Origin of the sequence: Luteolibacter sp. Y139, assembly GCF_038066715.1 — a bacterium.
Taxonomy (GTDB): domain Bacteria; phylum Verrucomicrobiota; class Verrucomicrobiia; order Verrucomicrobiales; family Akkermansiaceae; genus Haloferula; species Haloferula soli.
In genome coordinates this window covers 115,343-226,887 of the sequence record NZ_JBBUKT010000003.1, presented here as the reverse complement: position 1 = coordinate 226,887, position 111,545 = coordinate 115,343, and the positions used below count along the sequence as shown (strand labels likewise).

The following is a 111,545-nucleotide window of genomic DNA, read 5'->3' as shown; positions in this document are numbered from 1 at the left end:
GCCGATGAGATTTCCCAGCAGGCCGCCGAAAATCGCTTTTCCCACTTGGACGAAGGCTCCCTGTGATTCGGCTTTCTGCCGGCTCATGCCACCTTCTGCCGTTTGAAGTTTTCCCCGGAGGGTTGCGAGCTTCTTATCCGCCGCGTCCCGTAGCTTGTCCTTGGCTGCATCGCGCGTCTCGCGAGCTTTCTGGGTGAGCCGGATGCGGAAATCCGCCTCGGATTCCCCGATCTGCGAGTATTCCTTCAACGACGGGCAGGAAAAGATCTCGGCATGGGCATTGAGAGCGAGCCATCCGGCGAAGTCCTTTTCCGCTTTCTTGTAGTTTGCGGCGATCGTCGCGAATGCGGGAAGAGCTTCGAAGCCGGCGCCATCGACTGGATTGGAGCCAAGCTTCTGATCTTTGGTGGGAGGAGGCAGGGTGTGGTCGTAGTCGATCGAGTCCGGGAGAATCGCGTTCACCAGGCGGTACGGACGATTGCCCTCGGCACCGGTCTTGGCGGACGAGAAATGCACCGTGGCCATGCGTAGCAGGTGGGGCTTGTAAATGATGTCCGAGGCATCGCCCGCCGGTGGCGCGAACATCTCGACGACGCCTGCCTCGACCACGGGCCGGGCGGACGCTTTCGCCGGTGGTGGGGACATGCCGGGCATGGCCATCGGATTCGCCGCTTCGGCTGCTACGGCATCCTTCGTACTTCCGAAGTCCTTGCGCTTCGGGTCCATCAGGGCCTTGATGCTGGTGCGGGTCAGCGGGCCGGTGAGGTAGCTCATGACCCAGCGCACGTGGAAGAGCACGGGATGGTCCTCGTGGACATTGTTCATGAGGAAGATGCGGTTGCCGAGGGCGGAGAGCAGCTTCTCCATTTCGCCGCGGTCGAACTTCGCGTTCTGTGCGCCGGCCGCTCCTTCGAGGCCATCGAGGACACGCATCTTGTCACGCTCGGTTTGCAGGCGGCCGAGGAACCAGGTGCCGATGTTCGAGAGGGCCTTGTAGTCGAGATCGACCGGGTTTTGCGTAGCGAGCAGGCAGCCGAGGCCGAAGGCGCGGGCTTGCTTGAGAAGCGTCATCATCGGCTTCTTGCTCGGCGGATTCGCGCTCGGTGGCAGGTAGCCGTAGATCTCGTCCATGTAGAGCAGGGCGCGCAGCGAGGTGGTGCCGCTTTGCGTGCGCATCCAGCCGAGCGTCTGATTCAGGAGCAGGCTGACGAAGAACATCCGTTCGGCATCGCCGAGGTGGGAGATGGAGAAGATGGAAATGCGCGGTCTTTTGCCGTCCGGCGTGTGTAGCATCTTTGCGATGTCGAGCGGCGGGCCTTCCAGCCAAGTCGCGAAGCCGGGGGATGCGAGGAGGTTGTTGAACTTGAGCGCGAGCGTTTGGCGGTCCTTTGGAGGAAGGAAGGTGTCGAGGGCAATCACGCCGATCTTCTCGATGGGTGGTTTTTGGATCTGGCCAACCAGTCCTTCCAGCGTGACGTCTTTTCCCGCGGCCCACTCGTGCTGGAAGATATTCGAGAGCAGGATCGCCTGTGGACTTTGGATGGGATCGGCCTCGACGCCGACGAGTGAGAGGAGCGAGGAGACGGTGCTTTCGACGCGCTCGCCTAACAGTTCGCCATCCTCCATGATTTCGTCGGGAGGCGTTTCCAGCGAGCTGAGGATGGAAACGGGAATGCCGGCCTTCGAGCCGGGCGTGAAGATATTGATGTCCACTCTCTCCTTCAGCTGCTTGATGCGATCCGGCGATTGACCCCAGTCGGCGAGACCGTTCTTCCACATCTCCGCAGTCTTCGCGGCGAACTCGTCCGGCGAGACGCCTTTCTTTGCGGCATCGTCCTCATTGATCCACGGACGAAAATCCTCCGCCGCGAGGTTCGGGAACATCAGCAGCAGGTTCGAGATGTCGCCCTTGGGGTCGATGACGATGGCGGGTATATTGTCCATCGCCGCTTCCTCGAGCAGGGCGAGGCAGAGGCCGGTCTTTCCCGAGCCGGTCATGCCGAGGACGACGCCGTGGGTGACGAGGTCCTTCGAATCATAGAGTATCAGTCCGCCGTCAGGGGACTTGGTTTCGAGGTCGTACTCGCGGCCGAGGTAAAAGGCTCCCAGCTTTTCGTAGTCGGAAACGGACGGGGTCATGACCCGACACTCTAACCATCGCCCGGGCTCTGGCTAGAATGTTTGCGGGGCCGAAATTGGAACGAGAGGCCGGGCCGAAGCCTGAAACGCCGCCGCGAATCAGTCGATGTTGTATTCGATCCGGCGGCGGCCCCGGCTGACGTCCACGGAGGGTTCGGAGCGGTAGCGGCTCACGTCGGCCAGGGCGGTCTGCTGGAGTTGCTTGGGGGCGTCGGTGGCAATGATCTTGGCGTCCTTGGTCCGGCCGTCGCGATCTACGGTGAATTCGACGTCCACGAAGAAGTTCTTCTTGTTCGGGTCGACCGGGGGTTCGGGAGCGGCGCAGCCGGCGGCGAGCAGGAGGGCGGCGGGGAGGAAAAGGAGACGGGTGGATTTCATGGGCGACATGCCATGCTGCCGCGGGCGCAACGTCAATCCTCGGTCGATGGGCCGGAGATGAGGTTTGGGGGTGCCGTCACTCGCTCTGCCGGGGTTTCCGTGGATTTTCGAGATTCTTGTCGTCCGTGGGGAAATCCTCGCCTAGGCTCTTGGGTTGGTTCCCGCCATGGCAAGATCAAGGCCTGGAGTATCGTCAGGCGAGTCTCGCGGATTCGGTGGCGGTCTGAAACCCGATCCACGGGAACAGTCTCGGACAGAATCGTGATGCGGCAGTCAACGGACGATGATGAAAATGTACGTAGGCAACCTGTCGTTTCAGACGACCAAGCAGGAGATCCAGGACCTGTTTTCCCAGCAAGGCCAAGTGACCGACGTCCACCTTCCGGTGGATCGTGAAAGCGGCCAGCCGCGCGGTTTCGCGTTCGTAACGATGGGTTCGAGCTCCGAGATGACCAATGCCATCAAGGCCTTCGACGGCTACGATCTCGGCGGCCGCAAGCTCAAGGTCAACGAAGCCCAAGCCCGCGAAGAACGCGGTGGCGGCGGCGGAGGTGGTGGTAGCCGCGGCGGCTATGGTGGTGGCGGCGGCGGTGGCGGCGGCTACGGTGGTGGTGGCGGCAAGCCTTCGGGCGGCGGCCGTCGCTATTGAGACGCCTCACGCGATCGAATTTCACGGCGGCACTCCTTGCGGGGTGCCGCCTTTTTCGTGCGCAGCCGCTACTTCTTTTTCGGCGGTGCGCCGCCACGTGCCTCGCGGCTGGCATCAGCCTGGCGTTGCTTGGCCTGTCCGGCCGCATCATCCTTGTGCTGCTTCTGCGTCTGCTGCTTCTGTTTCGATTTCGGGGATTTGTCGCCCATGGTTTCGGTTGGTTGGGGTTGGGTCAGGTTATTCACGGCGCGAGGCCGTGAGCGCGCCGGGTGAGCTCGGAACGCGAGAGATGGAAGGCGAGTGTGGATTCCGCTCCTTGGTTTTGGTTGATGTGGTCGCGCAGCAAGGCATCGCGGCAGCCGCCGGTGCCCGGGTCGTAGAGGGAGACGCCGAGGTCATTGCGCCCGAGGAACCACTCGAAGCAGCGGTGCGCGTGGTCGGCCCAGATTTGCTCGCCGGTGACATCGAAGGCGGCCATGCAGGCGGAGACCATGGCGTGGGCTTCCACCGGCTGTTGGTCGAAGCGCGCCTTTTCCGCCCCCTGGGGCCAGAATCCGTGGCAGCCGATGGGCGAGAATTGGCCGCCGTCGCCGGTCTGCTCGTCGAGCAGCCATTTCAGCGAGATGAGGCCGGTCTCGATCGCGGGATGCTGGCCGGACAGGATCAGTGCATGGGACAGCTTGGCATTGTCGTAGGTCGCGACGCGCTCGAACCACAGCCAGCCGGGAGACGAGTTCGCTTGGAAGAGTCCCACCAGGCGCGCGACGAGGAGCCGCTGCATCTTTGCCACGGCGCGGTCGCCGGAGAAGGCGCGCAGGTACTCGTGGATCGCCACCAGGGTGAAAGCCCAGGCGCGTGGTGAGCTGAAGCGTTTCACCGGCTCGAGCCCGCGTTGGAAGAGCAGTGCGGAGAGATTGCGGAAGCCTTCATTCTGCGAGTGCCCGAGCGCCGTGCCGACCGCCCACAGGGCGCGGGCGTGACTGTCTTCGGAGCCATTGCTTTCCAGCCAATGCCGCTCGTGGCTCATGAAGTTCCGGAAGCGGCGCGTGTTCGCGTCAAAGGCATACCACAGGAATGCGAGGTAGCTGCTGGCCAGCCGGTCGATTGCAGGATCGGGTCCATGCTCCACCTCGTGGAAGACGGTGTAGATGAAGGCCCGCGCATTGTCGTCGGTGCAGTAGGCCTCATGGTAGTTCGGCACGCTGTAGATCGCGTGCTGGAAGATGCCGGTGTGGTCGGTCATCCGGAATAGATGGTCGAGCTTGGGGGCGGGGATCGGATAGGTGACGTCATCCGTCACCGTGGCGATCGGAACGCTCAGGCCCGCGCGGGCGCGGTCGAAGCTTTCCATGTAGCGCCGTGCGACCTCAGGCCATGTCATCTTGCGGCCTTCCTTCCACGCCCGCTTGCGCATCGCCGTCATCCGTGTCGGATGCTCTAACAGATCATTCACCGCCGCCGCGATGGCCCCTGCGTCGGCAAAGGGCACCAATATCCCGCGTTCCTCGGCGAGCAGCTCCTGGGCGTGCCAATAGGGGGTGGAGATGATCGCCTTTCCGGCTCCGAAGGTGTAGGCAAGCGTCCCGGACGTGATCTGCGCCTCGTTGCGATACGGGGTGAGATAGATGTCCGAGCCGCCGATGAATTCCTTCAGCTCGTCCATCGAGACGAAGCGGTTGTGGAAGATCACCTGCTTCTCGACGCCGAGTTTGATGGCGAGTGCTTCGAGGCTCTCGCGATAGGCCTCGCCCTGCGTGGCGAGGAGGTGGGGATGGGTGGCTCCCACGATCAGGTAAACGACGTCCGGGTGCTCGGCCAGGATCGCTGGCAGCGCTTCGATGGCGGTTTCGATGCCCTTGTTCGGCGAGAGCAGGCCGAAGGTCAGGAGCACGGTCTTGCCCTCGGCGTCGAAGATGTCCTTGTAGAAATTCGAATCCACGAAGGGCATGTCGATCACCCCGTGGGGAATCAGGTCGATCTTCCCGGGGTCGATTCCATAGACCTCCACCAGCAGCCGCTGGCCGCGCTCCGCCATCACGACGAATCGCTCCGAGAGTTCGTCCAGCCGGGTCATCACTTCGCGTTGCGCGGCGTCCGGCGACTTCAGGACCGTGTGCAGCGTGGTCACGACCGGCTTCTTCAGCTGGGTCAGGAATCCGATCAGATGGGATCCCGCCGGGCCGCCGTAGATGCCGAATTCATGCTGCACCGAGACGACCTCCACGTTGTTGATGTGCAGGAATTCGGCGGCCCTGGTGTAGGACTCCGGATCATCCTGATCGATTTCAAAGCGGACGCGCGAGGGGTAGTCGTAGCCTTCCGGCCGGTCATTCACCGCTCCGGCGAAGCAGCTCGCCTCGGGAAATTCGGTGGCGATGGCCTCGCAGATATCCGCGGTGAAGGTGGCGATGCCGCATCGCCGCGGCGTGTAGTTGCCAATGAAGGCAATATGACGGGTCGGCTGGGAAATTTTCATGGCGCGAAATTCGAAACGATCTCGCGCTCTCCAGGGCAGCGGTGCTTTTCAAGAACACCGACAAGCAGCCCGGTGGCTGCCTACGAAACAAAACACCGTAGGCCCATGCCAAGGTGAGTCAAAGAATATCCCGAAACGCGGACCCCTTACCCCGCATCCGGCGGCCCGGCGAGGCATGCCTTGATCTTGTCTTCGAGAAACTCGGTGACCGAGGCCAGCGAGCGCGAGCCCGAATTTGGCGACTCGAAGATGGATCCGGCTTCCGGCTGGACTTCCTTGTCGGACCCCGGCTCCACCAGCATCACGAAGCGCGGGAAGCGGCTGGGCAGCCAGATGATTTCGGTGGCCTTGGCAAAGGACTTCACCACCGTTTCGACCTGGGGCCGACGGTTCTCCGGAATGGAGGTGGTATTGAGCGTGATCTTCACAGGAAGCAATGGTCGAGCGCTCCGGATGAAGAGGCTGTCGGGGCGCTGTAGTCCGCGACGAGGTCGGATGCGAGAGAATAAGTTTCCGCGCCTTTGAAGCCGGAGCTCCGGGCGGCCCTTTTATGGCTTCGCGCGGAGGAGCCCGTCTTGGATCCGACCCTCCGGCGACGATTGCCAGTAATGGAAGCTGCCTAATTCAAGACAGGTCAGGAACTTCCCCTTCGAGATGCCGGTATCGATGCAAATCGTGTGACCGAGGTCGGCAATGATTCCCGATGCCTGGGCGGAGTGCCCGCAGATGACGGTGCGGTGGCTGAAGTGAGGCTGGGCCATGGAGAGCGTCAGCCAGTGCAGATGATCGGTGTCTTCTTCTTGCGGGGAGAGATGGGAGCGAATGCCCGCGTGAACGAAAATGAAGCGCTCGTCTTCGAGAAAATCGACGCACGTTTGTGCGAGGAAGTGCCAGTGGCTTTCCGGGATTTGCTCGATGAGTTCGCTGGAATCCCCCGAGCCGTAGCTGGCGAGGGGATCGTCTCCGGCCAGGCTTTCCCAGATGGAATACTTGTCCGGATCAAGATGGGCATCGAGCAGCATCTGGTCGTGATTGCCGCGCAGGAAGACGGTGTTTGGGCGGGATGAGAAGTTTGCCAACCGATCGAGCACGCCCTTGGTGTCAGGGCCCTTGTCCACGTAGTCGCCGAGGAAGAGAAGGAGGTCGTCCGGGCCGAAGGGCACGGCATCAAGGAGCGCATCGAGAGCGCGGAGGTAGCCGTGGATGTCACCGATGACGAAGGTCTTCATGGGGTCAGGTCACCCGCGTTGGGAAGAAGCGACAGGGTTTTCCTGAATCAGGGAACGCAGGGACGCGTGAAGCGCGGCAAGTGACGGATCTTCGGCGATGACCTGGTCCGCCAGGGCACGGGCTTCGCGAAGCAGGGCGGTATCGGCGAGGAAGTCGGGGAACCTGAGGTCGCCGAGGCCGCTTTGCATGGTGCCGAGGACGTCGCCGGGGCCGCGGAGGCGGAGGTCTTCCTCGGCGATGACGAAGCCGTCCGAGGTCTTTTCCATGACGGCGAGTTTCTCCATGGCGTCGGCGCTTTTGCCGTCGGTGAGCAGGATGCAGTAGCTCTTGTGCTCGCCGCGGCCGATGCGTCCGCGGAGCTGGTGAAGCTGGGCCAGGCCGAAGCGCTCGGCGTGGTGGATGATCATGAGGTTGGCATTCGGGACATCGACGCCGACTTCGATGACGGTGGTGGCGACGAGCGCGTGGATCTCGCCATCGCGGAAGCGGCGCATCACGTCTTCCTTTTCCTCGGGGGAAAGCTTGCCGTGGACGAGGCCGACGGAGTGCCCGGAAAGGCGCTTTTGCCATTTCTCGAAGGCCTCGGTGGCGGACTCGGCCTTGAGCGCTTCGCTTTCCTCGACGAGTGGATAGACGAGGTAGGCTTGGCGACCGGTGGCGAGCTGTTCCTTCACGAATTTCGTGATGTCAGTCTGCTTCGCGGCGGTGCGGAGGGCGGTGACCATCTTGCCGCGGCCGGCGGGGCGCTCGTCGAGGATGGAGACGTCGAGGTCGCCGTAGATGGTCATGGTCAAGGTCCGCGGGATCGGGGTGGCGGTCATGACAAGTACGTCGGGCATCGTACCTTGATCGATGAGACGCGAGCGCTGGGAGACGCCGAACTTGTGCTGTTCATCGATGACCACGAGGCCGAGGTCAGTGAAGGCGACCTTGTCGTAGAGCAGGGCGTGGGTGCCGATGAGCACCTGGGCCTCGCCATCGAGGGGAAGGTGGGTGCTTTGCTCCTTCGCGGCGGTGCGCAGGAGGACTCGGACGCCGAGTGGCTCGAGCCAGCGCTTGAAGGTGAGGTAGTGCTGCTCGGCGAGGATCTGGGTGGGCGCCATCAGCGCGGCCTGGGCGCCGGAGTCGATGGCCAGCAGCATCGAGGCCATGGCGACGAAGGTCTTGCCGCTGCCGACGTCGCCTTGCAGCAGGCGATTCATGGGGCGCGGGGAGCGGAGGTCGGCGACGATTTCCTTGATCGAGCGCTTCTGCGCGCCGGTGAGGTCGAAGGGCAGGCTTTCGTAGAAGCGCTTTAGCAAGGTCGTCTTGGTTCCCTGCACGCGGCCTTTGTGATCGTGAATGCGGGCGCGTCGCCAGACGACATTGAGCTGCACGGCGAAGAACTCTTCGAGGGCAAAGCGGCGGCGTGCGGCCTCGGCCTGCTCGATGGCTTCGGGGAAGTGCACTTCGCGGAAGGCCTCGGCGCGCGGGTAGGTCGGATCGACATCGTAGGGCGAGCCGAGCGAGGCGGGATCGATCCTCTCTAACAACTGGTGCTGGATTTCCCTGAGCCGCCGCTGGGCAATGCCGGAGACATTGCGGTAGATGGGTACGATGCGCTCGAGGTGGATGGATGGGCCGCCGTCGTCGCGGATGACCTCGAAGTCGGGATGGTCGATGTAGATCCTGCCTTGGAAATCCTTTGGCTTGCCGTGGAGGATGACTTCCTGACCCGCGGCGATGACGTTCTTCAGGAAGGGCATATTGAACCACCGGCAGGTGATGGTGGCGGTGCCCATGCCCGAGCTGCGGGTGTCCTCGACGACGGCCTCGTAGAAGCGGGCACGCGGGCCGAAGCGGTTGCGGGTATCGACGACCTTGCCGCGGACGCAGATGGCTGGTCCGCCGGGTGCGGCGGGGAAGGCATCGAAGCGCCGCCGGTCTTCGTAACGGCGCGGCAGCCAATCGAGCAGGTCGCCCGCGACGTGAAGACCGGCGGAAGCGAGCGAGATGACTTCCTTGGCCCCGAGGAAATCGAGGGAGGCGAGGGGAGCGGTGATCGGGGTCAAAGAGGCGTCAGGAGAAAGGGACCTTGCTGTCCTCGCGTTGGGAGACGTGCAGCTTACTTGGCCGGCTTGGGAGGCTCTGCGGGCTTCGGCGCGGCTTCTGCCTTTGCCGATGAGTCGGCGGCGGCGCCTTTGGCGGGAGCAGCCATCGTTTTCGCCCGCAGCTGTTCGATCATTTCCTCACGGGTGGGAGGAGGGGGAGTTTTCGGGCTTTGGAACTTGGTGAGCAGGCCATCCAGCTTGCCGGTTTTCCACGCGGCGAAGCCACCGCCGCCGAGCAGCAGAAGAATCACGACGACTGCCAGCGGCCAGTTGAAAGACTTTTGGGGGCGCTTGGCTGGAGCTGCTCCCTTCCGGGTTGCTCCGCCTTTCGCCTGCTTCGTGGCGGCGGATTTCGTGGCGGTTGCGGATTTTGTCGCTGCGGCAGTGGCAGCCGCGGGCTTTGTCGCGGTGGCAGGTTGGGTGACGGAAGCGGGCTTCACCGGTTTCGCCGAGGATGAGGAACTGCGCTGAGGCTGGGCCACGGCGGCGGCAGGAGGAGTTGCGGCAGAGACGGGCTTGTGGAGGGCTTCAAGCGCTTGGGCGAGCGACCAGGCCTTGGGATTGGCGCGGATCTGGCGGATCCAACCGGCCAGGCCGTCGCCGTCGGAGTCGTGCTTGGCGGGCTTGCCCTTCCATCCCATCAGGCGCTCGGCGAGCTCCGCGAGGGGCTGTAGTCCGCGGAAATTGAGCGACGCCAGCGGCTCGACCCAGAAGGTGATGCCGCGCCCGGATTCCGGAATGATCAGAGAATCCTCGCTGCAGCCGACCCACAGCATCTCGTGGCCGAGCACGCGGGAGATTTCCTGAGAGGCCTTCAGCGCGACCTCCACGATGTCCTTCACCGAGGCCGCCTCGAGGGACTTTCCCTGGGTAAAGGAGCCCAGCGTGTCGCCACCCACCCAGTCGGTGACGAGAAAGGGAATCCCGTCCACGGGGTCGCAGCCGCCGTCGAAGGTCTTGCGCAGCTCCTTTAGTTTCAGCTCTTTCAGCTTTCCGACGGCTTCGAGAAAGGGCGGCTGTTCCTCTGGCTTGAGTCCACCGCCGTCGCGGCCGTTCGGGAAAAAGCGCCGCAGCACCACATCGCGCTTCTCCTCGCGGTCCCGGGCGCGGAAGGCCACGCCGTAGGCGTCCTGGGACAGCATTTCCTCGATCTCGTAGCGCTGGGTCACTTTCAAGCCACTATCAGAGAGGCCGCCGCTTCCGCAATCTCCCTGTGTTCATAGGGCCACACCCGTAGTCCCATCCCTTTCTTTTTCCGTGCGTTCGGTGTAAATCCCTGTTTTCCATCCGCGCGCGCCGCCTGCCGGACATTTCCCAACCAGCCATGCCTACATCCCTGACCCGCAATTTCTCGATCATCGCCCACATCGACCACGGGAAGACCACGCTTTCAGACCGGCTGATGGCCGCCACGAATACCGTGGCTGAGCGCGACCAGCAGGCCCAGCTGCTCGATGCGATGGACCTGGAGCGGGAAAAGGGAATCACGATCAAGTCCCACCCGGTCGCCATGACCTACACGGCCAAGGACGGGAAGACGTACAAGCTCAACCTGCTGGATACCCCCGGCCACGTCGATTTCTCCTATGAGGTCGCCCGCTCGCTCGCCGCCTGCGAGGGAGCCATCCTGATGATCGACGCCGCCCAAGGCGTGGAGGCGCAGACCGTCGCGAACCTCCACCTGGCGCTTCAGCAGAACCTCACGATCATCCCGGTCCTCAACAAGATCGACCTGCCCGCCGCCGACGTCGAAAAGTGCCGCAAGCAGCTGGAGGACATCCTCGCCATCCCCGGGGAGGACGCGATTCCCGCCTCCGCCAAGCAGGGCATCGGCATCGAGGACATCCTGGAAGCCGTCGTCAAACGTGTGCCGGCACCGACGGAGAACCCGGACAAGCTGCTGCGCGCCACGGTTTTCGATTCGATCTACGATACCTACCGCGGTGTCGTCTCCTACGTCCGCGTCTTCTCCGGCACGGTGAAGAAGGGCCAGCGGGTGAAACTTTTCGCCACGAACAAGACCTACGAGGTCAAGGAAGTGGGTGTCTTCACCCCGAAGATGAATGCTCGCGAAAAACTGGTGGCCGGCGACGTCGGCTACGTGATCGCGAACATGAAGTCCGCGGACGAGGCGAAGATCGGCGACACGCTCACCGATAACACCCACCCCTGCCCGGAAGCCCTGCCGGGCTACAAGGAGATCCAGCCGATGGTCTTCTCCGGCATCTACCCGATCGATGCCTCCGACTACGAGTCGCTCAAGACGGCGATGGCGAAGCTGCAGATCAACGATGCCGCCTTCACCTACATGTCGGAAAGCTCGATCGCGCTGGGCTTCGGCTTCCGCTGCGGGTTCCTCGGCCTGCTCCACATGGAGATCATCCAGGAGCGCCTGCGCCGCGAGTTCAACATGGACGTGATCTCCACCTACCCGTCCGTGATCTATCAGGTCACGAAGACGAACGGTGACGAGGTGATCGTGGACAATCCTTCGTTCTTCCCCGAGCAGCAGACCATCGCGGAAGTCCGCGAGCCGCTGGTGAAGGTCTTCATCATGATCCCCGGTGACTACATCGGCGACATCATGTCGCTGGTGATGGAGAAACGCGGCGAGGTCACGAACACGGAGACGATCGACGATACCCGCGTGATGCTCACCTGCCTGCTGCCGCTGGCTGAGATCCTCGTCGATTTCAACGACCGGCTGAAGTCCTGCACCCGGGGCTACGGCTCGATGGACTACGAGCACGCCGGCTACCGCGCTGCGAACATGGTGAAGATGGAAATGCTGATCGCGGGCGACCCGATCGAGGCCTTCGCCACAATCGTGCACCGTGACAAGGCCGAGGGCTACGGGCGTGCGCTTGCCGCGCGCCTGAAGGAAGTCATTCCGAACCAGCTCTTCGTCGTCGCCATCCAGGCCTGCATCGGTGGCAAGATCATCGCCCGCGAAAGCATCTCCGCCATGCGCAAGGACGTGACCGCCAAGTGCTACGGCGGTGACATTTCCCGTAAGCGCAAGCTGCTGGAGAAGCAGAAGGAAGGTAAGAAGAAGATGAAGGCCATCGGCAAGGTGAACATCCCGCAGGATGCCTTCATCAAGGTGCTGAAGAGCGGGGATTGATACGGCGGGCCGCGGAAGCGGCCGGCATGCCGGATCCCTGAATGATGGTGATAGGCTTCACCGTCATTTCGCGTTGTGCCATTCCATGAGCCTGCTGCTCCGGTTGTCCGTTTTGCTTTCCGTGGTCGCCTTTTTGACAGCGGAGGCGGAGGAGTCTCCAACGCAGGTGGTGGTGGCCATCCGCTATTTCAAAGAGGAAGGAGTGAGCCATTCACATCTCGATCTCTTCGATGGAAATGGGGGCTTCCTGCGGCACCTGACCAAGGACGAGTCCGGACAGGACTTCGATCCGGTGTTTTCTCCCGACGGACGCTCGGTGGTGTACCAGCGCACGAAGGGAAAGGGCGTGGAGTGGCGGATGGTTTCGGTGGATGGCAGCTCGGACCGGACTTTGAAGGCTGCGCCTGAATGGCACGCGAAGACGTTCGCCGAGCCGGAGTCGTTCGGCTTTCCCAAGTTCGTCGTCCAGAGCGACGGAGAAGAGCGGCTGGAGACTGCGGCGAAGCCGGGCGATCTCGAATACAAGGCGGCTTCCGGTAGGTTCTCCCTGGTCCTGAAGGACGCCCGCAAGGAGCCGGACCCGGCGGATCCGGAGTATTTCCCGAAGCAGGCGTTTCTGCGGACCCAAGGCGTGGATGGCGAAGTGCTGGTCGAGACGCTGCCGGTATTTGCGCCCAAGCGTCCTGCCGGGGAAGAGGAGTTTTGGAGCGGGCCCTTGCCTTCGGGGAAGGTTCCCCATGAGCAGGAAGCGAACGAAGATCACGATGTCTTCGGCGGGGGTGAAGACGGCATTCTGGTGCTGCAAGGCAGTCCCTTCTGGGAGACTGCTCCGCTTCAGGTCGCGTTCCTGAGGCAACACCGGGGAAGCACGGACGGGCTGGGGCTCTTCGCCTTGGATCTGAATACGCGGCGCCTTTCCGAGTTGGCACCCAACGGCGGAAGGATCGTGCCGCTTCCCGGGATGCCTTGGTTCGCGGTGATGGTGGAGCAACGGTATCTTCCCTTCAACGGAGGATCGGTGAACTGCTCCTACCTCGATCTGTGGAGTGCGGACATGCAGCGGATCCGCTTCGGAGAGGCCAAGCCGGCGATTTGTTACGGGGCCAGCATTCTCATGGGGAAGGAGAAAGCCCGGGTGATTTCGCTGCGGGGCTTGAAGCCGCCGCTTTGAAGGGAATTGAGGCTCCGAGACTTCTTCGGCGGGGGATTGATCGAACTTGAATCCGCGGTGATGCTGGTGACGATGCTAGGCATGATAAGATGCATGATCATGGCGTTGGTGGCGCTTTTGACTCCCTGCGTGCAAGGAGGCGGGGTCTTCTTGGTGCATGTCGCATCCACCGAGGGCGCAGCACCGGAGGGGACGTATCTGCTTGTCCAGGGAAACGAAGGGCTCGTTTCCCTCCAGCCGATCAGCGGCTCCAAGGAGCTTCGCGACGTCAAGGTGGAGCAGATGGTTCCTGCCCTGGAGAGGGCTTATCCGGATCTGATTGGAAAGGTCAGGGTCACCGAGGTGAAGGCGGATGCCGGGAAGCTCGCGAAAGCCGGGAAGGTGCACGTTATGGGTCAGGTCGACCATCAGGGCGATCTCCCGGCTGGCTCGCTCTCCGAATGCATCAACTCAGCCAAGCCGACCGTGTTTGGCGCGGTGACACGCATTGAAGTGATCCGGGGACGGAACAGGTATGTTTGCAATCTGAGGAAGAAGGACCATGCGGAAGCTAAGCTCGAGCCTGGCGATATCGTTTTCGTTCCGAAGAAGATCGTGATCGGCCTTTGAAGCCGGGCGGACGGTAAGCGCTTATCGGAATCGCGATGGGTCTCGGAATCGTCATTTCGGATCTGCATCTTCTCTCGGTCCGTTCGGTCGGAGAGCAGCGGCTTGCTTCGATTCGTGATGATTTGGCCGCGGCTGATGTCATCGTGTTTAATGGCGACACCTTCGATTTCCGCTGGAGCCACTTTGGTAATGAAGAGAGATCGGTGGAGGTGGCACTCGATTGGCTCCGCCTGTTTGCCGCAGCTCATCCGCGAGCTGCGGTGCATTTCATTTGCGGGAATCACGATTGTCTGGATGCGTTCACCCGGCGCTTGGGTGACTTGGTGGAGGCATGTCCTTCGCTGAGGTGGCATGAGACGCACCTGCAGCTCGGCTCGCATCTCTTCGTCCATGGTGACTGTGCCCACCAGCGGATGGATGCTGCCGGGCTCGGTCGCTATCGCGAGGTCTGGAGAAACGATCGGCCTCGCGCGGCGTGGCTAGGCCAAGGATATCGCGTCGCCGACCGGCTTGGGATCACGTGGATGGCGCATCGCGCGCATTTCCGGCCGCGCACGACGCTCGAACGCCTGACATGGCATCTTGATCGTGCCGTGCCCGGCTGGAAAGAGGTGACCGAGCATTGCTACTTCGGTCATACGCATCTGCCATTCCGGGATCGCCTGCATGGAGGCGTCGCTTTCCACAACACCGGCTGTGCCATTGCCGGTGCGCGGTTCGCGCCCGCCAGATTCACGATTTGAACCGGATGGCAGGCAGCCGCTTCACCCGTGCAGCAGATACTGCGCTAGTGCCGCGATCACGCCGCCGAGGAAGCAGAGGATCCCGGCGCGGAGGACGCGGATCTTTTGCTTGAGGATGCGAGAGGTGTGGTAGTTGAGCGCGCTGTATTCTTCATCGAGCAGGCCGGCGCCGGCGGATTTGCCGAAGCGGCCGCAGTATTCTGCCGCGCAGGAGCAGCCGGCGATGTCGCCCCAGAAGACGCTGCCGCCGCCGCTGCGGGCGGGAAGCCGTGGCAGCACGACGAAGGTGGCGAGCACCAGGCCCATGCCGAGGCCGCCGGCACCGACGAAATAGAGGGCGCGTGCCAGCATCGTGTCGGGGAACTTGGTCAGGAGGAACGAAGCCGCGGCGACGCTGCCAGCGATGAAGATGGAGGCCTTGGTGTCGGTGACCTGGATGTAGTAGTTGAGCACGTCGTTCACGCCCTTGGCCATGGCAGTGAGGCGTCCGTCTTCATCGGGAGGGGACGAGCGCGGCGTAGGCTCGCTGCCAGTGGAGACCGGTGGCTTGGAGGCGAAGCGGAGAAAGTCGATGCGCGGCATGGGAGGGAAGCGGCTGACCTTCTATCTGCTCGGCGGCTTGGTTCCCAGCCGAAGTTGCGCTACCCGGCGGGAGGGAGAAACCGCTGTCCGTGTCCTGAAACCGGGTTGCGGTTCGTTGGGAGGAAGAAGACCCCATCCGACCACCGCTCATGAAAACCAATATCAGCCCTTTCCTTTGGTTCGACACCCAGGCCGAAGAAGCCGCAAATTTCTACTGCAGCGTCTTTCCGAATTCGAAGATCCTCGCGATTTCGCGCTACAGTGAGGCGGGGCAGGAGCAGCACGGGCGGCCGCCGGGCTCGGTGATGGTGGTGTCCTTCGAGCTCGATGGGCAGAAATTCACCGCGCTCAACGGCGGGCCGAGCTTTCAGTTTAGCTGTGCGGTGTCGTTCGTCGTCGGATGCGACACGCAGGAGGAGATCGACCACTACTGGGATAAGCTCGGCGAGGGCGGAGCGCCCGAGGCGAAGCAATGCGGCTGGCTGGCGGACCGCTTCGGGCTCTCGTGGCAGATCGTGCCGTCGATGCTCGGGGAGTTGTTCGGTGGCGAGCAGGGCGAGGGTGCCAAGCGAGCGATGTCCGCCATGATGGGGATGAAGAAGCTCGATATCGCGGCGCTCAAGGCGGCCTACGATGGCTGAGGGGCGAGCTGTCGCACGAAATCCTCCGGCTCGGCGGGCGAGACGACCACGGTGCGTTTTTCGAAACGCAGCACCACGGTGCGATTCAGGTCGGTGACGAAGGCGCGGTAGCTTCCGAGCGCCTTGCTCCAGTACCAGCCGGTGAAGGAGAAGCCGCCGCCATTGCCGCAGGTCCGGAGGCTGCCGCTCATGGCCCGCGGCAGGGCTTCGGCCGATTTCAAGCCCGCGAGCGGCAGGCGGGTGGTCCAGAGCAGCCGGCGGATGAGCAATTCATCGCCGGCGATCGTGTAGCTGCGGACCACGAATGGCAGGCAGCACAGCAAGATCAGCGGAATGCTCCCGGCTGCGAGCCACGCGCCGGATGCCGGAATGCCCCTGGGCAGCAACGCCGTGGCCGCGGAGATCAAAATGGCGAAAGCCACCAGTCCGAATGAACTCCAGCGCAGAGTGAGGCCCCAAGGGGCAGCGAACTCTTTCATGGAGGGCCGCTTGCCTTACTTTTCGATCTGCTTCAGCACGTCAGCCGCCTGTTGGTCGGTGGCTGCGGCGAGATCGCGCCAGACCAGCTTGCCGTCCTTGAAGAGGAAGGCCTGGCGTTTCGCGAAACCCGCGGCGTGGGGCACCCCGAAGGCGTCGGCGACCTTGGCTTCCTTGTCGGCGAGGAGCGGGAAGGGGAGCTTGTATTTCTCTTGGAAGGCCTTCTGGGCCGCCACGTCGTCCATGCTGACGCCGAAGACCTTCACCTTTTTGTCGGTGAGGGTGGCGTAGGCGTCGCGGAGCGAGCAGGCCTGCTTGGTGCAGCCGGGGGTATCCGCCTTCGGGTAGAAGTAGACGAGGGTGAAGCCGCCGGCACCGGCCTCGGCGAGTTTCACTTCCTGGCCGTCCTGATTCTTCGCGGTGATGGTCGGCAGGGCGGCTCCGACATCGATGGGCTCGGCCCCGGCAGCGGCAATGGCGAGACCGATGGGAGCGACAATGGCGGCGAGCAATTGGAGTGGCTTCATGGAGGCGGCAAATTGGCACCGGGAATACGTGCTGCAAGCAGACGATTTTTCGATGGACAGTAGCGCCGGGCGGCGCTAGAGCCTCCGCCCGCCCGCGAGGGCAGCACTTGGTAACGGCAGAGTAGCTCAGGGGTAGAGCAGAGGACTCATAAGCCTTTGGTCGGCGGTTCAAATCCGCCCTCTGCTACCAAGATGCCCGGAGAAGCCTTTTCGCGATCTCCGGTTTCACGGTCTCGCCAGCAGATAAACGCCCGTGTAGCGGGATTGTCGCAAGCTCCGTTCTTGCTCTGCCCTCATCTCGCGAAGGAACGCCTCGTCCTTTTTCGCAGGATCCAGAAAGGACCCGCTGACCCGGGGATTCACGATGATCTGCACGGCCTGCCGGTCTTCCGGGTCGCTCACGATCAAGGCGCTTTCCTCAAAGGTGGGATACCTCGGACAGCCAGGCAGCGCGCCGTCCGTGATCTGCAGGCCGGTCAAATCCACCGGGCTGCGGGTATCCCCCGTCTTGGCCCTTTTCCGGGCTTGCTCGTAGAAGCGGAGAATCGGGCGTTCCTTGGCAGGGTCCGTTGCGCATCCTGTGATCGTTGCGATCAGGGGAAGCATGACCAAAAAACCGCCACGGAGCGTCATCGGCGCAAAGTTGGCGGCACGAGTCCTTAAATCAAGCGCGTCGTCAGCAGGCCTCCGCAGTGATTGGAATCTTCCCGATCCTGTTTGCGAGATCTGATCCCGGATTGAGTGGACTTTGATATCTCGGGGAGATATCGCGGCCGATGCTCGCAAAAGGGAGGTCCTGCGTGGGGCCGTTTGTGGGCAATTCAACCGCGAATGAAATCCACTATTATGGACTCCCTCGTGAAATCGCTCGGTGGGCTCGTGACACCGGAGATCGCCGGCAAGCTGGCGAAGTTCCTCGGCGTTGATGCCGGGTTGGTCGACAAGGCAATGAAGATCCTCAGTGCCCTGGCCGTCGGAAGCATGGCTCGCAAGGTTGCCACGCCCGCAGGGGCAGCGGCCGCTTTCCAAGCCCTGCCACAGAAAGAAGAGCCCGGACTGCTTTCCTCACTGGCGTCGGCCTTCAAGGGGAACATCCCCGACATGACCGCGGCGGACAAGATGCAGTCGATGTTCGGCGGCGGGGTGAACTCGATGGTCTCGGCGCTCAGCAAGAAGCTGGGCTTCGACCTCACGCCGCTCGCCGGGATGATTGTCCCGATGGTCGGCCAGCATTTCGCCAAGACCGCGAAAGAGCAGGGGCTGGACGCCACTGGCTTCGCCCGGATGCTCCAGGCGGGGAATGACGAGTTCCAAAAAGATCCCGCCAATGCCGAGGTCGCCGGTCTCGTCCGCCTGGCCATGACGGTGGGGGATCAGGCGGAGGCCGTCCGTTCCCGCTTCACGCCCGAGGAGCTGGAAGAAATCCACATCGCGCCGATGGCAGCCTACTGTCTGGTCGCGAAGGCCTCGCCGTCCGGCATCAAGGGCTCGATGGACGAAATGAAGGCCGCCCACCAGGTCAGCGTGGAGCTGCTGAAGGACGTGGCACCGATTTCCCTGCTCGGGACCGTCTTCGGCGGCGGCCTGACCTCGCACGAGGCGGAAGAGCTGAAGCGGGAGGTCGAAGCCGAGGACCAGCTGGTGGAAACCATCCGCCACGGGACCGCGGTGATGAAAACCAAGGCCCCGGCCGAGGTGGACACCTTCCGGCGGCTGGTCAATGACGTCGCCCGGAATGTCGCCGAGGCCAGCAAGGAAGGCGGCTTCCTCGGATTCGGCGGGAAAAAGGTGAGCGATAAGGAAAAGGCAGCGATGGAGCGGGTCGCGGCTGCGTTGGTCTGAGACCCCAAGCCATGAACTTCCCCCCGCGGGTGGATTTCCCCCACCACCCGTGTCAGGGCCTCGGTTTGGGAGCAGAAAATGGAGACGGAATTCTTTTTCGGAAGGTGGGATGGCCTCGGGAAATGGGTGAGGAAAGCGGGAAGATCGAAGAGAGAGGCTCGCCGCGGCGTTGGCGATATGACTGATTTTCAGTAGATTAGGTTGTGTTCGAAGGCGCTTTGAGAACTTAAAAAATTTGACCTTCCGAAGGGTCTTCAGGTCGTAAAATTTTTCCGAAATAGGACTTGTCAGGTGACCTTCGATCCCTAGATTCGCCGCCCCACATCGCCACCCGCCTACCGGCATTCATTGCCACGCGGATGGCTTCATTCTCCAAACACTATCGGGTGCAGCTCCGGACAAAAGGCTCCTGCGAGGGATTTTTCGCTCGCTTCCTTGTCCGGCGACGCATCCAGCGAACACCGAACCACGCAGGAATCCCATGCCGACCATCAATCAGCTCGTCCGGAAAGGACGACAGACTCCGATCGAGAAATCGAAGTCTCCGGCGATGAGCAATTGCCCGCAGCGCCGCGGCGTCTGCCTTCAGGTCATGACCCGCACGCCGAAGAAGCCGAACTCGGCTCTCCGGAAAGTGGCGAAGGTCCGCCTGACCAACGGCTACGAAGTCATCGCCTACATCGGCGGTGAAGGCCACAACCTCCAGGAGCACTCCATCGTGCTCGTCCGTGGCGGTCGTGTGAAAGACCTTCCAGGTGTCCGCTACCACATCGTCCGTGGTTCGCTCGACACCCTCGGCGTCGACAAGCGCCGCCAGAGCCGCTCGAAGTACGGCGCCAAGCGTCCGAAGCCGGGCCAACCCGCAGCTCCTGCCAAGGGTGGCAAGGGCGGTAAGAAGTAATCCCGCTTCGAAAAAGCCTTAATCTTTTCCGACCATGTCACGCCGCAAGCGCACTTTCCACAAGCCCGATCGCCGGGACTCCCGCTACGACAGCTCCCTCGTGGGTCACCTCATTTCGAAGGTGATGATCGACGGCAAGCGGTCCCTCGCGGAACGCATCGTCTATGCCGCCATCGACAAGGCGAGCGAAGGCGCCGATACCGTCGATCCGCTCGAGATCGTCACCCGCGCCATTGAGAACGCCAAGCCACGCGTGGAAGTGAAGAGCCGCCGTGTCGGTGGTGCTACCTACCAGGTTCCGCTTGAAGTGAACCCGGATCGTTCCGAGTCCCTCGCCCTGCGTTGGATCGTCGGATACGCCCGCGGTCGCAAGGGCACTCCGATGCACGTCGCTCTCTCGAACGAGCTGAAGGACGCCGCCAACAACCAAGGCTCGTCCGTCCGCAAGCGCGACGACGTGCACAAGATGGCCCAGGCCAACCGCGCCTTCGCCCACTTCCGCTGGTAAATCATTCAAGGGGAAGTTCCTTCCCCATTCCGCCATGTCTTCCACTGTCAACAGTCCCGATCGTCCGTATCCGCTTGAGCGGACGCGGAACATTGGGATTGCGGCGCATATCGACGCCGGGAAGACGACGCTCACGGAACGCATCCTCTTCTACACGGGGATGATCCATAAGATCGGCGAGGTGCACGATGGTGCCGCCACGACCGATTGGATGGAGCAGGAGCGCGAGCGCGGCATCACGATCACCTCTGCCGCTGTGACCACCAAGTGGTTCCAGCGCGAGGAGGAGGGCGTGACCAAGCTGTTCCCGAAGCAGGAGCAGCGGGTGAATATCATTGATACCCCCGGCCACGTGGACTTCACGGCCGAGGTCGAGCGCTCCCTGCGCGTGCTCGATGGAGCGATCGTCGTTTTCGACGCTGTCGCCGGGGTGCAGCCCCAGACCGAAACGGTCTGGCGCCAGGCGACCAAGTATCACGTTCCGCGGATCGTGTTCGTCAACAAGATGGACCGTGTCGGGGCGAACTTCGACAACGTCGTCCACGAGGTGAAGGACAAGCTCGGAGCGAATGCCGTGCGCATCCTGATCCCGATCGGTGCCGAGGATTACCTCACCGGTCAGATCGACGTGGTCAACCAGAAGGAAGTCCACTTCAACGACGACGACAAGTTCGGCTCGACCTACGAGGTCCGCGAACTCAGCGCCGACCAGAAGGATCTGGCTGAGGAGGCCTACTCCGAACTGGTGAGCGCCGTGGCTGATGTGGATGACGTTCTCGGCGAGAAGTTCCTCATGGAGGAGCCGATCTCGACGGAAGAGCTGAAGCAGGCGATCCGCCGCGCCACGATCGCGAACAAGCTGGTGCCTGTCGCCGGTGGTTCCGCCTTCAAGAACAAGGGCGTCCAGTACCTCATCGACGCCGTCGTCGATTATCTCCCGAGTCCGCTCGACATCCCGGCAGCCGTCGGCATGAACCCGGACAACGAGGAAGAGAAGATCGAGGTCCACACGAGCGACAACGAGAAGTTCTGCTCGCTCGCCTTCAAACTCTGGGCGGACAAATTCGTCGGCAAGCTCGTCTTCTTCCGCGTCTATTCCGGTGTCATCAAGAAGGGCGACACGGTCTACAACCCGCGAACCCGCCGCTCCGAGCGAGTCGGTCGCTTGATCCAGATCCAGGCAGACGAGCATAAAGACATCGATGCCTGCTATGCCGGCGACATCGCCGCGATGGTCGGGATCAAAAACGTCACCACCGGTGACACCTTGGCCAAAGAAGGCTACGACGTCGTTCTCGAACCTCCCACTTTCCCGGATCCCGTCATTTCCATGGCGGTTGAGCCAAAAACCAAAGCCGACCAAGAAAAGCTGGCCCTCGCATTGGCCCGCCTGTCGGAAGAGGATCCCACCTTCCAGGTCAAGACCGACGAGGAAACCGGTCAGACCATCATCTCCGGCATGGGCGAGCTCCACCTGGAGATCATCGTCGATCGCCTGAAGCGCGAGTTCAAGGTGGAGGCCAATACCGGCGCTCCCCAGATCGCTTACCGCGAAACCATCACCGGCGAAGCCAATGGTGACGGCAAGCTGGTCAAGCAATCCGGTGGCCGCGGCCAATACGGCCACGTTCGCCTCTCCGTCCGTCCGAACGAAAAGGGCAAGGGCCTCACGATCGAAAACAAGATCGTGGGCGGTGAAATCCCGAAGGATTTCCACAATGCCGTTTTCAAGGGCGTGCGCGAGTCCATGACCAATGGCATCATCGCCGGCTACCCGGTGATCGATGTGCACGTCGATGTGCTCGGCGGTTCGTTCCACGAAGTGGACTCGAACGAGAACGCCTTCACGATGGCCGCCATCTTCGCCATGAAGGACGCCTTCAAGAAGGCGAAGGCCATCCTCCTCGAGCCGATCATGGCCGTGGAAGTCTCCACTCCGGATGACTACCAGGGCGACGTGATGGGCGACCTGAACCGCCGCCGCGGTCAGATCCAGAACCTGGAAACCAAGGGCAAGCTCGCCGTCATCAAGGCGAATGTCCCGCTCAAGGAAATGTTCGGCTACTCGACCGACGTCCGCACCATTTCTTCCGGCCGCGCTTCCTACTCGATGACGCCCTCACACTTCGAGCAGGTGCCGACCAATGTCCTCACGCAGATCGTCAACGATCGCGGCCACTAAGATTTACCCAACATCTCAAACAACATCCACCGCCATGGAAAACCAGAAGATCCGCATCCGCCTGCGCGCTTTCGATCACCGCGCCATCGACCGCTCCGCCGCGGAGATCGTCGAAACCGCCAAGCGCACCGGTGCCAAGGTGGCTGGCCCCATCCCGCTTCCAACCCGCATCGAGAAGTTCAGCGTGAACCGCTCCGTGCACGTTAACAAGAAGTCCGCCGAGCAGTTCGAGATCCGCACTCACAAGCGCGTGCTCGACATCGTCGATCCCACCGCCCGCACCGTCGATGAGCTCAAGAAGCTCAACCTTCCCGCCGGTGTCGACATCGCCATCCGCATCTGAGGTCCCTGACGGATCTCGCATTTAGTTCTCAACTTTCAAATCGACTACCGCCATGTCTCTCGGACTTCTCGGCAAAAAGCTCGGTATGACCCGCCTCTTCGATGAGAAGAGCCAGGCCATGATCCCCGTCACCGTCATCGAAGTGAGCGGCAACACCTGCCTGCAGGTGAAGACCCTCGAAAAAGACGGCTACTCCGCTGTTCAAGTCGGCTACGGCGACAAGAAGGAGTTCCGCACGGACAAGCCTTCGCTCGGCCACTTCAAGAAGCACGGTTCCACTCCGAAGTATCTGATTCAGGAGTTCCGCTTCCCGGCTGACCAAGCCGCTCCGGAAACGCACACCGGTCTGGACACCTTCACCGCCGGCCAGTGGGTCGACGTGATCGGCACCAGCAAGGGCCGCGGTTTCCAAGGTGCAGTGAAGCGCCACGGCTTCGGTGGTCTCAAGATGACCCACGGATCGATGATGCACCGCCGGACCGGCGCCATCGGTTGCCGCTCCACCCCCGGCCGCGTCTGGAAGAACCAGAAGATGCCCGGACACATGGGCGACGTGCCACGCACCACCCAGAACCTCAAGGTCGTCGCCGTGCGCCCTGAGGACGGTGTGATCCTGATCTCCGGTGCCGTCCCCGGTGCCAAGGGCAGCTACGTCACTGTCCGCCCCGCCAAGAAGAAGACCGCCGCCGCCTGAGGCCGGGGTTTGAACCGAAACTCTCAAACGCATCCCAGTCATGCCCGCGAAAACTTTCACCGCTGACGCCGCGCAGAGCGCGAACATCCTGCTCGCTGAGGCCGACAAGGGCGCTCAGGCCGTGCACGATCTCGTGACCGCCTACCGCGCCAACCGCCGCACCGGTTCCGCCAACTCCAAGACCCGTGGCGAAGTCCGCGGTAACAACAAGAAGATCTACAAGCAGAAGGGCACCGGTAACGCCCGTCACGGCGACAAGCGTGCCCCGATCTTCGTGGGTGGTGGTGTCGTCTTCGGCCCGCGTCCCCGCGATTACTCGAAGCACGTCCCGAAGAACGTCCGCAAGCTCGCCTTGCGCCGCGTCCTCGGTGACCTCGTCCGCGAGGAAACCGCCAAGGTCCTTCCTTCCTTCTCCATCGCCGATGGCAAGACGAAGTCCTTCATCGCCGCCGTCTCCGCAGACGCCGAGCCGAAGAAGGTGCTCATCGTCGCCAAGAGCTTCGACGAGAAGACCTACCTCTCCGCCCGCAACGTCGCCTGGGCCCAGCTCGTCACCGCCGAAAGCGTGAACGTCGAGGAACTCCTCCACGCCAACACTGTGCTGCTCGTCGAAGACGCTCTCGAGACCCTCGCCAAGCGCACCGCCTAATCTCATCGCTGAAACCGCGCCATGAAAGACATCTACCAAGTCATCAAGAACGTCCGCCTCAGCGAGAAGGCCACCATGCTCCAGGAGACCAACAATGAAGTGGTCCTGGAAGTGAACCGCGACGCCAACAAGCTCGATATCAAGCGCGCCGTCGAAACCCTGCTGGGCAAGAAGGTCGCTGCCGTCCGCACCGCCAACTTCGCCGGCAAGGCCAAGCGCCGCCGCCGTGCCGATGAAGGCCGCACCAACCACTGGAAGAAGGCTATCGTTCGCCTCAAGGAAGGCGAAACGCTCGACCTCGTCTGATTTTCTCAACCGGCTAACCCCGAACCAACCTCACCAGAGCCATGCCTCTCAAGGAGTTCACACCCAATACCCCGTCTGAACGCTACAAGGTGCTTCCGTCCTTCGACGAAATCACCAAGCACAAGCCGGAGAAGAGCCTTCTTACCCCGCTCAAGAAGAGCGGCGGCCGCAACAACACCGGCCGTATCACCACTCGCCACATCGGCGGTGGCCACAAGCGTCACTACCGCCTGATCGACTTCAAGCGCGGCAAGTATGACGTGGCTGCCACCGTGGTCGGCATCGAGTATGATCCGAACCGCACCTGCCGCATCGCCCTCATCCAGTACAAGGATGGCGTGAAGAGCTATATCCTGGCCCCCGCTGGTCTGGAAGTCGGCGCGACCGTCACCTCCGGTGAGAAGTCCGCCCCGAAGGTGGGCAATGCGATGCCGCTCAAGAGCGTCCCGCTCGGCACCGCGATCCACAACATCGAGCTGATCCCGGGCAATGGCGGCAAGGTCGCCCGCGCCGCCGGCCAGCAGGCTGTGCTCTCCAACCGCGAAGGCGGCTGGGCACTGGTCAAGATGCCTTCCGGTGAAATCCGCCGCTTCAACGAGAACTGCTTCTGCACGATCGGCACCGTGGGCAACCGCGATCACATGAACGAGGTGTCCGGCAAGGCTGGCCGCACCCGCTGGCAGGGCGTCCGCCCGACCGTCCGCGGCATGTGCATGAACCCCGTCGACCACCCGAACGGTGGTGGCGAAGGCAAGTCGAAGTCCGGTGGTGGTCGCCAGCACCTTCTCAGCCCCTGGGGCCACGCGAAGGGCCAGAAGACCCGCAAGCCGAAGAAGGTCACCAGCACCTTCATCGTCGAAAGCCGCCACAGCAAGAAGCGCTAAGCTAAGCCAACCTTTACCTTAAGAACTCATGCCACGCTCTCTCAAGAAGGGTCCGTACATCGACCAGAAGCTTCTGGCCAAGATCGATACCGCTGCCGCCGCTGGCGACAAGAAGCCGATCAAGACCTGGAGCCGCGCCTCGATGGTCACTCCGGACTTCGTCGGCCTGAACTTCGCCGTGCACAATGGCAAGACCTTCGTCCCGGTGTATGTCACCGAGAACATGGTCGGCCACAAGCTCGGTGAATTCGCGCCGACCCGCCTGTTCCGCCAGCACGGCGGTATCGGCAAGAAGTAAGCCATTCACGCCTCTCTTCCCATGCACCGCCCGCGTCCACTCACTCTCGCGACCGCAGTCTTCGGACTGTGCGCCGGGACGTGGACTTGTGCGGCGCAGGGGACGGATGCGGTGGCCTTGCAGGACAAGATCATCGAGCAGGAAGCCCGGATCAAGGCACTGGAGAAGGCTCTCACCGAGTCGAACCGGGCCGAGAAGCAGGCGACCGAAGAAAAGAACACGGTCAAGCTGCGCCTCGAAGCGCTGGGCCGGGATCTTCTCGATGGTGGCGACGACCGTCTGGTGCAGGCGAATGCCGACCTCGAAGTGGTCCGCCGTCACGCCAGCGATCTCGAATCCGCCTGCTCCCGCCTTGTCGGCACCGTGACCGATTACGTCCGTCAGGCGGTGGCTTCCGATCCTGACTCCCGCCTTCGTGTGGAAACCGCCATGCGGGAGCTTGACGAAGTGCTCGGCCTAAGGCAGAAGCCCGCCCCCGCAGCCGCCGCCGGTTCCGCCCGGCAAGCGAAAGTGGTGAGCATCGACTCGGAAAGCGGCCTCCTCGTCTTCAACGTCGGGGAAAGCCAGACTGCCCGCATCGGCACCACCTATCGCCTCGTCCGCGGGGAACAACCATTCGGCACCGCCATCGTGGCCGACGTCCGCCGCAACGTATGCGGCGCCTTTGTCGAGGAGCTCGACCCGGGTCAAGGCCCGGTCCGCCTCGGCGATTCCGCCCTTCTCATCACTGAATAAATCGCGCGCCGCGCACCATTCTTCTAAACGCCTCACCGACCCGATCCATGGAAGTCAAGAGCACCACCAAATACGTCCGCCTCTCTCCGAAGAAGGCGCGCGACGTCGCCCGTGAAATCCAAGGGCTGCCCGTGTCGAGCGCGCTCGACATTCTCACCTTCACTCCGAAGAAGGCCGCCTTTCACATCAACAAGACCCTCAAGACCGCGATCGCGGACGCCGAGAACAACTTCTCGCTGAGCGCCGAATCGCTGATCGTGAAGGAAGCCGTGATCGGTTGCGGCCCGGTTCTCAAGCGTTTCTCCCCGCGTGCCAAGGGTTCCGCCGGCGGCATCCTCAAGCGCACCAGCCACATCTTCATCACCCTGACCGAAGCCCCGGAAGGCGAAGGCAAGAAGAAGAAGGTCAACGTTTCCCCGAAGGCTTCCAAGGACGCCTGATCCCAATCCCACACCGCATTTCATCATGGGCCAGAAAGTCAACCCCATCGGTTTCCGCCTCGCCGTTTCCAAAGACTGGCGCTCCAAGTGGTTCGCCGCCGGCAAGGATTATGCCGAGAAGCTCCACGAGGATCTCAAGATCCGCGGCTACATGCGCCAGAAGCTGCAGTTCGCTGCACTGGCCCGCGTGGTCATCGAGCGCGCTTGGAACAGCGTCCGCGTCACGCTCCACACTTCCCGCCCGGGCCTGATCATCGGCCGCAAGGGTTCGGAAATCGAGCGCATGACCAAGGAGATCTCCGACATCTGCAAGGGTGCCCAGGTGAAGATCGACATCGTCGAAATCCGCAAGCCGGAGCTCGATGCCCAGCTCATCTGCGAGCAGGTCGCCGTCCAGCTTGAGCGCCGTATTTCCTTCCGCCGCGCCATGAAGCGCGCCGTGCAGACCGCCATGGACTTCGGTGCCGAAGGCATCCGTATCCGTTGCGCCGGTCGTCTCGGTGGTGCTGACATCGCCCGCTCGGAGTGGTACCGCGAAGGCAAGGTGCCGCTTCAGACGCTGCGCGTGCCGCTCGACTACGGCTTCGCTGAAGCCCGCACCGTTTACGGCGTGATCGGCATCAAGTGCTGGGTCAACAAGAAGGAAGACGACGGCAGCTCCCCGCGCCCTGAGCGTGGCGGTGACCGCCGCGATCGTGACAACCGCGGCCCGCGTGGCCCGCGTGGTCCCCGTCCGCCCCACGGTGGTGGCGGCCCTGGCAACCAGCAGTAAGACGACTTTTTAACTCACAACCATTTCCCTAGGAGGACTGAGCCATGCCCTTGATGCCCAAACGCACGAAGTTCCGGAAGTCGCACCGCGGCAGCCGGGCTGGTAACGCGCAGCGCGGAACCACCGTCGCCTTCGGTGACTTCGGTCTCCAGGCCCTTGACCGCGGCTGGATGACCAACCGCCAGATCGAAGCCTGCCGTATCGCGATCAACCGCTTCCTCAAGCGTAAAGGAAAGGTCTGGATCCGGATCTTCCCTCACAAGTCGATCACCGCCCGTCCGCCGGAAACCCGTATGGGTAAGGGCAAGGGCGCCGTCGAGGCCTGGGTCGCCGTGATCCGCCCCGGCAACATGTTGTTCGAAGTCGCCGGCGTGCCGGAGTCGCAGGCCAAGGAGGCCATGCGCCTTGCTTCCTACAAGCTCGGCCTTCCGACCCGCTTCGTCGTCCGCAACCCGCACGCCTGAGGCATCAACCTCTTAAAGAACCACGACCATGGCTCAGACCAAGTTCAAGGACATCAAGGAGCTCTCCGTGAAGGAGCTCGAGTCCAAGCTCCGCGACCTCAAGGAGGAGGGATTCAACCTCCGCCTGCAAAAGGCCACCGGCACGCTTGAAAATTCCGCCCGCATCCGCGTGCTCCGCCGCGAGGCTGCCCGCGTCCAAACCGTGCTCACCCAGCGTAAGAACGCCTGAGCCGCCCGCATCCGCAGCAGCCAATACCACCAATTTCCATGAGCGAGCAGCAACAGCAGGAAACCGCCGCCCACGTCCGCAAGACCCGCGTCGGCGTCGTGACCTCCAACAAGATGAGCAAGACCCTGGTGGTCGAGCACGTCGCCCGGGTGCCCCACCCGAAGTTCAACAAGATCGTCAAGCGCTCCAAGAAGTACTACGTGCACGACGAGAAGGGCGAAGCCCAGATCGGCGACAAGGTCCGCATCGTCGAAACCCGCCCGCTTTCCAAGCTGAAGCGCTGGGCTCTCGAAAAGGTGCTCTCGCACTAAGCTAGTTTTCGGCCGGTTCTACCGATCCCACTCACCACTCACGCTTTTTCCGCCATGATCCAGATGGAATCCCTTGTTCAGGTCGCCGACAATACCGGCGCCCGCTCTGCCAAGATGATCGGTGTTCTCGGCAAGCGCTCCCGCACCGCGCAGGTGGGAGACATCATCACTGCTCACATTCGCGACTCGATCCCGACCGCCTCGGTCAAGAAGGGCTCCGTCGTCAAGGCAGTGGTCGTCCGCACCGCTTTCCCGATCCGTCGCGCTGACGGCTCCGTCCTTCGCTTCGATGGCAACGCCATCGTCATCATCGACAAGGACAACAACCCGAAGGGCACCCGTATTTTCGGCCCCGTCGCCCGCGAACTGCGTGAAAAGCAGTTCATGAAGATCGTCTCGCTTGCACCCGAGGTCCTCTGAGGCTACGGCGCATCCCTTCAACCGAATCATTCCTATGAAGACTCACGTCAAGAAAGGCGACGAAGTCCAGATCATCGCCGGTGCCCACAAGGGCAAGAAAGGCACGGTCCTCTCCGTCGATGCCGAAAAAGGCAAGGTCGTCGTCCAAGGCGGACGCACCATCAAGAAGGCCACCCGCCGCTCCGAAAAGAATCCCGACGGCGGGATCTTCGAGCAGGACGGCCCCGTCCACATCTCCAATGTCAAGAAACTGGGCTGAGACTCCGGTCTTTGCCCGCGCTTAAGCGCACCAACCAAGCGCTGACCCGCTAAAACAAAATGAGCACGCCAGTACTGCAAAAGCACTACACGGAAAAGGTCGTGCCAGCTCTCAAAGAGAAGCTCGGCTACACCAATCCACATCAGATCCCACGGCTTGAAAAGATCGTGGTGACCTCCTGCATGGGCAAGGCCCCGGACCGCAAGGTCGCGGTGGACGATGCCGTCGCCGAAATCGCCAAGATCACCGGCCAGAAGCCGTCGATCACCTACTCGAAGAAGGCTGTCGCCAACTTCAAGCTGCGCGAGGGTGAAGCCCTCGGTGCCCGCGTGACTCTCCGCGGCGCCCGCATGTGGGAATTCCTGTATCGCTTCATCAACGTCACCGCGCCGAACATCCGCGACTTCCGCGGTATTTCGCCGAAGGGCTTCGACGGCCGCGGCAACTACGCCGTCGGTTTCCCCGACCAGTCCATCTTCCCGGAAATCGAGCTTGATCAGATCAAGCGCACCATCGGTTTCGACTTCATCTTCGTCACTTCTGCCAAGACCAATGACGAAGGCCGTGCCCTGCTGACCGAGCTGGGATTGCCGTTCCGCGACACGAAGAAGGCGGAAACCACCGAAGGCGCCGCCGCCTGATTCCGACCAACTTTAAGGAACCACCATCATGGCCGTTCTCACCGATCCAATTTCCGACTTCCTCACCCGCTTCAAGAACTGCTGCCGCGCTGGCAACGAGCAGTTTCTGGCTCCTTATTCCCGCATCAAGGCTGACATCGCCAAGGTGCTCCAGGAAGAAGGCTACATCTGGGGCTTCGAAGTCGTGACCGAATCCGGACACCCGCAGCTCAAGGTCAAGGCCCGCTACGTCGATGGCCGCCCGGTCCTCACCGACCTCAAGCGCGTCTCCAAGCCGGGCCGCCGCGTCTACGCCGGTGGTCAGGAAATGCCCCGCGTCCTCAACGGACTCGGTATCGCCATCGTCTCCACCTCCAAGGGTGTGATGACCGGTGCCTCCGCCAAGCGCAGCCAACTCGGCGGCGAAGTGCTCGCCCACGTCTGGTAATCCCCAACCCGAGAAAGGAACAAACCACCATGTCACGAGTTGGTCTCAAACCGATTTCCCTGCCCGCCAAGGTCAGCGTGAAGGTCGATGCCGGCAAGGTTGTCGTCGAGGGCCCGAAGGGCAAGCTCGACCTCGCCCTCCCCGCAGGCATCTCCGTCAAGAGCGAAGACACTTCCGTCGTCGTCGCCCGCGCCAGCGAGGCTCGCAATTTCCGCGCGCTGCACGGCACCGTCCGCAGCCTGGTCAACAACATGATCACCGGAGTCTCCCAAGGCTTTGTCAAGGACCTTGAAATCCAGGGCGTCGGTCTCCGTGCCGCGGTCAAGGGCAAGGACCTCGACCTGTCCCTGGGCAAGTCCCACCCGATCCTTCATCCGATCCCGGCCGGCCTGACCGTCACCGTGAACGAAAACACCAAGATCAAGGTGGAAGGCATCGACAAGCAGCTCGTCGGCCAGTTCGCCGCCGAGGTCCGTGGCTACTACCCGCCGGAGCCTTACAAGGGCAAGGGCGTCCGCTACGTCGGCGAGCACGTTCGCCGCAAGGAAGGCAAGAGCGTCGGCAAGTAACCCCGAAACCTTTACTCGAAATGAGCAAAATCAATCGCAAGGAAGGACGCCGCCGCATTCACGCGCGCATCCGCAAGAAGGTCGCCGGGACCGCCGAACGTCCTCGTCTGGCCGTGCACTACTCGAACCAGCACGTTTACGCGCAGGTCATCGACGATGTCGCCCGCCGCACCCTCGTCTCCGCCTCGACGCTCGACAAGAGCTTCGAAAATGCCGCCTCGAACGTGGAAGCTGCCGCCAAGGTCGGTGCTCTCCTCGCCGAGCGCGCCAAGGCCGCCAATGTCAGCGCCGTGGTCTTCGATCGCGGCGGTCACCTCTACCACGGCAAGATCAAGGCGTTGGCTGATGCCGCCCGCGAAGCCGGTCTCCAATTCTAATATCTTACCGTCATGGTGACTCCAGACTCGACTCCTACTCCTTCCGCACCCCAGCCCCCGCAAGGCGGCCAACAACCAGGCGGCCAGCAACAGCAACCGGGCGGCTACGGCCAGCGCGGCGGCGGTTACGGCCAGCGTGGTGGTGGCTACGGCGGCGGTGGTGGCGGCGGCTTCGGCGGTGGTCAAGGCCGTGGCCCGCGTGGCCCGCGCCGTGATGACCGCAACCAGCAGCAGGAGTCCGACGGACCCCAGCTCGCTGAGAAGGTCGTCTTCATCAACCGTTGCGCCAAGGTCGTCAAAGGCGGCCGTCGCTTCAGCTTCTCCGCACTCATCGTCGCCGGTGACAAGGAGGGCAAGGTGGGCCTCGGTTTCGGCAAGGCAAACGAAGTGGCTGACGCCATCAAGAAGGCCGGTGAAGCTGCGAAGAAGGTCCTCAAGCCGATGAACATCGTGGACGGAACCATCCCCCACGAGATCTACGCTGAATTCGGCGGTGGCAAGGTGCTCCTGAAGCCCGCCTCTCCCGGCACCGGCATCATCGCCGGCGGTGGCGTCCGCGCCGTCTGCGAAGCAGTCGGCATCCGCGACATCCTCGCCAAGTCGATGGGTTCCTCCAATCACTCCAACGTGGTCAAGGCCACCCTCAAGGCGCTTTCCCAGCTTCGCACCCGCGACCAGATCCTCGGATCCCGCGGCAAGAAGAAGGAAAAGGCAATCTGAGGAACGCTGACTGAACTCGAACGTCCAACCTCGAACGTCGAACATGAAACTTCACACTCTCGCGCCGAACAAGGGCGCCAAGCACCGGGTCAAGCGCCTCGGCTGCGGCGAAAGCTCCGGCCACGGCAAGACCTCCGGCAAGGGCAACAAGGGCCAGAAGGCTCGCTCCGGCAGCGGCACCCGCGTCGGTTTCGAAGGTGGCCAGATGCCCCTTCACCGTCGTCTGCCCAAGCGCGGCTTCAACAACATCAACTTCAAGACCAAGGTCGAAGTGGTGAACCTGTCCCAGCTCGACAAGGCCTTCAACGACGGTGACACCGTCAATGAGGAAGCCCTGCGCAAGGCCGGTCTCATCAACCGCGCCTGCGAACAGGTCAAGGTGCTCGGCCAGGGCGAGATCAGCAAGAAGCTGACCCTCGTCGTGGACACGATCAGCGCCTCGGCCAAGGAAAAGGTGGAAAAGGCTGGCGGCTCCGTCCAGCTCCCCGCTTGATCCTCAGTTGGTCATATCCGTCTTGACGGTTCTCCGGCGAGGAAGCGCTTGATCGCTTCCTCGCCGCGTTTACAAACCCGTCGCTCTTTGCAGCCTACCGCTTCCCCATGATCTCCGCTTTCGCGAACACTTGGAAGGTGCCGGAACTCCGGGACCGCATTCTCTTCACCCTGGCGATGATCATCATCGTCCGCCTTGGCACCCACATCACGTTGCCCGGGGTGGATTCCTCGGTGATCGAGAAGTGGATGGCTGATGCCGCAAAGACCGACGGTGGCAATGCCTTTGGCGCCATGCTCACCATCTTCGCGGGTGGCGGTCTCCAGAAGGCCGGTATCTTCGCGCTGGGGATCATGCCCTACATTTCGGCATCGATCATGGTGCAGCTCATGACCGCGGTGGTGCCGAAGCTGGCCCGCCTTGCCCGTGAGGACGGCGGCCGCCAGAAGATCACCCAGTATACCCGCTACATCACGATCGTGATCGCGCTGGTGCAGGGCTATTTCATGGCGACCTCGCTGATGCATCCGGACCGCCTGTTCTACATGCGCGGCATCGATAATGCGGCGAAGTATGGCGTGCTGGTACCCGGAGCGGACCTCGCCTGGATCGCCCTCACCGTTCTTACGCTGGTCTCCGGCACCCTGCTGCTGATGTGGATCGGTGACCAGATGACCGAGCGCGGTCTCGGCAATGGTACCTCGATCATCATCACGGTGAACATCATTTCCGCCCTGCCCGGCGCCCTGGTCCAGACGTGGAAATTCTTCGTCACCGGCGAAAACGTGAATGCCTTCAGCTCGGTGAAGCTGGTGATCATGATCGCCATGCTGATCGTGGTGATTGCCGCCACCATCGCCCTCACCCAGGCCCAGCGCCGGATCGCGGTGCAGTATGCGAAGCGCGTCGTCGGCCGGAAGCAATTCGGCGGCCAGACCCAGTATCTGCCTCTCAAGGTCAACTACGCCGGCGTGATGCCGATCATCTTCGCGACGGCGATCCTTTCGCTGCCGACGATGATGATCTCCTGGATCGCCCGCGGTGAGACCTGGGCGATGAAGCTTCAGGAAGCCCTCGCGATGGGCAGCCTGTGGTACTACGTCCTCGGCGGCCTGTTCATCTTCTTCTTCTCCTACTTCTGGGTGGCGACCATGTTCCAGCCGTCCCAGATCTCCGAGGACCTGAAGCGCAATGGCGGCTACATCCCTGGCGTCCGCCCGGGCAAGCCGACGGCTGACTTCCTCGATTTCACGATGACCCGCCTGACCTTCGCGGGCGCCATCTTCCTCACCTTCGTGTTCGTGCTGCAACCGCTGGTCGGCCACCTGATCGGCCTGCCGCAGGGCTCGATGGTGCTCCAGTTCTTCGGCGGCACCAGCTTGCTGATCCTTGTCGGTGTGGTGCTCGATATCATGCGCCAGGTGGAGACCCACCTGCTGCAGCGCCACTACGACGGTTTCCTCCGGAAGGGCAAGATCAAGGGTCGCTACGATCGCCTTTCCCAGACCGGCAATGCCGCGTCCAGCACTGCACTCGTTTACCTGTGGGCCGTGATCGGCCTGCTCGTGGTCGTGGCCGCCGCGGCGTGGATCGCCAAAGCGTAACACGGCGATGTCGAAACAAGTCGTTCTCCTCGGTCCGCCTGCCTCCGGCAAGGGGACCCAGGGCCGTCGGCTGGCCGAGGACCTCGGCCTTGCCTACCTGAGCACGGGCGCGCTGCTGCGCTCGGCGGTAGAGCAGGGGACGGAACTCGGCAAACAAGCCGAGCCGATCCTAGCCCGCGGGGAATACCTGCCCGACTCGTTGATGTGCCCTATCATGGGCGAATGGCTCGCCAAGCAAACCGGCGGCTGGGTGCTGGATGGTTTCCCGCGCAGCGTCCCGCAGGCCGACTTCCTTGCCGGATGGCTTTCCGAGCACGGACTGAATCTCACGGCCGCGGTGCTGCTGGAGGTGCCGCTTGATGAACTTCTGGTGCGACTTGGCAACCGTATCGAGTGCCCGGAGTGCCGCTGGTCCGGCCGCCGCCAGGAGCTCAATCGTGCCGACCGCTGCCCGGAGTGTGGCGGCGTGACCGGCCCGCGCGCCGACGATACCCCGGCGAATTTCCGCTCGCGCCTTGCCGAGTATGAGGAGCACACGCTCCCGGTGGTGGCTCGCTATGAAAGCGAAGGCCTGCTGCGCCGCTTCGACGCGACCACGGGCGCGGACGATGTGGAGAAGCGCTTGGTCGAGTGCATCCGATCCCTCAAAGCTCATGGCCAGGCGGCATAAGATCCGAATCAAGTCACCGCACGAAATCGGGCGCATGCGCATCGCCGGCCAGACGGCCAGCGAGATTCTGATGGAGCTTGTGAAGGCCGTCGAACCGGGCCGTACGACGCTGGAGATCGACAAGCTTGCCGGCGAGTTGATGCGGCAGCGCGACTGCAAGAGCGCGGCCTTGGGCTACCGTGGCTATAGCGGCCAGATTTGCATTTCGGTCAACGAGGAGGTCGTTCACGGTATCGGCGGCCCGCGCAAGATTCAGCCCGGCGACTGCGTGACGATCGACGTCGCGATCGTCAAGGGAGGCTGGTTCAGTGACAATGCCATCACCGTGGCAGTCGGTGAAGTCACCGAGGAGACCCGGCGCCTGCTTGTCGCCACCGAAGAGTCCTTGTTCGTCGCGATTTCCCACGCCCGCGCTGGCAAGCGCTTGGCTGACCTTTGCGGGTCGGTGGAGGACTATGTAAAACCGCTCGGCTTCACCGTGGTTCGCGAATTTGTCGGCCACGGCGTCGGTCGCGACCTGCACGAAGAACCGCAGGTGCCGAACTACCGCCCGCAAGGCAAGAGCCCGATCCTCGAGCCGGGAATGACCCTGGCAATCGAGCCGATGGTGAATGCGGGCACGCATTCCGTCCGGATCCTCGACGACGGCTGGACGGTGGTGACTGCCGATGGCAAGCCCTCCGCGCACTTCGAGCACACCGTGCTGATCACCGAAGGCGAGCCCGAGCTGCTGACGTGGCGGGAGCGGGGCGTGCCCGGCTTGTGAGGTCACTCACGCGAGTTCTGCGCCGCAGTTCCAGCAGAGATCGAAGCTCCGCGGGTTGATTTCGCCACACGCGGGGCACAGGCAATCTTCGGTGGAAGCCTTTGCCGCCTGTTCGGCCGACTCGTGGAGGAGACCGATGGCACGGTCGTAGTCCTGATCATCCACGACGCAGAGCGCCGGACAGAAGGTCGGGATCGGGACCTCGAGGTGGGCGAGGGCCTCATTCCGGATAAAGGTGGGGATGCCAGCGCCCTCGAGAACGGCCTGATAGTGGGAGAGCCTGATCAGGGTACGTTCGCGCACGACTTCTTTCATCGTGCCCAATTTGCCAGAAGGATTCGAGGACGCAAGGGCGCGTCCGGTCCGGGCCCCCGCCGTGCTCGCGCTTACGGATTTGCCGCAGGGGACTTGGAGACCGCCTTGCTGTATCTGACCACAGCAAGCTGGATCGCCTTGGCGACCGTGTTGCGATAGGCCTCGCTGGCGATCAGGCGGGCTTCATATTCGTGCGTCATGAAGCCGCATTCGACCAGGATGGCGGGGTGCTTCACGCCGGTCAAGACACTGAAGCGGGCGCGCTTGATGCCGCGATCCAGGGTGTAGGATTTTCCGCTGTCCTTGTCCTTGAGGATGGTCAGGAGCGAGCCGTGGACGGCGGTGGCGAGGGCGACATTGCCGGAGTCGTGGCTATTGCCGGTGCGCATCTCGAAGTCGCTGGCATTGAGTCCGCGTCCGTAGTGGGCCACGCCGATGGGCGAGAGTGTGAAGGTTTCGATTCCGCGGGCCGAGCTGCCACCGGAATTGTGGTGAATGGAAATGAAGATCGCGTTTTCGTTCACCCCGTTGGCGATCTGGACCCGCTCCTGCAGCGTGAGGTAGCGGTCGCTCTCGCGGGTCATCAGGACCCTGTAGCCGGCGGTAGTGAGCATCCCCTTTAGACGGCTGCCGACATCGAGGTTGTAGGTGGCTTCCGTGCCCAAGCCATTGGTCGCGCCGGGATCCTTGCCGCCGTGGCCGGGATCGATGATCACCGTTTTGAAATTCCCGGCATCCGGGATGTAGTTCGGCCGCAGCACGGGATCCACCAGCTTGGTGAGGTCGATCCGCGACATCCAGAGGCGTCCGCCGTTTTCCTCGACCTGATAGCTGAAGACGAACTTCACGCCGTTCATCAGGCAATCCTGGGATCCGTTCTGAAGCTCCACCACCACGCCCTTGTCGACCGTCTCGCCGGTCTTGGGGTCTTTCACCATGACTGGCTTGTGGAGCACGCACTGGTTGCCGCTGCGTTTGACCGATTCGAAGCCGTAGAACTTCTTCATCCCGTCGACGCAGACGTAGTCGCGACCGTTGATCTGCTTGGTCTCCCACTGCGCATGTGCCGCGGGAGCAGCCCCCAGCCACGCAAAGAGCACAGCCAGCAGGAGCGGAATCGAAAATCGGTTCGGCATGATGAGGTTTTTCGGGGCGTGTCGCGGGGAGACCTAGGGAATAGCGGATTTCCGGGGGTATGACAAATCCGTTTTCTTCGGACAAAACGTCGGCGGGTCCCGATGTTGCCTGAGCTTTTTCTTTTCCCGTCGCCGTCCGCGCCTACGGTCCCGCCGCGTGACCATCGAAACCGTCGGAAACTACCGCGCCCAGTGGGGTGAAGGCCCCCTGTGGTGGAAGGATTCGCTCCTGTATGTGGACATCGAAAAGCACCGCGTGGTGCGTTTCAACCCGGCCACCGGCGAGGAGCAGACCTGGGAGGTGGGCGAGCGCGTGGGGACGGTGGTGCCGCGCGAGGCGGGTGGATTTGTGATCGCGGGGGACAATGGCTTTCATCTCCTAGGCGAGGATGGCCGCCTGACCGCGCTCGGTGATCCGGAGCCGGACAAGGCCGACAACCGCTTCAATGATGGCAAATGCTCGCCGGACGGCCGCTTCTTCGCCGGCACCATCAGCCTGGTGAAAAAGACCGGCGATGCGATGCTCTACCGCCTCGATCCCGACCTGACGATCCACGAGAGCTTCGGCCCGGTGACGAATTCGAATGGCATCGTGTGGAGCGCGGACGGCCGCACCGTTTATTACATCGATACTCCGCGGAAGGAGGTCCTCGCTTTTGACTACGAAGCGGGGCATCTGACGAATTTGCGGAGCGTGGTTTCCACCGCGCATTACGAGTGGTCGCCGGATGGCATGACCATCGACGCCGATGGCAACCTGTGGATCGCGTTCTGCCACGGGGCCTGTGTTTGCTGCTTCAGCCCGGAGAGCGGACAGGAGCTGCGGAAGATCGACCTGCCGTGCCTGGAAACGACCGCCTGTGCCTTCGGCGGACCGGATTTGGCCGATCTCTACGTCACCACTGGAGTGCACAAAAGCGTCGAGGAAGCCGACGCCGGTCGCCTCTTCGTGATCCGCGGGCTGGGGGTGAAGGGACTGCCGGCGAACGGCTTCGCGGGTTAGCCGATTTGGGTGAATCTCGCCGTCTTGTGAAACGAGCGGCATTCTGATTGGGTAGAAGTCGCGATCTTAATGTCGCGATTTCTGATCATTCCTGCGCTTTTTGTCGCACCTGCCATAGCGGCGGAGCGGCCGATCTCGTATGCCTTCGATGTCCGGCCCGTCCTTTCCGACAAGTGTTTCGCCTGCCACGGGCCGGATGCATCGAAGCGCGATTCCGGGCTGCGGCTCGACAATCCCGATGGTGCCTACGGCCCGCTGAAGGATTCGCCGGGCAGCGCGATCGTGCCGGGTGATCCGACGAAATCGGTGGCTTGGAAGCGGATCCTTTCCAAGGACCCGGAGGTGGTGATGCCGCCGCCGAAGTCGCACCTCTTCCTCAGCGATGGTGAGAAAGGCGTGATCCGGAAATGGATCGAGCAGGGCGGCAAATACGAGCCGCACTGGGCATTCCAGCCATTGCCGGAGTCGGTGGCCGTGCCGGCGCCGAAGGACGCCGCGTGGCCGCAGCAGGAGATCGACCGCTTCGTGCTAGCCCGCCTCGAGAGTGAGGAACTGGTTCCTTCGCCTGCCGCTGATCCGCTTCGTTGGCTGCGCCGGGCGACGCTGGATCTAACAGGTCTGCCTCCGGGTCCGGAAGAGATCGCGGCTTTTCGGCAGAACCCCGACAAGGCCGCGGCGGTGGATCGCCTGCTTGCGACCCCGCGCTTCGGTGAGCACTTCGCGGTGCGGTGGCTGGATGCGGCGCGCTACGCCGACTCGTATGGCTATCAGGCTGACGCTTTGACCGCCTTCTGGCCATGGCGTGATTGGGTGATCCGCTCGCTGAACTCGAACCTGCCGATCGATCAATTCATCACCTGGCAGGTGGCGGGGGATTTGTTGCCGGACGCGACTCGTGAGCAGCAACTCGCCACGACCTTCAACCGCCTTCATCGCCTGACGATGGAAGGCGGCTCGGTCGCACAGGAGTTCCTGGTCGAGAACATGGCCGATCGCGTCCAGACCTTCGGCTCGGTCTTCCTCGCGCTGACGATGGAGTGCTGCCGCTGCCACGATCACAAGTACGACCCGATCGCGATGCGGGACTACTACTCGCTCGGCGCGTTCTTCAATTCGATTCCCGAGCGCGGCTTCTATAGCAGCGGCAGCGTCCAGCCATCGCCGACCTTGCTGCTGCCGAACGAGGGGCAGGAAAAGAAACTCACCGATGCCAATGTGGCTGCCGTTGCCGCGTTCGCTGCCGTGGAGAAGCGCATGTCGGAATCCGATGGTGACTTCGAGGCATGGCTGGCCACGTCGCCGGGACTGCCTGCGGTCGATCTGGTGTCCCATCTCACCTTCGATGGCGAAGGGCTGGCCTCGCAATTGAAGGACGAAGCGGGCGCCCCGAATGCGGATGGCAATGGTCTGCCGCGCGTGCCGGGCAAGTCCGGAGCGGCGGTGCGACTGGATGGCGATACCGGGGTTGATCTGGCGAACCGACTCGCCTTTGAGCGCTGCGATCCATTCACGGTCGATATCGTCTTGCGGGATACTTTGGCCAATCCGGCTTCAACGCTGGTTCTTCATCGCAGCTCGGGAACGGATGTCGGCTACAATGGCATTGAGCTGCGTCTCGCGGGCGGCCGCATCGAGGCGATGATTGTCCGTGATTGGCCGGGCAATGCGATCGGTGTGAAGACCATCCAGGGAATCCCGCGCGATCAATGGGCCCGGGTGACTTGGACCTACGATGGATCTAGTAGCGCGCGCGGGCTGCGGTTGTTCCTCGATGGCCAGCCCATGGAAACCGAGGTCACGGCGGACTCGCTGGTGAAGTCCACGGCCTTCGACAATCACGGTGGCTTACCGGCCGTCATCGGGCAGCGCTTCCGCGACCGCGGCTTTAATGGCGGCGAGATTGATGACCTGCGAATCTGGAAGCGCGAGCTCGCGCCTCTGGAGGTTGCGGCATTGCAGGACCCGGCGAAATGGGCGGCGGCGCTTGCAGGTTCCGGCGCGCAACGGACGGCGCTCAAGGCCGCATGGGTGCTTTCCACCGATGCGAGTTATCGCGAAGCACTAGTATCACTCCGCAATGCACGAGCCGCCGTGATAGGTGCCGAGAATCCCATCTTCGAAATCCCGACGATGCGGGATACGGAAGTTCCGCGGCCGTCCCACATTCTGGCCCGCGGTGCCTACGATGCTCCTCGTGGCAAGGAGAACGAGGTGAACCGCGATACCTTCGGCCAGATCCTGATTCCCTTTCCAAAGGATGCGCCGCGCAACCGCCTCGGTCTCGCACGGTGGCTGACGGATCCGCGCCACCCCCTGACTTCGCGGGTGTTCGTCAATCGCATCTGGGCGAATTTCTTCGGTGCCGGCATCGTGGAAACGTCCGACAATTTTGGCCTGCAAGGGTCGCTGCCGAGCCATCCGGAGCTGCTTGACTGGATGGCGCGCGACTTCGTTTCCCACGGCTGGGATCTCAAGCGGCTGTGCCGGTCCATCGTGCTCAGCGCGACCTACGGTCAGGATAGTAGAATGCGCCCGGATCTTCGGGAGCGCGATCCCTCGAATCGGCTGCTGGCCCGCGGCCCATCGCGGCGGCTTTCGTCGGAGCAGGTTCGCGATCTCGCGTTGGCATCGTCCGGCTTGCTCCAGCAGCGCGATGGTGGCCCGCCGGTTTCGCCGTATCAACCGGGCGGTGACCTGTGGCGCGAGTCGAATTCGATGTCGCCCGCTTATCACCAATCCAAAGGCGCTGATCTCTATCGCCGCTCGCTCTACTCGGTGTGGAAGCGCACCGCGCCGCTGCCGAACATGCAGGCCTTCGACAGTCCGACCCGCGAGGTCTGCACGATCCGCAGGCCGCAGACGAACACTCCCTTGCAGGCGCTGGTGCTGCTCAATGACGTGCAGTTCCTTGAGGCGGCCCGAGCGCTGGCAACGAAGGTGCAGCCGCTGCCCGCTGAACAACGGCTTGCGGCGGCCTTCACTGCCTGCGCCTCGCGTCCTCCTACTGATCTTGAAGCGAAGTTGCTGGGCGAGCTTCAGGCTGAGCAACTCGAACAGTTCAAAGCCAACCCCGAGGACGCGAAGAAATACCTGACCCAAGGCGAAAGCCCGGCAGGTCGCGACCTTGATCCCGTCGAAACCGCCGCGCTCACCGTAACCTGTTCGGCCATCCTAAACCTCGACGCTTCCGTGTGGAACCGATGAATCCTACCCTTGATTCGTTTTCCGGGCTAACGCGCCGCCACTTCTTCAAGGCCGGAGCCACGGGCATCGGTGGGGCCGCGCTGGCCTCGATGTTCGGTGAAAGTCTGCGGGCTGCCGCTCCACCGACCTTCGCGCCGAAAGCCAAACGCATCATCTACCTCTTCCAATCCGGCGGACCGGCGCAGCAGGATCTTTTCGACTACAAGCCGCTGCTCAATGAGAAGAACGGCCAGCCCTTGCCCGATCACGTTCGCGGCACGCAGCGGCTCACCGGCATGTCGGCGCAGCAGGCATCGATCCCGCTGGCGGGCAGTCATTTCAAGTTCCAGCAGCACGGCCAATCGGGCGCGTGGGTCTCCGAGCTCATGCCGCATACCGCGGCGATCGCGGACAAGCTGTGCTTCGTGAAGTCGATGTTCACGGACGCGATCAACCATGATCCGGCGATCACCTTTTTCCAGACCGGCTCGCAGATCGCGGGCCGTCCGTCGATGGGATCATGGCTATCGTATGGCCTCGGCTCGGACAATGCGAACCTGCCGGATTTCATCGTGCTCGTTTCGGCGGGGCAGGGGGACCAGCCGCTGTATGCGCGGCTGTGGGGAAATGGATTCCTCGACTCGAAGTATCAGGGCGTCCAATTCCGCTCGGGGAAGGATCCGGTGCTCTACCTCTCGAATCCCGATGGCATTTGCCAGTCCGGTCGCCGGGCTATGCTCGACAAGCTGTCGGCACTCAACCGCGCACAGTTCGAAAGCGAGCTCGATCCCGAGATCGAATCGCGCATCGCCCAGTACGAAATGGCCTACCGCATGCAGACGAGCGTGCCGGACGTGACCGATCTCTCCAGCGAGCCGGAGAGCGTCTACCAGCTCTACGGGGAAGATAGTAGGAAGCCGGGAACCTTCGCGGCGAATTGCCTGCTCGCCCGGCGTCTGGCCGAGCGCGGCGTGCGGTTCATCCAGCTCTACCACCAGGGCTGGGATCAGCACGATAACCTGCCGTCCGCCATTCCCGGCCAGTGCCAGGAAACCGATCGGGCTTCCGCAGCTCTAGTCCGTGACTTGGAACAGCGCGGCCTCCTCGAAGACACGCTGGTCATCTGGGGTGGCGAGTTCGGGCGCACCTCCTACTCGCAGGGCAAGCTGACGAAGGACAACTACGGTCGCGATCACCACCCGCGCTGCTTCACGATCTGGATGGCCGGCGGCGGTGTGAAGCCGGGCATGACCCACGGCCATACCGATGCGTATGGCTACAACATCGCCGATGCCGACGGCAATCCACTCACGGCCGACAAGCACATCTACACGCCCGGCGCGGTCCACGTGCATGACCTGCAGGCGACCATCCTGCACCTCATGGGCATTGATCACACCGCGCTGACGTTCCTTCACCAAGGCCGCCGCTACCGGCTGACCGACGTGCACGGACACGTGGTGAAGGAGATCGTGGCCTAGGGGGTCATTGGCCCTCGCTGGGCTCGGCCTTCGGCTCCTCTTTCGGCTCTTCCTTAGGGGCGGGGGAGAGCGTTACACGATCGCCATTCTTCACTTGGAGGGCTTCCGCGGCATTGCCGCTATTGATGACAATCGCCACCCAGCCGTCGGGCGTGACATAGACGGCGGCCTTACCTTCCTCCACGTCCGTGTGATAGAGCGCGACGGTGGCTTCAAGCTGCGTGCCGCCCTTCACGATCACCTTGTCGCCGACCTTGAGGCCCAGCGTATCGAGATCGGCGGAGACCAGGTTGCTGGAGAGATTACCGAAGCTCGCGGAGACGAAGGTGATCTTGCCGGCCAGCCCGCCTTCCACCTTGGTGGCGGTGCTTTCCCGCGCGGGCGGGCGGACGGTGCCGTCCTTGTCCCGGTCCTGCTCCGGCACGGTGCCATCGACCCAGCTGTCGACCGCGAGCACGGCGTTGTAGCGCTCGATCGCGGAGACATTGCAGTGCCCCGGCCGCTTGACCTCCCAGAGCGCGGTGCTCTCGACACTGGCCTTCTCGCGATAGTGGCTTGGGTGATCGAGTTCGGTCTCGTTGGTCAGGAAAAGGATGGGCACCTTCGGCTTCCAGGAAAGCGTCTCGTAGTAGGCACCGGTTTCGCGATTGCCGAGATAGGCGCCGATCGCGACCACGCCGTGGAGATTGTCGATGGCACCTTCGGAAGCGAGGGTGCCAACCAGCCCTCCCATCGAGCTGCCGACCAGGATGCAGCGCTTCACTTCGCCCTTGGAGCTGGCGACATGATCGCGCAGCGCCTTCAGGTCGAGGATGGCATCCTCGATGATCCAGCCATTGCGCCGGTAGCTGGTGGACGCGATCGCCCAGCCTCTCTCTAACAGCGGCTTCGCGAATCGTGGATCGATTTCGATGTCGGCCTTCAACGGCTCGTTCTCGGCACGATAGCCGTGAGCGATCATGACCAGCTTGCCCTGCCACTCCGGCGGAGCGGCGATCATGTACTTCGCTCCATCGATCTCGCCGGTCGTGATCTCCTGAGCGTGGAGATTGACGGCGAAGAGGACGGCGGCGAGCACGAGGGCTTTCACCCCGACATGCTATGGAAAGGCCGCCCGTGAAGGAAAGGGGGAAGTGACTTAAATCGCCCGGAGCGCCAGATATGCCTCGATTTCCTCGGCAGGATTATGAGCGCGCATCAGGGATTCTCCGATGAGCACCGCATTCGCGCCGGCATCGAGGGCTCGCTGCACATCTTCCGGTGTGCGCAAGCCGGACTCGGAAACGAGAATGACATCGTCGCCCACCTCGTCCGCCAATTCCTCGGTGGTCGCAAGGTCGATGTCGAAGGTCTTCAGGTTGCGGTTGTTGACGCCGATCAGATCGGCGCCGAGTTCGAGGGCCCGCTCCATTTCAGGGAAGTTGTGAACCTCGACCAGCACATCGAGTTGGAAGTCCTTCGCCTCGTTGTAGAGGCGCTTCAGAGTGTCGTCATCCAGCGCGGCGACGATGAGCAGGATGGCATCGGCCCCGGCGACGATCGCCTCGTGGATCTGCACCGGGTGGACGGTGAAGTCCTTGCGCAGCAGCGGGGCGTCCGAGAATTCGGAAATCTTCGAGAGGTAGCTGAGCGAGCCTTGGAAATACTTCTCGTCGGTCAGGATGGAGAGGCAGGAGGCTCCGCCGTCCAAGTAGCGCTTCGCCTGCCGGATCGGGTCGAAATTCGGGTCGATCAGGCCGACCGAGGGGGAGGCCTTTTTCACCTCCGCGATCACACCGAGGCGGTCCGGGCCGAGGTCGAGGGCCGTGCGGAAGCCGCGGAACTCATTGCGCTGCAACGCGGCGGCGCGCAGGTGGCCGGCGCGGGCGAGCAGCGCTTCGACTTCCTGATGCTTGGTGGCGATGATCTCGGCGAGCTTGTCGGACATGGCGGGCGCGGGAGGAAAAACCAGAACGCCCGCCGCGGAAAGCCGAAAGACCGCCCTCCGGGGCGGGACCGCCGGGGACTTGAAGGCGAGGGGTGCGGTTTTCCCTGTCCCCCCGTGGCGGCCGTCTGATAGAGGATCGGGTGACTCATGCCCCCTCCGGTAGCCAAGCGAGACCTGCTCATCGTGGACGACCATCCGATCATCACCCTGGCGGTGAAGTCATTGGTCGAGACCATGCTCACCGGCTACATGCCGCATACCGTCCACACCGTGGCAGATGCGCTGGTCATGATAGAGAAGTGCAAGCCCGCCGTGGCGGTGGTGGACATCTCCCTGCCGGACGGCGACGGGCTGGATCTCATTCGCCGGATCAAGGACGCCGCGCCCTCCTGTGCGGTGCTGGTGTTCAGCATGCAGAACGAACTGCACTACGGTGCGCGGGCGCTCAAGGCCGGTGCCAACGGCTACCTCATGAAGGGTGACAAGGTCTCGGCGGTGGTCGAGGCGATCCGCAAGATCGAGTCCGGCGGGATCTACGCGTCACCGGCCCTGACCGAGGAGCTGATGCGCAGCGTTTCCAAGCCCGCCCATACCGGCATCGAAACCTTCAGCGACCGGGAGTACCAGGTCTTCCGCGTGCTGGCGGAAGGGCACTCGACCAAGGAGATCGCGCTGCGGCTGAAGATCAGCACCAAGACCGTGGATAGCCACATCGAGCACATGAAGGGCAAGCTCGGCAGCGCGAACAAGACCGAGCTATTGCTCAAGGCGCGCGACTGGCTGAGGTCGACCCAGGGTGGGGGATAGGTTTACAAAGTTCTCGATTGGCCGCGGTGCGGAGTTTTTGTTAGTTGTCATGTTCGATCTTGCCGGATCGTCCCGCCCCCAATGATTCCCTATACCGAGCGAGACACGGACCTGAACTTCCGTCCCCCTTATCGAATCACCGGCGTCGAGGCGCTGTCAGCGGTTCGCAAGATCGATACGGCTGCGGCGCAGCAGTGGCTGGATGAGACATTGAATTGGCGGCCGCAGGGAGAAGACGTGACGCCGAAGTTCACCGCCCTGCCGATCGCCTTCGTGATCTTCATGCACATGAAGTCGATGTGCTCGATCAATCCGCCGCACGATGCATGGGGAGCCACGTCCGAATCGGAAATGGTGGTGACCCTGCCGGTCCTGGAGTGGGACAACGAAGGATTCCCGTCCCTGCCGAAGCTGAAGTTTTACCCGATCGTGCTGTGCCTCGATTCCGGGCCGGCGCTCATCAGCGGGCGTGAGGTTTTCGGATTCCCCAAGATGCTGGGGAAAGTCGAGATCGGGCCCGATGGCGGCGTGGTCCATACCGAGGTGTGCCGGAAGCCGGGAGAAGCCACCACGGACAAAAATGGCCTGCTGCTCTCGCTGCGGCGGGAGAAGGCCAGCGGGCCTGCCTCCATCCCGGACTCCTTCAGCAAGGGCCTGGCGGAGATGGTGAAGGACGAGCTGTTAGGCGAGATCGATGACAGCGTGCTGGGCCATTTGCTAAACCTGAACCCGGCGCGCAAGGTGCTGAATTTCACCTTCAGGGGAGTGGTGGACCTGTTCGAGGGGCTGGAGATCGGGCAGGAGTTCGTGTTCCTGAAGCAGTTCCGCGACGTCGAGAATCCGGATCGCGCCTGCTATCGTGCGGTGGCGGAATGCGTGCTCGAGTTTTCCCATCTCACGAGCATGAGCCGTGAGAGTGGCGACTGGGAACTAGAAGTGCCGGAGTGGTACAGCAGCCGCCTGCTGAAGAAAATCGGCGTGGAAAGCGGGCCGATTGGCGCTCCGATCAGATCGGAGTTCCAGATCGACCTGTCGCTTGGCAAAACCCTCTGGACCAGTTGAAGCAGAGATGTCCGGAGAAGATCGCATACCCGACCAACCGTCCGCTTGGGAAATCTGGCGGCATGAAGCGGATGATGCCTGCACCCGGCTTCCCGGTGAGGCTGGTGACGCGGCGGACCTCCTGAAGGTGCTGCTCGCAGAGGCGACGGTTCTGTTAGAAAAGGACGCCGCGGCGCTGCTGGCCTTGCGCTCCGGGCGTGCGGGCAGTGAGCCGGTGTCGCAATTGCTCGAAGGCCTGGCGGCGATGGGGCTCGATGGCTTGATCATGGACGAGCGGACGGCGGCGCAGCTGCCACCGCCGTATCGCGCCGAGCGCATTGGTTTCCTGCCGGGCATCCTTTCCGAGCCCTTCTGTGCGCACCGGCTCGAGGTGCGGACGGCGGCGCTGCAAATAGTCGAGGCACCTGCGCGTGCGCTGCTATGGGAGAAGCTGCAGGAGCGGATCGAGGCGCAGGGAGATGGGCTGCTGCGCGTGTCGATTTCCGGTCCCGCCGGTGCGGGGAAGTCGCATGTGATCGGAGCGCTGGCGGCTTGGCTCGCTTCGCGGGGCAAGGAGGTGGCTCGTGTGTCCTGCCTGCCGACGGATGTGCCCGGCACCTTTGCGGCATGGCGTTCGCTGCTTGGTCAATTCGGCGGCGATGACTTGTCCGCGGCGATCGCGGCAACCGGCGCGGCGCTGACCCTGGACGAGAAGCTGGTGAAGAATCTCGTGCGCTTCCTTTCCGAGCCGGTCCACGCCGACACGGACGAGAGTGGGCTTTCCCCGCTCCAGTACAAGGACATCCTTCCCGCGTTCATTGCCGGCGTCTTGGCGCGGTTGGTGGCGGGGAGGCCATGTGCGGCGATCATCGATGACATCCAGTGGATGGATGAGGGCAGCCACGGCGTGACGGAGGCGCTGGAGCATGCCGGAGTGCCACTGCTGCTGGTGCTGGGACGACGCGGACAGCCGGTGCCGGAAGACATCGTGCTGGGTCCCATGTCGGTGGAAGAGCACCGCAAGCTGCTGGCGGAGCTGTCCGGACATGCGGAGATCACGGATGCGCTGAATGAGGAGATCCACCGCATCTCCGGCGGGCTGCCGCTGGTGTCGCGGGAAGTCCATTCGATGCTGAGCCAGCGTCGGCGTCTCATCGCGATGGGTGGCACGCTTGATCTCGCGCCTGCGGATTCCTCGGCGGAGTCGCTGCACGAGACGCCGCTGACCGGGCGCTTCCGCGATCTCTCGCCGCGGCTGCGTTCGTTGCTCGGTGCCTGTGCGATCTGGCGGGAACCTTTCACCAAGGAGCAGGCGGAGACGACGGCCAAGGCGTGCAGTCCTGGAATCGAGTTCGAGACGTGCTGGGCATCGCCGCTGTTAGGCGAGTTCATCGTCGCCACTCCGGGCGCGACGGGGCGCTTTTCATTCTACCATGACTTGCTGCGGGAGGCCGCGCTGTCCTTGATGGCGGATCGTGACCGGGCCATGGGCCACGGGGCTGCGCTCGAGTGGATGACCGCACGGCCGCTGCGGGATTTGTCGCCTGCCGAGGCCGCCTTTCACGCGCGTGAGTCGGGTCGCGACGACGTGGCGGTGGAGTTGTTCGACCGTGCGGCGCGGGCGGCCCTGGGGCGCTTCGCCTTGCGGGAAGCACGCGAGGCAGCGCGGGCGGCGCTGGATCTGGATCGCGTGAACGAGCACTCGGGTGATCCGGTTGCGATCGCCCAACGCGCCCGCCGCTATCAGATCGAGGGAGAGGCGGCTTTCCACTGGGGCATGGTCGAGGATGCCGCGGGTCTGTTAGAAAAGGCGCTGGTGCTTTACCGGGTGAGTCCGGAAGCGGGGGTATTCCCCATCAAGGCGGGCATGCTGCTGCGCCACATGTGGCTCTTCGTCACGGGCAAGCCGTGGGTCGACAAGACCGTCTCACCGGTGCGGGAAGGCGCGGCGCGCACGGCGCTGATGCTGGCGGAAATCGCCTATTTCCAGAATGACCAGAAGCGCTCCGCCGACTGCTGCGTCACTGCTCTCGACCTCGCGTCGAAGAATGGCGAGAGCGCGATGCTGGCGTCGCTGTGCGCGGCGATTGCCTGCCCGCTGTCCGGCAAGCGGCCACGCTGGCTGGCGGAGCGCTACCGCAATATCGCGCGGCGGATGATCGCGCGGGTCGGCGATCACACCGAGCAGACCTACATCGAGCACGTCGGCTGTCTGGTCGACCTCGACAAGACACGCTGGCCTCAAGCGGCCGAGCGAGCCGCCGGCAATGTGGCCTACTGGAAATCCCACGGCCATGGCCGCCGTGTTGAGGAGGCGGCGACGCATGCCTTCTTCGTCGATTATTTCCGCGGCGAACTCGAGCGCGCGGCCGGATGGTCGCGCGTGCTACAGGACTCCGCCTCGAAGCGCACCGACCGCCAGTCGCGGACGTGGGCGGCGATGATGGGCAGCCTGCATGCCCTTGCCAGTCTCGGGACCAAGGAGGCCGAGGCGCATTGCAAGAAGGTGCCGGTGCACGGAGGCGATGCGATCACGCAGTCATCGATCCACGTGATGCGCGCGATGTGTGCGTGGCGCTCCGGCAATCCGTGGCAGGCGATGGAATGCCTGCGCGATGCGGAGGACCTGGCCGGCCAGCATCCGCCGGTCTCCTCGACACAGTTCCTGCTGGCGGATGCCGCGGTCCTGTTAGGCGAGATGCGTTCATGGGGCCCGCCTGAATTGGAAGCCGATCCAATGTTCGGCGGGCTGGTAGAGCGTTTCATGAAACGCGCCGCCGCCTTCGCGAAAAGTTTCTCCCTGGGTGGTGCGATCCTTCACTGCGCCCGTGGCCTGCATGGCCCGGGCGGGGGGAAGGAGTTTGTGGCCGCGGAAAGCGCGGCACAGCGGTTGGGAGCGGATTTCTTGAAAGCCCGCGCACGTTGTTATCACGCGCTGAAATCACCCGTTTCGGCGCGGCTTCAGGATGGACTGACCCTATTGGAAAAATGTGGTGCAAGCGCGGAGGCCGCGTTTTTCCAGCAACTCGCCTCCCGCCATGATCGATTCCCGTGAACACATAGTCATCCTCGGCGGCGGCGTCGGGGGATGTGCCGCCGCCTACTGGCTGACTGCTACCCCGGAGCTGCGCGCGAAGTATCGCGTCACGCTCTACCAGACCGGTTGGCGACTCGGTGGCAAGGGGGCCAGCAGTCGTGGCGAAAGCGACCAGCACCGCAGCGAGGAACACGGGCCGCATGTCTGGTTCGGCTTCTATGAGAATGCCTTCAAGACGCTGCGCGGGGCGATGGAGGAGCACCAGCGGCTCGGCTACACGATCGGGCGCTTCAATACGATCGATGATCTCTTCATGAAGGCGCACGAAGGCGTCTTTTATCACCACGACGAGGCGGCGAACAAATGGGAGCCGTGGAAGATGACCTTGCCGGAGTATGCGGGTGAGCCGGGTGATGGCACGCCGTGCCCGGACATCCGTTCGAATCTGTGGCGCATGGCCGACCACCTCGCGCTCAACCTCAGCAAGGTCGGAGCGTTCGGCCCCATCGCGACGCGATTCCTCAAGGTGATGGAGAAGATTCTCGGCCGCAGCGTGGCGTGGCAGAAGGCGATGACCTGTCCGGTCGGCGTCGATCCCGGCGATCCGAGCGGCTGGGCGAGCTACCTCTCCCGTCGGTTGGTGCATCTTGCGGGTGACGAGCGTCATTGGTATGGCGAGCCCTTGATCGGCCGCGGCTTCAAGCTGCTGCTCGACTACGTCGGCTGGAAGCTGCGCCGCATGAAAAAACGGGCGAAGACGAGCGCGGAGATCCGCGAGCTGTGCATCGCGGATCTTTATCGCACGTGCTTGCGCGGTGCGTTGGTCGATCTGTTGCTTCGCGACGAGATGTTCCGCCAGCTGGACCAGCATGAATTCCTCGCGTGGCTGAAGATGCATGGCGCGGGTTTCCACACGGTGAAGGAGTCTCCTTTCCTACGCGGCTATTACGATACGCCGTTCGCCTTCTCCAAGGGTCAGGCGCACGATACGAACAATGCCAACTTTGCCGCCGGTGCCGCGCTGCGCGGTTTCTTCCGCATCTTCTTCGGCTACAAGGGCTGCTACGTGCATCGCATGAACCTCGGCATGGGCGAGTGCGTGTTCATCCCTCTCTATCGCGTGCTGAAGGAACGGGGAGTCCGCTTTGAATTCTTCCATCGCGTCGAAGCACTCGAATCGAATGCCCTGGGCAATCGCGTCACCAAGATTCGCATCAACAGGCAAGTCGATCTGGCGGCAGGAAAAGACCACTACGATCCAATCAAGCAGGTGGCCGTCCCGCAGGCTGACAAGCCGCCGATCATCTGGCCGGTGTGGCCGGAGAAGCCGATGGAAGACCAGCTGGATCCAGCCACGCTGCCGCCTGCGGATGATCCCGGGCTGGAGTCGCACTGGAGCACGCACACCAGCGGCACGGTGGAGCTGTATGATCGCATGGATCCCTCGGCCAATGGGCACGAGCGATTCGATCACGTGGTGCTGGCCATTCCGCCCGCGGCTCATCCGCATTTGGCGAAGGATTTGCTGAAGAGGGATACCCGCTTCCGGGTGATGGTGAGCACCGCGGAGACGATCCGCACCATCGCCGCCCAGTTCTGGTTCATCAATCAGGACGCGCTTGGGTGGCAGGGGCACGACTACTTCTGCGAGCTGGCCATGGCCGGTTCCGGACCGGATCCCTTCAACATCATCATCGAGGCGACGAACATCCTCAGGACCGAGGCGACTCCCGGTGCCAGTCACCTGCTCTACCTGTGCGGACCCGCCTCGAACGATCCGAACGAGCCCCCGGCCGACAGTGATCCGGGTTATCCGGCACGGGAGAAGGCGCGGGCGAAGGCGACGGCCCTGAAGTGGATCCAGGAAGAGGCCTCACTGTGGCCGGGCGTGTGTTATCCCAACACCAGCACCCTCGACCCGATGGCCCTCTATCATCCCGACAAGAATGCCACCGTCGAGCAGCGGCTCGACTGGCAGTACTTCCGGATGAACATCGACCCCGGCGAGCGCTACGTGCTCTCGACCAATACCTCCGCGCCGAATCGCCTGTGGCCGTGGGAAAGCGGCTTCAACAACCTGGTCTTCTCCGGCGACTGGTGCCGCAATTCCATCGACATCGGATGCGTCGAGTCCGCCGTCACTTCTGCGATGCTCGCGGCGCACCATCTGACCGGCTACCCGACCCGCGGCATGATCGACGGGCTGCAGTACGACTGACCTAGTATTTGGAAAAAAGAAGGCGGGCACCCGGTATCCCGGATGCCCGCCAGCTTCACCATGAGCGAGGGGATTTATTCAGTGAACACCACACGATAGAATGCCTTGCCAGCCGGGGGGGAGGGGTCTGTCCAGGATCCGGCCGAGCTGCTGGCGGTGACGGTCGCGACGTCGCTCCAGCCAGCCAGCGTGGTGGTCCGCTGGATCGTGAACTGGATGCCGGTAGCCGCTGGCCAGCTGAGGGTGCTGCCACTCAGGTTCACACCGAAGAACGAGGAGCCGCTCATCGGATTCAAGCCGAGCCGGAATTCGGCGAGGTTTGAGGTGCCGTCGTGGTCAGGATCGGCGGTTTCACCACGCAGGCTGACGTCCGGGATATTCTGTGCCGCCCACAGCTGGAAGGGCGAGCCGTCCTGGTGGAAGAGGAACTTGGACTCGGGCAAGGCGACCGCGCTGATGCGGACTTCGTCGATGTTGCCTTGGAAGGCATCGGTGGCGGTACCGTTCCACATGCCTTGGCCGATGTTCCAGGGCGTATCGAGCGGACCCGTCGGCGGCACATACCATGCGCCGGTGATGGCGACCGTGCCTTCCAGCACGTAGGCGGCATCGCCGGGTTTCTTCAGCCACAGCTTCAGTTCCGTGGCAGTGGCGGTGACTGCGGTGGAATACCACGAACCTGCCGCGATGGTGGAGGTGCCGATGATCTCACGAGCGGTGCCCGAGCCATCCACCATGCCGGCGCGTAGCTTGTTGGCGGTGTCGATCTTGATCGAGAAAGGCGGCTGGCCAGCGACCGGATTGCCCAGCTTGGACACCGGCACCTGCCATTGGCCGGTGAGGTTGGTATTGAAGCTCGCCTCGACGGTGAAGGCGGTGAAGGGATAGGTCCGCAGCGTTGCCTGTCCGCCACCGAGGTTGGCGGTCGGCGTCGAGAAGATCGCCTCGATGAAGTAGACGCCGCTGTTATTCCGCTGGAAATACAGCGAGCCGGTATCGGTGACGCCGGTGACCGGAACCGTGGCCGAGGGGACAACCGAGTCGTAGTTCGGGCGGCTGTAGTCGGCCCATGCCATCATGTGGTTGCCGTAGACCGAGGAGTCCTGGATCGAGGTGGGATACAGGTATTGGCCATTGCCGCCGGCGGGAACTTCGCCGGTGGTGGCTTCCTCGAAGCGCCAGTAGCCCAGCGTGGTCTGCGCCGAGGCAGCGTTCGTTGGATCGGTGCCGGCGAGGTATTCCAGCTTGTTGTTCACGCCGTCGCCATCCGGATCGCCGGTGCCGTTCTGGCGGGCGGTCGCTTCGGCGAGCGTCTCGTTGCCGACGCGGAAGTACTTCACTTCCCAGCCATCGGGCAGGCCATCGCCGGAGCCATCGTTGTCGCTGTCCGGCGAGGAAATCTGCACCGTGGGATTGGTCGAGGCCCACATTTCATCCTCATTGGTGAAGAGGTCACCATCGGGATCGGCGGTGGGGATAGCGGCCGCGAGCGTGGTGAAGTAAAAGACTTCCCAGCCATCGTTGAGGCCGTCGTTGTCCGTATCCGGGAAGGAGAAGGCGGTGGTGGGATCGGAGTTGGCGGTCTGCTCGGCCAGGTTGGTATTGTGGTCACCGTCGAAATCGCCATTCGCGACCTGCGCCAGGTTGGTGAAGTAGTAGAGTTCCCAGCCGTCGTTCAGCCCGTCGGCATCGGTATCGGGATAGGACGAGGCGAGGTTGGGATTGGTGCCGCGCTGGTACTCCAGGAGGTTGTTGCAATAGTCGCCGTCCGGATCATCCGTGGCGCCTTGGGCGAGGCTGGAGAAGTAGGTCATTTCCCACGAGTCGGCCAGGCCGTCGCCATCGGTGTCCGCGGTGATGCGGGTGAGCACGCCGGTCGCTTCGTTGAACTGGTACTTGCCATCGGCCGAGGTCCAGAAGCCGCTGTTCTCGGTGAAGCCCGGGATGTTGAAGTTCACGCCGAAGGTTTCGACGAGATTCGCGGCATCCACCAGGGTCCAGTGATCTCCGACCGTGTTGCCGGCGGTGGTGAGATCGAGATTGAAGGTGCCGTCGAAGGTGAAGGGAACCGTGCCGGTGATCGTGTTGTTCACGCCGGTGGCACCGATCTTGAATGCCAGTGCACCGGTGGTGGCAAGTGCCGCGCCGCTGGCACCAGTGACGGTGATGTTGCCGGTGTAGGTATTGGCACCGGCCAGCACGACCTGGCGGCCGGTGGTGTTGTTGGTCTGAAGGAGCAGCGTTCCGCTGTTACCGGTGATGGGTGCCGTGACCGTGATCGTGGCATTGTTGGAGAACAGCGTGGTGGTGCCGGTGCCGGCGATCGTGATCTTGTTCCCGGCAAGGGTGAAGGCGGTGGAAGAATTGCTCGCGTTGTTCACGAGCGAGCCATTCAACGTGAGGTTGTTGATGGTGATCGTGTTGACGTTGGTGCTTCCCTTGTAGACGAGGTTGGCCCCGGTGATGGTCAGCGAGTCTCCGGCGAAGGTGAGGTCGGTGGTGCCACCGGCCGGAGTACGAAGGTTATAGTTGCTCGCGACGAAGTAGGCATTGCCGGCAGAAGGAACCGCGGCGTTCGACCACGAGAGATTCGTGGCGAACGAGCTGGTGTCGATGGCGTTCGTGGCAGTGAGGTTGACATCGATGGCGAGAGCGGGGGAGACAAGGATGGCAAGTGCGGCAGCGGCGTGGGTCCGCCGTGGGGATTTTTCGTGGTGATAGGGCAGATTCATGAGGTCGGGCATGAGTTGTCCATGCTCCGCGGTGGCGACGGGTGCCTGCGCCTCCGTGGAGCACTTGCATGCAAAACCAGCAACGCCGATACCACGGCCCTGCGAATCGCTCCCGGCACTGCCGAATCGGCACAAATCCGCCGCGATTGGCGTGATCTCCACCGAGGGCTTGTGAAGTGGCCCAGAATGATCTGTTAGAAATCTCCGCGATCCGCTTCTAACAATTTGCCGTCTTCATGACAGCAGCGCTGATGGATCAATGCGATGCTCAGACTGCGGGGAAAGACGTAGTGACGCCAACATACACAGCTGTCGCAGACGGCATAAAACCCCGGTGCTGAACGGAATCAGAGTCCGTTCATCCAAGCTTCAAGGATCTCGACCGCAGCGGCCTGGTCGATCACGCCCTTCTGCTGCTTCGCCTTGCGGCCCGCCTCGCGCAGCTTCGCCGACGCGGCCATGGTGGTGTAGGCTTCGTCAACGAACTCCAGCGGCACCGCGGGAAGTCTCTTTGAGATCTTCGCCGCAAAGCGACGGACCTTTTCCGCCGACGTGCCTTCGGTGCCATCGATCCTCACCGGCAATCCGACGACAAGGGTGCGGATGCCACGCTGCTGCACCAGCTGCGCGATGCGTTCGATGGGATCGCTCGCGCGCACATCGATGGTCTCCACCGGATGAGCGAGGATGCCGAGCGGATCCGTCGCAGCGATGCCGATGCGGGCGTCGCCGTGATCAATGCCAAGCGCAGGATGGGGCCCCTCGTCCATGATCACTCGGGTTTCTGATAGACGCGCACGTAGTCGACCTCGTAGCGCTGCGGAAAACTCGTGCCGGCAGGATCGCCGCCGTTCATGCCGCCGATGGCGAAGTTCAGGCGCATCGCCTGCGGGGCGAGGAAGGGATTCACCGGAGGGCCATCCTGATTCTTCACGTGCTGCATCAGCTGCGTGTTGAGCGGCTGGCCATCGAGCCAGATGGTCAGCTTCTCCGCGTCCCATTCGAGCACCCAGGTGTGGAAGCGGTCCTGCCAGCTGCCGTCATCGAAGCGTCCGATGGAATGCGAGCCGGTGCTCCAGAGATCGCGGCCGCCTTTGCCCGCCCAGCAGAAGTTCGCGTAAATACGACCTCCATAGTACTCGAGGATATCGATCTCGCCGCCATGAGGCCAGCGTCCGCGTCCGGTAGTCCAAATGGCGGGCCACAGGCCGGGCCGGGCGGTGAAGCGGGCGCGGATTTCAAAGCGTCCGAACTTCCAATCATGCTTCCCGGCGGTGGTCAGCGAGGCGGAGGTATAGTCGGCTTCCTTCCGCTGGTCGCGCCAATCCCTGGCCCCTTCGCGGAACCTCGGGTTCGGAACCTTCTCACGACGGGCTTCGATCACCAGCAGGCCGTCCTTCTTCACCGCGTTCTCCTTGCGATACCACTGGAGCTCGTGGTTGCGCTGGAAGCCTTCCTCGAGACGCCACTTGCTTTCATCCACCGCGCCATCGCCCTCGAACTCGTCCGACCAGACGAGCTTGTAGGCCGGATCGCGTGGCGGCGAAGCCGGCTCCTCCGTTTGGGCGAGCGCGGTGGCGGTGAAAAGCAGCGGCAGCAGGTGGCGGGTCATCGGCGGATGTCAGGGTAGCAGGGCAGGCTAGGAAGACTGCGACGTTGCGTCTTTCTGGCAACCACCCGAATGGGAGGGCAACCGCACAGCAGGAGTCATTCCGCTTCCTCGATGACGATCTTCGGGAAGACCGGCTTCGGCTTGCCTGTTTCGTGGCCGTTCGGAACGAGGCCCCACTTCAGGTCATCCAGCTTCAGCTTCAGCAAATCATCCATGCGGAGCTGGGCGGCGATGCGTTCGGCGGGGTCAGGCAGCACGGGCGAAAGCAGCACCGCGCAGTGGGCCAGGCTCTCGACCAGGTTCGCGAGCACGGTTTCGAGGCGCGACTGTTTCGCGGGGTCCTTGCCGAGCTCCCATGGCTTGTTGCGATCCGTGTAGGCGTTGCAGAAGGTGACGTGGCGATTGAGAGCCTTGAGGCCCTCGGCGACGTCGAAGGAGTCCATCGCGGCGCGATAGTCACCGAGCACCGTCTCCAGCGAGGCGCGCAGGTCGAGGTCGTCGTCATTGGTTTCGCCACCGGTCGTGACGACGCCATTGCAGAAGCGGCCCGTCATGTTGAGGGCGCGGTTGCAAAGGTTGCCGAGTTCGTTGGCCAGCTCCTGGTTGTAGAGCATCACCAGGCGGTCGAGATCGAAGTCCGCGTCCTTGCCGGTGGTCACGTCGCGCACCAGATAGTAGCGCAGCGCGTCCGCGCCGAACTTGTCGGCCAGCTCGTCCGGATTGACGACGTTGCCGAGTGACTTCGACATTTTCTCGCCCTTCATGTTCCACCAGCCGTGGACCAGGATCTTCGGCATCTGTTCATCGCTGAAGCCCATCGCGTGAAGCATGCATGGCCAGTAGATGCCATGTGCGGGGACGAGGATATCCTTGCCGATGACGTGGGCCGCGCAGGGCCAGAGCTTCTCGAAGGAAGGCAGGTCCGAGCCCTCCTTCGCGCCATAGCCGGCGAAGGAGATGTAGTTGATCAGGGCGTCGAACCAGACGTAGGTGACGAAGTCAGGATCGAAGGGGAACTCGATGCCCCAGCGCAGGCGCTCCTTCGGGCGGGAAATGCAGAGGTCCAGTTCACCGGAGTTCGCCAGCGCGCCGAGCAGCTCGTTGCGGCGGAAGCTCGGGCCGACGAAGTCGGGATTACTAGAAACGTAGTTTTTCAGCCACTCGGCGTGGGCGCTCAGCCGGAAGTACCAGTTCTCTTCCTCAAGCTCGACGACCTCGCCCCACTCCGGGCCGAATTCACCGGCCTCATTGCGATCACGGTCGGTGAGAAATTGCTCCTGACGCACCGAGTAGAAGCCCTTGTAGCCCTTCTTGTAGAGTTCGCCGCGCTCCTTCAGGTCGCTGAGGATGGCTGTGACGCAGGCCTTGTGGCGATCGTCCATGGTTTCCGCCCAGCCGTCGTAGTTCACGCCGAGCTTCTTCCAGAGGTTGATGAAAAGCTTGGTCGTTTTCTTCGCGAAGGTCGCCGGATTGATGCCTTCCTTTTCAGCGTTCTGCTGGACCTTCTGGCCATGCTGGTCCACCCCGGTGAGGAAGTAGACCTCCTCGCCCTTCAGTCGCTGATAGCGGGCGATGACGTCGGCCAGCACCTTCTCATAGGCGTGACCGATGTGCGGGGCGCCGTTGGTGTAGTCGATGGCGGTGGTGATGTAGAACATGGCAGAGAGTGAAAAGTGATCAGTGACAGGTGATCAGTGGGAAGAATCCCTGACCACCTTACCGCCTAACGAGAGAATGCGCGCGTTGCCCTTGGCGAACTCGGCTTCGCCAATCTGGCCGTCGCGGACGTACATCTGCGAGAGGCCGGTCCAGGCGAGCAGGTCGTTCGGCCGCAGGGTGGTCGCCTGCAGGCCGCAGCCGATGGCTTCCTTCACTTGGCCGAGCTTCAACAGGCACATGCCGAGGGCATGCCAGCCATCGAAGAAGTCGGGATCGATGGCGACGCAGCGGCGATAGAGGGCCGCTGCTTCGTCCAGCTCGCCAAGGGCAAGGGCGCCGTTGGCATCGTCAAAGAGCGAGTCGAGTTCGGAGTCGGGCATGGGCTGCGGGGCTCCGGAACGGAGGCGGTCAGGGCTTCTTGCGAAGATCGGTGATCTGGGTGGCGGTCAGCTTTTCCTCCAGCCATGCCGAGAAGGCGATGCGCTGCTGGTTCGTGGTGAGGCCGGTCACGGATTGGTTGATGCGCTCGGCACGCTTGTCATCCCTCACGACCTCGCGCTTTTCGACGAAGACGAAGGTGGCACCGTCCGGCTTCATGACGGGATCGGCGAGCTTGCCAGGATCCACCATCGAGGCGGTTTCGAAGAGGGTCGAGACGTCGGCTTCGTCGGGGATCTTGTCGGTGGCCTTGAAGGGTCCGAGCGACTTCACTTCCAGGCCTTGCTCCTTGGCGGCATCAGCGAAGGACTTGCCGGCGGTGAGAGCCTCGCGGATCTTGGTGGCCTTTTCATCAGCGGCCTTCTTGAGCGCTTCGCCGGCCTTGTCGGCGATGTAGTCGACGCGGACTTGTTCCTTGGCCTCGTCAAAGGTCTTGGTGCGCGGCTCCTCGGCTTCGTCGAGGTGGGCGACAAGGAAGGCTCCGTCGGCGATCGGCAGGGCCTCGCTGTAGCGCGACATCGTGTCAGTGCCGGGAGTGATCTTGAAGAGGATGTCGCCGACCGGAACGGGATCGGATTTCGAGCGGGTGTTGCCGTTCAGTTCGACGGGCAGGGCGCTGCGGGCGAAGAGATCGGTGGTGACGATCTTCCAGCCGTTCTCTTCGGTGAGCTTGGCGAAGTCCTTGCCTTCGCTGGCTTCGATCTGCTGCAGGAAGCTGTCCACGGTGTCGGCCAGTTCGGTGTCGATGCGGCGCTTGTCCTCGTCGAGCTTGGCTTGGTCGGCGGCCTTCTTGTCGGCCGCTTTCTTTTCGGCTTCCTTCTTCTGCTCGTCGGTGACGGCGTCGGGCAGCTTGGCCTCGTCCTTCGGCAGTTCCGGGTAGGTCGGCTTGGCGATGACGTAGGAGAGTTTGATCTTCCGGTCGGTCTGGTACTTTTCCTTGGTGGTTTCCCACTGGGCCTTCAGCTCGTCATCGGTGGGCTTCAGCTCCTCTTGGAATTTCGAAAGCGGAACGCGGGCAAGCTGGATGGCGACCTGCTGGTCGCGGCTGGTGACCTGCTGGGCAGCCAGGGTGCGGTCGACTGCGAGGCCGCCGCCGATGATTTCGCTCAGCTTGCGGGTGGCGAGGACGTCGCGAATGATGTCGATGAAGTCGGTCTCGGTCATGCCGTGGCCGAGCGACTTGGCGAAGTCATTGTAGCGCTGCTGGTCATAGCCACCATCGGCGCCCTGGAAGCTGGTCATCTTCTTGATCTCCGCGGTGATGTCCTCCTTCGAAGGATACACGCCGAACTCCTCGGCAGCCTGGCGGACGTTCAAGCGGTTGACGAAAAAGCGATGCTCCGTCTCATCCCCACCGCCGAAAGCTCCCAGCGTGCTGAGGAAATCGAACATCTCGAACATGCGGAAGTTCTGCGCGATCACCATCGGGGCGCTGCCGAGCTTTTGCACCTCGCTCATGGTGTACTGGCGGCCATCCACGGAAAGGGCCAGGGGATCGTTCGTGCCGCGATGACTCTTGGCCACATTGTCGCCGAAGAAGGCCAGGCCGACGAAAAGCAAGGCGATCACAAAGATGATCAGGCCGGTGTATTTGCGGAGGTGTTCGATCATGGACGCTACTTCTTCTTGGGTGTCCCTCGCGGGGCGCGGAAGTAAAGGGACCCGTCGGGACGGCTTCAACCCTTATTCGCGGCCTCAAACACGACGCATCCGGGCAAAAAAAGAGCCGCCGGGGAGCACCCACTCCCCGGCGGCCAAGTTCGTCAACCCTGCCAGGCAAGCCTGGCGAAAGCTGACAACTGCTGTTCACCCTTACATGAAAACTGCACTTGCGCGCGGTTTTCAAAGGGGTCTGACCTGCCATTCAGAGATCCGTTCAAAGGTTTCTCAGATTTTTTTCGGGGAGGATTTCCAACGCCCGGACACAAAAGCGCTCTTGTCGCGGGGCGGACAAGGGGGCATCGCTCGCGGCGTGACGGGACACGAGATCCGCGATGCCCTGGAAGTTGCCGGGGTGATGCCCAGCCGCCAGCTTGGCCAGAATTTCCTCAGCGATCCGAACATGGCGCGGTGGATCACCGACCAGCTGGATGCCCGGCCGGAGGATACCATCGTGGAGGTGGGCCCGGGTACCGGAGCGCTGACCGAGCACCTCGTCGGCCGGGTGCGGCGGATCGTGCTGGTAGAGTTCGACTCACGGCTGGCGGCGTTTTTGAAAGGACGCTTCGCCCATGAGCCGAGCGTGGAGGTCCATCACGCCGATGGGGTGAAATTCGACTCGCGGGTGCTGTGGCAGCACCGTCCGGTGAAGTTTTTGGGAAACCTGCCCTATTCTTGCGGCGGCGCCATTTTGCGGAATTTCCTGTCCCGCCCGAATCCCTTCGAACTCGCCGTCATCATGCTGCAGAAGGAGGTGATCGACCGCCTCGCCGCCGGCCCGAGCACCAAGGACTACGGCGTGCTGACGCTGCGGGTGCAGAGCGAGTGGCAGGTGAAGCCGCTGCGGACGGTGCCGCCGGAGGCCTTCCATCCGCGGCCACAGATCGACTCCTCGGTGGCGCTGCTGACCCCGCGGGGGAAAGAATTTCCGGCCTTCGACGCCCGCCGTTTCGACGAGATGATCCGCCGTGGCTTCGCCCAACGGCGCAAGCAGATGGGCAAGCAGATGCCCGAAAATCCGCCATGGGAGGAGGTCCATACCGGCCTCGGAGTGCCTGCCACGGTCAGAGGGGAGGCGCTTTCACTGGAGCAATGGATCGAGCTGGCCCGGGTTTACGACGATCATCCGCTGCGGGATGTGCCCCAGCGCGGCGAGGAGATCTTCGACGTTGTGGACATGGACGACCAGGTCACCGGGCAGGCGACGCGGCGGGAGGTCCATGAAAAGGGCCTGCTCCACCGTGCGGTCCACGTCTTCGTCGTGAATCGTCACGGCGACCTGTTGCTGCAAAAGCGGTCGCGCTTCAAGGACGCCCACCCGGGCGTCTGGGATTCCAGTGTTTCCGGGCATCTGGATGCCGGCGAGGACTACGCCGTTGCCGCGGTCCGCGAGTTGGAGGAGGAAATGGGCGTCACCGGGGTGCCGATTCAGGAAGTTGGCAGCATTCTCCCGTGCGAAGCCACCGGATGGGAGCACGTGCGGCTTTATGTTTGCCGGTGGGATGGCTCCCCGCGTTTCCCCTGTGCGGAAGTGGAGGCCGCAATGTGGATGCGGCCGGATGAGCTCGACCGGTGGATCGCCGCCCGGCCGGAGGACTTCGCCAGCGGGTTCCTGGAGTGCTGGAAGCTCTCGCGAGGTCGATAATACGTTAAGCGAGAATGTTTTTAGAATAAGCTTGTTTCAGAGGGCTGATATTTTAATCTTAGGGTGCTCCCCGCAATGTTCACCTGTCCCACCCATGAAACCAGCCAGCCAAATCGGGCACTCCGGGTTTTCCCGCCGGAGCCGCCGTACTAACCATGTCCGGGCTCGGGGGATGACCCTCCTAGAGCTCACTGTCGTCATCCTCGTCCTGCTCACCCTGATCTCCGTCCTCTTCATTGGCGCAAACGCTTGGAAGAACGGCTCCGACCGGGTGCTGTGCATCTTGAACCTGCAATCGGTTCAGAAGGGCGTCCGCAGCTATTCCAACCTCAGCGGTCACAATCCGGGCGAAACCGTCTCGGGATTGCAGTCCGAAATCATCGGCCTCGGCCGCTACGTGGAAGTGATGCCGGAGTGCCCCGGCCACGGCAACTACTCCACGACCGGAGATCTCATTCCTCCGCTCGGCAGCCTGTATCTCGGGTGCTCGCTCGCGACTACCGGAGCCCACGAGCCGTCGAACGTGGAAGAATGGTGAGCGGATTTCCCGGATTGCAGGATCGCCCGTTTCGGTGAAGGGTCGCCGCCGTGTTCCCATGAGCGCGGCCGCAAATCCTTACGAAAGCCAAGCCCGATTGTGGGTGGTGGCTTTCGTCGCGTCTGCACTGGTCAATCTGGTGGGGCTGTCGGTGATCGCCGTGTGGGTTTTGGCGAAGATCGCCCTGCACACCCCGCCGCGGGACCCCGTCGCCACCAGCAGCTCGGTGGCGACGATCATTCCCGAAATGATCGAGCGGGCTGCACCCAGCCCGCCGCCGCCTGCTCCTGCGGTCGAGCCAGCTCCGGCCCAGCCCGCGGCTCCGCCACCACCACCGTCGCAATTCGCCCGGACTTCGGTGGATCAGGAAGAAGTGGCGCCCGAGCGGCCGGATTTCATGGGCGAGCGGAATACCCGCGCGACCAGTGATGACACTCCGGTTACCGGGGCGCAGGAACAGATCGCCCAGAAGGGCAGGGATACGCTTTACGAGGACGAGCTGGAGACCACCCGGAGCCACTATCAGGACGGAGATCTGGCGCACGACCGCATCAAGCGGGACGCCACGAAGGAGCCGGAGATGCCTTCGCCTTTGTCGACTCCAGCTCCTCCGACTCCTCCTGCTCCCACTCCTGCCGAGCCCTCCCCGGCCACGACCGCGGAGACGACTCCGAAGCACGAGGGAACAACGACCGAGCCGCAACCGGAGACGCCGCCGACCGAAGAAACCCGTGAGCGCCTGGCGGATGGCCCCTTGCCGGTGGAGCGCCGGGTGAAGGAGGCCAAGCCGGAAGACGAGACCAAGAAGGCCGTGGAAGAGCGCAAGTCGGAAGGCCAGCAAGCGCAGCAACAACAGGCCCAGCAGCAGCCGAAACCGGCCACCAATCCGAACGCGCCCGGCTTCCGCGGCAACCAGAGCAAGACCCGCCTCGTCGGCTCTATCTCCCGCAGCGGCCGCTCCGCCCTGAATGTGGAGGATTCCGTGCTCGGCCGCTATCACGCCGCTGTCAGCCGCGCAGTGGAAAAGGAGTGGCAGCTCAACTGCGTCCGCAACCGCGACTACATCACCCCCGGCATGCTCACCATGAGCTTCATGCTGGATGCCAAGGGGAAGGTGAAAGAGATCCGCGTCGTCGAGGCCCTCCAGGTCGGCGCGATCCCCAAAGGATTCACTCTCAACGCCATCAATCACGCCGAGATTCCCGCCATGCCGGCGGATCTGAAAAAGCAGCTCGATGGCGAGCCGCTCGAACTTCTCTACCGTTTCAGTTTCTAGCTCATGTCCCTTCCTTTGTATCTCGCTGCCGCCGTCACCGCGCCGGGCCCGGAAAAGTCCATCGTCGGGAAGGTCTGGCAGTTCTTCGCCGATGGCGGCTACTGCATGATCCTGCTGGGTCTCTGCTCCTTCGTCCTAGTGGCAGCGATCTTCTTCAAACTGCTCTCGCTGCGCCGCGATCTCATCGTGCCAACCGGCCTGGAGCGGAAGCTGCGCGAATATGAGCACCAGCATGAGGCGAGCCCCGGCTTGTTCGACGAGATCAAGGACGGTCGCACACCCTTGGCCCGGCTCTGTGGCATCGCGCTGCGCCATCGCGGCGAGACCCGCGAGCAAATCACCACCGCCGTCCAGGCGTCGGCCCGCGAGGAAGTGCTGCGCCTCCACACCGGCATGTCCGCCATCGACGTCATCGTCAGCCTGGCTCCGCTGTTAGGACTGCTCGGCATGGCCAGCGGCCTGGTCGTGATGTTCGGCGGCCTGGGCGAGAATCCCGATCCCACGCTGGTCTCGCGGGGTATCAGCGAGGCGCTGAATTCCACCGTTTTCGGTCTGGCGCTGGCGGTGCCCGCGATCGTCGCCCACGCCATTTTCCTCCGCCGCATCGACATGTTCGTGGCCCGTCTGGAGGGGCTGCTGGCCGGCTTCGCCCGCACCTGTGAGGTCACCGCCGCCGTGCCCGCCCGTCCGTCCGCGCAAGTCACCGCCTGATCCGCCGGCCATGCGATTCGAACATCCTGTCCGCAAGTCCCGTGGGGTGCCGGTGGTCCCCATGATCGACCTGCTTTTCGTCATTCTGATCTTCCTGGTGGTCTCGACCACCTTCAAGAAGCCGCGCAGCGTGCTGCCGATCGAGTTGCCCACGGTGAAGGAGGTTTCTGGCTCATCCGTGATCGATGTGCGCTCGATCCTCGCCCTCGACAAGGAAGGCAAGATCACCCTCGACGCCGTGTCCGTGCCGGATGTGGAGCTGCTGGATTCCTACCTGAAGGCCTTCTCGAAGGAGAACCCCGGCCGCAAGCTGGAGCTGGAGGCGGACAAGCAGGTGCCGCTGGAGAAATTGCTCGGCGTGTGGGACGCGTTGACCCGCGCGGGCATCCCGATTAAGGACGTGCCCGCCCGTATCCGCCTGCCGCAGGATGCGGATAGTTCCTCGAAATGATCCTCGATATCGTCCAATACGGACACCCCGTCCTCCGCGAACGCTGCAAGCCCGTCGAAACGGTCGATGACGACCTGCGCAAGCTTGCCGCCGACATGCTCGAAACGATGTATGATGCCAATGGCGTCGGCCTCGCCGCGCCGCAGATCGGCGTGGCCATCCGCCTCGCGGTGGTCGATGTGGCGCATGATCCCGAGTGCATCACCTTCCTCAAGGTCGCCGGTGAAGACGCGCCGCTGAGTTCGATCATGCCGCTCGTCTTCATCAATCCCGAGCTGGAATTCACCGGCCCCAAGGAGAAGGACACCGAGGGCTGCCTCAGCATCCGCGACCTGCGTGCCGATGTCAGCCGGCCCGGCGCGTTGAAGGCGAAGCTGCCGCAGCTCGATGGCACGGTGCTGGAGATCGAGACCGATGGTCTGCTCGCCCGCGCATTGCAGCACGAGACGGATCATCTCAATGGTATCCTTTTCATTGATCGCGTGGCACCGGCCACCAAGATCAGCCTGCGGCGGAAGTTAAAGCGACTGGCTGCGGAGGAATGACGTCCCACGGGGATTGAAGGCTCGACTTTTTGGGAAGCCAAAGCTATTCACTGCTCCGGATAGCTCGTTTTTCTAACAAAAGTCAGCCCCAATGAACAGCAGCCGCGGTATTTTCGAGCCCCAGGAGGGGTTCGCTCCAGCCCCTCCCGCCAAGAGCCCTTTCGCCGTCGCCGACGAAGGCCCGGCGACCAGCCCCTTCGCGATCGTCTCCGAACCGGAATCCCCGTTTGCCGCGATGAAGGATGACCATCCGACCCGCCTGGCGGCCGAGCCCGGACGTCCGGTGAAGCTTCCGGAGCGTCGTCCTGCTGCCGGTGAGGCGCCGGAAGCCCGCTCGCCCTTCGCGACGGTTGAGACTTCCAGCCCGTCTCCCTTCGATGCGCCGGCTCAGGCCACGTCTCCTTTCGCCAGCTCGCCACCGCCGGTGCCAGCTGCGGCCCCTGCTTCCAGCCCGTTTGGCTTCGCCGCGGAGCCTGCCGCTGCTCCCGCGCCAGCACCTGTGGCTGCTGCCGTGGCCGCTCCTGCGCCTGCTGCGACTCCCGTCGCCGCTGCTCCAGCTCCTGCTCCTGCCGCCACGCCGGTGGCCGCCTCCCCAGCCCCGACTTCTTCCTCTGCCGTGACCGAAAGCGCCGAAATCGATTCCAGCTCCATCCGCCAGCTTGCCCTCCGCGCCATCTTCGGCGTCGATCGTGAACTCGGTGCCGAGGAAATGCTCCAGCGCGCCCGCAGCCTTTCCGGCATCCGCCACGTCGCCCGTATCCCGGCTGCCGAAGTCGCCACGGTCGATGCGTTCAAGAAGATCGTGAACGGCCTCGGCTTCCCCGCTGGTCAGGTGCGACTCGTCGCTGGCAATTCGCCGATCGAGTTCATCCGCGAAGGCAATGTCGTCCTGGCGATCCAGAACGATGGCAGCTTCGCCCCGGGCGTGAAGGAAACGCTCATCATCGTGGCGCGCGAGTTGGCCAAGCTGTGACGCCGTCGCCGGCATGACGGTCCAGCAAAATGGCCGGCAGGTATCCGTGAAGGTCGCCCTCACCGGGGCGGCCGACACCGGCAAGCTGGCCGTTTTGCGCGCCATCGCCGGCCGCTTCGGCACTGCGACCGTCCGCGAGCATTCCGTTGGCGCGGTGCATGTGCATCGCGTCGAGTGGATCGAGCCGCACACCCTGCCGGACGGCCGCTTTCTCAAGGTGGCCGTTCACTCGCTGACCGGCCGCGTGGAGTACAATGCCGCGGAGGAACTGCTGGTCCGCGATGCGGCGGGTATCGTCTTCGTGGTCGATGTCGATCCGGCCAAGTTCAAGATGACGTGGGACAGCCTGATGCGGCTCTCCGACAACACGAAGCGGAATGGCTTCGACCTACATTCGGTGGGCCTCGCCATCCAGTATCACCGTGCGGACCTCTATCCGGATTTCGAACCGGAGAAAATGGATCACCGGCTCGGCGTGCCACCCGGCGTGATTCCGCGTTTCGTTTCCACCAGCCGCGAGCCGGATGCCGAGGGTCTGGCGTTTGACTCGGTGCTGGCGCAGATCCGGGAGAAGCTCTGATCCGCGATCAAGTTACTCCCGTAATTCCCAATATAGGCATTCGGGAATAGTGAAGTGCATGCCGCACCTCTGGCATCCGCTTTTACCGCGCCTTCAGCAAATTCCTGCTGCTCCACACGTAGTTGGAACCGGAGATCAAGGTGAGCGCTACTGCCGTCCACAGCGAAACCGGCATCAGCCAGCCGGTGGGCTTCGAGAGATTGGCCAGCAGCCCGGCAAGTCCGCCTTCGCTTGCACGGAAGGTCAGCCACACCAGTCCGGTGATGCAGTAGGTGAGCTGGAAGGTGGTCTTCCATTTGCCGAGATTGTCCGCCGCCAGCACTTGGCCCGCTTCGACCGCGATTTGTCGCAATCCCGTCACAAGGAACTCACGCGCGATGATCGTGGCGGTGATCCACACCGGACAATGGTAGCCGCCTACCGGTTGGGCGGAAAAATACACGAACGCCGCACACACCAGGATTTTGTCGGCCAGCGGATCGAGCAGTTTTCCGAGCGGCGTGACCATTCCCAGCTTCCTCGCGAGGTAGCCATCCAGCCAGTCCGTGGCTGCGGCCACCGAGAACGTGATCAGCGCCACCACGTGGCCTGCGGTTCCCGGGAAACCCACGGCGATCACGAAAATTGCCGTCAGGATCAAACGGGAGACTGTGATCGCATTGGGCAAGTTCACGGCGCGAATGTGGGGAATGCATGGCAGCATGGCAACAAGGGGTTGCACCATGGCTCCGGGTTCCTTACACGGCCCTCGTTTCCCGAACCGTTTCAAGATCATGAGTAACAGTGATTTCGGCCTCATCGGCCTGGCCGTCATGGGCCAGAACCTCGTCCTGAACGTGGAATCCCGCGGCTTCCAGGTGTCCGTCTACAACCGCACCACCTCGGTCACCGACGAATTCGTCAGCAAGCATCCGGACAAGAAGCTCGTCGGCTCCAAGTCGCTCGAGGAGTTCGTCCAGTCCCTCGCTTCCCCGCGCAAGATCATGATCATGGTCAAGGCTGGTGGTCCCGTGGACGCGGTCATCGAGAGCCTCATCCCGTTGCTTGATAAGGGCGACATCATCATCGACGGCGGCAACTCGCTCTACACCGATACCGAGCGCCGCGACAAGTGGCTCGGCGATCTTGGCTTCCGCTTCATCGGTGCCGGCGTTTCCGGTGGTGAAGAAGGCGCCCGCAAGGGTCCGTCCATCATGCCCGGTGGCCCTGCCTCCACGTGGGACGTGATGAAGCCGATCTTCGAATCCATCGCCGCCAAGGTTGATGGCGAGCCTTGCGTGATCCACATCGGTCCCGGCGGTGCCGGTCACTATGTGAAGATGATCCACAACGGCATCGAGTACGGCGACATGCAGCTCATCTGCGAAGCCTACAACATCTTCAAGGCCGCGGGCTTCACCCCGGCCGAACTCGCCACCGTCTTCACCGACTGGAACAATGGCGACCTCGAGAGCTACCTCATCCAGATCACCTCGAAGATCTTCGAACAGGTCGATCCGGAAACCGGCAAGCCGCTCGTGGACCTCATCCTCGACACCGCCGGCCAGAAGGGCACCGGCAAGTGGACCATCATGAACGCGGTCGAAAACGCCGTCGTGATCTCCACCATCAATGCCGCCGTGGAAGCGCGCATCCTGTCCTCCATGAAGGACGCCCGCGTCGCTGCCTCCACCAAGCTCGAAGGCCCGAAGGCCGAGATCTCCGCCGAGAAGGCAGCACTCGTGAAGAAGGTTCACGACGCACTCTTCGCCTCGAAGATCATCTCCTACGCACAGGGCCTCGACCTGATCGCCGCCATGGGCAAGGAAAAGAACTGGGGTCTCGACCTCGGCAAGATCGCCGCCATCTGGCGCGGTGGTTGCATCATCCGCGCCCGCTTCCTGAACGACATCACGAACGCCTACCGCTCGGATCCAAGCCTGAGCAACCTGATGCTTGCTCCGTTCTTCACGAACCTCCTCAACGAGTTCCAGCAGAACTGGCGCGAAGTCATCGCCACCGCCACCCTCGCCGGTATCCCGGTTCCAGCGTTCTCGGCCTCGCTCGGCTACTACGATAGCTATCGTAGCGCCGTGCTGCCCGCGAACCTGCTCCAGGCCCAGCGCGACTTCTTCGGTGCCCACACCTACGAGCGCGCCGACAAGCCACGCGGTGAGTTCTTCCACACCGAATGGCCGGAAGTCATCGGCTGAGAAGGCTGAGAGCCTAACGTTTCCTCAAACGGCCGGGAGTAATCCCGGCCGTTTTTCTTATGTAGCGGCGCGTCTATGACCGTCACTGCATTCGAAGACGCCGGAAATCTCATTGCTCCTGCGGACTCGTTGAGGAAAATACCCGCAATCATGAAAGCAGCTCCCTTTCTGCTAGCGCTCCTATTTTGTCTTCCAAGCGCTCTTCCCGCCCAAGAACCCAAACTCACCGCGGAAGAAGAGAAGCTCCAAAAGCTCTCCGGCATCATCACTTGGGCCAAGGCCAAGCAGGCATACGACGAAGGGCTGAAGCTCTTCCAACAAGCAAAGGGTGACGAGGCGGTAGCGAAGTTCACCGAGGCACTCACTCTCATCGACAAGTACACCGATGCCCGATTTGCCCGCGGCCGCACCTACTACGAGATGCACAAGCTCGAGCCGGCATTGGCGGATTTCACGCGTGTGATTGCCGACCAGCCCGCGAGCTCAAATGCCCATCACCAGCGGGGCCTGACATTGTGGAAGCTGAACAAGAACGATGAAGCGCTGAAGGAATTCGACACCGCCATCCAGAAGGATCCTCGCGTCTATGCCTACCACGAGTCGCGCGGCGTGTTGCTGGCGTTCACGAAACGCAAGGAGAAGGCCTTGGCCGACTACGACATGATGGTGGCGCTGGATCCGCTGACGCCTTCAAATCTGGAACGTCGCGCGACCTTGCTGCGCGAACTCGGCCGGAATGAAGAGGCCGATGAGGACGAGCGGCAGGGAGGGCGGCTCCGCGATGCGGGGTTCTAACAGAGCCTCGTCCTACTCTCTCGCCAGCACGTAGAACCACTTCACTCCCGCAGGTGGCGTGTCGGTGTATTCCATCACGCTGCCGTCGCCAGCTGCGGTGGCGGGCAGGTCGGTCCAGGTGCGAAGATCGGAAGAGCGACGGACAAGGAAGGAGGTGCCGGTCTCCGATTGATACCGCAGCGTCGCCGTGCGGTTGTTAGACGAGAAGCTGAAACTTTTGATGGCCGGCGCTTCCATGCTGACCTCATGGGCGCCGACTTCGTAGCCCGCACCCTGAGCGATCCGCGTTCCGAAGAAGTCGGTGGGTCCCACGTTGATGCCGAACTTCACCTTCAGATCGAGGCCTGCGTCCACGAGTGGAGAAGTACGCTTCAGCTTGAAGGCTGTCAGTCCCGCTGGTGAGGTGAGGGACGTGCTTCCTCCGGAAGATGGCGTCGCTTGGAACAGCGGATCCACATTGAAGCCGGTGTTCAGCCCATTGAGTTTCTCACGTCCCTTGCCGGTGCGCCACGCAGCGAGCGAGCTGTAGTTCGTCCCGCCGTCCTGGACCAGGAAGGTGCTGCCGCTCGACCAGTAATTGTTTCCCGCGAAAGTCACGGTGCCGGTCGTGTAGAGGCTCACCAGGCGCGAACCGCCGGTGGTGACGAAGTTGTTGTTCGAGACGACGATCCGGTCCGGTTGCTGGTTGGTGGCGGCGCACTTGATCGCGGGGATCGAGGTGCTGCCCGAGGGCGCAGGGAGCAGCACCGTGTTTCCATACACGGAGAGATCTCGGACGTTGTTCGAGAGGCTGATGCCGCTGGCCGATCCGGAGGCGGAGTCGCGGCCGTCGTTGTAGGAGACATTGTAGCGGATCACATGGCCGGTGCTGGCCTCGGGGTCGGCGACGCCATAGAGCAGAAACCCGGCGCCATCGTTATCGTGGCTGTAGTTGTACTGCATCACCGAGTTGGTGGTGCCGATGTCGAAGTCGAAGCCGCCGCCATCACCGCCGAGGGTCTGGGTGCCGTAGACCTCGTTGTATTGGAAGACGATGTTGGCCGAGTGATAGGCCCAGATGCCGACGGGACCTTCCGAGGTAGTATTGTTCGCGCCGTTGTCGTGGGACACGCAATGGTCGACCACGCCGCCAGTGACGCCGGCGAGCACGATGCCGCTGCCGGTATTCCCCGAGCTGGCCGCCTTGCCCGGCTGGTGGTGGACATTGCAGTTCGAGATCGTGACGTTGGTCAGCGCATTCGTGATTCCCGGATAGCCGTAGATCTCGATGCCGGCGTGAAGGTTGTCGTGGATGTTCGAGTTGCTGATCCGCACGTCATCGAAACCCGCGCTGCCATTGTAGCCGCCGATGGAAATGCCGCGGCTGCCGAAGCCGCTGACCTCCACGTTGTCGATGTAGACGTGCCGGAACTTCAGGTTCGCCGGCGCATCGCAGTAGAAGGAAATGCCGCTCTTGGTGCTGGTCGTAGTGCCATTCGCGGCGACGCCGGATCCGGTCAGGATGAGGTTGCTGATTTCGATCCCGCCGATGTTGTAGCCGTTGATCGCCACACCATCACCAGCGGCGATGGTGGCGCGGCCGGTGCCGTAGCTGGTGATGAGGATGGGGGCGATCAGGTTGCCCAGCGCGTCCGTGCCAGTGTCCTGCGAGCCGAGATTGAGGGTGCCGGTGAAGGTGGTGCCGCCCGCCAGCAGGATCCGGTCACCGGGCTCGAAATTGGCCGAGTTCAGCGCATTGAAGCCGGTCTGGGTGGTGGCATAGTAGTCCTTCGCCGCGGCCACGCCACCGAGGAGCAAGGGCACGAAGAGGCATCCGCAGGCAACGACTGCGACCCGCAACCGGGTCAATCGCCGCACTCCGAAGGCCGTGGATTTTCTCCAGGTCTCGTCGTTCGAGGAACTCATGGGGACTTCGCGGGCGGTCCTGACCGGGAGGGGTCAGTGCCGCGTCCATGGGGAGTGCTGGGGACGCGGTGGTATAAAGCATTTCCGGAGCTTCGGGTCGAGGCGAATTTCCCCTGGTCCGTAGCGACACGTAAGCAAATCACGCCCGCAACTTTCCGTTTTTCCGCCGGTTGCAGCGCTTGGTTCCCCCCGGGCCACCGTCTCGCTCCTCACCGGTCATGATGAAAACGAAGCTTCCATGGATGGTCGTCACCGCGGTGCTCTTGGCCGCCTGCGACGAGAAACAGGAACCGAAAGCCGCCGCCCAGCCGAAGCCGGCATCAACCACCAAGCGCTTCACGCCGGACAAAGCTGCGGCAGCAACGAAGCCCGCGCCCGCGCCAGTGCCTGAGCCCGAAGCGGAGCCTGTCGATCCGGCAGTGGCTCAGGAAACGCCACCGCCTGCTGCAACTCCTGCCCCGCAGACCACTCCACAGGCGCCGACCCTTACCCCGGAGGAAGCCCAGGCAAAGCGCAACGAGGCACGCCAGCAGCGGATCGCCCGCGTCGCCGAGCAGATGACCACCCGCCTGAAGCAGCAGGACGCGAACGGTGACGGCTTGATCACGCAGAATGAACTGACTGGTCCGATGCAGCGCGGCTTCACCCGCGCGGATACCAACAAGGACGGTTCGCTCGATGCCACCGAGCAGCAAGCCATGGTCCAAAGCATTTCCGAGCGCATGGCCAATCCCGACAACCGGCGTGACCGCGGTGGTTTTGCCGGCCGCGGGGGTGGCGGATTCGGCGGCGGAGGCGGCCGCGGGCGTGGCTTCTGATTCCATTGCGGAAAGCAATGGGTTGGCTCTTTGATGACATGCCGGAGAAATGCCGGTTGCTTTCCGGCGCGTGCGGAGACACATCGACCCGCGCCTCACGCCGGCATGACGAATGAATTGTTGATCCTGATCGCTGAAGCGATCGCCGTGTATTTCCTCGTCTTGTGGGCGCACTCGCTGCGCAGTCGTCTCGGACTTGCCCATTTCTATGCGCTGATCGGCAGCCTGACCGCAGTCATGGTCTGGGTCACGGATGCCGGCGTGCGGGTGAATATCCCCGGCGTGTCTTTCATGGTGGGGTCCACGGTGTTCTACACCGCGCTCCTGTTAGGGGTCTTCGTGGTCTATGTCTTCGACGGCCCGCGAGCGACGCGGATTGCGATTTCCACGATCATCGGGGTTTCAGTCATGGTGCCGGTGGTGACGCTGGTGCTGCACTGGCAGCTGCGGCTTTCGCAGCCGGATGGTGTGAGTTATTTCCCGCCGCAGAGCCTGCGCATTTACTCGGCTTCGGTATTTGCTGCCTTTGCCGACCTGATCTTCCTGGCGATTGCGTGGGAATTCCTCGGCCAGCCGAAGCTCAATGTGCGGCTGTGGCTGCGCGCTTTCCTGACCTTGCTCGGCGTGCTGTGGCTGGATGTGGTGCTTTTCGCCACCGGGGCCTTCGCCGGCACGCCGGACTACCTGAAGATCATGAGCGGCACTTTCATCAGCCGCTTCGTGATCGGGATCTTCGCCTTTCCCTTTCTCTACTGGTATCTGGCGTGGCAGAGCGGGAAGAACGGCATGGAAATCGAAAACCGCCCGGTGCTCGCCATTCTCAAGGAGGTCACCCGGGTGCGGCTGGAGCTGAGCCTGGCGCAGCGGGAGATCGAGCGCCGCAAGGAGGTGGAGCGTGAAAACGTGCAGCTGATCGAGTCGCTCCAGCAAGCGATGCAGGAGGTGAAGGTGCTGCGTGGCTTTCTGCCGACCTGCAGCTACTGCAAGGACATCCGCGACGAGGAGGGGAAATGGCACCAGCTCGAGGCCTACATCCAGCGCCACAGCGAGGCGAAATTCAGCCACGGGATCTGCGAAAAGTGCCTCAAGGAACACTTTCCGAACGTGGATCTGGGGTCCGGAAGCGGGGCCTGATCGATATTCCCTCCGAAGAGGGATGGAAACGCCGCCGCGTTTGTTTAAGGGGTTCTTCCCCACTCATTTGGGAGCTGTAATTTTCGGCACGCAGCCTTGCGTGGCCACGCAAGCCCGCAAGACTCAGGCGCACTTCATGAAACCGCTGTACCTCCTTTTCCTCGCTACCGCGGCGCTTCGCGCGGCGGACCCGCCGGCGCAGGTTTTCCAGATGAACTGCTCGGCCTGCCACGTGGTGGACCAGATGCTCGTCGGTCCGTCGCTGGTCGAGATCTCCGGCATCTACGGCAAGGATCCTGACGGCTTTGTGAAGTGGTGCGTGGCACCGCATCACAAGCGCGAGGGCGTGATCGAGATGCCCTCGATGGCCCATCTCGGCGAGCCAACGCTTCGCGAGCTGCACAAGTACATCATCGGCCAGGCGGCCGGGAAGAAGGAGCAGAAGAAGGCGGACGTGGATCCATTTGCCGTGGCGGGCTCCCAAGTTCGCCGGCCGCAGGTGCAGCGGGTCTTCTTGCCGGATGCCTCGCCCGCGGCGATCGCGGTGGCGTTGCCGGGTGATCTTTCGTTCTGCTTCGATGCCAGTGAATGCCGCCTGCGCTATGTGTGGAAGGGTGGCTTCATCGATGGATGGGGCTACTGGAAAGGCAATGGCAGTTCGCAGGCGAAGCTCGCGGGCGAAGTGATCTATCGTGAGTCGCGCTTTCCGCTGACGTGGCCGCTCGCTGGTGAAGAGCTTCCACCGAAGTTCCTCGGCTATCGTGTTGGCAAGGACGGCTTGCCTTCGTTCCGCTATCAACGTGGCGGGGCGACGTGGACGGAAACGATCAAGCCCTTGTCCGATGGCACGGGCATCGAGCGCAGCTTTGAGCTCGATGCTGGCAAGGCGATGACGGCTGCGGCCGAGAAGGTCGCTGTCACGTCTTCCACCGGCAGTGCCGAGATTCCGGCCTCCGCCAAATCCTTCACCCTCACCTTCCGCTGGCAATGATACGGCATCTCTCGTACTTCGCGCTGCTCGGCACCGTTGCCGCCGCGTCCTTCACGGTCGAACGCATGCCGAATCCTCCGGGCGTGGACCCGCAGATCGGCGGCGTGGATGTGCTGCCGGATGGCAAGGTCGCGGTCGTGTTTCACCGCGGTGAGGCCATGGTCTTCGATCCTGCGGCCAAGACGTGGAGCAAATTTGCGGAAGGCTTGCAGGAGCCGCTCGGAGTGCTCGCTGAGTCGCCTTCGTCGTGGCTGGTCATGCAGCGGGCGGAATTGACCCGGCTCAAGGACACCGATGGCGATGGCAAGGCGGACGAATATGAGACCCTCTTCGACGGCTTCGGCATGACGGGGAACTACCATGAGTTCGCCTTCGGCCCGGCCAAGGGCCCGGATGGCTCGCTCTACATCTCGCTTAATCTCGCTTCGAATGGAGCAGGCGTGCGCGAGGAGATCCGCGGCAAGTGGTCGGAGCCCGGTGTTCTCGATTTCAAGCAGATGATCGCCGACAACGAGTGGGGCAAGCGTGCCGAACAGGCGGGCCGCATGTACTCGCGCGTGCCGTGGCGCGGCTGGGTGCTGAAGCTTTCCCCCGACGGCAAGACGATGACGCCCTTCGCCTGCGGCTTCCGTTCGCCGGACGGCATCGGCGTGGATGCGGACGGCCATGTGCTGGTCACTGACAACCAGGGCGACTGGCGCGGCACCTCGCCGCTACACGCGCTGAAGCCCGGCGGCTTCCATGGCCATCCGGCGTCGCTGGTGTGGCAGGAAGGCTGGAATCAGGGCGACCCGCGCAAGCTGCCAGTGGAGAAGCTGGATGCGATGCGCACCAAAGAGAGCGGGCGCTTCGCTCAAGGCGAACTCGCGAACTCGCCGACCCAGCCGGTGGTAATTCCGGCGACTTGGGGGCCGTATGCCCGGCATACGCTGATCGGTGAGATGAACCAGAAGCGCATGGTCCGCTTCCTCGCCGACGATGTGAACGGCTTCCGCCAAGGGGCGCTCATCCCGATGTTCGACGGCACCGACCTCGGCAATGGCAATCACCGCCTCGCCTTTGGCAAAGACGGCACGCTGTGGGTGGGCAAGACCCACCTCTCGTGGGCCGGTGCAGAAGGTCTCGTGAAAGTCACTCCCGTGGAGATCGGCGATTCCTTCATCGTTACGGGCGTGAAGCTGGAGAAGACCCCGGAGGGCCATGCCTTCCGGATTTCCTTCAACAAGCCGCTGCCCTCGGTGAACTCGATCCGCATCAATCGCTTCAACTATCTCTATCACGAGGAATACGGCTCGCCGAAGGTCGATGAGGCCGCGGTGGAGATCACCAAGCGCGAGAAAGTCGGCGACGGTCACGAGTGGCTGCTCTCGGTGACGCCGAAGCTCGGAGACATCCATCGCTTCGATCTGGGCGGGCTGAGGTCAGAAGACGGCAAGGGCTTGGAAGGTAAATCCGTCGATTATCAGGCGAGTGAATTGCCGTAAAATGCCTGTTTTGTAATATTTCTTGAAATAAAGTGACTGATTCGGCGTCTTTTTGGGCATGCATTCGCTTGCTCCGATCCGCCCTTGGCTCCTCATCGCCGGTCTCGCCGCCTTGCCCGTTCACGCGGCGGAGAAGGCGGCAGCGAGTTGGACCGTCCCGCTCGGCGGGAATTCCTATGTGACCGCCGGGGACAGTGGACAGGGCGGTCGAGGCGGTCCGAGTTGGGACCGGCCGGAGATGGTGAGGTCGATCTACTTTCGCGTCGATAAGCCCGCCGAGCTGAATCTGGCACTGAAGGCCACCGTGCCGCAGGGCGAGTCGAAGGTCCGCGCCACGGTGGAGAGCAAGAGCTTCAACGTTGACCTCAAGGGCAGCGGCGAGTTCGCGCTGGGCACGATCAAGGTGAAGGACGCGGGCTATGTCCGCGTGGACTTGCAGGGCGTGAAGAAGGACGGCCCGGTCTTCGCCGAAGCCGACCAGCTTGTGGTTTCCTCCGAGACCCGCGATCTCACCGTGGCTTTCGTGAAGGACAACGAGGGCAACCGCTTCTACTGGGGTCGCCGAGGGCCATCGGTGCACCTGAACTACAAGCTGCCGGAAAAGACGGCCATCGAGTGGTTCTACAACGAGGTCACCGTGCCGGAGGGCAAGGATCCGGTCGGCTCCTACTTCATGGCGAATGGCTTCGGCGAAGGTTACTTCGGCATGCAGGTGAACGGCCCCACCGAGCGCCGCGTCCTGTTCTCGGTGTGGAGTCCATTCTCGACGGACCATCCGGGCGAGATTCCGGAGGACCAGAAGATCGGCCTGCTCGCGAAGGGCGAAGGCGTGCACGGCGGTGAGTTCGGCGGTGAAGGCTCCGGCGGGCAGAGTTTCCTGCTCTTCCCATGGAAGGCGGGGAACACCTATCGCTTCCTCAACCGCGCCAAGCCGGACGGCAAGGGCAACACGGTTTACACCGCTTGGTTCTCTGCGTCGGACACGAACAAGTGGCAGCTCATCGCCAGCTTCAAGCGGCCGAAGACCGACAAGCATCTCACCGGCGCTCACTCCTTCCTTGAGAACTTCGCGGACCGCAATGGCTGGCAGACCCGCGAGGGCCACTACGGCAATCAATGGGCGCGCGACATCGATGGGAAATGGCATCCCATCACCGAAGCAGGTTTCAGCGCCGATGACATCGGCCGCCGCGGCTATCGTCTCGACTATGCCGGTGGTGTGACCGGCAAGGAGTTCTTCATGCACAATGGTGGCTTCTTTGCCGACACCGTGAAGATCGGCAGCCGCTTCACCCGGCCAGCGAGCGGCAAGAGTGAGCCGAAGATCGACTTCGAGAAGCTTGAGGCGGTGAAGACGGGACTGGAGTAATCCTGCTCATGGAACCAGCGGCGTGGTCAGGCGGAAGAAGCCGTGCGTGGCCGGGCCAACCGGCACGGTGATCTCTTCCTGGTGCGACGAGACCTCGGTCGGGAAGTCCGCCTGATGCTGCCAAGTGGCGTCCTCCAAGCTGTCCTTGAACTGGATGGTGTAGGTCTTGCCGGCGATTGCCTGGAAGGTGAGATGGGCAAGACCATCGCCGCCGATGGCGAGATGCAGGGCGAGGACCGACGCGGGATCGTTCGGAGTGGTGCCGGAGATGAATTCTTCCTCGTTGGTCTGGCCATCGCCGTCGGGATCGTCGGTCGGCAGGCCACCGCCGGAGTGATTCGCGTTCGCACCGAACCAAGTGAAGAGCCATGCATCGAGCGGTGACTCGGTGATGTCGATACCGACCGCCGGAGTTCCCAGCGTGGCATAGGTCGGGGCGGAAAGTTGGAGCGAGAAGGACTTGGTAGGGCCGGTGGCAACCGGGTGGAGCAGCGTGACTGAGACGGTCTTCGGCGCACTATCGCCATCGTTCCATGAAAGCGTGCCGGATCTGGCGGTGAAGTCGGTGCCTGCCACCGCGCTGCCGTTTTGCGTGGCGAACTGGACGCTCGCGGGACCCATCGAGCCGCCATTGCGTTGGACCACGACATCGGCGGTCGTCGCGGATTTCACGTAGCTCACCAGCGCATCGGGCGACTGCAGCGTGCCAGGCGGGTGATTGGTCTTCCAGTGGGCGAGCAGGTCGAGCAGCGCCTGCGGGGTATTCACCGGCTTGCCGCCGCCGACCTGGTTGGCGGTATTGATGCCGTGGCAATTCGCGCAGGTGCGGATCTCGCCGGGCTGGAAGGTGACCCAGAAGCGCTCTCGGACCTGGGCGGTCAGGTGGACGTCGTTGTCGAGAAGCTGCCAGGTGAGCGCCTTGCCAGCGGGGACGATGGCGGCGACGGAGCTGTCATTGCCGAGCTTCACCGAGCCGGGAGGCGCACCGGGGGCGGGCGGGTTTTCCGAGAAGCCATCGTGCATGGCGGTGGCCACCACGCGACGGCCGGGGACGGGATTGGCGCCGCCTAACAGATAGCCGCGGCGCAGGTCGGCCTGGAGGAATTGCGACCACGCGACATTGTAAACGGTGCCGGCGGTGGCGGTGACCTGAATGCCGGACCACGCATTGCGGAGGTTGAAGGGCTGCTGGCGATCATGCTGGTCGCGCAGCAGGACATTGCGGCTGACGGAGAGCGCGTAGTTGTGATCGGTCAGCCATTTCTGGAACGATGGCAAATGAACCTGCGCAGTGGTGAAGGCGGCGGCCTCGATTGGATCGACCGGCGAGGTGGTGACGCTTGAGGGCAAGGACTTGGTGACGACTTCCACCGGATCGAGTTCCCATGCCGTGACATTGTTGAATTGGACCGCCTGCGCCTGACCCGGGATGAAGTAGCTGCTGGTGATGGTAATGCCGGGCGTGAGCGCGACGTCCGGGATGTAAGTGGAGGAACCCACGCTCTGCGGCTTCATCGAGGTCAGCCGGAAGGCCGTGAACCACGACTGCGGCGTGACCACCGTGCCGTGATTGTAGTCGGCGCGATCGGACGAAGCGGCCGAGGCGATGAGGCTGCCATCTTTCAGCGGGACCGGCGTGCGATAGACGGTGAGCGGCGAGGACAGCGGGGTGAAAGGCGTCGCCGGCGAGGTGACATTCATGCCGACCTGCACGATCGGCAGGTTCGCCACCGGCGTGAGGAAGCTGACCTGCATCGTGTCCGGGTTCACGTTGTTGCCGGCATTGGTCAGCTTGGTGATGCGGCCCGCGGTGTGGGTGCCGAGGTCGACGGAATCCGTGCCGTAGTAGGTGCCGGGATTCAGCGGGTCCTCGTGGATCGAGAAGAAATTCGCGAAGCCGTTGTGCACCGCGATGCCGCCATAGCCGGGTGCGATGGCGGAGTTCAGGTCGACGAGGTTGCTGTCGGTGAGGAAGCTCTTCCGCGTGACGCCACCGATCACTTCCTGGCGTCCCACGTGGTTGAGCAGCTCGCCACCGGTGCCGTCGAGATTGAGCATCCACGGCATGAAGATGTTGGTGGTGATGCCGGCGATGACGTTGGTCTGGGTGCCATTGACGGAGACTCCCCAGGGGAACTCGTCCTTGAGCGTCTTCTTGTCGGCATTGCGCGGCTCGGGGAAGAAGTCGAGGTGCGGGCCGGTGCCATAGGCCACGCCCGGGGAGAAATTCGCGGCGGGGCTTTCGTCGTCGAAGTTACCGGAGCCGTTGTTGGTGCGGAACCATCCGCCGAAGGAAGTCGGTGCGGGTTCTCCATAGGAGGCGTCGCTGTCGCGCTCGTCAGTCATCCCCTCGATGTCGCGCGAGAGGTGGTCCCAGTTGATGAAGACCAGCCGGCCGAAGCTGTCGACGCTAGCGGAAAAGGCGCCGCTCGGCGAGTGATGGAGAAGCTGTAGGGCCGCGGTGGTGGGATTGAGTTTCCACAGGCCGCTCACGGTTGGCAGGCCGAGGTATTCCTCGCGCTGGCGGAGGTGGGACTGGCCATTGTAGGGGCGGTCGCTGGAGAAGACGATCTGATCATCCGGCGTGTAGCACGGCATGATGTTGTTGTAGGGTGGCTGGTTCGCCACCTTGGTGATCACCGGCTTCACGCTGGCACTGAGCTGCGCCTGGGTCGGCAGGGTGATCTCGTAGAGCTGCCAGAAGAACTCGGTGGTGTCCGCGCTGCTCGCGGGAGCGCCGGTGACCATGCTGAAGACGGCGCGGCCGGCATTCCAATGGACGTGGGGATTGCGCACCGCGATCGTATTCGCCGACGGCTTCCCGCCGGGAATCGCCGACCAATCCGCGACGGCCAGCAGGTCGACGAGCTGGTGATTGAGCGCAGGGGTGGCATTCGGTCCGAAGCGCACCCACAGCGAGCCGCCGCGCCCTGCGAAGGCGGTGCCGCCGAGGTGATTGCCGAAGGGCGACACGCAGGACATGTAGCTCATGTTCACCGATCGGGTGTTCACCTCCTCCGGCATCGGCACCTGGGTGACGAAGAGGATGGGATTCACCGGATCCGCGGCCCGTAAAGGCGCGCAGCAAAGGGTGGCGGAAGCGACGAGGAGGAGGTGCTTGGCCTGCATGCTTTGGGTTGATTCGCCCTGTTTTAACAAACTGGGCAGCAATAGCCAGCACGGGTAGAGAGCCGGCCTCAAGGCGCCTGAAACGCCCCGCTCGACTCCCGGTCGACATTCTGGATGGCGTCCCACAGGACCTCGGGCTTCACCTTCTTGCCAATCTTGAAGCTGGCGCGCTTGAACCGTTCGAGATAGCTGGCGAGTTCCTCCTTGGTGGGATGGAACGGTCTCAAGGCCTTCGCCAAGCGGGGCAGGATCTTCCGGTTGAAGATGCGTCGTGGCTCCAGCAGCAGTTGGACGAAGGAGTAGAGTCCGCCCAGCACCAGGATGCCAGTGATGACGTTGGTGGTATACTCGCGTTGCTCCGGTAAACCCAGATCGCGGCTCCGACAATGCCTGCCACGAAGGCCAACGCAAACGTGCCAAGGCAACCCCATGCACCCCGGCCCTGAACCTGGATTTGACCGGCGAAAGTCGCCTCGGTGGAGGCAGAGAGGATCTGGAAAGACTCCAGCATCATGGCGTGCCGGTCGGCCTCATCCATCGTCCCCGATTTCAGCTGATCCTCGAGAGCCAGTCGCGGCGCGCGCGCCTCCCGGATGTTGGGAAACGTCTCGTTGATCAAGACATGGATGTGTTGGTCCGCCCGCCGCGCGAAGGCCCGGTATTCCATCGCGTCCGCGCCGATTTGGGTTTGGCATGCTTGGCAGATGGCTGCGTGGCCGAGGGTCTTGCCCTTTCCGAGCGAAACCCCGTACAGGTGATCGGATACCCCGATGCGGAGCAGTTCAAAGGGCGTGATCTCCCGGCAGATGGGGCAGAACTCGGCGACGTAGCCTTCTTTTCTTTCGGTCTTTCGAGTGCCCCAGAAGATGAACATGAGCGAACTTTCACGTGTCCGCACGAAAGAGGGGAAGAACTTTTCGGGGCCAAAAAAAACGGGATGGCCGCGGTGTTAGAAAAGCACCGCGGCTCCCGCTTCATGAAGTGTCTGGCGGCATCCTTAGCATGGGGTGACGCCAACGCCGTCCTTAGTGATGATAATATCCGCCGCGGTGGCGGTAGTAGCCGCCTCGGTAACCATAACCACGACCATAGTAGTAGTGGTCATTATCATTGTGCTGGCCGATGGCGTAGCCAAGGGCGCCTGCGGCGACTGCGCCTGCGGCGGCGGCACCCGGGTCAACCGATTGAACGGGGCGGCCCGCGGCGTCGTAAGTGGTCATGCACGAGGTGCTGGCAACTGCCAAGGCACCGGCGGTAATGAGAGTTGCGATCGATTTCATCGTTTTATGGGGTTGTCATCCTTAGAAGAGCAAAGCCGGTGCCTCTGATTTTCGATGGAGGGCGAGTCTGCTTCCGATCGCTGATGATCAGCGGGTTTGGTCATCGTTGTTGCCCGGGTTGTGAACCGTTCGGGGTCATTTGAAATGCGCCAATTGCCCAACGGTTGGATGCAGCTTGCACGAAATCCGGCCTGCGATTGACGGAGTGCCGTCCGCTTGCCACGACGTGCGCGTCGCCAGCCATGAACACCCTATTTCGTCTCGCCCGCTGGATGGTTTTTGCCGTCCCACTCATCCTTACCCAATGCACGTCCATTCCTGAACTCGGCGCTCTCGCCGACAACGGAAGCACCAGCCAACGCCGCATCGTGGTGAACCTCGGTGAACAGAAGGTCCGTCTCTATCATCAAGGCAAGCTGGTCGCCGTGTCGCCGATTTCATCGGGGCGCGAGGGCAAGCGTTCGCCGGTGGGCAGCTTCTCGGTGATCGAGAAGGATGCCGACCATCGCTCGTCGTTCTATGGCAACTACGTGCGCGATGGGAAGGTGGTGAAGGAAAACATCGATGTCCGTAAAGGCGGCCGGCCACCGGGCTCGAAGTTCGAGGGAGTGCCGATGCCTTACTTCCTGCGCTTCAGCGGTGCCTACGGGTTGCATGCCGGACGCTTGCCCGGCTATCCAGCATCGAGCGGCTGTATCCGCCTGCCGAAGCGCCAAGCGAAGCGTTTCTACGACGCGGTTCGGGTCGGCACGCCGGTGATCGTACAGCGCTGAACGTGCTCGCCAACCCACGCGCCTCCGGTCAGCGTGTGGAAATGATTCTTGGATTCCGTCGACTCATGGGCGCGGGGATAGCCGTGCTTGCCACATCCGGGCTTTCTGCTGCGGCGGATGAGAAGTCGGACGTCTATGCGAAAGACGTGGAGTTCATGCTGCAGGAGCTGCCGAAGAAGGCGGGCCATTTCTTTGAAACGAAGGGCGTCGACTGGAAGTCGGTGAGCGAGGAATTCACGAAGGCCGTGAAGGACGTTCACAGTGATGAAGAGCACGTGAAGCTCTGCAACCGGCTCGTCGCGCGCCTGAAGGATGGCCATGCCGGGCTGGTCGACCTGAAGGTGAAGTATCCCGACGAGTCGCAAGGCCGCCGCTTCACCGGGCCGCGGGTCCATCTCGTGATGGTGGGGGACAAGGCGTATGTTCGGACCGCCTTCGGTCCCGCAGCGGATCAGGGCGCGAAGGCGGGCATGGAGGTGCTGGAGATCGATGGCAAGCCAGCGCTTAAGTTCTTGGAAGCGGCGAAGGCGAAGCTCAGCGACGAGAGCGGATTTTCCACCGCACAAATGGCCATGTATTCTGCCTGCCACGCTGGCCTGGCGGATTGGGAGGGCACGCCGATCACCTTCAAGCTCGCGGAAGGAGCGAAGAAGAGTGAGGTGAAGCTGGTGAGGCAAGGTGGTCCGAACTTCGTGCCCATCGGCCCGGTCTTTCCGCCGAAGGATCTCAAAACCGTGGGCCGGCAAAGCTATGGCAAGACCACAGGTGGCATGGGCTACATTCACCTGCGCGATGTGCCCGGTGAACTTCCCGAGCAGCTCGATCAGATGCTACAGGATCTCGGCGATGTGCCCGGACTGATCCTCGATTGCCGTGCGAACGGCGGTGGTGGTTGCGACCATGATGCGGTCTTCGGACGCTTCCTGCCGAAGGGCTATGCCTGGCGCCAATACAAGAGCGCGGGGCCTTCGCCCTACGCAGGTCCGATGGTCGTCATCGTCGATGCGGGAGTGCGTTCGGCGGGGGAAACGATCGCGGGACAGTTCAAGGAGGACGGCCGCGCGTGGATGATCGGCGACACGCCTACGGCGGGGATGTCGGCCTCGAAGGACCGGCTTGAGGTGCCGAGCGGCATGTTCAAGGTTTACTACGCGGTCGCCAGCAACAAGGGCCGCTTCAATGGTGGCAAGGGCATCGAAGGCATCGGTGTGCCGCCGAACGAAGTCACGCCGTACGATCCGAAGGATTTGCTCAAGGGCGTGGACACCCAGATCCGCCGCGCGGAGGAGATTCTCAAGGCCGGCCTGACCAAGGACAAGGTGGCCTATCAGCCGAAGAAGAAGAACCTGCACTTTGATTGATGCTGCTTCCGCCTTGGCGCGAGATCCGCTTGTTTGAATGAAGTCATGGCCCTTGATCCCCAGCGAACCATCGCCGAACTGAAGCAACTGCGCGAACTCACCGGCGATGAGAACGGTGCACAGCGGGTGGCTTTCACTGACACATGGATCAAGGCCCGCACTTGGTATAAGACTCTCTACGACGGCCTTCCGGTAGAGATTCACACCGACGAAGCGGGCAATCTCTGGACGACCCTCCGTGGAGCATCGGAGAAGACCCTGATCATCGGCGGCCACATCGACTCGGTGCCGAATGGCGGCTGGCTCGATGGCTGTCTCAACGTGCTTGCCGGGACGGAAATCCTGCGCCGGCTCCACGCTCAATACGATGGCAAGCCGCCGGTGACGGTGTGCGTGGTCGATTGGGCGGACGAGGAAGGCGCGCGCTTTGGCAAGAGCTTGTTTGGCTCGTCTGCTTGCTCGGGCAATCTCGACATGAACGAGGCCCGCGGCCTGCGGGACAAGGATGGCATTGCCTTGCCCGATGCACTCGCTGCCTGTGGCATCGACTTCGAGAACGTCAAAGCCAGTGGCAAGGAACTCGCGAACGCCGCCGCCTACATCGAGCTGCACATCGAGCAGGGTCCGGTCTTGCTGGATCTGGATCTTCCACTCGGCGCGGTGCTCGGAACCTTCGGCGTGGAGCGCCACGCGATCACCTTCTACGGCCAAGCCGCGCATTCCGGCAGCACGCCGATGAACCGCCGCCGTGATGCCTTCCTCGCTGCGGCGAAGATGAGCCAGGAGATTTACAAGATCGCCGAGCGAAGTGGGGAAGGCGTGTGCACCATCGGCTCCTGCATCACCAAGCCGGGGATCGTCACCAGCGTGGTCGAAGAATGCCGCATCACCCTCGACCAGCGCCATCTCGATCCGGCGAAGCTGGCGACGATGCTGTTAGAAGCGAAGCAAGCCAGCGAGCAATTCGCGAAGCAGGGCAACGTCTCCGTGACCTGGGAGCGCATCTGGCAGATCGCGCCCCGGCCATTCAACGATGAACTGATCGACTTCTGCGACGAGGCGGTCCGTGAAACCTGTGGTGTCTCGCATCGTCTTCCTTCCGGTCCACTTCACGATGCCGCCGAAGTGGCCGCTGCCGGGATCCCGACGGTGATGATGTTCACCCAGAGCCTACACGGCATCAGCCATAACAAGATCGAGGACACGAAGGAGGAGCACCTCGCGCAGTCCGTCATCGCCTTTGACAAATTGGCGGACAGGGTGATCGCTTGGATTGAATCCAACTGAGAACCATGGCTCGGACCAGCACCTACCTGAATTTTCCCGCCTGCACGGAAGAGGCGTTCGCTTTCTATAAGACGGTCTTTCAGTCCGACTACATCGGGCCGATCCATCGCTTCGGCGAAGCTCCGCCGAATCCAGAGCAGCCGATGGCGGAGTCGGAGAAGAACTTGATTATGCATGTGGCGTTGCCGATTCTGGGCGGTCACGTTCTGATGGGCACAGATACACCGGAGGCAATGAGGGCTGGCCACAAACAGGGGACCAACGTTTACCTCAACCTGGAGCCCGACACGCGGGAGGAAGCCGAGAGGCTCTTCAATGCCTTGGCCGATGGTGGCCAGATCGAGATGCCGCTGCAGGATATGTTCTGGGGTGCCTACTTCGGATCGCTCACCGACCGCTTCGGCGTGCAGTGGATGGTCAACTGCATGACGCCTGCCTGAAGGTTCAGGCGGTCAGGAAGCGATGCTGCACGGCGTGTTGGCCTGCGAGCTTGAGGAGGGATTCGGCATCGTCGCCGAGTTCGGTGCCGACGATCTCATGCTCCTTCTTCAGGTTCGTGTGAACGAGGTAAGGGTTGTCGGTATTGATGCAGAAGGGGACATCGTTGGCGGCGAGCAAGCGCACGAAGCCGCCGAGCCATTGGAAATCCGGGACCACGCGGGTGACGCGATTGACGGTGGGGCAGAGTTCCAGACAGATGCCTTCGTCTTGCAGGCGGGCGATCAGGCTTTCGCGGAGACGGCCTTCGGCGCGTCGGAGTTCGATGCCGTGGCCGATGCGGTCGGGGTGAATGGCATCGATCACCCGCAGCATGCCTTCCGCGCCGGTGCCTTCGCTTTCGCCGACGTGGTAGGTGATCTTCAGGCCGGCGTCGCGGGCCTTGTCCATCATGGTGGTCACCTCGCTGAGCCATGGCTTGCTGAGTTCGAGTGAACGCGATTCGGGGCCGGCCATGTCGATGCCGACGACTCCGTTCGCGCCATTGAGCGCACCGCGGCTGCGCCACTTGATAGCGGCATCGATGATTTGCCAGTTTGCCTCCAGCGGGAGGTCGCGGCCGAGTGACAGGATGATGCCGGTGGCTACGCCGTAGTGGAGCGATGCGCGTTCGAGGCCCTGCATCACCGCGAGGATGATGGCGTCCATCGTGTGCAGGCCGTGGCGGACGCGCTTGAAGGGATTGAAGCGAAGCTCCAGCGCGCGGACCTGTGCGCGGCGGTAGGCCTTGGCGACGACCTGATAGGCCGAGACACTGGCGGCGGAGGGCGACGATTGGATTTCCTCGGTGACCTGGAAGTAGCGGCCGAGGAAGTCATCGAGCGAGGCCACCTCGTCCGGTCGCGCGGTGAGCGAGTCGTGGAAGGCGGTGAAATTGTCGAAGCCGGTCCGCAGGCCGTTGTCACAGAGGATTTCCCACAAGACCGAAGAAGGGACGGCCCCGCCGAGGTGGATGTGGAGGTCGTGCATGAACCATCAAAGCCGTTAGGGGCGCGGATGGCAAGGCTGGCTACTGGAGAGGTGCGCGAACGGTGAGCCAGGTGCCGCTATCCGCGGGGCCCAGGGTCCACTCTGCTTCGCGAGCGGTCGTCGCGGTCGGCGTAGTTGTTTTCCAAGCCGCGGCGCCGTCCGCCTTGGCGGTCCATCGAGGGGGAGCGATCAGCTCCTTCGGGCCCTGCCAGCCTTTGGCCGTGGAGCATTTCACCTCTCCAGCCGAGGCGGACAATTGCACCGGTGAATCCGGCAACTGCGCCGGTAGCTTGGCGTCGCCGCCAAACGTCAGCATCACTGGTTCCGAGCTAACCGTGAGGCGGTAGCTGCCATTCGCCGACTTTAGTTGCGTGGTGCGGCCGTCGATGGCGATGTGCTTCAGCTCACGCGTGCCCGCCAACTGCCATTCCACTTGCCGGGACTTGGTGTCGTTCCAAGTCACCAGCAGACTTTGCTTTTCCGCATCGCGAAATAGCATCGCACGTGTGCCGTCGGGATAGAGCTTCTCCTCGACGAAATGCTTCACCGCGATCGAGTTGACGGCATGGTAGTAGGCGATCGCATCGAGCCGCGGATTATAGCGGTTGAAGCGGCAGTCGAAGACATTGTGCGAGTCGCCCGATGAGCCGTGGCTCGAGCCATCGCCATCGGGATACAGCAGGCCGAACCACGAGACGTTCGCGCCACCAGCGGCGAAGAAAGTCGCGAATTTCTTCGGTAGTTCGGAAGCGACGACGAGCCGGGTCATGCCCTGGCTATTGAGGCCGAGTTCGGTGGACCAGATCGGTTTTTCGACGCCGTATTTCTTCTGTAGTTCACGATACTGGCCGATCGTCCGGCGGACGTTCTCGGCGCTTTCGTAGATGTGAAAGTCGAAGGCATCGCAGGACTTGCCGTAGCCAGCCTTGAAGTATTCCTCATTGGGTTCGACGGAAGTGGCGACGACCTTGATGGAGGGGTCGAACTTCTTCACTTCATCATAAAGCACGCGATAGGCTTCGGCATTTTTGATCACGCGTTCGCCGGTGCCATGGGGTTCGTTGCCGAGGTTGACGACGAGCGGACGATGTTTGCCGAAGGTGGTGAGGAAGTTCCGCATTCCTTCGCGCAGGGCCTTCTCATCGTAGTCGGTCGAGCCACGCTCGATCGTCGCGGCGGGTGTTCCGGTGACCCATCCCATGCCGAGTTCCTTCACGAGGTCCAAGCCGGGTGCTTCCGGCGTGTAGGGAGGCTTCTCCGACCAGCCACCCCAGACGCCGCACATGCGCACGCCGAGGCGATGGGTCAGGCGGATGAACTCGGGGATGCGGTTGTCCCAATTCCGCGCGGTGAATGGAACCTCTTCGGGTTTGTAACGATGAGTGATCGCCTCAGGCAAGATCGCGAGGCCGGTGTGGTTCTTGAACTTCTCCGCATCGAGTGAGGCATGGACTTCGTAGTAACGGCCGGTTTCCAACGATGCTTGCGATAGATCGATGGTGGCGGTGTAGACGAACTTGCCGTCTTTCGGCGTGGGGCCATCCAAGGACACCTTCGCCGGGTCCAGCTGCTCCATGCCCCAATAGTCGCACACCGTCCACGCGAGCGAGCGCGATGACGTGGCGAGGGGTTTGCGGCAGATCACTTCCACATTCACGGTCTTTGGATCGCTGGGAAGCAGCAGGTTTCCCAAGGCGGCGGTGGAAAAAAGCAATCGCTCTACGCGGCCTGCGCGCAGGGGCGCGGGATCGAGCGGAGACAATGCGAGATCATCGAGCCACAGCGTGCCCCAGGTTTTGCGAAGCTCGCCTTTCAAGCGCGCGGTGGTTGCACCCGCCGGTAGATCGAGCGTGGCTTGCGATGCCTGCCAGTCGCGTTTTCCGAAGACCTCGGCCACGGGCAACGTGGCGATCGTCTTGCCGCCGGAACCCAGCACCTCAAGCGTCACGGCGCCGTGGTAGGAATTATCCGGCGACTCCAGCTCGGACTTGGCGCGCAGGCTTGCGAGCCACTTGCCGGGAGCTACGGGAAACGTCGTAGTTGAGAATCCGCAGGGCTTCTCCGCCTCGTTCACCGTGCGGGAGAGCTTCAGCGTGGATGTTTCAACTTTGCCGGAAGACGTCCAGCCAGCAGGCAGGCCGTGGCTGAAGTCTTCTTCCAAGGCCGGCTTTCCGGAAAAGACCGGCAGCAGGAACTCTCCGCGGATGTGACGCATCTCTAGCACCGGTTGCTTGCCTTTCTCGTCGGAGCCGGAGGTCACGGAGATCGCGAACATCTTCGCCGGGCCATGCCATTGGCCGTCGTTCGCGCCGCTCCAATGCTCGCCACCGGCGATTTGCTGCGGGTCGATGATGACTTCGTGCCAAACGTCATCGGCGGTGATCGGGATGCCCTTCTTCTGGTGCGTCTGGCCGGTGCCATCGACCAACTGAACGGACACCGTCGCTGCGTTCTTCGTCTTCGCCTCCATGCGGATCGCCTTCAGGTTGGCTGCTTGGAATTCATCGAGCGAACGGACGGCCGCGCAGTAGGCACCACCCTTTGTGAAGTCACCGCGAAGCTCGAAATGATCCTTTGCCTCCAAGCTGCCAGTAGCACCCTTGAACTCCGGACCATTGCTGAAGTTCCACTCATTCGCTCCATCGATGACTTCATCGAGGTCCACCGATTCAACCACCTCGGCTCCCGCCACGGCCTGCGGCATCGGCTCGATCTTGAGATTGCGGAACTCCAGCGTGCGGACCTTGTTGGTTCCTCCGCTGTTGCCTAACAGAAAGCACACGTATTTTGCCGGGCCATGCCACTTGCCATCCTTCGCGCCGCCCCAGGATTCATAGCGGGCGATGTTCGTGAGCGCGCCCGCAGTGCCACGATCGCGGAAGAACGTCTCCAGTGGCAGATTCACCGGCTGCCAGCTCTTCGCCGGATCGATCTTCAGCACGATCTGGTGGCACTGCTCGCTGCCGTCACCGATGCGCAGGGTGAATTCCTCCGAGCCTTCCGCGCGAACGTCGAACGACAATACCCGCACGTCGATGTCCGCGATCGAGCGCTGCGCTTGGACGTAGCCGCCGCCGCCCGTGAAATCACCGATGAGTCTCACCCCGCCTTCCATCGCCTCCAGCTTTCCCTTCGCTCCCGGAAACTCCTGGCCATTGTTGAAGGTCCATCCCTCGGCCGGTTTGTCGGTGTCGATCAGCGAGACCGGCGCAGCATGGGCGACCTGAATCGAGAGTGCGGCAAGGAGCGAGGTGAGGAAACGGCGCATGGTGGGAAAGGGGCCAGGTGAGCCTTACGAGACATAAGGGGACTTCATCTCACCCGATCGCTCCGAAAATAAAAAGCCCGCCGGACGTCAATCGGGCGGGCTCGAGATGCGGGGGTTCTCGTCAGGTGCTCAATCGGTCACCAGCTTGCATTTCTGGATCTCGCTTTCGCCTTCCTCACGGCTGACGTGGGTCGGGATCACGTGTCCGACGAAGGCGCCGATGGTGACGTGGGTGCGGACGAAGCTGGGCTGTCCGGCGGTGACGTTCACGGTATCCTTGTGCTTCCACTCGGTCACCAGGGACACCTCGTGGGCACCCGGTGAGTGGTCGGAATAGGAGAAACCTTGGGCAGTCGAGGTGCCGACGGCTTGACCATCGATCTTGATCGAGGGCTTCACCGCCATGCCCAGCGTGCTGGTGCGATAGACGAAGACGCGGCCTTGTCCCTTGGGGATTGGAGGCAGTGTCTTGGAGACTTCCGCATAAGTCGGTCCGCTGGCGCAGCTGACCAGGCCAAGCGCGGCAGAGGCAACCAGGGCGGAGATGATGGCTCGGGGAGTATTCATGCGCGGCGGAGATGGATGAAGATGCGCCGATGCGGCAAGTATCTTTGCCCACATAACTCCGTCTTCATCGGTTTTTCACACAAAAAAGGCCCGCCGGCTTTCGCTCGGCGGGCCCTTGGTGAGATGACAAGTCAGATGGTCTCAAGGATCGCCTTGAAGGTCGCGCTAGGACGCAGCGCCGCGGATGCCTTGGCATCGTCCGGTTGGAAGTAGCCGCCGATGTCCACCGGCTTGCCCTGCACGGCGTTGAGCTCTTCCACGATCTTCGCTTCGTTCGCGGCGAGTTGCTCGGCGACAGGGGCGAAGATGGCTTGCAGTTCGAGATCCCCGGTTTGCTCCACGAGCTCGTGAGCCCAGTAGAGCGCGAGGTAGAAGTGCGAGCCGCGGTTGTCGAGGGTGCCGAGCTTGCGGCCCGGGGAGCGGTCGTATTCGAGGAACTTGCCGGTGGCGGCATCGAGCGTGTCGGCGAGCACCTTGGCGCGCGGCAGCTTGAAGGTATCGGCGATGTGCTCGAAGGACGGCGCGAGCGCGAAGAACTCACCGAGGCTGTCCCAGCGCAGATAGTCCTCCTGCAGGAACTGCTCGACGTGCTTCGGTGCGGAACCACCGGCACCGGTTTCAAAGAGACCGCCGCCATTCATCAGCGGAACGATCGAAAGCATCTTCGCCGAGGTGCCGACTTCGAGGATGGGGAAGAGGTCGGTGTTGTAGTCGCGTAGCACGTTGCCAGTCACCGAGATGGTGTCCTTGCCCTGCACGATGCGCTCGAGCGAGTAGGTGCAGGCATCGGCTGGCGCGAGGATCTTGATCTCAAGGCCAGCGGTGTCGTGGTCCTTCAGGTACTTCTCGACCTTCGTGATGAGCTGGGCGTCGTGCGCGCGGCTCTTGTCGAGCCAGAAGACGGCCGGATCGCCAGTGGCGCGGGCGCGGTTCACGGCAAGCTTCACCCAGTCCTGAATCGGCGCGTCCTTGGTCTGGCAGGCGCGCCAGATGTCGCCGGCTTCCACCTCGTGGGAGAGCAGCACTTTGCCGTTAGAGTCAGTGACGGTGACGGTGCCCTTGGCAGGGATTTCGAAGGTCTTGTTGTGCGAGCCGTATTCCTCGGCGGCCTGCGCCATGAGGCCGACGTTTGGCACCGAGCCCATGGTCTTGGGATCGAGCGCGCCGTTCTTTTTGCAGAAGTCGATGACGGCCTGATAGACGCCCGCGTAGGAGCTGTCCGGGATCACGGCGAGGGTGTCGCCAGTCTTGCCCTGGGCGTCCCACACCTTGCCACCGGCGCGGATCATCGCGGGCATCGAGGCGTCGACGATGACATCGCTCGGCACGTGAAGGTTGGTGATGCCCTTGTCGGAGTTCACCATCGAGAGCGCCGGGCCATTGGCGTAGGCGGCCTGGATGTCGGCTTCGATTTCCGCCTTCTTGCCAGCCGGCAGCTTCTCGATCTTCGCGACGAGATCGCCGAAGCCATTGCGGAAATCGACGCCGAGCTCCTTGAGCGTCGCGGCGTGCTTCGCGATGAGGTCCTTGAAGAACACCTCCACCGCGTGGCCGAAGATGATCGGATCGCTGACCTTCATCATGGTCGCCTTCATGTGCAGCGAGAAGAGCACGCCATCGGCCTTTGCCTTCGCGATCTGGCCTTCGAGGAAGGACACCAGCGCCGCCTTGCTCATGAAGGTGGCGTCGAGGATTTCACCGGCCTTCAGCGGTGTGGACTCCTTGAGAACCTTCACGCTGCCATCGGCTCCGGTGAAGGTGATCTTCACGTCGGTCGCGTCGCCGACGGTCACCGATTTCTCGTTGGAAAAAAAGTCGCCGTTTCCACCCATGGTGCCGACCGAGGTCTTCGAGTCGCCGCTCCAGGCACCCATCGAGTGCGGATGCTTCTTCGCGTAATCCTTCACCGCCTTCGGTGCGCGGCGGTCGGAGTTGCCTTCGCGAAGCACCGGGTTCACGGCCGAGCCCATGACCTTGGCATAGCGTGCCTTGATATCTTTTTCGGCATCGGTCTGCGGGTTCTCCGGGAAGTCGGGCAGCGCATAACCCTTTGCCTGGAGTTCGGCCACGGCGGCCTTCAGCTGCGGCACGGAGGCCGAGATATTAGGCAGCTTGATGATGTTTGCCTCCGGCGTAAGCGTCAGAGCGCCAAGCTCCGCGAGATGGTCGCCGATCTGTTGCTCCGGCTTCAGGAAGTCGGGGAACTGGGCGATGATGCGGCCGGCCAGTGAGATGTCCCGGGTCTCCACGGTGATGCCGGAGTGCTTCGTGAACGCCTGCACGATCGGGAGGAACGAGTAAGTCGCGAGCAACGGGGCTTCGTCGGTCTTCGTGTAGATGATGGTGGGAACCTTGGACATGGAAGTGGCGGTCGTTTCGACCGGGCTTGGAACTAGGGAAATGCCTCGCCGGGGTCAATCCCGGGGGAAATGGCGGGTTTGTGAGGAGCATTTTCCGGGCAGATCGCCTCCGCCCGGTGTCTGCTGACGCGAACTCATGGTTGCGAAAGGCCGCCGAAGCTCCCAACGTAGCCGGGCAGCCTGACACGACCGATATGAAATACCTCGCTCTTTCTCTCCTCGCCGCGACCGCCGCGGTTGCCACTGCCGATGACGCCCAGAAGGCCAAGCTGATGGAAACCGGCAAGACCACCTTCATGACCTGCTCGGCTTGTCACGGTCCCGACGCCAAGGGCATGGCGATTCCTCCCGACATGAAGATGGCTCCTTCCCTGGTCGACTCCAAGATCGTGGTTGGCGAGCCCGCCGCGTTTGCCCTCGCCGTGCTGAAGGGCATCCAGAAGGACCCCACCAATACCAAGATCATTGGCATGATGGCACCGCTGGAAGCCTCGCTCGACGATGAAAAGCTGGCCGCGGTGATGACCTACCTTCGTAACTCCTTCGACCATAATGCATCCGTGGTAACCCCGGAAGACGCCAAGAAATTCCGCGAGCAATTCAAGGACATCAAGGCGCCGGTGACCCGCGCCCAGCTCGAAGAAGCCGGCAAGAAGAAGTAATCCAGCGGACCGATGCGCGCGCTTCTCGCCACATCCCTCCTGTTACTCGCCTCGGCCGTGTCTCACGCGGCCGAGGTGGTGAAGCTGGAACTCAGCGCCGATGACCGGATGGTCTACAGCAAGACCACCTTCGAGGTGGTGAGCGGCCAGAAGGTCTCGCTGGTTTTCAAGAACGCCAGCGCGAAGGGCGAGAAGTCGATGAAGCACAATGTGGTGCTGCTGAAGCCGGGCACCACGGTCATCCAGTTCGCACCGAAGTGCCATGCCGCTGCGGCCACGGGCTACGTGCCGACCGACAAGGAGTCAAAGGCCCTGATGGTCGGAAACACCAAGCTGATCGGCGGCGGCGAGAGCGCCACGCTGAACTTCGTGGCGGGTGAGCCGGGCGAGTATCACTACTTCTGCTCCTCGCCCGGGCACTTCGACAAGATGTTTGGCAAGATCATCGTGAAGGCCAAGTGACCTTCATTTGACCGGATTCACGCGACCTCCGAAACGGCGGCTTCCGAGAAGCTCCGGAAGCCGTCTTCGCCCATGTAGCGGGCGAGTACCGCGGCGGGAGCCTGCCGCAGGTCCACGAGCACCAGAGCGTCCAGCACGTCCGAGAAGTCAGGGTCCACGTTGAATTCCAGCAGCGTGGCATTCAGCTTGAGATACTGCCGCAGCAGCACCGGCACGCCCTTGTTGTCGGGTTCTGCGGCGGAAACCGCGGCGGAGACATCCTCGATGGATTGCAGCCGGTGGCTGATTCCTTCATCGTCGGGAAGCCCGTCGTACGGGTGACGGGGCTTCACCCAGCGGGAAACGGTGGGATCTTGCCGGCTATCCCGGAGGAAGCGGACAATGAGATCCTGCGAATACGCCGTGTAATCGCGGGAGATGCTCACCGGACCGAAGAGCCGGGCGTAACGCGGGCGCTCCGCCACGAAGCGGCCGATCCCGCGCCAGAGCAGTCCCAGCGGGTGGATTGATTTCTGGTAGTCCGGCGCGACGAAGGATCGCCCGAGTTCCAAGGCGGGCTTGAGGAAATCGAGGAAAGGCTCCTCGAAGTCGAAGAGGGTGGAGGTGTAGAGCGCGCTGGCTCCGCCGGCTGCCAGCAGCACGTCCGTGCAGCCGAGGCGGTAGCCACCGGCCACTTGGCCGCCTTCGCGGTCCCACAGGAACAGGTGGAGGTAGCTGGCGTCGAAGGGATCGAGGTCCAGCGGCTTGCCGGTGCCTTCACCGACCTGGCGGAAAGTGATTTCGCGCAGCCGGCCGATTTCGTGGAGCAGCGCGGGAATCTCCCACGCGGAGGCGAGGAACACATCGAAGCGCCCCTGCGAGGCCAAGGGGCCGCGGCGATTCAGAATCGCGATTTCCGCGGCGAGCTCGGTGGGATCCACCGGCGGGGCGATGGGCTGTAGAGAGTCGTTCATGGCAATTCGCCTGCCAGCATGTCCGAAACGCCGGTGGAAGTCTCATTGAGAATTCCATCCCGACCATCGCCGGTGGCGATGGAGTGAACCTTGCTGTGGATGTTATCAAGTCCCGATTTTCGGGGCGGGTCGATGGGGGATGGACGACGTTCTTGTCACAGGGGCGGAGTTTCTTCTCCGATGGCCCGCGCCCGCAGGAACGCCGATAAATCCTGCGGTGTCATGGTCGCGACTTCTTCAAAACCAATGCGCTGGGCGTGGCAGGGGACCGTTTGGCCATCCATCACCAGCAGCACCCGCGGGAGGAGCGCCGTCCTCACCATCGGATGCAGTTTTCCGGCCTGGTGGAACCATTCCGGCGCTTGGCCGGGAAAGCGGACCACCACCAGATCCGCCTTCGCTTTCAGCGCGAGGGCGGCCACGTGGGGTGACCATGGTCCCTCGGTGACCTTGCCGTCCCGGAATGATGCGACTTCACCGGCGGGGAAGCAGGAGAGCAAACCGCCGGCCCGGAGATGCTGGAGCGCCGCTCGCAGCGAGCGCGCATTGTCACGGGCCGTGTCCCCTTCGTTCAGGATCGAGAGCGGGATCATTTTCGACCCGATCCCGGGGATGGCGGCGGTCATCCGGTTGGCCAGCATCAGGGAATCCGGCCGGCGAGTCCCGCACAGGGTGCCCAGAGACATGGCATCCGCCCCGCCGAAAGGGTGGTTGGCCACCACCACCACCGGGCCGGTCGCTGGTACCGCTTCGTCGAAACCGGGGCAATCGACCTCCAGCCCGTAGGCGTGGAGGGCCTCGGTGAAAACTTCTCCCGGTTGTGCGGCAGCACGGCGGAAGGTCGCGCGGACCCGGGTCAGTCCGAGCACGTTTTCCAAGCTCCGGCGCGCCATCCCGCGCCAGCCATCCCCCGCAAGGGATGGCAGGACGTCGGTCAAATCGAAGGGCTCGGCAGGCACGGCCGGAAGGCCAGCAGACCGGGCGCGCGGATCAAGCCTTGTTCTTCAGCAGATCGCGGATCTCGGCGAGGAGCTTCACGTCGGCAGGAAGCTCTTCCGGTCCGGCTGGGGCTGCTGGTTTCTCGAAGCGCTTCTTGGCGGTGTTGTAGGCCTTCACCACCAGGAACAGCGCGAAGCCGACGATCAGCAGGTTGATGAAGGAATTGATGACCGGGGCAATATCGATCGCTTTGACCACGTCCTTGCCGTCGGCACCCTTGGTGACCCGCTTTGCCAACTCGATCGCGCCCACTTGGGTTGAATCGGTCGGGAAGCTGATCGCCGAGAGCAGCAGCTCGGTGAAAGCAGTGACCACCTTGCCGAACGCGGTCGCAATGATGACGCCGACCGCGAGGTCGAACATGTTACCCTTGAGGATGAATTCTCTGAACTCCTTGAACATGGCGATTGGGGATTGTTGCCCTGCCATCCAAGCAGCGTTTCTAACACGGCGCAATGTCGATTCCACAAGGGTTGCAGAGCGCCATCTTGGAAGCAAAGCCTCCCCGACGATCCACGGACATGAAGGAATCCGGGCATGAAAAAGCCGGAGCCTGTGACGGACTCCGGCTTCGAAGCGGATTTCAGGCCGAGCGGGTGATCATTCAGCGACCGGTCCCAGCGCGGTGAGCGAGGTCAGCGGCCATGGGCCACCAATGTGGCCGAGCGAAGTTGCGGTGCCGTTGGTGAGGTTGATCGTAAAAAGGGTGGTGCGGTATTTTTTCTTCTTACCCTCCTTTACGACGATGCCGGCGTAGGCGACGCCATTGCTGCCGGCGATGTCGAAGCCGGCGACTTCCGTCACGTCCACGCCGAGGGCACCCACCGTGTTCAGGGTGCCGGAATTCGGCGGGTTCTGGACGACCAGAAGGTCCTGGGAGGCATCGATGTCGTACAGCGTGGTGGTGGTGGTCACCGGGTCGTTGTCGTTGTTCGTGTAGGCACAGGCCGCGATCGAAGGCGTGTCGCCGAAATTCGGATCGCCGCCGGCGTAGGCGACGCTGGCGTCGACGGAAGTAACGGAAGCATCGTCCGGATTGAGGCGGAGATTCTGGCCGGCATCGCTCACCAGACGGATGCGGTCCACCACTGGATTGAAGTCGAAGGCGAAGTGGGCGCCATTCAGCAGCGTGGAGAAGGTCCCGCTGCCGACCTGGGTGGCATAGCCCGTTTCCCAGTTGAGGGTGTAGAGGCGGCTGCTGCTGCCGAGCGCGTAGAGCAGGCCATTGGCAGGGCGGATATCGATCGCGAGGATCTTCTCCTTCTTCTGGAGGCCCTTGATCTTGACCTTGGTGACATCCGTGGGGGCGTCGCTGGCGAACATTACCAGCATGCCGTTCTCGGACACGCCGGCGAGCCACTCGGGGCGGACGGGGAGACCGGCTTGGGCACGCAGGCCGGCGGCGAGAAAAAGAGCACTGACGAGTAGGCGGAACTTCATGTTTTCCTAGGATAGGGGGTTGCACGCGCTGCTTCCCACTGCGGGGAACGAGCGCGTGCCCTAGTTAACATTCAACTTTTCCTAACTACAAGACGCGAAAGCAAATCGGGCGGGAAACCGAATTTCCCGCCCGTGCGAAGCCCTGCTTAATTACTTCTTCTCCGGACGCCCGTAGCCCGCCTTCGGCTTGCCCTGGGCATCGAGCTTGTCGGTGGCCCACAGCACGCCCTTGGCGACCATGTCGAGATAGCGTGCGTCGCTCACCGTGTCGTTGTTGTGGCCGATGGTGGTGGCGAAGACGCGGGTCTTCTTCGGCCCGTAGAGGTTCGTCCACACGACCACGGTCGTGGACTTATCCTGGGTGCCGGTGGCGAGCGGCGTGGCGCTCTTGTGGATGTCGATGTTGTTGTAGAGCTCCTCGTTCCCCGTGGTCCAATCCTTGGCTCCCTTGGTGATCGGGTGGCTGGTGTCGGTGAACTTGATGTCGATCGGCCTCTGGGAACCGTGGCCGCTGGACTGCAGGCCGAGCAGGTCGAACCAAGTCGTGTCCTCGTCCTTGGTGGCCTTCTTCTGGTACTCGCCGACGCGGTAACAGTGCATGGCGCAGTGGAGGGCGATGGCCGGGATGCCATCAAGGTGCGGCTTCACCACGCCTTTCACGACCTCCAGATCCTTCACGTCGGCGGCGCACTCGTCGTGGATGACCAGATCGTAGCCGGCGGCGTAGTCGGGATTGCCATAGATCGGGAGCGGCGGCTTGGTGCTGCCGTCATCCACGTGGATCTGCTCCACGGTGACATTGATCCGTTCTTCCAGGCCCTTCTTCAGGATGTCCTTCTGGGTCTTGTAGTCGTGGCAGCAGCCGCCGGTGAGGAGCATCACCTTGAGCGGTTTGACTTCCTGGGCGGAGGCGGAGAGGGCGAATGCACCAAGGAGGGCGAGGATGGACGGCGTTTTCATGCTGACGGTATTTTGAGTGGCCGGATGGCGTAACGCCAAGAACGGAACCGCGGGGGCGATCATTTCACCCCGATTGGGTAACCCAAACAGGCTTCTTGCTTCCTGGCGATCGCCATGCCAACCTGCAAGGTGAGAAAGGAGCTTTGAATCCCATGAAGGAATTGTTCGATGCCTGGCGGGACGTGGACCGCAACAAGGTTGCCGCCCTGCTCAGTGTGGTCCCCGGCCTGGGGCACCTCTACAAGCACCACTATGTCGACGGCCTCGCCATCATGATCGTCGGCAACGTGCTGATGGTCTTCTGCGCCCTCTGGCTCTCGTTCGCCACGATCGGCCTGTCGCTGATCCTGGTGCCGCTGCTGTGGGTGGCGGGAGTCGCCTATGCGGCGCATGAGGCGTCCGATCAGCACGGGGCTCACCCGTGGCTGCACGTGTGGGAGCACAAGTGGGCCCACGCGTTTCGCCGGACCAAGCACTAATGGGCCAAAGGGACCATTGAAAGGTCCGCACGTGGGCGATTCAATCGCGCCATGGCGCTCGAACTCGTCCCCGCGATCGCGGAATTCATCCCGCGGCTTTCCGTCATTTGCCACGAAGCCTTTTCCGCCCTGCACGACCGCTGCGGGGTCGAGAGGGATATTCCCGCTCCCGAAGTCGGGGAAATGATCATCGGCCAGACCGTCCAGCGGCCCGACTACACCGGCGTGATGGCGGTGCTGGATGGCGAAATCATCGGCTCGAATTTCCTGACCTTCGCCGATGAGGTCGCAGGTGTGGGGCCGATCACCGTCGACCCGAAAGTGCAGTCGAAAGGGATCGGCCGGGCGCTGATGCAGTGGGTGATCGATGAAGCCCGGCGGCGGGAGATCCGGCAGGTGCGGCTTTTCCAAGAGGCGCTCAATATCACCTCGCTGTCGCTTTACACTGCTCTCGGCTTCGATTGGCGGGACAGCGCGGTGCTGATGCAGGCGGCGCCCGCAGCGGAGGAGGATCCGGAGGTCCGGCCGATTACCGGAGATGACCTGCCAGTGATCGCCGAACTTTCGCGCCTCGCCTACGGCTTCTCGCGCGCAGGCGATGCAGCGCAGCTGATCGAGTTTCAGGTGCCGGGTTTCCTCAAGCTCCGCGGCGGAAAGCCGGTCGCCTATCTCTTCGCGACCTTGTTCGGTCACGCGGGTGCCGAGACCGATGAAGACCTGCTCGGCCTGGCTTCCCAGGCCGCCCGTCACCTGCCGCCACCGGTGGCCAAGTACATCTGCCCGATGGCCCGCACCGGCCTCTTCCGCAAGGCGATGGCTGCTGGCCACCGCACCGGCAAGGTGCTCTCGTACATGTCATTCGGCGACTACACTCCGCCCACCGGGGCGCATTTCCCGTCGATCCAGTGCTGAAGGGGCATCCGGTTAGAAGGGCGGCGTGAGCGACCACTTGTCGCCGCCCTTGCTGACGCCTTCGAGCTTGGATGCCCGCAAGTCGGGGATCTGGAATTTTACCCATCCATTGGAGGGCCAGTGGCACCAGAGGATCTTCTCGTCCTCGATCTTCCACTTCCATGCGACGGTCTCCTTACCCTTGTCGCCACCGCCGCGCGTGGCGGTGCCGTTTTCGTGGAATTTGACCGTCCAAGGTTTCTCGCCCACTTGCTTCGCCTCCCATTCCGTTGAGAGGATCAGGTCCCTGGCGGATTTGATCAGCGGCTTGCCGGAAAGGTTCGCGATGGTTTTTTCAACTGCGCTGGCTTCATCGCGAACGATCTTCGCATCGTCGATCTTGCCCTCCTTGGTAAGCCGGGTCACCAGTCCTTCGAGCTTCTGCCGATGCAGGGTCCAAGCGTCGATGAATGCAGCCTTGAGAGAGACTTCCAGTTTGGTGCGCTTTTCGAGGTAGGCCTTTCCGAGCTTGGCGAGTTCCGGGTCGGATGAGTCGGCCGTCGGTGGGTTGCCGGCGTCGAAGCTTTTGAGGGCTGCGTCGATTTTCTCAACCGCATCGAGTTTGCCCGCGGCTTGGGTTTCCGCGCGGTATTTCTCCAGGGCGGTCCTGAACTTGGAGTCCAGATCGGCGAGGGGCTGGCCGGCCTTCTTCAAATTGTCCCCATGAGTGCCGGAGATCAGATCATGCTCCAATTGCGTGGCCGGTGAGAGTTCGGCGGCGGCGGACGGAACCGGCAGGGCGACGCAGGCCAGTGACAGCAGCGCCGCGGCAATTCCGGAAAGAGGAGTGGATCTCAGGGATTTCATCGGCGGTGAACGACCTGCAGAACTACTGCTTGTCGTTGCGGTCGGGCGAGGAAGAAAGGGCCAGCACCGCGATCACCGGGCGATGGTCGGAGCCCATCCAGTCCGGGTGAACCTTCCTTTCCACCACTTGCCAGTCGCTGCTGACGAGGATGTGGTCGATGGGCAGGCCGATGCCATTGCTGTGCCACGTCGAAGGGAGGCCGAAGCCCAGTGCTGAATCGTGGAGTTTCCCGCGTTTCAGCAGGCGTTGGAACCATGGCGAAAACGGGGTGCAGTTCAGATCGCCGAGAAGGACCACCGGTGTTCCGGCGTTGGCCGCGATGTCCGCCGCGTGGTCGTATTGCTGATTCCGCTGGTCGAAGCGCTGCCCCGCGCGCGGGGTGCGGGGATGCATGCCGAGGATCCGGACTGGTCCGCCGGGTGCATGCATGAGGGTGGAAATCCACGGCTTGTCCGCAGCGATGCCGTCAGCGTCGGGCACATCCAAAGGATAGCGGCTCAAGAGCCACATGCCTTCCGCCCCGTCGCGGCCGCTAGAGATCTGGAAGGGATACTTTTCCTTCAGCGGCGAGAGCCTCTGGCGCCACTCGTCCGTGCATTCGGTGAGGAGAAGGACGTCCGCCTCCTGATGGCCCAGCCAAGGCAGCGCGAGGTCTTTTGTCGGGTTCTCCCAAAGGACGTTCCAAGCGAGGAACTTCAGCGCGTTTTCACTCGCGACCTTGGGATGGGAGATCCAGTAGGGCCCCAAGGGGATGGCAGCCCATGCGGTCAGTGCTGCCGCAATCGCAGCCAAGGCACGTCTCTGCTTCCTGAAAAACCAGCTGGCAAGTGCCACAAGCAGCCCGAGCCACCACCAGCGGAAGTGGCTCATGCGCTCGATGTGGCTCGACCAAATGCCCAGTGGCGAACCTGCCGTGCCCAAGGCTGCGATTGCCAGCAATGCCACAGGCACCCTTCCGGCGGTTGCTTTCAGCAGCGGGCTCCAGCGATGCGGCACGGCGGAGCTTTCCATTCGTAAACCGCTGTCGCAAGGCACTCAGGCGGGATTCCGCTTTTCCGGTATCCTATACATACCGTAAAAGCGGAATCCATCGTATGTCCATGTGGTCACTCCCAGTCCATCCCGAGCTTCGCGAGTTCGGCACGCAGGGTAGGGAGGTCCCATGAGATGACCGCGCCGTCTTCGACGTGGATTGCCAGGTGATGGCCGTCCGGGCTGAAGGTGAGCGTGGGCATGCCGACCTCGCCGACGGCGGCGGGGATTTCGAGGCGGGCGATTTCCGCGAGATCGCTGGTGCGGTGGAGGATGACGGCGCGGCGGGTGGCGCTGGCGGCGAGGGTGCCATCCGGCGAGACGGTGAAGCCGTTCGGCGCTTGGCCGGTGAGCACGGTCTCGGATTTCCACGTGGCGGTGTTCCAGCGCGTCACGGCGTGGTCGCCCCAGAGCCAGAGGGAATGGCCGTCGTCGGTGAAGAGGGCTCCGAGCACGAGGCCGGGGTGATCCAGCGGCCGGGGTGATCCGCCTTGCAGGGAGTGCAAGGTGGCACCGGGGACGCGGAAGCTGCCGGTGACGAGCAGGGTTCCATCCGGCGAAAAGGCGGCGCAGTAGGGGTCTTGCTGCGGGAGGTTCCGGATCGAGAAGTCGGCGGTGGAAACGAGAAGCACGCGGTCGTTCTTCGGATCCTCGTCGTTTTTGGTGAGGGCCAGGAATTTTCCATCCCGGGACGTCGCGACCAGCAGCGGACCGGGGCCGATTTTCGTGGCTTGCAGGTCGGTGACGGCGGGCCACGCACCGGGGGAAAGTGGGATTCGCCGGAGCCCCACATTCCAGCTGCACAGCCACAAGGTCTCCGGGGTGAGTGCGGCGGACATCCACTCGACGTCGACCTTTGGGAATCGCGCCACTTCACGGCCCTCGGCGAGTGACCACAGTCGGCAGACCTTTTCATCCACCGTGACGGCGACCCGGCCGGAGGCATCGAGGTGCAGGCTATCGATGTTCTCCGATCGCGGTTCGGGCGCTCCGGGACCGACCACGGTGAGAAAACGCGGCCACTGGAAGCGGAAGCCATCGACCGCGCTGCCGTCCGAGCGGCGCACGCGCAGGACGGTGCCGTCTTCCGACCACGCGACCGGTCCGGCATGCTCGGGCAAGCCGGTCACGCGCAGCAGCTCCGCACCTAGGCCGGCGTGCCAGACCTTCAGCATGCCATCCCGGGCGATGCTGACGAACTCCTGGCCGCCGGGGCGGAAGGCGACCGCTCCGAGGTCGGCATTGTGGCCGCCGAAACGATGCAGGCGCTGGCCGGTGGTGGTATCCCACACCTGCACCAGCCGGATCGACTTGCCTCCGGCGATGAGCAGCTCGCCCGACCAGTCGAGGCAGGTGATGCGGTGGTCGTTCTTGAGTTCGTGGAGTACCTTGCCGTCAGAGACCGACACGATGTCGATGGCATCGGCGCGTCCACCGGGCAGATGACGGACGACGGCGCGGCGACGGCCTGAAGGATCGGCAACGGATAGCTCTCCGGTGGGCGGGGCCGGGAGGTCTCCTCCGAGCGCAGGCAAGAATTCGACACCCGGCAGCGAGAGCGCGGCGATCGCTTCATTCCTAAGCCCCGGGGAAGGCTTGATTCCCCAGGCCTCTCGAACCGCAGCGATCGCCCGTTTCCCCGAGTCGCCTTCCCGCTGGGCCCTCGCCTCGTGGGAGGCCGCGATCAGGATTACCCGGCGCCCCTCGCGATCCTCGCGCTGCTCCGTCACCACGAAGCCTGCAATCAGCGTCGCCACCAGGATGGTGCACGCGATGGCGAGCGCCGTGGTCCATGGACGCCGACGGCCCCAGCGCCACGCCCGGCCGAGCGGGCCGAGGGGCTTGGCATGAATCGGCTCGCCGGCAAGGAAGCGCCCGAGGTCGTCCGCGACCTCCTGCGCGGTGGAGTAGCGCTGGACGGGATCCTTGCGCAGGCATTTCAGGCAGACCGTTTCCAAGTCGCGGGGAACGCTGGGATTCAGCCGGCGAAGGGAGAGCGGATCGTCTTCGCGGAGCTGGACGAGAATCGTATCCAGCGTCGGCCCCACGAAGGGCGGCCGTCCGGTGAGGAGGTGGTAGAGCGATGCTCCGAGGCCGTAAACGTCGGTCCGGGCGTTGGCTTCTCCGCCGAAAGCTTGCTCCGGAGCCGAGTAGCCGGGAGAGCCGAGGACTTGGCCGGTGCGCGTGAGTTCGGAGGCATTGGAAGCGTCCATCCGGGCGATGCCGAAGTCGGTCACGCGCGGATCGCCTTCGCCGTCTAACAGGATATTGGACGGCTTCAGGTCTCGGTGAAGCACGTCGTGGTCGTGCGCGTGTTGGACGGCCTCCGCCACGCGGCGCATGTGCCGGGCGGCATCCTTTGCGGGCAGCGGATGGTCGCGCACGGCCTCCTCCAGGTTCTTTCCCGGCAGGTGCTCCATGCAGAACCAGGGCACGCCATCGTCCTCGCCGATGTCGAAAATACTGACGATGCCGGGGTGCTTCAGCCGTGCTGCCGCCCGGGCCTCGCGGTGGAAGCGCTCCCTTTCCTCCGCTCCGGCGAAGCGCGCCCGCAGCAGCACCTTCACCGCGACCGTGCGCTCCAGCCCGGCCTGCCGGGCGCGATAGACCACGCCCATGCCGCCGCGGCCGATTTCCTCGTGGAGGTCGAGATTTGCCAGCCGGGCCCACGGCTCCGATTCCTCAAGCGGCGGCTCTTCGAGGTCGCTGAAGGAGACCTTGAAAAGACAGCGCGAGCATGGCCCTCCGCGAGGCATCGGCTCGCCGCAGATTTCGCACACGCTGCCGTTGGCGGGGTTCATCCTTCGGGGGGAGGTTCACGTCCCTAGCAGCTCGACCAGCGACTTCATTTCCTCCTCCACCAGACTGTCATCCCGCAGGCCGGCGGCGACTTCATTCCGTACCATGGCGCGGAAATCGGTGCGCATCCGATAGACCGCGACCGCGACGCTGCGGCCGTGGATGCCGAGCTGTTCGCCCACGGCGTCGTAGTCGCCCGGGACGGCCTCGCGGTAGAGAAACTGGCTGATGGCTTCGAAGACCTTTCCCTTGCCCGTGGAATCGTATTCTTCGCGCAGCCGGGCCAGTGCGGCCTCCATGACCGCGTGCGCCCAGCGTTTCTCGAAAAAGGCCTCCGGGGCGTCCGGTGTCGCAGGTTCCTGACCGAACCAGTGCTCGGCGTGGGCCAGATCCAGCGACACCGGCTTCTCGCCGCCGCCGCGTTTTTGCGCGGTTTCGCGATGGTGGGACTTGATCAGGAAATTTTTCAGGATGGTGACCAGCAGCGTGCTGAACCGGGCGTCCCGCTGCTCCACCTTGGAAAGCCAGTCCTGCTCGATGAGCTTGGCGAAGAACGCCTGGGTGAGATCGCTCGCGTTGTCAGGGCCATGGCCGCGGCGGCGAATGTAGGCGTAGACTGGGTACCAGTAACTTCGGGAGAAGTGCTCCCATGCCTTGTCCCGCCGCGACGCCTCGCCGGCATTCCCTAACAGCGTCCAGCGCGTTGTTGCAAAACGCGCGGACGGAGGGGACTCATCGGAATGCGGGGGCATGAGCATCGTCATATTGGCACGGAAGCTCTCTAACGCATTTGAAAATTTCCGGTAATCGGACGGCCCCGACCGGGTGAAAGAAAGGTGACGCGGTTCATCCGTGCCAATCACACCGGATTTCCCCTCCCCGTTTGTCCCCCGGAGACACCGTTCCCCCCAACGGTGCTCCGCGGGACGGACGGCCCCGGGGAAAGGTGGCTAGAGGGCCGGTCGGCAGCCGAAGAAGCGGCGGTCCTTGACCATTTGGGCGACCTGCGGCGGAACCATTTCCACCCATGCCTCGTCACCGGCGGCGATCTTTCTGAGCACGTCCCGCGAGAAGATGTGGAGGAACTCAGGCTTGAAATTGTCCAGCGCCACGAAGCTGCCGCGGTCGGCGAGGTAGCCGTAGAGCTTCTTCAGTTCAGGGGCGACTTCGAGGTTGTCGACGGTGGTTAGAGCGCCGGTTTCGGCGTTCTTGAGCGGGTAGATGTAGAGCTTGAGGTTGTATTTGAAGAGCCGGCCGAAGCTTTCGAGGATGCCGCCGGGGAGCTGGGTGTAGTATTTTTCCTCGAAGAGCTCGGTGAGGCTCGGGGTGCCCATGACGATGCCGATCCGCTCCTTCGTCCGCCACGAGATGTAGGCGGCGAGGCGGTAGTATTCGAAGTAGTCCGAGATCATCACGGTCATCCCGCAGGCGGCGAGCAGGTCGGCGCGAGCGAGGAAATCGCGGCGGTCGACCTCGTTGCCGCCAGCGAGCAGATTGCGCATGGTCAGCTCGAAGATCGGGAGAACCGGCTTGCCCGCGACGTCGGGGTCGGCGGTGAATTTCTCCAGCGCGCACTGGAGCATGTCCAGGTTCACGTGGGTCGGCGGGCGGAAGCTGCCGCGCTCGACGAGGACGGCCTTTTTGTAGAGCGCCTCCGATGGCTGGAGCACCTGGCCCTGGGGATCGAACATCGCCGCGCCGCTGAGGCCGAGCTGGACGAGCTTGAGGCTAACAAGCCGGTTGTCCACCGAGCGGAACTCAATGCCGCGGAACTCGATCACGTCGATCTCGATGCGGCCGGTGGTCAGCTTGTCGAGCAGGCTTTCCACGAGCTGCTCCGGCTCGTGGTGGAGGAAAAAGGCGCCGTAGAGCAGGTTCACGCCGACCACGCCGAGCGCTTCCTGTTGGAGCGAGGCCTCGTTGTCCAACATCCGGACGTGGATCAGGATCTGGCTGGGCTCGTCGCGGGGGCGGGACTGGAATTTCACGCCCATCCAGCCGTGACACTCGTTGCCGCCCTTGAAGCTGCGGGCCACGACGGTGTCGGCGAAGGCGAAGAAGGCGGTGGTGTCGCCTCGTTTTTCGGCGAGGCGCTCGACATTCAGCGAGAACTCGCGGTCGAGCATCGCCTGCAGGCGGGTGCGGGAGACGTAGCGGTCGCCGCTGCCGTAGATGGCGTCGCTGACCGTCATGTCGTAGGCGGAAATGCTCTTGGCCACGGTCCCGGCGGCCGCGCCGACACGGAAGAACCAGCGCACCACCTCCTGCCCTGCCCCGATCTCGGCGAGGGTCCCGTACCAGCGTGGGTCGAGATTGATTTTAAGAGCCTTGTGGTGAGTATCTAGGGCTTCCTCGCTCATGGGACGAGTGGAGCATCCCGCGAGCCACGATCAAGCTGGCTATTCGAGCAGATGGAGGCTCAAGCCCGCCTTCTCGAACTTGCGAAAGCCTTTGTGAATATTCCCGCCGAGAACTTGGAAGGGTGGCGGGCAAACAACGCTTTTGTCGCAAAAAGGTGTGCGGGAGATCCTGAAATTCACGATCAGTTTTTGGCTTTGGTTGGAAAAAGCTGGCGCGTGGGCTCGTTGAAAAATTGGACATGAAGATCAGCCGGTTGCTTATTTTGTGCGGGAAACTCCTTTTGGTATCCCTTGCCAGGGCGGAGGTGGATTTCGTGGTTCTCGATTCCGCCGAGGCGGGCCCGACGGTGATCATTCATGCTCCTGAGGAGGGGGCGGGGAGAGACGTGTTGCGTCAGCTTCAGTATGACCCGCCGGTTAGAGGGCGGCTGGTGCTTGCGCGGGAGCATCTCGGGAGGGAACCCGCGAGTTCATCGGGATGGGAAACGGGTCCGGGACTTTCCCTCCTGACGAGCCGCTTCCAAGACGCCCGGCTCCTCGTTTTCCGGAAGGATGAGGACGCCCACGCCTACGATCCGCAGTTTCGTGGGGATACGGTGCAGGGAAGCGGTGAAGGGGCGGCTGCGGTCCTGAAGTCCCTTTGCGCGATGAAGACCGGAGTGGCAGGGAAAGGCTGGGAGGCTTTGCCCGCGACCGGGAGGGAAGGGGAAATCGTCGTTACGACGAATGCCCGCTTCCAGAGCAATGCCGGCCTGCGCCCTGCCCTGCAGGAGCGCGAACTGAGGACCGCCGCCCAGACATTGCTGCGGCATCTCGGGATGACAGGGGAGAAGCCGGGAAACCTGTCGCTGTTCCCTGCCACGAGATCCGGGCAGATCCGGGTCGCAGTCTTCGACGACATGGGAGCCCAGAGCTCCAGCGGCCACGAACCCTCGTGGCTGAGGTCGCGACTCGAGCACGACGCAGGACTGCAGGTGGAACTTGTGGGCGTTCCGGAGATTCTCCAAGGCGCTCTGAGCCGTGCGGACGTGCTGGTGATGGGTGGTGGCAAGTCGAGCATGGAATCGAAGGCGCTGGGTGAGAAGGGGCGGACGATCGTGGTGGATTTTGTCAGGAAGGGCGGAGGCTACCTCGGCATCTGCGCCGGAGCCTTTCTCGGAAGCAGCACCACGGGAAAAATCCCGTATTTGAAGCTGCTGCCGGTGACCACCGGCGCCACCGCCTTGCAATGCCAGACGCCCTTGAAGTGGCGCGCCGGTGCCTTGGGGGAGGACCGGGTGGAAAAGGCGGAGATTCACGGCGGCCCGAGCTTTCAGGTGATGGAAGATGCCGCCGGGCAAGTTGATGTCTGGGCGACTTTCGCGCAGAACGAGGTCCATCCGGAAAAGGGTGAGTACAAGCTGAAGGATACTCCGGCCGTGATTTCAGGCAGCTGTGGGAAGGGCAAGGTGATCCTCACCAGCACCCATTGCGAACGGCCGCCAAGCCCGTCCACCCACTTCGCGGGCATGGTGCGCTGGGTCGCGGAAGGGAGCGGGGAGCCCGGGAAATGATGGCGGACGACGGTTGCTGAGGGCTTGCGCGTCCGCCTTTGGCCGCCATGCTCCCGCGCGTTGTGAATTCCATTCCGGTCGAACCGTCGTTCGAGGCCTTCTGCAAGCTGGCCGGGCAGGGCAATGTTGTCCCGCTCTACACCCAGCTTGCCGCGGACTTCGAGACGCCGCTGTCGGCGTACCTCAAGGTGCGCGACGCGCGTCATTCCTTCCTGCTCGAGAGCGCTGAAAGCACGGACAAGAGCGGACGATGGTCGATCATCGGGACGAACCCGCGACGGGTCATCGAGGCCCGCGACAAGAACCTGACGATCCGCGAGGGTTCGTCGGTGGAAAAGATCACGGTCGAGGACGACGTGCTCGCCGCGCTGGAGCGCCACATGGCTCCCTACAAGCCGGTGTTGCACGGCAACCTGCCGCCGTTTTGCGGCGGTCTGGTCGGCTTCCTCGCCTACGATGCGATCCGCCAGTTCGAGCCGACGGTACCTGCCGCGCCGAACGACGAACTGGGCATTCCGGACGCAGTTTTCATGCTGGCCGATACGCTGATCGTTTTCGACCAGCGCCTGCGCCGCCTGCAGATCATCGCGAACGCTTTCACCGGCGATCACGCTTCGTTGCAAGAGGCCTATGACGCCGCGCGCGGCAAGATCTCGGCGCTGGTGGAAATGCTGAATCGTCCGCTGCATGTGCCGGCCCTGAACGGCCTAGCGCCGGTCGAAGCGGCACCGGCGGAGAGCAACACCACACAGGCTGAGTACGAAGACATGGTGCTGCGCGGGAAGGAATACATCGCCGCCGGTGACGTGTTCCAATTCGTGCCGAGCCAGCGCTTCTCGACGGATTTCCATCGCTCGCCGGTGGATCTCTATCGCGCGCTGCGCCATGTGAATCCATCGCCGTACATGTTCATCCTGGAACTCGGCGACTTCGCGTTGGTGGGTTCGTCGCCGGAAGTTCATGTGCGTGCCATCGGCGGTCGCATCGACATTCGTCCGATCGCGGGAACGCGTTGGAGAGGCAAGACGCAGGAGGAGGACGATGAACTCGCCGCCGACCTGCTGGCCGATCCGAAGGAGCGCGCCGAGCACTTGATGCTCGTCGATCTCGCGCGCAACGATGTCGGTCGCATCGCCAAACACGGCAGCGTGAAGGTCGATGATTTCATGATCGTGGAGCGTTACAGCCACGTCATGCACATCGTCTCGAACGTCACCGGCACACTCGACGACACTCATAGCAGTTACGACGTGCTGCGCGCGACCTTCCCAGCGGGAACGGTCAGCGGTGCACCGAAGATCCGCGCGATGCAGGTCATCAACGAACTCGAGAAGAGCAAGCGCTGCGCCTACGCGGGTGCGGTTGGCTACTTCGGCTTCGATGGTGGCCACGACTCGTGCATCACCCTGCGCACGTGCTTGCTTAAAGACGGCAAGGCGTACGTGCAAGCAGGCGCCGGCGTGGTCGCGGACTCCAACCCGACCTACGAGTACAACGAGACCGTCAACAAAGCCAAGGGCATGCTCCGCGCGATCGCCTTGGCCAAAACGCTGGAGGACTGACCATGTTGCTCATCATCGATAACTACGATTCCTTCACCTACAACCTCGTCCAATACTTCGGCGAGCTCGGGGCGGAGATGAAGATCGTGCGCAACGACGCTCTGACGGTGGATGAGGTGAAGGCCCTCAAGCCGGAACGCATCTGCATTTCACCGGGTCCGTGCACGCCGAATGAAGCGGGCATCTCCTGTGAGTTGATCGAGAAGCTCGGGCCAACGACTCCGATCCTTGGCGTTTGCCTCGGCCACCAATCGATCGGCCAAGTCTACGGTGGCGACGTCGTTCGTGCAGCGCAGCTCATGCACGGCAAGACCTCGCCGATCCTGCATGAGGGCAAGAGCGTCTTCGCCGGTCTGGCGAGTCCCTTCGAGGCCACGCGCTATCACTCACTCATCGTGAAGCGCGAGACCTTGCCGGACTGCCTGGAGATCACCGCATGGACTGCCGATGGCGTCATCATGGGCCTGCGGCACAAGGAGCATCCGGTCCACGGCGTGCAGTTCCACCCGGAGTCGATCCTGACCCAGGATGGGAAGCGCATCCTGGAGAACTTCCTGTCGTTCTGAGCCGGGGCGGGGGCAATTTGCCCGGAAAAAGAGCGGAGTTCCTGATGGGAAACTCCGCTCGACCTTTTCGTCAAACCAGCGAATCTCCCGCCGATGATCCGCGCCGTCTGTCTTGCCGTGCTGACCCTGTGGGGGATGACCGCCGCCCCAGCCTCGGCCGTCGACAAGCAACTGGTCACCGAAAGCCGGCATCCTACCGCCATGGAACGGCGCGCTGGCCGGGAGAAGATCCAGAAGGAGATGGAGAAGGACGGCTTCGGCCCGGTTCCCCGGATCGTCGGTGGTCATTCGGCGGCGGATGGGGAGTACCCGTGGATGGTTGCCTTGCTCAAGGCGGACGAGCCGGATGAGTATGATGGCTTTTACTGCGGTGCCTCGCTGGTCCATCCCTACTGGGTGCTGACGGCGGCGCATTGCGTGCTCGGCAGCCGGGCGGAGGACATCAATGTGCTGGTGGGGACGAATGACCTGTCGAATCCAGGCAGCGGCGCGCAGCGGATCGCGGTGTCGGAAATCGTCATCTCGCCGACCTATAACGAATTCTCGATGGACGGAGACTTCGCCCTCCTGCGGCTGGCACAGCCGGCCACGGGTACCACGATCCCGGTGATCGATGACGCCGAGCTCGCGCTTCCCGAGGTGGAGGCGACGGTGACCGGGTGGGGAGACACCACGGACGGGCAAGGGTCTTACCCGAACCGTTTGCAAGAGGTGGAGTTGCCGATTGCCGATCTGGACGTGGCCAATGCGAGCCCGGCCTACGCTGGCACGCTCACGGAAAACATGATTCCGGCGGGTTTGGCGGAAGGTGGCCTCGACTCCTGCCAGGGAGACAGCGGCGGGCCCTTGCTGGTGCCGTCGCCGCGGGCGCCGGGGTGGGCGCTGGCGGGCATCGTCAGCTTCGGCGAAGGCTGCGCCGAGCCGGGCAACTATGGGATCTACACGCGGATCGGGAACTACCGCGACTTCATCACCGGCCACATCCGGCCGAACTACGCGGCGTGGGAACGCGCGAACGGCCGCAGCGGCGAGAACCTCGACCTCGACGAAAACGGCCGCACGAATTTCGAGGAGTGGGCGCTGCCCGACGGCGGGGTGATCACGAAGAGTGTCTCCGGTGGCTTCCTTTACCTCAGCTACCTGCGTCCCTTCACGGCTCCCGAGGCGGAGTATTACATGGAGCATGCGACGACCGTGGCCGGGCCGTGGTCGGCGGTGGCAGGTTCCGAGTATTCCGTGGAGAATGCCGTTCCCGCTGGCATGGGCAAGGGGACATGGCGGCTCCCGCAATCCGCGGACAATGGCGTCTATCGGGTAAGGGTGAGGTTTTCCTCAGTCCTCGCCCAAGGGGACCGTCCCCTGAGCTATCCCGACACGGCGTCGGGGCAGCTGGGAACGCTGGACCGGACCTTCAATAGCCGGCTCTATCAGACCTACGCGCTGGATTTCCCGTCGGGCACCGGCCCGGTGGC

The 111,545-nt window shown here is 62.9% G+C and carries 109 protein-coding genes and 1 tRNA gene (2 of these 110 running past the window's edge); 69 read left to right on the top strand and 41 right to left on the bottom strand.

Features of this window, described 5'->3' with window-relative positions:
- Nucleotides 1–2,139, bottom strand: partial view of an ATP-binding protein gene (locus WKV53_RS09385; protein ID WP_341404311.1) — the 5' portion only. The gene continues 267 nt to the left of window position 1, outside the view; only the first 2,139 of its 2,406 coding nucleotides appear in the window; the start codon lies at nt 2,137–2,139; its stop codon lies beyond the left edge, outside the window.
- A 99-nt stretch (nt 2,140–2,238) separates the two neighbouring features.
- A complete protein-coding gene (locus tag WKV53_RS09380) occupies nt 2,239–2,517 on the bottom strand; it encodes an energy transducer TonB (RefSeq protein ID WP_341404310.1) in 279 nt (92 codons plus the stop codon).
- A 283-nt stretch (nt 2,518–2,800) separates the two neighbouring features.
- Here WKV53_RS09380 and WKV53_RS09375 point away from each other — a divergent pair, with 283 nt between their 5' ends.
- Nucleotides 2,801–3,166, top strand: coding sequence for an RNA recognition motif domain-containing protein (locus WKV53_RS09375; RefSeq protein WP_341404309.1), 366 nt, complete (start codon nt 2,801–2,803; stop codon nt 3,164–3,166).
- Nucleotides 3,167–3,234: 68 nt separating this feature from the next.
- Here WKV53_RS09375 and WKV53_RS09370 read toward each other — a convergent pair whose 3' ends face one another.
- The 6 genes from WKV53_RS09370 to WKV53_RS09345 all read right to left on the bottom strand — a co-directional run bounded on the left by WKV53_RS09370 (nt 3,235) and on the right by WKV53_RS09345 (nt 10,137).
- Entirely contained in the window at nt 3,235–3,375 is a 141-nt protein-coding gene (locus WKV53_RS09370) for a hypothetical protein (protein WP_341404308.1), read from the bottom strand.
- Between the two features lie 32 nt (nt 3,376–3,407).
- On the bottom strand, nt 3,408–5,642 hold the full coding sequence (locus WKV53_RS09365; protein ID WP_341404307.1) for a glycosyltransferase family 4 protein: 2,235 nt from the start codon (nt 5,640–5,642) through the stop codon (nt 3,408–3,410).
- Nucleotides 5,643–5,788: 146 nt separating this feature from the next.
- Nucleotides 5,789–6,070 carry a hypothetical protein gene (locus WKV53_RS09360; RefSeq protein WP_341404306.1) on the bottom strand — a complete coding sequence of 94 codons (282 nt, stop codon included), beginning with the start codon at nt 6,068–6,070 and terminating at the stop codon, nt 5,789–5,791.
- Between the two features lie 120 nt (nt 6,071–6,190).
- Nucleotides 6,191–6,871 carry a metallophosphoesterase family protein gene (locus WKV53_RS09355; protein WP_341404305.1) on the bottom strand — a complete coding sequence of 227 codons (681 nt, stop codon included), beginning with the start codon at nt 6,869–6,871 and terminating at the stop codon, nt 6,191–6,193.
- Between the two features lie 9 nt (nt 6,872–6,880).
- Nucleotides 6,881–9,034 carry an ATP-dependent DNA helicase RecG gene (gene recG / locus WKV53_RS09350; RefSeq protein ID WP_341404681.1) on the bottom strand — a complete coding sequence of 718 codons (2,154 nt, stop codon included), beginning with the start codon at nt 9,032–9,034 and terminating at the stop codon, nt 6,881–6,883.
- Entirely contained in the window at nt 8,977–10,137 is a 1,161-nt protein-coding gene (locus tag WKV53_RS09345) for a serine/threonine-protein kinase (RefSeq protein ID WP_341404304.1), read from the bottom strand. Before WKV53_RS09345 ends, recG begins: the two co-directional genes overlap by 58 nt.
- Nucleotides 10,138–10,286: 149 nt before the next feature.
- Here WKV53_RS09345 and lepA point away from each other — a divergent pair, with 149 nt between their 5' ends.
- The 4 genes from lepA (at nt 10,287) to WKV53_RS09325 (ending at nt 14,609) form a co-directional block, all read left to right on the top strand.
- Nucleotides 10,287–12,086: a translation elongation factor 4 gene (lepA, locus tag WKV53_RS09340; protein WP_341404303.1), complete on the top strand. Its 1,800-nt coding sequence runs from the start codon at nt 10,287–10,289 to the stop codon at nt 12,084–12,086.
- An 85-nt stretch (nt 12,087–12,171) separates the two neighbouring features.
- Nucleotides 12,172–13,257 (top strand): TolB family protein, encoded by a 1,086-nt coding sequence (locus WKV53_RS09335; RefSeq protein ID WP_341404302.1) that lies wholly within the window; start codon nt 12,172–12,174, stop codon nt 13,255–13,257.
- A 57-nt stretch (nt 13,258–13,314) separates the two neighbouring features.
- Nucleotides 13,315–13,866, top strand: a complete 552-nt coding sequence (locus WKV53_RS09330) for a polysaccharide biosynthesis/export family protein (RefSeq protein WP_341404301.1) — start codon at nt 13,315–13,317, stop codon at nt 13,864–13,866.
- Between the two features lie 35 nt (nt 13,867–13,901).
- On the top strand, nt 13,902–14,609 hold the full coding sequence (locus tag WKV53_RS09325) for a metallophosphoesterase (protein WP_341404300.1): 708 nt from the start codon (nt 13,902–13,904) through the stop codon (nt 14,607–14,609).
- 21 nt (nt 14,610–14,630) lie between these two features.
- On the opposite strand, the gene WKV53_RS09320 is transcribed toward WKV53_RS09325, so the two are convergent.
- Entirely contained in the window at nt 14,631–15,191 is a 561-nt protein-coding gene (locus WKV53_RS09320) for a Pycsar system effector family protein (RefSeq protein WP_341404299.1), read from the bottom strand.
- A gap of 149 nt (nt 15,192–15,340) precedes the next feature.
- Between WKV53_RS09320 and WKV53_RS09315 the strand changes: the two genes are divergently transcribed.
- Nucleotides 15,341–15,832 (top strand): VOC family protein, encoded by a 492-nt coding sequence (locus tag WKV53_RS09315; protein ID WP_341404298.1) that lies wholly within the window; start codon nt 15,341–15,343, stop codon nt 15,830–15,832.
- On the opposite strand, the gene WKV53_RS09310 is transcribed toward WKV53_RS09315, so the two are convergent.
- Together WKV53_RS09310 and WKV53_RS09305 are read right to left on the bottom strand one after the other, a co-directional pair.
- Nucleotides 15,820–16,311 carry a PH domain-containing protein gene (locus WKV53_RS09310; protein WP_341404297.1) on the bottom strand — a complete coding sequence of 164 codons (492 nt, stop codon included), beginning with the start codon at nt 16,309–16,311 and terminating at the stop codon, nt 15,820–15,822. The genes WKV53_RS09315 and WKV53_RS09310 overlap by 13 nt on opposite strands.
- A 15-nt stretch (nt 16,312–16,326) precedes the next feature.
- Entirely contained in the window at nt 16,327–16,836 is a 510-nt protein-coding gene (locus tag WKV53_RS09305; protein WP_341404296.1) for a peroxiredoxin, read from the bottom strand.
- Nucleotides 16,837–16,951: 115 nt separating this feature from the next.
- Between WKV53_RS09305 and WKV53_RS09300 the strand changes: the two genes are divergently transcribed.
- Nucleotides 16,952–17,026: transfer RNA gene (locus WKV53_RS09300), tRNA-Met, on the top strand.
- A gap of 35 nt (nt 17,027–17,061) precedes the next feature.
- On the opposite strand, the gene WKV53_RS09295 is transcribed toward WKV53_RS09300, so the two are convergent.
- On the bottom strand, nt 17,062–17,442 hold the full coding sequence (locus WKV53_RS09295; RefSeq protein ID WP_341404295.1) for a hypothetical protein: 381 nt from the start codon (nt 17,440–17,442) through the stop codon (nt 17,062–17,064).
- 225 nt (nt 17,443–17,667) lie between these two features.
- On the opposite strand from WKV53_RS09295, the gene WKV53_RS09290 reads away from it, so the two are divergent.
- From WKV53_RS09290 to map, 27 genes are all read left to right on the top strand, one after another.
- Nucleotides 17,668–18,678, top strand: coding sequence for a DUF937 domain-containing protein (locus WKV53_RS09290; protein ID WP_341404294.1), 1,011 nt, complete (start codon nt 17,668–17,670; stop codon nt 18,676–18,678).
- A gap of 481 nt (nt 18,679–19,159) precedes the next feature.
- The gene (rpsL, locus tag WKV53_RS09285) at nt 19,160–19,579 is read left to right on the top strand and encodes a 30S ribosomal protein S12 (RefSeq protein WP_341404293.1); all 420 of its coding nucleotides are present in this window, start codon (nt 19,160–19,162) and stop codon (nt 19,577–19,579) included.
- A 34-nt stretch (nt 19,580–19,613) separates the two neighbouring features.
- Entirely contained in the window at nt 19,614–20,087 is a 474-nt protein-coding gene (gene rpsG / locus WKV53_RS09280) for a 30S ribosomal protein S7 (protein ID WP_341404292.1), read from the top strand.
- Nucleotides 20,088–20,121: 34 nt separating this feature from the next.
- The gene (fusA, locus tag WKV53_RS09275) at nt 20,122–22,269 is read left to right on the top strand and encodes an elongation factor G (RefSeq protein ID WP_341404291.1); all 2,148 of its coding nucleotides are present in this window, start codon (nt 20,122–20,124) and stop codon (nt 22,267–22,269) included.
- Nucleotides 22,270–22,303: 34 nt separating this feature from the next.
- Nucleotides 22,304–22,612, top strand: a complete 309-nt coding sequence (gene rpsJ, locus WKV53_RS09270; protein ID WP_035611700.1) for a 30S ribosomal protein S10 — start codon at nt 22,304–22,306, stop codon at nt 22,610–22,612.
- A 52-nt stretch (nt 22,613–22,664) separates the two neighbouring features.
- Nucleotides 22,665–23,306 carry a 50S ribosomal protein L3 gene (gene rplC / locus WKV53_RS09265; RefSeq protein ID WP_341404290.1) on the top strand — a complete coding sequence of 214 codons (642 nt, stop codon included), beginning with the start codon at nt 22,665–22,667 and terminating at the stop codon, nt 23,304–23,306.
- Between the two features lie 40 nt (nt 23,307–23,346).
- The gene (gene rplD, locus WKV53_RS09260) at nt 23,347–23,955 is read left to right on the top strand and encodes a 50S ribosomal protein L4 (protein ID WP_341404289.1); all 609 of its coding nucleotides are present in this window, start codon (nt 23,347–23,349) and stop codon (nt 23,953–23,955) included.
- A 21-nt stretch (nt 23,956–23,976) separates the two neighbouring features.
- A complete protein-coding gene (gene rplW, locus WKV53_RS09255) occupies nt 23,977–24,261 on the top strand; it encodes a 50S ribosomal protein L23 (RefSeq protein WP_264501279.1) in 285 nt (94 codons plus the stop codon).
- Between the two features lie 41 nt (nt 24,262–24,302).
- The gene (gene rplB / locus WKV53_RS09250; protein ID WP_341404288.1) at nt 24,303–25,145 is read left to right on the top strand and encodes a 50S ribosomal protein L2; all 843 of its coding nucleotides are present in this window, start codon (nt 24,303–24,305) and stop codon (nt 25,143–25,145) included.
- A 28-nt stretch (nt 25,146–25,173) separates the two neighbouring features.
- On the top strand, nt 25,174–25,443 hold the full coding sequence (rpsS, locus tag WKV53_RS09245; RefSeq protein WP_264489557.1) for a 30S ribosomal protein S19: 270 nt from the start codon (nt 25,174–25,176) through the stop codon (nt 25,441–25,443).
- 21 nt (nt 25,444–25,464) lie between these two features.
- On the top strand, nt 25,465–26,178 hold the full coding sequence (locus WKV53_RS09240) for a hypothetical protein (protein WP_341404287.1): 714 nt from the start codon (nt 25,465–25,467) through the stop codon (nt 26,176–26,178).
- A gap of 47 nt (nt 26,179–26,225) precedes the next feature.
- Entirely contained in the window at nt 26,226–26,618 is a 393-nt protein-coding gene (gene rplV / locus WKV53_RS09235; RefSeq protein WP_341404286.1) for a 50S ribosomal protein L22, read from the top strand.
- 25 nt (nt 26,619–26,643) lie between these two features.
- Nucleotides 26,644–27,390 carry a 30S ribosomal protein S3 gene (gene rpsC / locus WKV53_RS09230; RefSeq protein WP_341404285.1) on the top strand — a complete coding sequence of 249 codons (747 nt, stop codon included), beginning with the start codon at nt 26,644–26,646 and terminating at the stop codon, nt 27,388–27,390.
- A 44-nt stretch (nt 27,391–27,434) separates the two neighbouring features.
- Nucleotides 27,435–27,854, top strand: a complete 420-nt coding sequence (gene rplP / locus WKV53_RS09225; protein ID WP_169454389.1) for a 50S ribosomal protein L16 — start codon at nt 27,435–27,437, stop codon at nt 27,852–27,854.
- Nucleotides 27,855–27,882: 28 nt separating this feature from the next.
- Nucleotides 27,883–28,083, top strand: a complete 201-nt coding sequence (gene rpmC, locus WKV53_RS09220; RefSeq protein WP_264489561.1) for a 50S ribosomal protein L29 — start codon at nt 27,883–27,885, stop codon at nt 28,081–28,083.
- A 38-nt stretch (nt 28,084–28,121) separates the two neighbouring features.
- A complete protein-coding gene (gene rpsQ, locus WKV53_RS09215; RefSeq protein ID WP_341404284.1) occupies nt 28,122–28,394 on the top strand; it encodes a 30S ribosomal protein S17 in 273 nt (90 codons plus the stop codon).
- A 54-nt stretch (nt 28,395–28,448) separates the two neighbouring features.
- The gene (gene rplN / locus WKV53_RS09210) at nt 28,449–28,814 is read left to right on the top strand and encodes a 50S ribosomal protein L14 (protein ID WP_264489563.1); all 366 of its coding nucleotides are present in this window, start codon (nt 28,449–28,451) and stop codon (nt 28,812–28,814) included.
- A 34-nt stretch (nt 28,815–28,848) separates the two neighbouring features.
- On the top strand, nt 28,849–29,073 hold the full coding sequence (rplX, locus tag WKV53_RS09205) for a 50S ribosomal protein L24 (protein ID WP_341404283.1): 225 nt from the start codon (nt 28,849–28,851) through the stop codon (nt 29,071–29,073).
- 59 nt (nt 29,074–29,132) lie between these two features.
- Nucleotides 29,133–29,714, top strand: a complete 582-nt coding sequence (gene rplE, locus WKV53_RS09200) for a 50S ribosomal protein L5 (protein WP_341404282.1) — start codon at nt 29,133–29,135, stop codon at nt 29,712–29,714.
- A gap of 28 nt (nt 29,715–29,742) precedes the next feature.
- The gene (gene rpsH / locus WKV53_RS09195; protein WP_341404281.1) at nt 29,743–30,141 is read left to right on the top strand and encodes a 30S ribosomal protein S8; all 399 of its coding nucleotides are present in this window, start codon (nt 29,743–29,745) and stop codon (nt 30,139–30,141) included.
- Nucleotides 30,142–30,170: 29 nt separating this feature from the next.
- Entirely contained in the window at nt 30,171–30,710 is a 540-nt protein-coding gene (gene rplF / locus WKV53_RS09190; protein ID WP_341404280.1) for a 50S ribosomal protein L6, read from the top strand.
- A gap of 20 nt (nt 30,711–30,730) precedes the next feature.
- The gene (gene rplR / locus WKV53_RS09185; RefSeq protein ID WP_341404279.1) at nt 30,731–31,087 is read left to right on the top strand and encodes a 50S ribosomal protein L18; all 357 of its coding nucleotides are present in this window, start codon (nt 30,731–30,733) and stop codon (nt 31,085–31,087) included.
- A 12-nt stretch (nt 31,088–31,099) separates the two neighbouring features.
- Nucleotides 31,100–31,807, top strand: coding sequence for a 30S ribosomal protein S5 (rpsE, locus tag WKV53_RS09180; RefSeq protein ID WP_345789649.1), 708 nt, complete (start codon nt 31,100–31,102; stop codon nt 31,805–31,807).
- A 43-nt stretch (nt 31,808–31,850) separates the two neighbouring features.
- Complete coding sequence (gene rplO, locus WKV53_RS09175; RefSeq protein WP_341404278.1) at nt 31,851–32,300, top strand: 50S ribosomal protein L15; 450 nt, start codon at nt 31,851–31,853, stop codon at nt 32,298–32,300.
- Nucleotides 32,301–32,407: 107 nt separating this feature from the next.
- Nucleotides 32,408–33,904, top strand: a complete 1,497-nt coding sequence (secY, locus tag WKV53_RS09170) for a preprotein translocase subunit SecY (RefSeq protein ID WP_341404277.1) — start codon at nt 32,408–32,410, stop codon at nt 33,902–33,904.
- Nucleotides 33,905–33,911: 7 nt separating this feature from the next.
- Nucleotides 33,912–34,574 carry an adenylate kinase family protein gene (locus WKV53_RS09165; protein WP_341404276.1) on the top strand — a complete coding sequence of 221 codons (663 nt, stop codon included), beginning with the start codon at nt 33,912–33,914 and terminating at the stop codon, nt 34,572–34,574.
- Nucleotides 34,558–35,340: a type I methionyl aminopeptidase gene (gene map / locus WKV53_RS09160; RefSeq protein ID WP_375341828.1), complete on the top strand. Its 783-nt coding sequence runs from the start codon at nt 34,558–34,560 to the stop codon at nt 35,338–35,340. Before WKV53_RS09165 ends, map begins: the two co-directional genes overlap by 17 nt.
- A 6-nt stretch (nt 35,341–35,346) precedes the next feature.
- Here the strand turns inward: map and WKV53_RS09155 are convergent, their stop codons facing one another.
- Together WKV53_RS09155 and WKV53_RS09150 are read right to left on the bottom strand one after the other, a co-directional pair.
- Nucleotides 35,347–35,655 (bottom strand): putative signal transducing protein, encoded by a 309-nt coding sequence (locus WKV53_RS09155; protein ID WP_341404274.1) that lies wholly within the window; start codon nt 35,653–35,655, stop codon nt 35,347–35,349.
- Between the two features lie 71 nt (nt 35,656–35,726).
- Entirely contained in the window at nt 35,727–36,791 is a 1,065-nt protein-coding gene (locus tag WKV53_RS09150) for an N-acetylmuramoyl-L-alanine amidase family protein (protein ID WP_341404273.1), read from the bottom strand.
- A gap of 157 nt (nt 36,792–36,948) precedes the next feature.
- Here WKV53_RS09150 and WKV53_RS09145 point away from each other — a divergent pair, with 157 nt between their 5' ends.
- The 3 genes from WKV53_RS09145 (at nt 36,949) to WKV53_RS09135 (ending at nt 42,458) form a co-directional block, all read left to right on the top strand.
- Nucleotides 36,949–37,794 carry an SMP-30/gluconolactonase/LRE family protein gene (locus tag WKV53_RS09145; RefSeq protein ID WP_341404272.1) on the top strand — a complete coding sequence of 282 codons (846 nt, stop codon included), beginning with the start codon at nt 36,949–36,951 and terminating at the stop codon, nt 37,792–37,794.
- Between the two features lie 69 nt (nt 37,795–37,863).
- Nucleotides 37,864–40,998: a DUF1553 domain-containing protein gene (locus WKV53_RS09140; RefSeq protein ID WP_341404271.1), complete on the top strand. Its 3,135-nt coding sequence runs from the start codon at nt 37,864–37,866 to the stop codon at nt 40,996–40,998.
- The gene (locus tag WKV53_RS09135) at nt 40,995–42,458 is read left to right on the top strand and encodes a DUF1501 domain-containing protein (RefSeq protein ID WP_341404270.1); all 1,464 of its coding nucleotides are present in this window, start codon (nt 40,995–40,997) and stop codon (nt 42,456–42,458) included. The genes WKV53_RS09140 and WKV53_RS09135 overlap by 4 nt, the downstream gene beginning before the upstream one ends.
- 4 nt (nt 42,459–42,462) lie before the next feature.
- Here the strand turns inward: WKV53_RS09135 and WKV53_RS09130 are convergent, their stop codons facing one another.
- Nucleotides 42,463–43,548, bottom strand: a complete 1,086-nt coding sequence (locus tag WKV53_RS09130) for an SAM hydroxide adenosyltransferase (protein WP_341404269.1) — start codon at nt 43,546–43,548, stop codon at nt 42,463–42,465.
- Nucleotides 43,549–43,596: 48 nt separating this feature from the next.
- Nucleotides 43,597–44,385 (bottom strand): indole-3-glycerol phosphate synthase TrpC, encoded by a 789-nt coding sequence (trpC, locus tag WKV53_RS09125; protein WP_341404268.1) that lies wholly within the window; start codon nt 44,383–44,385, stop codon nt 43,597–43,599.
- 147 nt (nt 44,386–44,532) lie between these two features.
- Between trpC and WKV53_RS09120 the strand changes: the two genes are divergently transcribed.
- The 4 genes from WKV53_RS09120 to WKV53_RS09105 all read left to right on the top strand — a co-directional run bounded on the left by WKV53_RS09120 (nt 44,533) and on the right by WKV53_RS09105 (nt 51,488).
- Complete coding sequence (locus tag WKV53_RS09120; protein ID WP_341404267.1) at nt 44,533–45,192, top strand: response regulator; 660 nt, start codon at nt 44,533–44,535, stop codon at nt 45,190–45,192.
- Nucleotides 45,193–45,273: 81 nt separating this feature from the next.
- Complete coding sequence (locus WKV53_RS09115; protein ID WP_341404266.1) at nt 45,274–46,254, top strand: acetoacetate decarboxylase family protein; 981 nt, start codon at nt 45,274–45,276, stop codon at nt 46,252–46,254.
- A 7-nt stretch (nt 46,255–46,261) separates the two neighbouring features.
- The gene (locus WKV53_RS09110; RefSeq protein WP_341404265.1) at nt 46,262–49,288 is read left to right on the top strand and encodes an ATP-binding protein; all 3,027 of its coding nucleotides are present in this window, start codon (nt 46,262–46,264) and stop codon (nt 49,286–49,288) included.
- Nucleotides 49,272–51,488, top strand: a complete 2,217-nt coding sequence (locus tag WKV53_RS09105) for an NAD(P)-binding protein (protein ID WP_341404264.1) — start codon at nt 49,272–49,274, stop codon at nt 51,486–51,488. The genes WKV53_RS09110 and WKV53_RS09105 overlap by 17 nt, the downstream gene beginning before the upstream one ends.
- 74 nt (nt 51,489–51,562) lie before the next feature.
- Here WKV53_RS09105 and WKV53_RS09100 read toward each other — a convergent pair whose 3' ends face one another.
- The 6 genes from WKV53_RS09100 to WKV53_RS09075 all read right to left on the bottom strand — a co-directional run bounded on the left by WKV53_RS09100 (nt 51,563) and on the right by WKV53_RS09075 (nt 59,540).
- Entirely contained in the window at nt 51,563–54,220 is a 2,658-nt protein-coding gene (locus WKV53_RS09100) for a LamG-like jellyroll fold domain-containing protein (protein WP_341404263.1), read from the bottom strand.
- Between the two features lie 347 nt (nt 54,221–54,567).
- Nucleotides 54,568–54,990 (bottom strand): Holliday junction resolvase RuvX, encoded by a 423-nt coding sequence (gene ruvX, locus WKV53_RS09095; RefSeq protein WP_341404262.1) that lies wholly within the window; start codon nt 54,988–54,990, stop codon nt 54,568–54,570.
- 2 nt (nt 54,991–54,992) lie between these two features.
- The gene (locus WKV53_RS09090; protein ID WP_341404261.1) at nt 54,993–55,832 is read right to left on the bottom strand and encodes a glycoside hydrolase family 16 protein; all 840 of its coding nucleotides are present in this window, start codon (nt 55,830–55,832) and stop codon (nt 54,993–54,995) included.
- A 95-nt stretch (nt 55,833–55,927) separates the two neighbouring features.
- Nucleotides 55,928–57,490 (bottom strand): class I tRNA ligase family protein, encoded by a 1,563-nt coding sequence (locus tag WKV53_RS09085; protein ID WP_341404260.1) that lies wholly within the window; start codon nt 57,488–57,490, stop codon nt 55,928–55,930.
- A 33-nt stretch (nt 57,491–57,523) separates the two neighbouring features.
- Nucleotides 57,524–57,871, bottom strand: coding sequence for a tetratricopeptide repeat protein (locus WKV53_RS09080; protein ID WP_341404259.1), 348 nt, complete (start codon nt 57,869–57,871; stop codon nt 57,524–57,526).
- 28 nt (nt 57,872–57,899) lie between these two features.
- Nucleotides 57,900–59,540, bottom strand: coding sequence for a SurA N-terminal domain-containing protein (locus tag WKV53_RS09075; RefSeq protein ID WP_341404258.1), 1,641 nt, complete (start codon nt 59,538–59,540; stop codon nt 57,900–57,902).
- A 361-nt stretch (nt 59,541–59,901) separates the two neighbouring features.
- On the opposite strand from WKV53_RS09075, the gene rsmA reads away from it, so the two are divergent.
- The 8 genes from rsmA to WKV53_RS09035 all read left to right on the top strand — a co-directional run bounded on the left by rsmA (nt 59,902) and on the right by WKV53_RS09035 (nt 66,307).
- Nucleotides 59,902–61,233, top strand: a complete 1,332-nt coding sequence (rsmA, locus tag WKV53_RS09070) for a 16S rRNA (adenine(1518)-N(6)/adenine(1519)-N(6))-dimethyltransferase RsmA (RefSeq protein ID WP_341404257.1) — start codon at nt 59,902–59,904, stop codon at nt 61,231–61,233.
- A 172-nt stretch (nt 61,234–61,405) separates the two neighbouring features.
- Complete coding sequence (locus WKV53_RS09065; RefSeq protein ID WP_341404256.1) at nt 61,406–61,771, top strand: type II secretion system protein; 366 nt, start codon at nt 61,406–61,408, stop codon at nt 61,769–61,771.
- Between the two features lie 58 nt (nt 61,772–61,829).
- Nucleotides 61,830–63,047, top strand: coding sequence for a hypothetical protein (locus WKV53_RS09060; protein WP_341404255.1), 1,218 nt, complete (start codon nt 61,830–61,832; stop codon nt 63,045–63,047).
- A 3-nt stretch (nt 63,048–63,050) separates the two neighbouring features.
- Nucleotides 63,051–63,758 (top strand): MotA/TolQ/ExbB proton channel family protein, encoded by a 708-nt coding sequence (locus WKV53_RS09055; RefSeq protein ID WP_341404254.1) that lies wholly within the window; start codon nt 63,051–63,053, stop codon nt 63,756–63,758.
- Nucleotides 63,759–63,768: 10 nt separating this feature from the next.
- The gene (locus tag WKV53_RS09050; protein WP_341404253.1) at nt 63,769–64,209 is read left to right on the top strand and encodes an ExbD/TolR family protein; all 441 of its coding nucleotides are present in this window, start codon (nt 63,769–63,771) and stop codon (nt 64,207–64,209) included.
- The gene (gene def, locus WKV53_RS09045) at nt 64,206–64,754 is read left to right on the top strand and encodes a peptide deformylase (RefSeq protein WP_341404252.1); all 549 of its coding nucleotides are present in this window, start codon (nt 64,206–64,208) and stop codon (nt 64,752–64,754) included. Before WKV53_RS09050 ends, def begins: the two co-directional genes overlap by 4 nt.
- A gap of 91 nt (nt 64,755–64,845) precedes the next feature.
- Nucleotides 64,846–65,727, top strand: a complete 882-nt coding sequence (locus tag WKV53_RS09040; protein ID WP_341404251.1) for a hypothetical protein — start codon at nt 64,846–64,848, stop codon at nt 65,725–65,727.
- A gap of 13 nt (nt 65,728–65,740) precedes the next feature.
- On the top strand, nt 65,741–66,307 hold the full coding sequence (locus WKV53_RS09035; protein WP_341404250.1) for a hypothetical protein: 567 nt from the start codon (nt 65,741–65,743) through the stop codon (nt 66,305–66,307).
- A gap of 82 nt (nt 66,308–66,389) precedes the next feature.
- Here the strand turns inward: WKV53_RS09035 and pgsA are convergent, their stop codons facing one another.
- A complete protein-coding gene (gene pgsA / locus WKV53_RS09030) occupies nt 66,390–66,980 on the bottom strand; it encodes a CDP-diacylglycerol--glycerol-3-phosphate 3-phosphatidyltransferase (RefSeq protein WP_341404249.1) in 591 nt (196 codons plus the stop codon).
- A gap of 100 nt (nt 66,981–67,080) precedes the next feature.
- Here pgsA and gnd point away from each other — a divergent pair, with 100 nt between their 5' ends.
- Entirely contained in the window at nt 67,081–68,499 is a 1,419-nt protein-coding gene (gene gnd, locus WKV53_RS09025; protein ID WP_341404248.1) for a decarboxylating NADP(+)-dependent phosphogluconate dehydrogenase, read from the top strand.
- 150 nt (nt 68,500–68,649) lie between these two features.
- Nucleotides 68,650–69,294 carry a tetratricopeptide repeat protein gene (locus WKV53_RS09020; protein ID WP_341404247.1) on the top strand — a complete coding sequence of 215 codons (645 nt, stop codon included), beginning with the start codon at nt 68,650–68,652 and terminating at the stop codon, nt 69,292–69,294.
- A gap of 12 nt (nt 69,295–69,306) precedes the next feature.
- On the opposite strand, the gene WKV53_RS09015 is transcribed toward WKV53_RS09020, so the two are convergent.
- Nucleotides 69,307–71,199: a right-handed parallel beta-helix repeat-containing protein gene (locus tag WKV53_RS09015; protein ID WP_341404246.1), complete on the bottom strand. Its 1,893-nt coding sequence runs from the start codon at nt 71,197–71,199 to the stop codon at nt 69,307–69,309.
- A 218-nt stretch (nt 71,200–71,417) separates the two neighbouring features.
- On the opposite strand from WKV53_RS09015, the gene WKV53_RS09010 reads away from it, so the two are divergent.
- From WKV53_RS09010 to WKV53_RS08990, 5 genes are all read left to right on the top strand, one after another.
- The gene (locus WKV53_RS09010) at nt 71,418–72,017 is read left to right on the top strand and encodes an EF-hand domain-containing protein (RefSeq protein WP_341404245.1); all 600 of its coding nucleotides are present in this window, start codon (nt 71,418–71,420) and stop codon (nt 72,015–72,017) included.
- Between the two features lie 105 nt (nt 72,018–72,122).
- On the top strand, nt 72,123–73,151 hold the full coding sequence (locus WKV53_RS09005; RefSeq protein WP_341404244.1) for a hypothetical protein: 1,029 nt from the start codon (nt 72,123–72,125) through the stop codon (nt 73,149–73,151).
- Nucleotides 73,152–73,287: 136 nt separating this feature from the next.
- Nucleotides 73,288–74,142, top strand: a complete 855-nt coding sequence (locus WKV53_RS09000; RefSeq protein ID WP_341404243.1) for a c-type cytochrome — start codon at nt 73,288–73,290, stop codon at nt 74,140–74,142.
- On the top strand, nt 74,139–75,626 hold the full coding sequence (locus tag WKV53_RS08995; RefSeq protein ID WP_341404242.1) for a DUF7133 domain-containing protein: 1,488 nt from the start codon (nt 74,139–74,141) through the stop codon (nt 75,624–75,626). The genes WKV53_RS09000 and WKV53_RS08995 overlap by 4 nt, the downstream gene beginning before the upstream one ends.
- Nucleotides 75,627–75,684: 58 nt before the next feature.
- A complete protein-coding gene (locus WKV53_RS08990) occupies nt 75,685–76,995 on the top strand; it encodes a DUF3472 domain-containing protein (protein ID WP_341404241.1) in 1,311 nt (436 codons plus the stop codon).
- Between the two features lie 6 nt (nt 76,996–77,001).
- Here the strand turns inward: WKV53_RS08990 and WKV53_RS08985 are convergent, their stop codons facing one another.
- From WKV53_RS08985 to WKV53_RS08975, 3 genes are all read right to left on the bottom strand, one after another.
- On the bottom strand, nt 77,002–80,124 hold the full coding sequence (locus WKV53_RS08985) for a Calx-beta domain-containing protein (protein ID WP_341404240.1): 3,123 nt from the start codon (nt 80,122–80,124) through the stop codon (nt 77,002–77,004).
- 68 nt (nt 80,125–80,192) lie between these two features.
- Nucleotides 80,193–80,555 (bottom strand): hypothetical protein, encoded by a 363-nt coding sequence (locus tag WKV53_RS08980; RefSeq protein WP_341404239.1) that lies wholly within the window; start codon nt 80,553–80,555, stop codon nt 80,193–80,195.
- A 594-nt stretch (nt 80,556–81,149) separates the two neighbouring features.
- On the bottom strand, nt 81,150–81,404 hold the full coding sequence (locus WKV53_RS08975; protein WP_341404238.1) for a hypothetical protein: 255 nt from the start codon (nt 81,402–81,404) through the stop codon (nt 81,150–81,152).
- Between the two features lie 242 nt (nt 81,405–81,646).
- Between WKV53_RS08975 and WKV53_RS08970 the strand changes: the two genes are divergently transcribed.
- The 4 genes from WKV53_RS08970 (at nt 81,647) to WKV53_RS08955 (ending at nt 85,265) form a co-directional block, all read left to right on the top strand.
- Nucleotides 81,647–82,177 (top strand): L,D-transpeptidase family protein, encoded by a 531-nt coding sequence (locus WKV53_RS08970; protein ID WP_341404237.1) that lies wholly within the window; start codon nt 81,647–81,649, stop codon nt 82,175–82,177.
- 83 nt (nt 82,178–82,260) lie between these two features.
- Complete coding sequence (locus WKV53_RS08965; RefSeq protein ID WP_341404236.1) at nt 82,261–83,538, top strand: S41 family peptidase; 1,278 nt, start codon at nt 82,261–82,263, stop codon at nt 83,536–83,538.
- 45 nt (nt 83,539–83,583) lie between these two features.
- The gene (locus tag WKV53_RS08960) at nt 83,584–84,825 is read left to right on the top strand and encodes a Zn-dependent hydrolase (RefSeq protein ID WP_341404235.1); all 1,242 of its coding nucleotides are present in this window, start codon (nt 83,584–83,586) and stop codon (nt 84,823–84,825) included.
- Between the two features lie 5 nt (nt 84,826–84,830).
- The gene (locus tag WKV53_RS08955; RefSeq protein ID WP_341404234.1) at nt 84,831–85,265 is read left to right on the top strand and encodes a VOC family protein; all 435 of its coding nucleotides are present in this window, start codon (nt 84,831–84,833) and stop codon (nt 85,263–85,265) included.
- Between the two features lie 4 nt (nt 85,266–85,269).
- Here WKV53_RS08955 and WKV53_RS08950 read toward each other — a convergent pair whose 3' ends face one another.
- From WKV53_RS08950 to WKV53_RS08935, 4 genes are all read right to left on the bottom strand, one after another.
- On the bottom strand, nt 85,270–86,292 hold the full coding sequence (locus tag WKV53_RS08950) for an adenosine deaminase family protein (RefSeq protein ID WP_341404233.1): 1,023 nt from the start codon (nt 86,290–86,292) through the stop codon (nt 85,270–85,272).
- A 40-nt stretch (nt 86,293–86,332) separates the two neighbouring features.
- On the bottom strand, nt 86,333–89,560 hold the full coding sequence (locus tag WKV53_RS08945) for a hypothetical protein (protein ID WP_341404232.1): 3,228 nt from the start codon (nt 89,558–89,560) through the stop codon (nt 86,333–86,335).
- Nucleotides 89,561–89,689: 129 nt separating this feature from the next.
- Nucleotides 89,690–90,127 carry a DUF2846 domain-containing protein gene (locus tag WKV53_RS08940; protein WP_341404231.1) on the bottom strand — a complete coding sequence of 146 codons (438 nt, stop codon included), beginning with the start codon at nt 90,125–90,127 and terminating at the stop codon, nt 89,690–89,692.
- Nucleotides 90,128–90,258: 131 nt separating this feature from the next.
- Entirely contained in the window at nt 90,259–92,487 is a 2,229-nt protein-coding gene (locus WKV53_RS08935; RefSeq protein WP_341404230.1) for an NADP-dependent isocitrate dehydrogenase, read from the bottom strand.
- 194 nt (nt 92,488–92,681) lie between these two features.
- Between WKV53_RS08935 and WKV53_RS08930 the strand changes: the two genes are divergently transcribed.
- Together WKV53_RS08930 and WKV53_RS08925 are read left to right on the top strand one after the other, a co-directional pair.
- Nucleotides 92,682–93,149: a c-type cytochrome gene (locus WKV53_RS08930; RefSeq protein ID WP_341404229.1), complete on the top strand. Its 468-nt coding sequence runs from the start codon at nt 92,682–92,684 to the stop codon at nt 93,147–93,149.
- Between the two features lie 12 nt (nt 93,150–93,161).
- Nucleotides 93,162–93,611 carry a plastocyanin/azurin family copper-binding protein gene (locus WKV53_RS08925; protein WP_341404228.1) on the top strand — a complete coding sequence of 150 codons (450 nt, stop codon included), beginning with the start codon at nt 93,162–93,164 and terminating at the stop codon, nt 93,609–93,611.
- 17 nt (nt 93,612–93,628) lie between these two features.
- On the opposite strand, the gene WKV53_RS08920 is transcribed toward WKV53_RS08925, so the two are convergent.
- The 5 genes from WKV53_RS08920 to WKV53_RS08900 form a co-directional block, all read right to left on the bottom strand.
- Nucleotides 93,629–94,564 (bottom strand): GNAT family N-acetyltransferase, encoded by a 936-nt coding sequence (locus tag WKV53_RS08920; RefSeq protein WP_341404227.1) that lies wholly within the window; start codon nt 94,562–94,564, stop codon nt 93,629–93,631.
- Nucleotides 94,565–94,719: 155 nt separating this feature from the next.
- Complete coding sequence (locus WKV53_RS08915; RefSeq protein WP_341404226.1) at nt 94,720–95,523, bottom strand: 1-acyl-sn-glycerol-3-phosphate acyltransferase; 804 nt, start codon at nt 95,521–95,523, stop codon at nt 94,720–94,722.
- 31 nt (nt 95,524–95,554) lie between these two features.
- Nucleotides 95,555–95,965, bottom strand: a complete 411-nt coding sequence (mscL, locus tag WKV53_RS08910) for a large conductance mechanosensitive channel protein MscL (RefSeq protein WP_341404225.1) — start codon at nt 95,963–95,965, stop codon at nt 95,555–95,557.
- A gap of 198 nt (nt 95,966–96,163) precedes the next feature.
- The gene (locus WKV53_RS08905) at nt 96,164–97,003 is read right to left on the bottom strand and encodes a DUF4394 domain-containing protein (protein ID WP_341404224.1); all 840 of its coding nucleotides are present in this window, start codon (nt 97,001–97,003) and stop codon (nt 96,164–96,166) included.
- A gap of 150 nt (nt 97,004–97,153) precedes the next feature.
- On the bottom strand, nt 97,154–97,963 hold the full coding sequence (locus WKV53_RS08900; RefSeq protein ID WP_341404223.1) for a ThuA domain-containing protein: 810 nt from the start codon (nt 97,961–97,963) through the stop codon (nt 97,154–97,156).
- 152 nt (nt 97,964–98,115) lie between these two features.
- On the opposite strand from WKV53_RS08900, the gene WKV53_RS08895 reads away from it, so the two are divergent.
- Both WKV53_RS08895 and WKV53_RS08890 read left to right on the top strand, forming a co-directional pair.
- A complete protein-coding gene (locus WKV53_RS08895) occupies nt 98,116–98,442 on the top strand; it encodes a hypothetical protein (RefSeq protein WP_341404222.1) in 327 nt (108 codons plus the stop codon).
- Nucleotides 98,443–98,493: 51 nt separating this feature from the next.
- Nucleotides 98,494–99,354 carry a GNAT family N-acetyltransferase gene (locus tag WKV53_RS08890; protein ID WP_341404221.1) on the top strand — a complete coding sequence of 287 codons (861 nt, stop codon included), beginning with the start codon at nt 98,494–98,496 and terminating at the stop codon, nt 99,352–99,354.
- Between the two features lie 12 nt (nt 99,355–99,366).
- On the opposite strand, the gene WKV53_RS08885 is transcribed toward WKV53_RS08890, so the two are convergent.
- The 5 genes from WKV53_RS08885 to WKV53_RS08865 form a co-directional block, all read right to left on the bottom strand.
- Nucleotides 99,367–100,200 carry a hypothetical protein gene (locus tag WKV53_RS08885; RefSeq protein WP_341404220.1) on the bottom strand — a complete coding sequence of 278 codons (834 nt, stop codon included), beginning with the start codon at nt 100,198–100,200 and terminating at the stop codon, nt 99,367–99,369.
- A 22-nt stretch (nt 100,201–100,222) separates the two neighbouring features.
- Nucleotides 100,223–101,212 (bottom strand): endonuclease/exonuclease/phosphatase family protein, encoded by a 990-nt coding sequence (locus WKV53_RS08880; protein ID WP_341404219.1) that lies wholly within the window; start codon nt 101,210–101,212, stop codon nt 100,223–100,225.
- 95 nt (nt 101,213–101,307) lie between these two features.
- A complete protein-coding gene (locus tag WKV53_RS08875) occupies nt 101,308–104,034 on the bottom strand; it encodes a WD40 repeat domain-containing serine/threonine protein kinase (RefSeq protein WP_341404218.1) in 2,727 nt (908 codons plus the stop codon).
- A 15-nt stretch (nt 104,035–104,049) separates the two neighbouring features.
- Complete coding sequence (locus WKV53_RS08870) at nt 104,050–104,784, bottom strand: RNA polymerase sigma factor (RefSeq protein ID WP_341404217.1); 735 nt, start codon at nt 104,782–104,784, stop codon at nt 104,050–104,052.
- 198 nt (nt 104,785–104,982) lie between these two features.
- Entirely contained in the window at nt 104,983–106,392 is a 1,410-nt protein-coding gene (locus tag WKV53_RS08865) for a TonB-dependent receptor (protein WP_341404216.1), read from the bottom strand.
- 51 nt (nt 106,393–106,443) lie between these two features.
- Here WKV53_RS08865 and WKV53_RS08860 point away from each other — a divergent pair, with 51 nt between their 5' ends.
- From WKV53_RS08860 to WKV53_RS08840, 5 genes are all read left to right on the top strand, one after another.
- A complete protein-coding gene (locus tag WKV53_RS08860; protein WP_341404215.1) occupies nt 106,444–106,635 on the top strand; it encodes a hypothetical protein in 192 nt (63 codons plus the stop codon).
- 71 nt (nt 106,636–106,706) lie between these two features.
- Nucleotides 106,707–107,945 carry a BPL-N domain-containing protein gene (locus WKV53_RS08855; RefSeq protein ID WP_341404214.1) on the top strand — a complete coding sequence of 413 codons (1,239 nt, stop codon included), beginning with the start codon at nt 106,707–106,709 and terminating at the stop codon, nt 107,943–107,945.
- Between the two features lie 47 nt (nt 107,946–107,992).
- Nucleotides 107,993–109,507: an anthranilate synthase component I gene (trpE, locus tag WKV53_RS08850; protein ID WP_341404213.1), complete on the top strand. Its 1,515-nt coding sequence runs from the start codon at nt 107,993–107,995 to the stop codon at nt 109,505–109,507.
- A 2-nt stretch (nt 109,508–109,509) separates the two neighbouring features.
- The gene (locus WKV53_RS08845) at nt 109,510–110,073 is read left to right on the top strand and encodes an anthranilate synthase component II (RefSeq protein WP_341404212.1); all 564 of its coding nucleotides are present in this window, start codon (nt 109,510–109,512) and stop codon (nt 110,071–110,073) included.
- A 93-nt stretch (nt 110,074–110,166) separates the two neighbouring features.
- Nucleotides 110,167–111,545: the 5' portion of a serine protease gene (locus tag WKV53_RS08840; protein ID WP_341404211.1), read on the top strand. Its footprint extends 988 nt past the window's final position; 1,379 of the gene's 2,367 nt are visible here — the first part of the coding sequence; it begins with the start codon at nt 110,167–110,169; its stop codon lies off the right edge, out of view.

What these genes read in the sequence shown, in the direction of transcription:
- WKV53_RS09380 (WP_341404310.1), bottom strand. Translation starts at nt 2,517, where the DNA reads ATGAAATCCACCCGTCTCCTTTTCCTCCCCGCCGCCCTCCTGCTCGCC.
- WKV53_RS09375 (WP_341404309.1), top strand. Translation starts at nt 2,801, where the DNA reads ATGATGAAAATGTACGTAGGCAACCTGTCGTTTCAGACGACCAAGCAG.
- WKV53_RS09370 (WP_341404308.1), bottom strand. Translation starts at nt 3,375, where the DNA reads ATGGGCGACAAATCCCCGAAATCGAAACAGAAGCAGCAGACGCAGAAG.
- WKV53_RS09365 (WP_341404307.1), bottom strand. Translation starts at nt 5,642, where the DNA reads ATGAAAATTTCCCAGCCGACCCGTCATATTGCCTTCATTGGCAACTAC.
- WKV53_RS09355 (WP_341404305.1), bottom strand. Translation starts at nt 6,871, where the DNA reads ATGAAGACCTTCGTCATCGGTGACATCCACGGCTACCTCCGCGCTCTC.
- lepA (WP_341404303.1), top strand. Translation starts at nt 10,287, where the DNA reads ATGCCTACATCCCTGACCCGCAATTTCTCGATCATCGCCCACATCGAC.
- WKV53_RS09335 (WP_341404302.1), top strand. Translation starts at nt 12,172, where the DNA reads ATGAGCCTGCTGCTCCGGTTGTCCGTTTTGCTTTCCGTGGTCGCCTTT.
- WKV53_RS09325 (WP_341404300.1), top strand. Translation starts at nt 13,902, where the DNA reads ATGGGTCTCGGAATCGTCATTTCGGATCTGCATCTTCTCTCGGTCCGT.
- WKV53_RS09320 (WP_341404299.1), bottom strand. Translation starts at nt 15,191, where the DNA reads ATGCCGCGCATCGACTTTCTCCGCTTCGCCTCCAAGCCACCGGTCTCC.
- WKV53_RS09315 (WP_341404298.1), top strand. Translation starts at nt 15,341, where the DNA reads ATGAAAACCAATATCAGCCCTTTCCTTTGGTTCGACACCCAGGCCGAA.
- WKV53_RS09310 (WP_341404297.1), bottom strand. Translation starts at nt 16,311, where the DNA reads ATGAAAGAGTTCGCTGCCCCTTGGGGCCTCACTCTGCGCTGGAGTTCA.
- WKV53_RS09305 (WP_341404296.1), bottom strand. Translation starts at nt 16,836, where the DNA reads ATGAAGCCACTCCAATTGCTCGCCGCCATTGTCGCTCCCATCGGTCTC.
- WKV53_RS09295 (WP_341404295.1), bottom strand. Translation starts at nt 17,442, where the DNA reads ATGCTTCCCCTGATCGCAACGATCACAGGATGCGCAACGGACCCTGCC.
- WKV53_RS09290 (WP_341404294.1), top strand. Translation starts at nt 17,668, where the DNA reads ATGAAATCCACTATTATGGACTCCCTCGTGAAATCGCTCGGTGGGCTC.
- rpsL (WP_341404293.1), top strand. Translation starts at nt 19,160, where the DNA reads ATGCCGACCATCAATCAGCTCGTCCGGAAAGGACGACAGACTCCGATC.
- rpsG (WP_341404292.1), top strand. Translation starts at nt 19,614, where the DNA reads ATGTCACGCCGCAAGCGCACTTTCCACAAGCCCGATCGCCGGGACTCC.
- fusA (WP_341404291.1), top strand. Translation starts at nt 20,122, where the DNA reads ATGTCTTCCACTGTCAACAGTCCCGATCGTCCGTATCCGCTTGAGCGG.
- rpsJ (WP_035611700.1), top strand. Translation starts at nt 22,304, where the DNA reads ATGGAAAACCAGAAGATCCGCATCCGCCTGCGCGCTTTCGATCACCGC.
- rplC (WP_341404290.1), top strand. Translation starts at nt 22,665, where the DNA reads ATGTCTCTCGGACTTCTCGGCAAAAAGCTCGGTATGACCCGCCTCTTC.
- rplD (WP_341404289.1), top strand. Translation starts at nt 23,347, where the DNA reads ATGCCCGCGAAAACTTTCACCGCTGACGCCGCGCAGAGCGCGAACATC.
- rplW (WP_264501279.1), top strand. Translation starts at nt 23,977, where the DNA reads ATGAAAGACATCTACCAAGTCATCAAGAACGTCCGCCTCAGCGAGAAG.
- rplB (WP_341404288.1), top strand. Translation starts at nt 24,303, where the DNA reads ATGCCTCTCAAGGAGTTCACACCCAATACCCCGTCTGAACGCTACAAG.
- rpsS (WP_264489557.1), top strand. Translation starts at nt 25,174, where the DNA reads ATGCCACGCTCTCTCAAGAAGGGTCCGTACATCGACCAGAAGCTTCTG.
- WKV53_RS09240 (WP_341404287.1), top strand. Translation starts at nt 25,465, where the DNA reads ATGCACCGCCCGCGTCCACTCACTCTCGCGACCGCAGTCTTCGGACTG.
- rplV (WP_341404286.1), top strand. Translation starts at nt 26,226, where the DNA reads ATGGAAGTCAAGAGCACCACCAAATACGTCCGCCTCTCTCCGAAGAAG.
- rpsC (WP_341404285.1), top strand. Translation starts at nt 26,644, where the DNA reads ATGGGCCAGAAAGTCAACCCCATCGGTTTCCGCCTCGCCGTTTCCAAA.
- rplP (WP_169454389.1), top strand. Translation starts at nt 27,435, where the DNA reads ATGCCCTTGATGCCCAAACGCACGAAGTTCCGGAAGTCGCACCGCGGC.
- rpmC (WP_264489561.1), top strand. Translation starts at nt 27,883, where the DNA reads ATGGCTCAGACCAAGTTCAAGGACATCAAGGAGCTCTCCGTGAAGGAG.
- rpsQ (WP_341404284.1), top strand. Translation starts at nt 28,122, where the DNA reads ATGAGCGAGCAGCAACAGCAGGAAACCGCCGCCCACGTCCGCAAGACC.
- rplN (WP_264489563.1), top strand. Translation starts at nt 28,449, where the DNA reads ATGATCCAGATGGAATCCCTTGTTCAGGTCGCCGACAATACCGGCGCC.
- rplX (WP_341404283.1), top strand. Translation starts at nt 28,849, where the DNA reads ATGAAGACTCACGTCAAGAAAGGCGACGAAGTCCAGATCATCGCCGGT.
- rplE (WP_341404282.1), top strand. Translation starts at nt 29,133, where the DNA reads ATGAGCACGCCAGTACTGCAAAAGCACTACACGGAAAAGGTCGTGCCA.
- rpsH (WP_341404281.1), top strand. Translation starts at nt 29,743, where the DNA reads ATGGCCGTTCTCACCGATCCAATTTCCGACTTCCTCACCCGCTTCAAG.
- rplF (WP_341404280.1), top strand. Translation starts at nt 30,171, where the DNA reads ATGTCACGAGTTGGTCTCAAACCGATTTCCCTGCCCGCCAAGGTCAGC.
- rplR (WP_341404279.1), top strand. Translation starts at nt 30,731, where the DNA reads ATGAGCAAAATCAATCGCAAGGAAGGACGCCGCCGCATTCACGCGCGC.
- rpsE (WP_345789649.1), top strand. Translation starts at nt 31,100, where the DNA reads ATGGTGACTCCAGACTCGACTCCTACTCCTTCCGCACCCCAGCCCCCG.
- rplO (WP_341404278.1), top strand. Translation starts at nt 31,851, where the DNA reads ATGAAACTTCACACTCTCGCGCCGAACAAGGGCGCCAAGCACCGGGTC.
- secY (WP_341404277.1), top strand. Translation starts at nt 32,408, where the DNA reads ATGATCTCCGCTTTCGCGAACACTTGGAAGGTGCCGGAACTCCGGGAC.
- WKV53_RS09165 (WP_341404276.1), top strand. Translation starts at nt 33,912, where the DNA reads ATGTCGAAACAAGTCGTTCTCCTCGGTCCGCCTGCCTCCGGCAAGGGG.
- map (WP_375341828.1), top strand. Translation starts at nt 34,558, where the DNA reads ATGGCCAGGCGGCATAAGATCCGAATCAAGTCACCGCACGAAATCGGG.
- WKV53_RS09155 (WP_341404274.1), bottom strand. Translation starts at nt 35,655, where the DNA reads ATGAAAGAAGTCGTGCGCGAACGTACCCTGATCAGGCTCTCCCACTAT.
- WKV53_RS09150 (WP_341404273.1), bottom strand. Translation starts at nt 36,791, where the DNA reads ATGCCGAACCGATTTTCGATTCCGCTCCTGCTGGCTGTGCTCTTTGCG.
- WKV53_RS09140 (WP_341404271.1), top strand. Translation starts at nt 37,864, where the DNA reads ATGTCGCGATTTCTGATCATTCCTGCGCTTTTTGTCGCACCTGCCATA.
- WKV53_RS09135 (WP_341404270.1), top strand. Translation starts at nt 40,995, where the DNA reads ATGAATCCTACCCTTGATTCGTTTTCCGGGCTAACGCGCCGCCACTTC.
- trpC (WP_341404268.1), bottom strand. Translation starts at nt 44,385, where the DNA reads ATGTCCGACAAGCTCGCCGAGATCATCGCCACCAAGCATCAGGAAGTC.
- WKV53_RS09120 (WP_341404267.1), top strand. Translation starts at nt 44,533, where the DNA reads ATGCCCCCTCCGGTAGCCAAGCGAGACCTGCTCATCGTGGACGACCAT.
- WKV53_RS09115 (WP_341404266.1), top strand. Translation starts at nt 45,274, where the DNA reads ATGATTCCCTATACCGAGCGAGACACGGACCTGAACTTCCGTCCCCCT.
- WKV53_RS09110 (WP_341404265.1), top strand. Translation starts at nt 46,262, where the DNA reads ATGTCCGGAGAAGATCGCATACCCGACCAACCGTCCGCTTGGGAAATC.
- WKV53_RS09105 (WP_341404264.1), top strand. Translation starts at nt 49,272, where the DNA reads ATGATCGATTCCCGTGAACACATAGTCATCCTCGGCGGCGGCGTCGGG.
- WKV53_RS09100 (WP_341404263.1), bottom strand. Translation starts at nt 54,220, where the DNA reads ATGAATCTGCCCTATCACCACGAAAAATCCCCACGGCGGACCCACGCC.
- ruvX (WP_341404262.1), bottom strand. Translation starts at nt 54,990, where the DNA reads ATGGACGAGGGGCCCCATCCTGCGCTTGGCATTGATCACGGCGACGCC.
- WKV53_RS09090 (WP_341404261.1), bottom strand. Translation starts at nt 55,832, where the DNA reads ATGACCCGCCACCTGCTGCCGCTGCTTTTCACCGCCACCGCGCTCGCC.
- WKV53_RS09085 (WP_341404260.1), bottom strand. Translation starts at nt 57,490, where the DNA reads ATGTTCTACATCACCACCGCCATCGACTACACCAACGGCGCCCCGCAC.
- WKV53_RS09080 (WP_341404259.1), bottom strand. Translation starts at nt 57,871, where the DNA reads ATGCCCGACTCCGAACTCGACTCGCTCTTTGACGATGCCAACGGCGCC.
- WKV53_RS09075 (WP_341404258.1), bottom strand. Translation starts at nt 59,540, where the DNA reads ATGATCGAACACCTCCGCAAATACACCGGCCTGATCATCTTTGTGATC.
- WKV53_RS09065 (WP_341404256.1), top strand. Translation starts at nt 61,406, where the DNA reads ATGACCCTCCTAGAGCTCACTGTCGTCATCCTCGTCCTGCTCACCCTG.
- WKV53_RS09060 (WP_341404255.1), top strand. Translation starts at nt 61,830, where the DNA reads ATGAGCGCGGCCGCAAATCCTTACGAAAGCCAAGCCCGATTGTGGGTG.
- WKV53_RS09055 (WP_341404254.1), top strand. Translation starts at nt 63,051, where the DNA reads ATGTCCCTTCCTTTGTATCTCGCTGCCGCCGTCACCGCGCCGGGCCCG.
- WKV53_RS09050 (WP_341404253.1), top strand. Translation starts at nt 63,769, where the DNA reads ATGCGATTCGAACATCCTGTCCGCAAGTCCCGTGGGGTGCCGGTGGTC.
- def (WP_341404252.1), top strand. Translation starts at nt 64,206, where the DNA reads ATGATCCTCGATATCGTCCAATACGGACACCCCGTCCTCCGCGAACGC.
- WKV53_RS09040 (WP_341404251.1), top strand. Translation starts at nt 64,846, where the DNA reads ATGAACAGCAGCCGCGGTATTTTCGAGCCCCAGGAGGGGTTCGCTCCA.
- WKV53_RS09035 (WP_341404250.1), top strand. Translation starts at nt 65,741, where the DNA reads ATGACGGTCCAGCAAAATGGCCGGCAGGTATCCGTGAAGGTCGCCCTC.
- gnd (WP_341404248.1), top strand. Translation starts at nt 67,081, where the DNA reads ATGAGTAACAGTGATTTCGGCCTCATCGGCCTGGCCGTCATGGGCCAG.
- WKV53_RS09020 (WP_341404247.1), top strand. Translation starts at nt 68,650, where the DNA reads ATGAAAGCAGCTCCCTTTCTGCTAGCGCTCCTATTTTGTCTTCCAAGC.
- WKV53_RS09015 (WP_341404246.1), bottom strand. Translation starts at nt 71,199, where the DNA reads ATGAGTTCCTCGAACGACGAGACCTGGAGAAAATCCACGGCCTTCGGA.
- WKV53_RS09010 (WP_341404245.1), top strand. Translation starts at nt 71,418, where the DNA reads ATGATGAAAACGAAGCTTCCATGGATGGTCGTCACCGCGGTGCTCTTG.
- WKV53_RS09005 (WP_341404244.1), top strand. Translation starts at nt 72,123, where the DNA reads ATGACGAATGAATTGTTGATCCTGATCGCTGAAGCGATCGCCGTGTAT.
- WKV53_RS09000 (WP_341404243.1), top strand. Translation starts at nt 73,288, where the DNA reads ATGAAACCGCTGTACCTCCTTTTCCTCGCTACCGCGGCGCTTCGCGCG.
- WKV53_RS08995 (WP_341404242.1), top strand. Translation starts at nt 74,139, where the DNA reads ATGATACGGCATCTCTCGTACTTCGCGCTGCTCGGCACCGTTGCCGCC.
- WKV53_RS08990 (WP_341404241.1), top strand. Translation starts at nt 75,685, where the DNA reads ATGCATTCGCTTGCTCCGATCCGCCCTTGGCTCCTCATCGCCGGTCTC.
- WKV53_RS08985 (WP_341404240.1), bottom strand. Translation starts at nt 80,124, where the DNA reads ATGCAGGCCAAGCACCTCCTCCTCGTCGCTTCCGCCACCCTTTGCTGC.
- WKV53_RS08980 (WP_341404239.1), bottom strand. Translation starts at nt 80,555, where the DNA reads ATGGGGTTGCCTTGGCACGTTTGCGTTGGCCTTCGTGGCAGGCATTGT.
- WKV53_RS08975 (WP_341404238.1), bottom strand. Translation starts at nt 81,404, where the DNA reads ATGAAATCGATCGCAACTCTCATTACCGCCGGTGCCTTGGCAGTTGCC.
- WKV53_RS08970 (WP_341404237.1), top strand. Translation starts at nt 81,647, where the DNA reads ATGAACACCCTATTTCGTCTCGCCCGCTGGATGGTTTTTGCCGTCCCA.
- WKV53_RS08960 (WP_341404235.1), top strand. Translation starts at nt 83,584, where the DNA reads ATGGCCCTTGATCCCCAGCGAACCATCGCCGAACTGAAGCAACTGCGC.
- WKV53_RS08955 (WP_341404234.1), top strand. Translation starts at nt 84,831, where the DNA reads ATGGCTCGGACCAGCACCTACCTGAATTTTCCCGCCTGCACGGAAGAG.
- WKV53_RS08950 (WP_341404233.1), bottom strand. Translation starts at nt 86,292, where the DNA reads ATGCACGACCTCCACATCCACCTCGGCGGGGCCGTCCCTTCTTCGGTC.
- WKV53_RS08945 (WP_341404232.1), bottom strand. Translation starts at nt 89,560, where the DNA reads ATGCGCCGTTTCCTCACCTCGCTCCTTGCCGCACTCTCGATTCAGGTC.
- WKV53_RS08940 (WP_341404231.1), bottom strand. Translation starts at nt 90,127, where the DNA reads ATGAATACTCCCCGAGCCATCATCTCCGCCCTGGTTGCCTCTGCCGCG.
- WKV53_RS08935 (WP_341404230.1), bottom strand. Translation starts at nt 92,487, where the DNA reads ATGTCCAAGGTTCCCACCATCATCTACACGAAGACCGACGAAGCCCCG.
- WKV53_RS08930 (WP_341404229.1), top strand. Translation starts at nt 92,682, where the DNA reads ATGAAATACCTCGCTCTTTCTCTCCTCGCCGCGACCGCCGCGGTTGCC.
- WKV53_RS08925 (WP_341404228.1), top strand. Translation starts at nt 93,162, where the DNA reads ATGCGCGCGCTTCTCGCCACATCCCTCCTGTTACTCGCCTCGGCCGTG.
- WKV53_RS08920 (WP_341404227.1), bottom strand. Translation starts at nt 94,564, where the DNA reads ATGAACGACTCTCTACAGCCCATCGCCCCGCCGGTGGATCCCACCGAG.
- mscL (WP_341404225.1), bottom strand. Translation starts at nt 95,965, where the DNA reads ATGTTCAAGGAGTTCAGAGAATTCATCCTCAAGGGTAACATGTTCGAC.
- WKV53_RS08905 (WP_341404224.1), bottom strand. Translation starts at nt 97,003, where the DNA reads ATGAAGTTCCGCCTACTCGTCAGTGCTCTTTTTCTCGCCGCCGGCCTG.
- WKV53_RS08900 (WP_341404223.1), bottom strand. Translation starts at nt 97,963, where the DNA reads ATGAAAACGCCGTCCATCCTCGCCCTCCTTGGTGCATTCGCCCTCTCC.
- WKV53_RS08895 (WP_341404222.1), top strand. Translation starts at nt 98,116, where the DNA reads ATGAAGGAATTGTTCGATGCCTGGCGGGACGTGGACCGCAACAAGGTT.
- WKV53_RS08890 (WP_341404221.1), top strand. Translation starts at nt 98,494, where the DNA reads ATGGCGCTCGAACTCGTCCCCGCGATCGCGGAATTCATCCCGCGGCTT.
- WKV53_RS08885 (WP_341404220.1), bottom strand. Translation starts at nt 100,200, where the DNA reads ATGAAATCCCTGAGATCCACTCCTCTTTCCGGAATTGCCGCGGCGCTG.
- WKV53_RS08880 (WP_341404219.1), bottom strand. Translation starts at nt 101,212, where the DNA reads ATGGAAAGCTCCGCCGTGCCGCATCGCTGGAGCCCGCTGCTGAAAGCA.
- WKV53_RS08875 (WP_341404218.1), bottom strand. Translation starts at nt 104,034, where the DNA reads ATGAACCCCGCCAACGGCAGCGTGTGCGAAATCTGCGGCGAGCCGATG.
- WKV53_RS08870 (WP_341404217.1), bottom strand. Translation starts at nt 104,784, where the DNA reads ATGCCCCCGCATTCCGATGAGTCCCCTCCGTCCGCGCGTTTTGCAACA.
- WKV53_RS08865 (WP_341404216.1), bottom strand. Translation starts at nt 106,392, where the DNA reads ATGAGCGAGGAAGCCCTAGATACTCACCACAAGGCTCTTAAAATCAAT.
- WKV53_RS08860 (WP_341404215.1), top strand. Translation starts at nt 106,444, where the DNA reads ATGGAGGCTCAAGCCCGCCTTCTCGAACTTGCGAAAGCCTTTGTGAAT.
- trpE (WP_341404213.1), top strand. Translation starts at nt 107,993, where the DNA reads ATGCTCCCGCGCGTTGTGAATTCCATTCCGGTCGAACCGTCGTTCGAG.
- WKV53_RS08845 (WP_341404212.1), top strand. Translation starts at nt 109,510, where the DNA reads ATGTTGCTCATCATCGATAACTACGATTCCTTCACCTACAACCTCGTC.